Source organism: Halodurantibacterium flavum, from assembly GCF_042681825.1.
Taxonomy (GTDB): domain Bacteria; phylum Pseudomonadota; class Alphaproteobacteria; order Rhodobacterales; family Rhodobacteraceae; genus Halodurantibacterium; species Halodurantibacterium flavum.
In genome coordinates this window covers 1-96265 of sequence record NZ_JBHUGH010000007.1, presented here as the reverse complement: position 1 = coordinate 96265, position 96265 = coordinate 1, and the positions used below count along the sequence as shown (strand labels likewise).

General features: G+C 62.4%; 98 protein-coding genes and 5 pseudogenes. 61 read left to right on the top strand and 42 right to left on the bottom strand.

Annotated features, from left to right (window positions below):
• Positions 1–71: 71 nt before the first annotated feature.
• Entirely contained in the window at positions 72–926 is an 855-nt protein-coding gene (locus tag ACFSGJ_RS10425; RefSeq protein ID WP_390261291.1) for a cytochrome c oxidase assembly protein, read from the top strand.
• A 219-nt stretch (positions 927–1145) separates the two neighbouring features.
• On the opposite strand, the gene ACFSGJ_RS10420 is transcribed toward ACFSGJ_RS10425, so the two are convergent.
• From ACFSGJ_RS10420 to ACFSGJ_RS10410, 3 genes are all read right to left on the bottom strand, one after another.
• Positions 1146–1658, bottom strand: coding sequence for a L,D-transpeptidase family protein (locus ACFSGJ_RS10420; protein ID WP_040618649.1), 513 nt, complete (start codon positions 1656–1658; stop codon positions 1146–1148).
• A gap of 182 nt (positions 1659–1840) precedes the next feature.
• Positions 1841–2122 (bottom strand): TFIIB-type zinc ribbon-containing protein, encoded by a 282-nt coding sequence (locus ACFSGJ_RS10415; RefSeq protein ID WP_390261303.1) that lies wholly within the window; start codon positions 2120–2122, stop codon positions 1841–1843.
• Positions 2123–2156: 34 nt separating this feature from the next.
• Positions 2157–4511 (bottom strand): heavy metal translocating P-type ATPase, encoded by a 2355-nt coding sequence (locus ACFSGJ_RS10410; protein WP_043772560.1) that lies wholly within the window; start codon positions 4509–4511, stop codon positions 2157–2159.
• A gap of 182 nt (positions 4512–4693) precedes the next feature.
• On the opposite strand from ACFSGJ_RS10410, the gene ACFSGJ_RS10405 reads away from it, so the two are divergent.
• Positions 4694–4978, top strand: a complete 285-nt coding sequence (locus tag ACFSGJ_RS10405; RefSeq protein WP_043772563.1) for a hypothetical protein — start codon at positions 4694–4696, stop codon at positions 4976–4978.
• A gap of 47 nt (positions 4979–5025) precedes the next feature.
• Here ACFSGJ_RS10405 and ACFSGJ_RS10400 read toward each other — a convergent pair whose 3' ends face one another.
• The 11 genes and pseudogenes from ACFSGJ_RS10400 to ACFSGJ_RS10350 form a co-directional block, all read right to left on the bottom strand.
• Positions 5026–5688, bottom strand: coding sequence for a L,D-transpeptidase (locus ACFSGJ_RS10400; protein ID WP_009503854.1), 663 nt, complete (start codon positions 5686–5688; stop codon positions 5026–5028).
• A 482-nt stretch (positions 5689–6170) separates the two neighbouring features.
• A protein-coding gene (locus ACFSGJ_RS10395) for an IS5 family transposase (RefSeq protein WP_240504185.1) occupies positions 6171–6940 on the bottom strand; the annotation gives its coding sequence in 2 pieces (ribosomal slippage) (positions 6171–6604 and positions 6604–6940; 771 coding nt in all).
• Positions 6941–7000: 60 nt separating this feature from the next.
• A pseudogene (locus tag ACFSGJ_RS20640) lies at positions 7001–7354 on the bottom strand (c-type cytochrome); the annotation flags it as partial.
• Positions 7347–7841 carry a DUF411 domain-containing protein gene (locus tag ACFSGJ_RS10385; protein ID WP_043772565.1) on the bottom strand — a complete coding sequence of 165 codons (495 nt, stop codon included), beginning with the start codon at positions 7839–7841 and terminating at the stop codon, positions 7347–7349. The gene ACFSGJ_RS10385 and the pseudogene ACFSGJ_RS20640, both read right to left, overlap by 8 nt.
• The gene (locus ACFSGJ_RS10380; protein WP_233128156.1) at positions 7841–8770 is read right to left on the bottom strand and encodes a WD40/YVTN/BNR-like repeat-containing protein; all 930 of its coding nucleotides are present in this window, start codon (positions 8768–8770) and stop codon (positions 7841–7843) included. The genes ACFSGJ_RS10385 and ACFSGJ_RS10380 overlap by 1 nt, the downstream gene beginning before the upstream one ends.
• A gap of 17 nt (positions 8771–8787) precedes the next feature.
• Positions 8788–9453: a multicopper oxidase domain-containing protein gene (locus ACFSGJ_RS10375; RefSeq protein WP_235939874.1), complete on the bottom strand. Its 666-nt coding sequence runs from the start codon at positions 9451–9453 to the stop codon at positions 8788–8790.
• A gap of 528 nt (positions 9454–9981) precedes the next feature.
• Positions 9982–10182: pseudogene (locus tag ACFSGJ_RS10370) on the bottom strand (hypothetical protein); the annotation flags it as partial.
• Positions 10183–10240: 58 nt separating this feature from the next.
• Positions 10241–11665 (bottom strand): mercury(II) reductase, encoded by a 1425-nt coding sequence (merA, locus tag ACFSGJ_RS10365; protein ID WP_043772569.1) that lies wholly within the window; start codon positions 11663–11665, stop codon positions 10241–10243.
• Positions 11666–11669: 4 nt separating this feature from the next.
• Complete coding sequence (gene merF, locus ACFSGJ_RS10360; protein ID WP_082033411.1) at positions 11670–11903, bottom strand: mercury resistance system transport protein MerF; 234 nt, start codon at positions 11901–11903, stop codon at positions 11670–11672.
• A gap of 4 nt (positions 11904–11907) precedes the next feature.
• Complete coding sequence (locus ACFSGJ_RS10355; protein ID WP_038068071.1) at positions 11908–12213, bottom strand: heavy-metal-associated domain-containing protein; 306 nt, start codon at positions 12211–12213, stop codon at positions 11908–11910.
• Positions 12214–12231: 18 nt separating this feature from the next.
• The gene (locus ACFSGJ_RS10350; RefSeq protein WP_043772411.1) at positions 12232–12621 is read right to left on the bottom strand and encodes a mercuric transporter MerT family protein; all 390 of its coding nucleotides are present in this window, start codon (positions 12619–12621) and stop codon (positions 12232–12234) included.
• Between the two features lie 75 nt (positions 12622–12696).
• Between ACFSGJ_RS10350 and ACFSGJ_RS10345 the strand changes: the two genes are divergently transcribed.
• Positions 12697–13113, top strand: coding sequence for a MerR family transcriptional regulator (locus tag ACFSGJ_RS10345; protein WP_043772414.1), 417 nt, complete (start codon positions 12697–12699; stop codon positions 13111–13113).
• A gap of 57 nt (positions 13114–13170) precedes the next feature.
• Here ACFSGJ_RS10345 and ACFSGJ_RS10340 read toward each other — a convergent pair whose 3' ends face one another.
• On the bottom strand, positions 13171–14241 hold the full coding sequence (locus ACFSGJ_RS10340) for a hypothetical protein (protein ID WP_043872360.1): 1071 nt from the start codon (positions 14239–14241) through the stop codon (positions 13171–13173).
• 226 nt (positions 14242–14467) lie between these two features.
• Here ACFSGJ_RS10340 and ACFSGJ_RS10335 point away from each other — a divergent pair, with 226 nt between their 5' ends.
• Complete coding sequence (locus ACFSGJ_RS10335; protein ID WP_390261285.1) at positions 14468–15352, top strand: recombinase family protein; 885 nt, start codon at positions 14468–14470, stop codon at positions 15350–15352.
• A gap of 78 nt (positions 15353–15430) precedes the next feature.
• Here ACFSGJ_RS10335 and ACFSGJ_RS10330 read toward each other — a convergent pair whose 3' ends face one another.
• Positions 15431–15826 (bottom strand): PIN domain-containing protein, encoded by a 396-nt coding sequence (locus tag ACFSGJ_RS10330; RefSeq protein WP_390261301.1) that lies wholly within the window; start codon positions 15824–15826, stop codon positions 15431–15433.
• Complete coding sequence (locus ACFSGJ_RS10325; RefSeq protein ID WP_018065893.1) at positions 15816–16043, bottom strand: AbrB/MazE/SpoVT family DNA-binding domain-containing protein; 228 nt, start codon at positions 16041–16043, stop codon at positions 15816–15818. Before ACFSGJ_RS10325 ends, ACFSGJ_RS10330 begins: the two co-directional genes overlap by 11 nt.
• A gap of 208 nt (positions 16044–16251) precedes the next feature.
• On the opposite strand from ACFSGJ_RS10325, the gene repA reads away from it, so the two are divergent.
• From repA to ACFSGJ_RS10285, 8 genes are all read left to right on the top strand, one after another.
• Positions 16252–17445, top strand: coding sequence for a plasmid partitioning protein RepA (repA, locus tag ACFSGJ_RS10320; RefSeq protein ID WP_010400282.1), 1194 nt, complete (start codon positions 16252–16254; stop codon positions 17443–17445).
• Positions 17429–18361 (top strand): plasmid partitioning protein RepB, encoded by a 933-nt coding sequence (repB, locus tag ACFSGJ_RS10315; RefSeq protein WP_390261282.1) that lies wholly within the window; start codon positions 17429–17431, stop codon positions 18359–18361. The genes repA and repB overlap by 17 nt, the downstream gene beginning before the upstream one ends.
• A gap of 212 nt (positions 18362–18573) precedes the next feature.
• A complete protein-coding gene (gene repC, locus ACFSGJ_RS10310; protein WP_390261300.1) occupies positions 18574–19785 on the top strand; it encodes a plasmid replication protein RepC in 1212 nt (403 codons plus the stop codon).
• Between the two features lie 169 nt (positions 19786–19954).
• Positions 19955–22126 carry a ParB N-terminal domain-containing protein gene (locus ACFSGJ_RS10305; RefSeq protein WP_390261281.1) on the top strand — a complete coding sequence of 724 codons (2172 nt, stop codon included), beginning with the start codon at positions 19955–19957 and terminating at the stop codon, positions 22124–22126.
• Between the two features lie 101 nt (positions 22127–22227).
• Complete coding sequence (locus ACFSGJ_RS10300) at positions 22228–22701, top strand: hypothetical protein (RefSeq protein ID WP_390261279.1); 474 nt, start codon at positions 22228–22230, stop codon at positions 22699–22701.
• A gap of 388 nt (positions 22702–23089) precedes the next feature.
• Complete coding sequence (locus ACFSGJ_RS10295; protein WP_007803240.1) at positions 23090–23254, top strand: hypothetical protein; 165 nt, start codon at positions 23090–23092, stop codon at positions 23252–23254.
• A gap of 163 nt (positions 23255–23417) precedes the next feature.
• Positions 23418–23777, top strand: coding sequence for a hypothetical protein (locus ACFSGJ_RS10290; protein WP_390261276.1), 360 nt, complete (start codon positions 23418–23420; stop codon positions 23775–23777).
• 91 nt (positions 23778–23868) lie between these two features.
• Positions 23869–26598, top strand: coding sequence for an HAD-IC family P-type ATPase (locus ACFSGJ_RS10285; protein ID WP_390261274.1), 2730 nt, complete (start codon positions 23869–23871; stop codon positions 26596–26598).
• Between the two features lie 45 nt (positions 26599–26643).
• Here ACFSGJ_RS10285 and ACFSGJ_RS10280 read toward each other — a convergent pair whose 3' ends face one another.
• Positions 26644–28473, bottom strand: a complete 1830-nt coding sequence (locus tag ACFSGJ_RS10280; protein WP_390261272.1) for an SLC13 family permease — start codon at positions 28471–28473, stop codon at positions 26644–26646.
• Positions 28474–28529: 56 nt separating this feature from the next.
• Positions 28530–29384: a universal stress protein gene (locus ACFSGJ_RS10275; protein ID WP_390261270.1), complete on the bottom strand. Its 855-nt coding sequence runs from the start codon at positions 29382–29384 to the stop codon at positions 28530–28532.
• 397 nt (positions 29385–29781) lie between these two features.
• Here ACFSGJ_RS10275 and ACFSGJ_RS10270 point away from each other — a divergent pair, with 397 nt between their 5' ends.
• Positions 29782–32277 (top strand): cation:proton antiporter, encoded by a 2496-nt coding sequence (locus ACFSGJ_RS10270; protein WP_390261268.1) that lies wholly within the window; start codon positions 29782–29784, stop codon positions 32275–32277.
• 28 nt (positions 32278–32305) lie between these two features.
• Here ACFSGJ_RS10270 and ACFSGJ_RS10265 read toward each other — a convergent pair whose 3' ends face one another.
• On the bottom strand, positions 32306–32626 hold the full coding sequence (locus tag ACFSGJ_RS10265; RefSeq protein ID WP_390261267.1) for an H-NS histone family protein: 321 nt from the start codon (positions 32624–32626) through the stop codon (positions 32306–32308).
• A gap of 424 nt (positions 32627–33050) precedes the next feature.
• Between ACFSGJ_RS10265 and ACFSGJ_RS10260 the strand changes: the two genes are divergently transcribed.
• From ACFSGJ_RS10260 to ACFSGJ_RS10215, 10 genes and pseudogenes are all read left to right on the top strand, one after another.
• Positions 33051–33455: a single-stranded DNA-binding protein gene (locus ACFSGJ_RS10260; RefSeq protein WP_090271194.1), complete on the top strand. Its 405-nt coding sequence runs from the start codon at positions 33051–33053 to the stop codon at positions 33453–33455.
• A gap of 142 nt (positions 33456–33597) precedes the next feature.
• Positions 33598–33852, top strand: a complete 255-nt coding sequence (locus ACFSGJ_RS10255) for a type II toxin-antitoxin system ParD family antitoxin (RefSeq protein WP_390261265.1) — start codon at positions 33598–33600, stop codon at positions 33850–33852.
• Positions 33830–34141: a type II toxin-antitoxin system RelE/ParE family toxin gene (locus tag ACFSGJ_RS10250; RefSeq protein ID WP_390261263.1), complete on the top strand. Its 312-nt coding sequence runs from the start codon at positions 33830–33832 to the stop codon at positions 34139–34141. Before ACFSGJ_RS10255 ends, ACFSGJ_RS10250 begins: the two co-directional genes overlap by 23 nt.
• A 56-nt stretch (positions 34142–34197) precedes the next feature.
• Positions 34198–34584 carry a hypothetical protein gene (locus ACFSGJ_RS10245; protein ID WP_390261261.1) on the top strand — a complete coding sequence of 129 codons (387 nt, stop codon included), beginning with the start codon at positions 34198–34200 and terminating at the stop codon, positions 34582–34584.
• Between the two features lie 161 nt (positions 34585–34745).
• Positions 34746–35342 (top strand): annotated as a pseudogene (locus tag ACFSGJ_RS10240) (DUF932 domain-containing protein); the annotation flags it as partial.
• Positions 35343–35495: 153 nt separating this feature from the next.
• Positions 35496–35876, top strand: coding sequence for a DUF6915 family protein (locus ACFSGJ_RS10235; protein WP_390261298.1), 381 nt, complete (start codon positions 35496–35498; stop codon positions 35874–35876).
• Position 35877: 1 nt separating this feature from the next.
• Positions 35878–36075 carry a hypothetical protein gene (locus tag ACFSGJ_RS10230; protein WP_390261260.1) on the top strand — a complete coding sequence of 66 codons (198 nt, stop codon included), beginning with the start codon at positions 35878–35880 and terminating at the stop codon, positions 36073–36075.
• A gap of 74 nt (positions 36076–36149) precedes the next feature.
• A complete protein-coding gene (locus tag ACFSGJ_RS10225; RefSeq protein ID WP_390261258.1) occupies positions 36150–36569 on the top strand; it encodes a hypothetical protein in 420 nt (139 codons plus the stop codon).
• Positions 36562–37206: an antitoxin of toxin-antitoxin stability system gene (locus ACFSGJ_RS10220; protein WP_390261256.1), complete on the top strand. Its 645-nt coding sequence runs from the start codon at positions 36562–36564 to the stop codon at positions 37204–37206. Before ACFSGJ_RS10225 ends, ACFSGJ_RS10220 begins: the two co-directional genes overlap by 8 nt.
• A gap of 6 nt (positions 37207–37212) precedes the next feature.
• Positions 37213–37857 carry a DUF6088 family protein gene (locus ACFSGJ_RS10215; protein ID WP_465262129.1) on the top strand — a complete coding sequence of 215 codons (645 nt, stop codon included), beginning with the start codon at positions 37213–37215 and terminating at the stop codon, positions 37855–37857.
• A gap of 116 nt (positions 37858–37973) precedes the next feature.
• Here the strand turns inward: ACFSGJ_RS10215 and ACFSGJ_RS10210 are convergent, their stop codons facing one another.
• From ACFSGJ_RS10210 to ACFSGJ_RS10200, 3 genes are all read right to left on the bottom strand, one after another.
• Positions 37974–38891 carry a nucleotidyl transferase AbiEii/AbiGii toxin family protein gene (locus ACFSGJ_RS10210; RefSeq protein ID WP_291093656.1) on the bottom strand — a complete coding sequence of 306 codons (918 nt, stop codon included), beginning with the start codon at positions 38889–38891 and terminating at the stop codon, positions 37974–37976.
• The gene (locus ACFSGJ_RS10205; RefSeq protein WP_390261254.1) at positions 38881–39702 is read right to left on the bottom strand and encodes a type IV toxin-antitoxin system AbiEi family antitoxin domain-containing protein; all 822 of its coding nucleotides are present in this window, start codon (positions 39700–39702) and stop codon (positions 38881–38883) included. Before ACFSGJ_RS10205 ends, ACFSGJ_RS10210 begins: the two co-directional genes overlap by 11 nt.
• Positions 39703–40065: 363 nt before the next feature.
• Positions 40066–40359, bottom strand: coding sequence for a hypothetical protein (locus ACFSGJ_RS10200; protein WP_390261252.1), 294 nt, complete (start codon positions 40357–40359; stop codon positions 40066–40068).
• A 177-nt stretch (positions 40360–40536) separates the two neighbouring features.
• Between ACFSGJ_RS10200 and ACFSGJ_RS10195 the strand changes: the two genes are divergently transcribed.
• The 17 genes and pseudogenes from ACFSGJ_RS10195 to ACFSGJ_RS10115 all read left to right on the top strand — a co-directional run bounded on the left by ACFSGJ_RS10195 (position 40537) and on the right by ACFSGJ_RS10115 (position 60315).
• Positions 40537–44901, top strand: a complete 4365-nt coding sequence (locus ACFSGJ_RS10195; protein WP_390261250.1) for a strawberry notch-like NTP hydrolase domain-containing protein — start codon at positions 40537–40539, stop codon at positions 44899–44901.
• A gap of 3 nt (positions 44902–44904) precedes the next feature.
• A complete protein-coding gene (locus tag ACFSGJ_RS10190) occupies positions 44905–45936 on the top strand; it encodes a DUF7146 domain-containing protein (protein ID WP_390261249.1) in 1032 nt (343 codons plus the stop codon).
• Between the two features lie 371 nt (positions 45937–46307).
• A complete protein-coding gene (locus tag ACFSGJ_RS10185; protein ID WP_390261247.1) occupies positions 46308–47240 on the top strand; it encodes a DUF2493 domain-containing protein in 933 nt (310 codons plus the stop codon).
• An 85-nt stretch (positions 47241–47325) separates the two neighbouring features.
• The gene (locus tag ACFSGJ_RS10180; RefSeq protein WP_390261246.1) at positions 47326–47601 is read left to right on the top strand and encodes a WGR domain-containing protein; all 276 of its coding nucleotides are present in this window, start codon (positions 47326–47328) and stop codon (positions 47599–47601) included.
• A gap of 48 nt (positions 47602–47649) precedes the next feature.
• Positions 47650–47898: a FitA-like ribbon-helix-helix domain-containing protein gene (locus ACFSGJ_RS10175; protein WP_390261245.1), complete on the top strand. Its 249-nt coding sequence runs from the start codon at positions 47650–47652 to the stop codon at positions 47896–47898.
• A gap of 3 nt (positions 47899–47901) precedes the next feature.
• On the top strand, positions 47902–48324 hold the full coding sequence (locus ACFSGJ_RS10170; protein WP_390261243.1) for a type II toxin-antitoxin system VapC family toxin: 423 nt from the start codon (positions 47902–47904) through the stop codon (positions 48322–48324).
• Positions 48321–50727: pseudogene (locus ACFSGJ_RS10165) on the top strand (class I SAM-dependent DNA methyltransferase); the annotation flags it as partial. The gene ACFSGJ_RS10170 and the pseudogene ACFSGJ_RS10165, both read left to right, overlap by 4 nt.
• Before the next feature lie 27 nt (positions 50728–50754).
• Positions 50755–51039 carry a type IIL restriction-modification enzyme MmeI gene (locus tag ACFSGJ_RS10160; RefSeq protein WP_390261295.1) on the top strand — a complete coding sequence of 95 codons (285 nt, stop codon included), beginning with the start codon at positions 50755–50757 and terminating at the stop codon, positions 51037–51039.
• Complete coding sequence (locus tag ACFSGJ_RS10155) at positions 51036–51563, top strand: HEPN domain-containing protein (RefSeq protein ID WP_390261241.1); 528 nt, start codon at positions 51036–51038, stop codon at positions 51561–51563. The genes ACFSGJ_RS10160 and ACFSGJ_RS10155 overlap by 4 nt, the downstream gene beginning before the upstream one ends.
• A gap of 13 nt (positions 51564–51576) precedes the next feature.
• Entirely contained in the window at positions 51577–53625 is a 2049-nt protein-coding gene (locus ACFSGJ_RS10150) for a pseudomurein-binding repeat-containing protein (protein ID WP_390261240.1), read from the top strand.
• Positions 53618–54811 (top strand): GIY-YIG nuclease family protein, encoded by a 1194-nt coding sequence (locus ACFSGJ_RS10145; protein ID WP_390261239.1) that lies wholly within the window; start codon positions 53618–53620, stop codon positions 54809–54811. Before ACFSGJ_RS10150 ends, ACFSGJ_RS10145 begins: the two co-directional genes overlap by 8 nt.
• Positions 54812–55335: 524 nt before the next feature.
• Positions 55336–55719, top strand: a complete 384-nt coding sequence (gene tnpA / locus ACFSGJ_RS10140) for an IS66-like element accessory protein TnpA (protein ID WP_390261237.1) — start codon at positions 55336–55338, stop codon at positions 55717–55719.
• Positions 55716–56063: an IS66 family insertion sequence element accessory protein TnpB gene (tnpB, locus tag ACFSGJ_RS10135; protein ID WP_184584621.1), complete on the top strand. Its 348-nt coding sequence runs from the start codon at positions 55716–55718 to the stop codon at positions 56061–56063. Before tnpA ends, tnpB begins: the two co-directional genes overlap by 4 nt.
• 62 nt (positions 56064–56125) lie before the next feature.
• Positions 56126–57751, top strand: coding sequence for an IS66 family transposase (gene tnpC / locus ACFSGJ_RS10130; protein ID WP_390261294.1), 1626 nt, complete (start codon positions 56126–56128; stop codon positions 57749–57751).
• Positions 57751–58047 carry a hypothetical protein gene (locus ACFSGJ_RS10125; protein ID WP_390261235.1) on the top strand — a complete coding sequence of 99 codons (297 nt, stop codon included), beginning with the start codon at positions 57751–57753 and terminating at the stop codon, positions 58045–58047. The genes tnpC and ACFSGJ_RS10125 overlap by 1 nt, the downstream gene beginning before the upstream one ends.
• A gap of 92 nt (positions 58048–58139) precedes the next feature.
• Positions 58140–59033, top strand: coding sequence for an abortive infection family protein (locus tag ACFSGJ_RS10120; protein ID WP_390261233.1), 894 nt, complete (start codon positions 58140–58142; stop codon positions 59031–59033).
• Positions 59034–59286: 253 nt separating this feature from the next.
• Entirely contained in the window at positions 59287–60315 is a 1029-nt protein-coding gene (locus tag ACFSGJ_RS10115) for a hypothetical protein (RefSeq protein ID WP_390261232.1), read from the top strand.
• Between the two features lie 349 nt (positions 60316–60664).
• On the opposite strand, the gene ACFSGJ_RS10110 is transcribed toward ACFSGJ_RS10115, so the two are convergent.
• The 3 genes from ACFSGJ_RS10110 to ACFSGJ_RS10100 all read right to left on the bottom strand — a co-directional run bounded on the left by ACFSGJ_RS10110 (position 60665) and on the right by ACFSGJ_RS10100 (position 62373).
• Complete coding sequence (locus tag ACFSGJ_RS10110) at positions 60665–60835, bottom strand: hypothetical protein (protein WP_165910185.1); 171 nt, start codon at positions 60833–60835, stop codon at positions 60665–60667.
• 145 nt (positions 60836–60980) lie between these two features.
• Positions 60981–61406 (bottom strand): hypothetical protein, encoded by a 426-nt coding sequence (locus ACFSGJ_RS10105; protein ID WP_390261230.1) that lies wholly within the window; start codon positions 61404–61406, stop codon positions 60981–60983.
• Between the two features lie 247 nt (positions 61407–61653).
• The gene (locus tag ACFSGJ_RS10100) at positions 61654–62373 is read right to left on the bottom strand and encodes a ParA family protein (protein ID WP_390261228.1); all 720 of its coding nucleotides are present in this window, start codon (positions 62371–62373) and stop codon (positions 61654–61656) included.
• A 560-nt stretch (positions 62374–62933) separates the two neighbouring features.
• Between ACFSGJ_RS10100 and ACFSGJ_RS10095 the strand changes: the two genes are divergently transcribed.
• From ACFSGJ_RS10095 to ACFSGJ_RS10085, 3 genes are read left to right on the top strand one after another with little or no spacing between them, the layout of a single operon-like run.
• Positions 62934–63527, top strand: a complete 594-nt coding sequence (locus ACFSGJ_RS10095) for a transposase (protein WP_390261226.1) — start codon at positions 62934–62936, stop codon at positions 63525–63527.
• Entirely contained in the window at positions 63514–65847 is a 2334-nt protein-coding gene (locus tag ACFSGJ_RS10090; RefSeq protein ID WP_390261225.1) for a relaxase/mobilization nuclease domain-containing protein, read from the top strand. The genes ACFSGJ_RS10095 and ACFSGJ_RS10090 overlap by 14 nt, the downstream gene beginning before the upstream one ends.
• A gap of 8 nt (positions 65848–65855) precedes the next feature.
• Positions 65856–67850 carry a type IV secretory system conjugative DNA transfer family protein gene (locus tag ACFSGJ_RS10085; RefSeq protein ID WP_390261223.1) on the top strand — a complete coding sequence of 665 codons (1995 nt, stop codon included), beginning with the start codon at positions 65856–65858 and terminating at the stop codon, positions 67848–67850.
• 534 nt (positions 67851–68384) lie between these two features.
• Here ACFSGJ_RS10085 and ACFSGJ_RS10080 read toward each other — a convergent pair.
• Positions 68385–70748, bottom strand: coding sequence for a heavy metal translocating P-type ATPase (locus tag ACFSGJ_RS10080; RefSeq protein WP_271114198.1), 2364 nt, complete (start codon positions 70746–70748; stop codon positions 68385–68387).
• Between the two features lie 100 nt (positions 70749–70848).
• Here ACFSGJ_RS10080 and ACFSGJ_RS10075 point away from each other — a divergent pair, with 100 nt between their 5' ends.
• The 5 genes from ACFSGJ_RS10075 to ACFSGJ_RS10055 all read left to right on the top strand — a co-directional run bounded on the left by ACFSGJ_RS10075 (position 70849) and on the right by ACFSGJ_RS10055 (position 72796).
• The gene (locus tag ACFSGJ_RS10075; protein WP_010400326.1) at positions 70849–71130 is read left to right on the top strand and encodes a metal-sensitive transcriptional regulator; all 282 of its coding nucleotides are present in this window, start codon (positions 70849–70851) and stop codon (positions 71128–71130) included.
• The gene (locus tag ACFSGJ_RS10070; protein WP_010400327.1) at positions 71130–71453 is read left to right on the top strand and encodes a hypothetical protein; all 324 of its coding nucleotides are present in this window, start codon (positions 71130–71132) and stop codon (positions 71451–71453) included. Before ACFSGJ_RS10075 ends, ACFSGJ_RS10070 begins: the two co-directional genes overlap by 1 nt.
• Positions 71454–71546: 93 nt before the next feature.
• Positions 71547–72026, top strand: coding sequence for a DUF411 domain-containing protein (locus tag ACFSGJ_RS10065; protein ID WP_010400328.1), 480 nt, complete (start codon positions 71547–71549; stop codon positions 72024–72026).
• A 3-nt stretch (positions 72027–72029) separates the two neighbouring features.
• On the top strand, positions 72030–72485 hold the full coding sequence (locus tag ACFSGJ_RS10060; RefSeq protein WP_010400329.1) for a c-type cytochrome: 456 nt from the start codon (positions 72030–72032) through the stop codon (positions 72483–72485).
• Positions 72486–72523: 38 nt separating this feature from the next.
• Entirely contained in the window at positions 72524–72796 is a 273-nt protein-coding gene (locus ACFSGJ_RS10055) for a hypothetical protein (RefSeq protein WP_010400330.1), read from the top strand.
• 27 nt (positions 72797–72823) lie between these two features.
• Here ACFSGJ_RS10055 and ACFSGJ_RS10050 read toward each other — a convergent pair whose 3' ends face one another.
• The 4 genes from ACFSGJ_RS10050 to ACFSGJ_RS10035 all read right to left on the bottom strand — a co-directional run bounded on the left by ACFSGJ_RS10050 (position 72824) and on the right by ACFSGJ_RS10035 (position 76226).
• Entirely contained in the window at positions 72824–73474 is a 651-nt protein-coding gene (locus ACFSGJ_RS10050; RefSeq protein ID WP_010400331.1) for a L,D-transpeptidase, read from the bottom strand.
• 81 nt (positions 73475–73555) lie between these two features.
• Positions 73556–74008: a DUF305 domain-containing protein gene (locus tag ACFSGJ_RS10045; protein ID WP_010400332.1), complete on the bottom strand. Its 453-nt coding sequence runs from the start codon at positions 74006–74008 to the stop codon at positions 73556–73558.
• 93 nt (positions 74009–74101) lie between these two features.
• Positions 74102–74716, bottom strand: coding sequence for a DsbA family protein (locus ACFSGJ_RS10040; RefSeq protein WP_010400333.1), 615 nt, complete (start codon positions 74714–74716; stop codon positions 74102–74104).
• A gap of 13 nt (positions 74717–74729) precedes the next feature.
• Positions 74730–76226, bottom strand: coding sequence for a multicopper oxidase family protein (locus ACFSGJ_RS10035; protein ID WP_271114199.1), 1497 nt, complete (start codon positions 76224–76226; stop codon positions 74730–74732).
• 654 nt (positions 76227–76880) lie between these two features.
• Here ACFSGJ_RS10035 and ACFSGJ_RS10030 point away from each other — a divergent pair.
• Positions 76881–77334: pseudogene (locus ACFSGJ_RS10030) on the top strand (Arm DNA-binding domain-containing protein); the annotation flags it as partial.
• Positions 77335–77486: 152 nt separating this feature from the next.
• On the opposite strand, the gene ACFSGJ_RS10025 reads toward ACFSGJ_RS10030, so the two are convergent.
• The 11 genes from ACFSGJ_RS10025 to ACFSGJ_RS09975 form a co-directional block, all read right to left on the bottom strand.
• A complete protein-coding gene (locus tag ACFSGJ_RS10025; protein ID WP_056037075.1) occupies positions 77487–78563 on the bottom strand; it encodes a TrbL/VirB6 family protein in 1077 nt (358 codons plus the stop codon).
• Positions 78564–78575: 12 nt separating this feature from the next.
• The gene (locus ACFSGJ_RS10020; RefSeq protein WP_133344175.1) at positions 78576–78989 is read right to left on the bottom strand and encodes a hypothetical protein; all 414 of its coding nucleotides are present in this window, start codon (positions 78987–78989) and stop codon (positions 78576–78578) included.
• Positions 78986–79180 carry a DUF4177 domain-containing protein gene (locus ACFSGJ_RS10015; RefSeq protein ID WP_133344176.1) on the bottom strand — a complete coding sequence of 65 codons (195 nt, stop codon included), beginning with the start codon at positions 79178–79180 and terminating at the stop codon, positions 78986–78988. Before ACFSGJ_RS10015 ends, ACFSGJ_RS10020 begins: the two co-directional genes overlap by 4 nt.
• Complete coding sequence (locus ACFSGJ_RS10010; RefSeq protein ID WP_390261220.1) at positions 79177–80163, bottom strand: ATPase, T2SS/T4P/T4SS family; 987 nt, start codon at positions 80161–80163, stop codon at positions 79177–79179. The genes ACFSGJ_RS10015 and ACFSGJ_RS10010 overlap by 4 nt, the downstream gene beginning before the upstream one ends.
• A gap of 4 nt (positions 80164–80167) precedes the next feature.
• Positions 80168–81547, bottom strand: coding sequence for a TraB/TrbI/VirB10 family type IV secretion system protein (locus ACFSGJ_RS10005; protein WP_271118244.1), 1380 nt, complete (start codon positions 81545–81547; stop codon positions 80168–80170).
• Positions 81544–82239 carry a TrbG/VirB9 family P-type conjugative transfer protein gene (locus ACFSGJ_RS10000; protein WP_390261218.1) on the bottom strand — a complete coding sequence of 232 codons (696 nt, stop codon included), beginning with the start codon at positions 82237–82239 and terminating at the stop codon, positions 81544–81546. Before ACFSGJ_RS10000 ends, ACFSGJ_RS10005 begins: the two co-directional genes overlap by 4 nt.
• A gap of 2 nt (positions 82240–82241) precedes the next feature.
• A complete protein-coding gene (locus ACFSGJ_RS09995) occupies positions 82242–83039 on the bottom strand; it encodes a VirB8 family type IV secretion system protein (protein WP_390261216.1) in 798 nt (265 codons plus the stop codon).
• A 203-nt stretch (positions 83040–83242) separates the two neighbouring features.
• Entirely contained in the window at positions 83243–84199 is a 957-nt protein-coding gene (locus tag ACFSGJ_RS09990; RefSeq protein ID WP_043772516.1) for a cation diffusion facilitator family transporter, read from the bottom strand.
• Positions 84189–84944 carry a transglutaminase-like domain-containing protein gene (locus ACFSGJ_RS09985; RefSeq protein ID WP_084615419.1) on the bottom strand — a complete coding sequence of 252 codons (756 nt, stop codon included), beginning with the start codon at positions 84942–84944 and terminating at the stop codon, positions 84189–84191. Before ACFSGJ_RS09985 ends, ACFSGJ_RS09990 begins: the two co-directional genes overlap by 11 nt.
• A 95-nt stretch (positions 84945–85039) precedes the next feature.
• Positions 85040–85618: a cation efflux transmembrane domain-containing protein gene (locus tag ACFSGJ_RS09980; protein ID WP_043772518.1), complete on the bottom strand. Its 579-nt coding sequence runs from the start codon at positions 85616–85618 to the stop codon at positions 85040–85042.
• A gap of 103 nt (positions 85619–85721) precedes the next feature.
• Positions 85722–86150, bottom strand: coding sequence for a MerR family transcriptional regulator (locus ACFSGJ_RS09975; RefSeq protein ID WP_013959865.1), 429 nt, complete (start codon positions 86148–86150; stop codon positions 85722–85724).
• 207 nt (positions 86151–86357) lie between these two features.
• Between ACFSGJ_RS09975 and ACFSGJ_RS09970 the strand changes: the two genes are divergently transcribed.
• The 12 genes from ACFSGJ_RS09970 to ACFSGJ_RS09915 are packed head-to-tail and all read left to right on the top strand — an operon-like array spanning position 86358 to position 95936.
• Complete coding sequence (locus ACFSGJ_RS09970) at positions 86358–86924, top strand: SCO family protein (protein ID WP_068286472.1); 567 nt, start codon at positions 86358–86360, stop codon at positions 86922–86924.
• A 5-nt stretch (positions 86925–86929) separates the two neighbouring features.
• Entirely contained in the window at positions 86930–87352 is a 423-nt protein-coding gene (locus tag ACFSGJ_RS09965; protein ID WP_043772523.1) for a disulfide bond formation protein B, read from the top strand.
• A complete protein-coding gene (locus ACFSGJ_RS09960; protein ID WP_018001721.1) occupies positions 87349–88008 on the top strand; it encodes a DsbA family protein in 660 nt (219 codons plus the stop codon). The genes ACFSGJ_RS09965 and ACFSGJ_RS09960 overlap by 4 nt, the downstream gene beginning before the upstream one ends.
• A gap of 23 nt (positions 88009–88031) precedes the next feature.
• Positions 88032–88499, top strand: coding sequence for a copper chaperone PCu(A)C (locus tag ACFSGJ_RS09955; RefSeq protein WP_390261215.1), 468 nt, complete (start codon positions 88032–88034; stop codon positions 88497–88499).
• Positions 88499–89125, top strand: a complete 627-nt coding sequence (locus ACFSGJ_RS09950; RefSeq protein WP_390261213.1) for an SCO family protein — start codon at positions 88499–88501, stop codon at positions 89123–89125. The genes ACFSGJ_RS09955 and ACFSGJ_RS09950 overlap by 1 nt, the downstream gene beginning before the upstream one ends.
• Positions 89122–90495 carry a M23 family metallopeptidase gene (locus ACFSGJ_RS09945; protein WP_043772535.1) on the top strand — a complete coding sequence of 458 codons (1374 nt, stop codon included), beginning with the start codon at positions 89122–89124 and terminating at the stop codon, positions 90493–90495. The genes ACFSGJ_RS09950 and ACFSGJ_RS09945 overlap by 4 nt, the downstream gene beginning before the upstream one ends.
• A 3-nt stretch (positions 90496–90498) precedes the next feature.
• Positions 90499–90954 (top strand): DUF411 domain-containing protein, encoded by a 456-nt coding sequence (locus ACFSGJ_RS09940; RefSeq protein ID WP_043772538.1) that lies wholly within the window; start codon positions 90499–90501, stop codon positions 90952–90954.
• 12 nt (positions 90955–90966) lie between these two features.
• Positions 90967–91749, top strand: a complete 783-nt coding sequence (locus ACFSGJ_RS09935) for a ZIP family metal transporter (RefSeq protein ID WP_038008344.1) — start codon at positions 90967–90969, stop codon at positions 91747–91749.
• Between the two features lie 28 nt (positions 91750–91777).
• Positions 91778–92236, top strand: a complete 459-nt coding sequence (gene lspA, locus ACFSGJ_RS09930; protein ID WP_009573591.1) for a signal peptidase II — start codon at positions 91778–91780, stop codon at positions 92234–92236.
• Positions 92203–93816: an apolipoprotein N-acyltransferase gene (gene lnt, locus ACFSGJ_RS09925; RefSeq protein ID WP_043772545.1), complete on the top strand. Its 1614-nt coding sequence runs from the start codon at positions 92203–92205 to the stop codon at positions 93814–93816. The genes lspA and lnt overlap by 34 nt, the downstream gene beginning before the upstream one ends.
• A complete protein-coding gene (locus tag ACFSGJ_RS09920) occupies positions 93807–93974 on the top strand; it encodes a hypothetical protein (protein WP_009815492.1) in 168 nt (55 codons plus the stop codon). Before lnt ends, ACFSGJ_RS09920 begins: the two co-directional genes overlap by 10 nt.
• Before the next feature lie 24 nt (positions 93975–93998).
• Complete coding sequence (locus ACFSGJ_RS09915; RefSeq protein WP_068286412.1) at positions 93999–95936, top strand: penicillin acylase family protein; 1938 nt, start codon at positions 93999–94001, stop codon at positions 95934–95936.
• Positions 95937–96265 lie beyond the last annotated feature (329 nt).

The window sequence follows — 96265 nt, the reverse complement described above, 5'->3', positions numbered from 1 at the left end:
ATGAAACCGCTTGACCCGACGGGTCGAGCCTGACTCCATGCACCAGTCGGCCAGACTGCCCGAGGCGTGGAATGGCTGCCCACGATGCCGTGGAATCGATGCCCATCTTCCGTGGAATACGCACGCTCGCGCCATTGGGGCACAGTCTGTTTTCGGTACATCAGGTCGAGCATCTTCTTCTGCGACTGGTAGGACCGCTTCTTATCGCGGTTTCTCAGCCCTGGCTTGGCCTTCAAGCTGGATTGAAAAGGGAATGGCGCCGACGCCTTGCCGCGATTGGGCGTGCGCGCATCCCGCGATTCTTGGCGCTTCCTGCATCTGCCACCTCCCTGTTGATTGGCGCGCTTTTCGTCTGGCAGATCCCGATGATCTACGCCCTTACACAACGTATTGCGGCGATGGAAGCGCTGGCACATCTGTCTATGGTGCTGGCGGGGCTTTGGTACTTTGCTATGCTGTTCGATCCGCGTGATTCGCCTGAAGGAGCGCGGCGCGGTGCTCGACTGATGTCAGGGTTCGTGGTGATCGTTTCCAACATCTTTCTGGGCTCCCTGACAACGCTCAAGGAGGTGCCCCTCTATGGATCAGAAATCATCGCAGCGAGCGGTGGTCGACTTCGCGCCCTGGCTGACGAGACAATCGGCGGCTACGTAATCTGGGTCCCGTCGTCGATGGTTCTCATCGTGGCAATCATCCTGGTGCTGAACGGCTGGAACGCGGCGGAGGAACGGCGCTGGACGTCCCGCTACGACCTGATGCGCCAATCGAATGCGGCGGCGCTCGAGTTTCCGGAAACCGCGGAGGAACTGCGTCTGAAAGTAGAGAAGCCGAACCGGGACATGGGCCGTACCCTCGCCCTTGGCGCATTCGCCATGTTCATGGTTGTCATGATTACCGTCGTGACCATCGTCTATGCCCTCGGATAGATTGAATTCGACATGATACCAGACGTATTCTTCCCCGCTAGGGCCCGCCTGTTTCGCCACTGCCACGGCTGGACACATATTGTAGTGTCCTTACGCGTACCGGGTGCTTGCGCTGGCCCACGGCGGCGAGCGTCACTTTGGCCGTGATCGCCATCGAAGCGATCAACGTGGCCCTGTGCCGACGATTTGCCTGATCTGACGGAAGATCATCTCCTCCCATCAGGCGTAGATGTCGATCGGTGTTCCGTCTTTCACCATTGCATAGATGTCCTCGATCTGCCGATCTGTGACCGCGATGCAGCCAGCTGTCCAGTCGCGGACGTCCGTTGGGTCGATGCCTGGGCGTGGACCACCATGGATGAAGATGTCGCCGCCGGGGGAAAGGCCCTGCGCTTCAGCAAAGGCGATGTCGGCCTCATTCGGATAGGAGATGCCAACCGAAAGATGATACGTACTTTCGGGGTTGCGCTTATCGACTACGTAAGCGCCCTCAGGGGTCCGGCCGTCTCCCTCGAATTGCTTGTGACCCTCAGGAGCGAAACCCAGCCCGACCGGATAGGTTTGCAATACGCGATCGGCTCCGTCCAGAACAAGCAAACGCTGCCCCTTGTAAAGCCGAACACGGGTCACCTCGGGTCCGCCATAGCTGCGGAACTTGCTGGCACAGCCAGACAAAAACGCTGCCAACCCGCCCAACAGGACGGCGCGGCGGGGAAATCGGATGGTTTTCACTGCTCGATGCCTCTTTCGTGAGGTCTGATATGGACATTACGTTACCTTGCAAATGCTGCGTGATCAATGTCCGTGGGCAAGCGCGGCCTTTGCCATCTCTGGACCAACCTGCTCACCGCTGAATGCCTTGCGGGCCTACCGCAGCGCCTTGAGGGCGACCGGCAGGGAGGCCACGGCAAGCCTTAATCGAACAACTCGTGAAGCCAGGATTTGCGGCGATAGCCGTGCTTGCCGCCGCCGTGCTTTCCGCGCCGGTAGCCGCGATCATCGTCGTAGCCGCGCGGCTCAGGCACCCGCTGAGGCGCCACATCGGGTGCCGAACGCTCGATGATCTTGTCCAGTTCGCCTCGGTCTAGCCAGACACCCCGGCAATCGGGACAGAAGTCGATCTCGATCCCCTGGCGGTCGGTCATGCTCAAGGGCACCTCGCAAACCGGACACATCATCCTGCCCTTCACGCTCATGTCTCGTCTCGGCTCCTTTCCGGGTTCTCCCAGTTCAATGACCATGTGCCAGCGCCCCTTTGGCCAAGCCTTCGCCAACCTGCTCACCGCCGGACGGCGGTGCCTTGGCCTCTTGGCTGTTCAGCAGGCGCAGGGCGTTGGCCACCACCAGCAATGACACTCCTACATCGGCTGCAATAGCGCCCCACATCGATGCCACTCCGAACGCAGTAGCGACGACGAAAACGCCCTTGGTCGCCAAGGAAATACCGATGTTCTGATGGATAATCGACATTGTCCGGCGCGAATGACCGATCAGCCAAGGCACCTTGCCGAGATCGTCGGTCATCAGGGCTATATCCGCCGTCTCGATTGCCGCGTCCGAACCAACGGCACCCATTGCGATGGCGTAATGCGCGCGCGCCATGGCCGGGGCGTCGTTGACCCCGTCGCCGATCATGGCCACCATGTCATGCGTTTCGACCAGTTCTTCGATGGCAGTCACCTTGTCTTCGGGCAGAAGCTCGGCACGGACCTCGTCGATGCCGACCTCGGCTGCAACAGCGCGCGCTGTCCGCTCGTTATCACCGGTCAGCATGACGATGGTCTTCACACCCTCCGCGTGAAGCTGCGCCACGATGCCTTTGGCATCCGGGCGGATACGGTCGCGCAATTCCAAGATGCCGGTGACACCGGTGTCGTCGCCCACGGCAACAAGGGTGCTGCCAGCCCCTTCGATGCGGTCGCGCAAATCCTTCGGAATGGCGTCGCCGAAACCCTTCTCCTCGGCAAACCGGTCCGACCCCAGCCAGATCGACCGGCCGTCTGTGCGTCCTTCAAGTCCCCTGCCGGGAACGGTTCGGGTATCTTCCGCGGCGGACACCTTGATGCCGTCGGCTTCTGCCCGCGCGAGAATGGCGCGCGCCAAGGGATGCGAGGAACGTGCCTCCAGCCCAGCGGCGAGGGTCATCAGATCTCGCGCCGATGCTTTGCCCAGCGGATGCACCGCCGCCACCTCGGGCTCGCCCATGGTGATCGTGCCGGTCTTGTCCATGGCCAGTGCAGTGGTCTTGCCCGGTGCCTCGATATATGCACCGCCCTTGATCAGCACCCCGGCCCGCGCTGAGGCGGTGAGTGCGGCGACGATGGAGACCGGTGTCGAGATGACCAGAGCGCATGGGCAAGCGATCACCAGCAGCACGAGTGCATTGTAGAACCAATAATCCCAAGCCCCCCCGAAAATGAGCGGCGGCAACAGGGCAATTGCAATGGCGAGAGCCATGACGATAGGCGTGTAGATGCGGGCGAACTTCGCCACCCACTGTTCCACCGGCGCGCGGCGGGCATGGGCGTCGCCGACCATGCGGATGATCTTGGCCAACACGGTGTCCGAGGCGGCCTTCGTGGCGCGCACCGTCAGTGTGCCTTCGCCGTTGATCGTACCGGCATAGACTTCGTCGCCCCGTTCCTTTGGGACCAGCGCACTCTCTCCGGTGATTGGCGCCTGATCGACGGCCCCTGCCCCATCGACAACCTCACCATCCAATGGGATGCGGTCTCCGCCGCGCACGATGAAACGTGCGTTGATAGCAACCGCAGAAGCCGGAACGTCCGCTTCCGAGCCGTCATCATGAAGAACTCTTGCCGTCGGCGGCGCCAGGTCGAGCAGAGCTGAAACCGCATTCCTCGCACGCCCGACGCTCCAGCTTTCGAGATAAAGCGAGAGCGAGAAGAAGAACGCGACCGTCGCCGCCTCGAAAAATTCGCCGAGGCCAATTGCACCCGCGACTGCGACGACCATCAGCAGGTTCATGTCGGGCGACAGCCTCCGTGCAGACGACCATGCCTTGGGTGCCACGAGCCAGACACCGAACAGGATCGCAACCGCGAATAGCCCTGCCTCGACCAGTGGCATCGGCGCTTCGCCGTGCCCTGCGAAGAGGCCGAGTGCCCCCCCCATGCCGGTCTCGATGATGTGCCACAGAAATCCCGCGGCCCAGAAGCCGCCACTGAGCGCCGTAAACAGCTGCTGGCGTGCAAGATGGGCCGCCTGGTCGACCGACGCGTTTTCGGCATCCCAGGGCTTGGCGGTCATGCCGGTGCTTGCGACCAGTTCTGCAATTTCGCCGTCCGATACACTCTTGGCGCTGTCGAGAATAGTCATCCGTCCATTGATCACGTCGAACGCGAGATGCTCGGCCCCGCCGATCTTCGGGCCGACCACCTTGTTCAGGATTGCTACCTCCTCGGCGCAATCGAGGCCGGACACCTGAAAACTGCGCCCGCACGCTGGCGCGGGGATCGCCGGAACGATGTCGCCGCACGTTCCGGCGCTCCCGCAGCAGCTGCCGCCGCTTTTCTGGGCATCTTCGGCGTGATCGTGGTCGTGACGATGGGTGTCGGACGGCATGAATGGACCTCTGGATTCGGGTGCTTTTCCATGACATAGCCCCTACAGTAGCTAGAGCTTCAAGAGCAAAATACGGTGGTATTTCAGTTTGTTTTATTGCTAGAGGATGCGGCGACCGGCTCCATCACGCCTTGAGGCATGAAAAGCCGATGCAAAGAAAAACAGACACGAAAGGAAGCTTGATGCGGGTTTTGATGCTGAAGCAAAAAATAATGTTTGCAGTGGCGCTGTCGCTTACGGCCGGGTGCGCAATCCAGCCGACTGGATCGGGCGACTCGGCAGACCAGCCGGGCAACGTTCCCGAAGCTGTGATTGCAATGGCTGCCCCGGATCAGGATGTTGCAACCGCGCGCTTGGTGCCGGAAGACGGGTGCTACTGGTACGAACACAGCGGCCCCGTTGAAACGACCTTGTTGCCGCTGCGCACGGTGAACGGCAATCCGATCTGCGTCGCGCGGGAAGCGTGACGACGACCCGCACGTCACATCATTTCGCTCAAAGCTAATTACCTCATTCAACTTCTCGCGGTAACACTGTCCTCAGCCGAATAAAGATGTGCTGTCGATCCAATCTCGACGTTCGGATAGAGCTCGTTGATGTGTGCCATAACCATCCGCACGCAACCCGAACTCGCGCGACCGCCGATGCTTCTCGGATAGGGTGTGCCGTGTATCCGAAGATAGGTGTCGCGATCTCCGACATAGAGATAGAGCGCCCGCGATCCCAAGGCGTTTTGAGGGCCGGGTTCCATCCCGTCGGCCCATCTTGCGTTTTCAGGATCCCGCTCGATCATGTTCTGTGTCGGCGTCCAGTGCGGCCACCTGACCTTGCGCTTGATGTTATAAACACCTGGCTCGTAGAGGTTGCCCCGCGCGATCGCCACGCCGTAGCGCATCGCGGTTCCACCCTCCTCAATGTGGTAGAGATATCGCGCAACCGCATCGACATGGATGTCTCCTGGCACGAGGCCGTCCTTCGCGTCCACACGCTGAGGCAAGAAACGTGGGTGTAGTCCCCAAGGGTTTGACGTGGCCGGATCGAAGCCGGGCGGGCTGACTTGCGCGTCCCATTCAGCCTTCTGCGCTTCGGTGGGCCAGCTATCGGCAAACACAGGGTTGGCCACAGTCGCCGAAAAGAGCGCTGTTGTCGTTTGAATGAAGTGTCGTCTTGTCAGCATTTCGTACCCTTTCGGTTCCCGCCGACGATTGATGGCAAGAACGGTATATGTTCTCCTTGAATAGATAGGACTTCTAGTGGCTGGAGGTTCAAGGGCAAATTTTCGTGAACGCATGCACGCGACCCTGGTAGCACATGCTTGCCTTGCGGGCGGGTTAACGGCCAACCAGGTCAGGTCCGAATTAGCGTGGTAAAGCGGGAGTCAGGGGGCGGAGTAGGACAGATTTGCCGAATTGGTCCCCCGGTGGATCGGTTTTGGTCGAAAGATACTATCCTGACACCCTGTCGATCTTCACCCGCCCGTGTCATTGGCCGAAACTTCGGCTTGGAACTCACGTTGTCGCTCAGGCCAGGTGCTCTTGATGTAGACGAGGATAGCCGCGATCTCTGCGTCTGTCAGATCCTCTCCGAAGGCCGGCATGTCGCTCTCGTATCCCGGCACGACGGCCCCGACCCCGCCTTTAGTCAGGACTCATTCTCTCGTCATAGCCAGAACATGACGGTTGCGGCGAGGGCGACGGCGGAGAGGAAGACCTTCGGGCACCTGTCGTAGCGCGTGGCAACCCTGCGCCAGTCCTTCAGGCGGCCGAACATGATCTCGATCCTGTTGCGGCGTTTGTAGCGGCGCTTATCGTATTTGACAGGCTTGCCGCGCGACTTCCTGCCCGGGATGCAGGGCTTTATCCCCTTGTCTTTCAACGCATCTCTGAACCAGTCGGCATCATAGCCGCGGTCGGCGAGCAGCCATTCTGCAGATGGCAAGCTATCCAGCAGGGCCGCAGCACCCGTGTAGTCGCTGACCTGGCCTGCGGTCATGAAGAAGCGGATCGGACGTCCATCGGCATCGGTAACGGCGTGCAGTTTGGTGTTCATGCCGCCCTTGGTCCGGCCGATCAAACGACCCCTCTGATCGCTTGGCCCCCCTTTTTCGACCGCAGGCTGGTCGCCGTGCGGTGCGCCTTCAGATAGGTCGCGTCGATCATCACCGTCCTCGGAACGGCCGCCTCGGAGGCCAGCCCCTCCATCATCCGGGCAAAGACACCCTTGTCGCCCCATCGCTTCCAACGGTTGTAGAGGGTCTTGGGTGGACCATACTCCTTCGGTGCATCACACCACCGCAAGCCATTGCGATTGATGAAGATAATGCCGCTCAGCACTCGCCGGTCATCGACACGCGGCTTGCCATGGCTCTTGGGAAAGAATGGTTCCAGACGGGCCATCTGCGCATCCGTCAGCCAGAAAAGGTTGCTCATTGATCGGTCTCCTTGCGGAGGCTGAATCATGCCGAAAAAGGAAGATCAATGGGTCCTGACCCTAGTGATCTGAAAAAGCATGCGGTCTGAATGGTGCCAAGTGTGGCCTGAGTCATCATGCGGCGGGGCCGGCATTCTTCCTGTGTCAAGACGACGACGCCAATCGGGCTGACCCTCGAGGCTGGCACCATGGCAACTGGCGCAGTTGTCCGCATAAAGCTGTTGCCCTGCCATGACCTGGGATGCAAGCACGGGCTCTCCCAAAAACGTCAGTCCCTCGACACGCGGGTCAACCGGTTCCGATTGGGCCAGCACCACAACGCCGGTGGTCGCGAGCGCGGACACTAGGGCAGCGAGGTGCACTGACCGCCTGACCGTACACTTCGCCGATCGATCTTTCGGCCCCTTATTCATCGGCATAGATTGAGATTCCTTCCGGGCCAAAGGCGTAGGTCCTGAGCGTGCCTGACTTGACCGCAGCCATGCCCGGTGCGTTCGCGGGCATTCCCGGCAAGGTGATACCCGTTATCGCCGGACGGGTTTCCAGCAGCCGCTCGATGATGTCGACGGGGACGAGACCGCTGACATAGTAGCCGTCGATCTCGGCCAAGTGGCAGCCGATGCCCTGGGCGGGCACACCGACTTCGACCGAGCGTTTGTCGAAGTCGCGGTCATCCACACGCGTTACGGTAAAGCCGTGTTCTTCGAGATAATCCCCATAGGCATCACAGCAGCCGCAGCCCGGATCGCGCCAGATGGTGATCTGCCTTTCGCTGCCCGCCAGACCGGGCGCCACATCGCCTGTCGCTTGCGCCCAGGCCGATGTGGTCAGGCCCACCATTCCGACAATGCCGCTGCCAATCAGACCAAGCGCGTTTCTTCTCTGCATCATTTTCTCCATCATCGTTCTCCTGTTTCGATCCAGGTTGCGCCGCCGTCACGGCTGATTTTCAAGATGCCGCCCAACAGGGCAGCGATGTAGGTCTCGTCTCTTGGATGAACCGCAACAGCGGTCGCAGCTTTGCTCGCCCGCTTTTGCCAGATGACTCCGCCGTCCTGCGATGCCCAGAGGCCCGAACGCAGCGCGGCATACATCACTTCCGGCGCCGAGGGGGCACTGGCCAGCGACAGGATCGGTTCACCTCCTGGCAATGGCGCTTCGGACGGTGGGGCTTCACCCGCAACCAATGCGTCCATCGCATTGCCTGGCTGCACGTCCTGCCAGCGACAAAAGCAATCGGGCACCCGCGTTAGGCCAACCTCGGTGCCCGCATAGATCCAGATCCCGCCCATGCCGGTCTCAAGCTCGACCGAAGCCAGAGAAAGAAGTTCCCGCTCTGCGTCGTCGAGCCAGGGGCGGTCCATGGCGAGCGACCAGGTTGCACCGGCGTCTTCGCTCTTCCACAACCCGTCGCCGCGAAGCGAGGCATAGATCATGTCCGGGTTCCGCGAGGCGATAGCAACGGCAGTGATTTCTCCGTCAGGCAGCCTAGCTTCAAAGATACGCCACGAAGCGCCCCCGTCTTCGGAAATGCTGACACCGCCCTCGGCCAACCCCGCAACCACACGGCCGGGCCGGTCGCGATGGGTCGCCAGCGACAGCACGTTCCCCAGTGTCTCTGCCGCGGTCCAAGTCTGGCCGGCATCGTCACTGACGAACAACCCTCGATCTGCCAGCAGGATGGTATCACCATCAAAGGCCAGAGCCGCTGGATCACCATCGACTGCAGCCTGCACAAGCCTTGGCAACACCGTGGCTAAGCCGCTACCGAGGACGGCAGCAAGAACCTTGCGCCGGTTTGGCCGACATCCAATCTCAATCGATTTCAATCTGCTTGCTCCTCTGCTCATGCGACGCGGATCACGCCCATCATCCCGGCCGCCTGGTGCTCGAGGATGTGGCAATGGAACATCCAGTCTCCGGGATTGTCGGCGACCAGGGCGATTTCCACTTGCTCGCGTGGCGCGATCAGCACGGTATCTTGCCATTCGCGGAAATCGGTCGGCACCCCATCGCGGCTGATGACGCGGAAGGAGTGGCCGTGCAGATGGATCGGATGGTCGAAGGCCGTGGCGTTCGTCATCTGGAGGACATGACTCGCGTCGCGCTCCAATGTCAGGAAAGGATCGAGCATGTGCCCTTCGGCCGCAACGCCATTGACGAACCACATGCCGCCGCCCACGACGCCACCCATCATTCCGCCCATCATACTGCCGGACTGGCTTAGGCCCATCTGGCGCTCGACCATTGCTCCCATCATACCCCCGGTGAACAAGATTTCGTGACGACGGGCCGCGTTCAGATCAGGTTCGGCAAGCGGATTGGCTGGAAGGGCAATTTCCCATTCCGGCGGCGCGGCACGCAAGGGCGTGTCGTCAAAGACGACATCCAGCAGGTTGAATTCATTATCGCGATAGGCGCGGTCGACGATTGGAAGCGTGGTTCCCGGGTCGGCAGGGCAATCGAGCATTATGTCGGCACGCATCGCCGGGCCCAGCTGTTTCGGCTTCATGGGGCGGTCGCCCAACTCTATAAACTGACCCCGTCTGTCCACGGGGTGTCACGTAGCCCTTAATTGAGCAATCATGTCAAGGAAGGATAGCCTTTCAGGTGGGTCTATTACACCAATGTCATAGCAAAAATCGACGCTGTTATTTCTCAACCGATCGATCGATGCCACCGGAAAACCCATTCGGGTAGCCGATCCCGTTCACGGTCCTCATGATTTTGACATGCGCACCGGTTATTCGTTGGAATACTGGCCCTTGTTGTATTGTGCGGTCAGATGACTGGCGAAGATCTTGTCAATATTCCTGCAGCTGGGGATCTAGTCCGTGATCAGCATCAGGCCCAGATCCATCGAGTTTTGCACAATAAGCTTAATTGTCACCCCTTCGCATCCGGTATCAGGACGCCCCTGACCTACCCCAAGCACCGCTTTTTAACTTTGCCGCAACCCGTGCAATAGTGCTCAGCGAACCTTTACTGCCATTTGTCTCTACTTGTGCAAAAACGCTCCTGGTGGTGCCCATTTGGTTGCTCACATGCGCCACAATCGATACCGCCCCTGCCCCGTCACCTCCCGGATCAGGCCTCGCGCTTGCGTCCAGGCGAGATTGCGTTGCACGGCGGCACGGCTAGCGTTGGTCAGGGCCTCGCCCATCGGGGCAGAGACAAGGGGCCATTCGGTAAGCACGGCGCGCAAGGCGCGCGTGGTCTTGCCCGAAAGTGGGGTCATTTCGCCTGCCTTGCTCGTCTTAGACACGCTTGAGGGTCCAAGCTGGATAAATCTGCTCGTTTCATCCAGCGCAGCACGACAGCTTCGCGACATCCTTGTCGAAAGTCTGCGCGGCGAGTTTCAGCCCCTCGACCGTTGTCAGATAGGGGAAGATCGTCTCGCCGAGTGCCTTCGTCGTCATACCGATCTTAAGCGCCATGACCAGCGTCTGCACGCTGTCTGCCCCCTCCGGCGCCATGATCACGCCGCCAAGCAGACGGTCTGTCGCCCGGTCCGCGACCAGCTTGATCAGCCCGCGCGTATCGCGCGCGGCAAGCGCGCGAGGCACGTTGTCGAGGGTCAGCACGCTGGTCTTGACGTCATGACCCGCCGCGCGCGCCTGCGCCTCAGTCAGCCCGACCCCGGCGACCTGCGGATCAGTGAACACCACCCAGGGCATCGCCGCATTGTCGTATTGTTCGGCCCCGCCCATGACGGCGTTGCGGGCGGCCAACTTGGCGCCATAGGCGGCCATATAAACGAATTGATCGCGGTCCGTGACGTCACCCGCGGCAAAGATCCCGGGCTTTGTGGTCTGCATGTCGTCGCCAACCCGGATCGCACCGCGTGCGTCGGTCTCGACGCCCATCTCCGCGAGGCCCAGCCCCTCGGTGTTGGCGGCGCGCCCCGTCGTCAGGACGAGGCGGTCGGCCGTCAGTTCGCGCTCCGCGCCATTCACCGTCACGGTCAGCACCGCACGGTCTCCGTCGCGCCGCGCGGCGTGATAGGTTGCGCCGTCAAGAACCGTGACACTCCCGGCGCGCAAGACCTCGGTGAGCGCTTGCGCCACCTCCGGCTCGGTGCGCGGCAACAGGCGCGAACGGCAGACGATGGTAACCCGCGTGCCCATCCGCGCCATCATCTGCGCCAGCTCCACGCCGATATAGCCGCCGCCGAGGAAGATCAGGCTTTCGGGCAACTGGTCCAGATCCAGCAGCGACGTGCTGTCGAGCGTTGGTACGTCCCGGACCCCAGGGATGTCGGGCCTGGCCGGTCGACCGCCGGTGGCGACGATCACCTTGGGAGCCGTGATCCTGCGCCCGCCGACCTCGACCCCGCCGGGGACGAGACGGCCTGGACCCTCGTCGAGATAGGTCACACCCTCGTAGCCCGGCAGCAGATCGGCGTACTTCTTCTGGCGCAGTGTAGCGACAAGATCGTCCTTGGCCGCAACCAGCGCCGACCAGTCGGCGACCTGCGCCTCTCCGCTGAGGCCCGGGAAACGATGCGCCGACTGCGCACTGTGCAGGGCTTCCGCAGCGCGGATCATCGTCTTGGAGGGCACGCAGCCCACGTTCACGCAGGTGCCGCCGATGGTCCCATGCCCGATCAGCGCGACGCGCTTGCCGCCCTCGGCGGCGGTGATCGCGGCGGAGAAGCCAGCCGATCCGGCGCCGATCACGGCGAGGTCGAAATCGCCCGTGGGCGCCTTGGTTTCGAATTTCATGAACTCATCCATTTTCTTGAGATGCCCTGCGCCGCTGCCGCCGCCAGACGGCATAGATGGTTAGGCCGATTAAAAACGCCAGCGCGGGCAGCAGCACATAGTCGAGCCAACCCAGCCAGGCCGACAGGCCCACGGCGCCGAGAAGAACGACCAGGATCGGCGTGAAGCAGCAGAGCGCTGCGATGACGGTGCCGACGACACCTGTTGCAATCAGCTTGCGGTCTGTCCGCTCGGTCATCCCGTCAACCCGAGACGCGCGCCGGGTAGCCTGCATTGGCCGACGCGGTGGCGATCGCCTCTGCGCTGGTCGCGGCGGTGTCGAAGACGACAGTAGCGGTGCGCGCCTCGAAGTCGATCTCGACCGCGTGCACGCCTTCGACGCCCTCCATCGCGCGCTTCACGGTGACCGGACACAGCGCACAGGTCATATTGTCCACCGCGAAGGTGAGGGTCTGCTCGGCGGCGACGGTTTGCGCGACGGCAGGGATGGCCGTGATGGGTGCTGTGGCGGTCAGGCCGAACAGAACAAGGGCAAGGATCGTCTTCATGAGGGTGTCCTTTCGAGATCAGTAGAGAAGCGGAGCCCACCAGTCGATGGTGAGTGCAGCGAGGACGAGGATCAGGGAGGTCCAGAGAGCGGACTTGGTGATGCGCGCCGAGGATGGGCGCGCGCAGTAGGAACCGGGCTCGCAGACGGTCGGTTTGCGGAAATAGACCTGCCGGAATCCCGCCCCGATGAAGCCGAGCGAAATCACGGCGAAGATCGGCTTGAAGGGCTCCAGCGCCGTCAGGTTGCTGATCCAGGCCCCCGAGATACCGAGGGTCAGCAGCACCAATGGTCCGACACAGCAGGCCGAGGCGAGAAAGGCGCCCATCACCCCGCCCGCCGCAAGCCAGCCCTTTCGGGCGGGGCGATCCGCTGCTGAGGTGTCAGTTCTGTCGTCTGTCAGCGCCATGTCGCGCACCTTTCGTCTGTGGTTGACGATGGGTGTAGGGTCTGTAGTAGCTACAGGCTCAAGAGGAAAACCCCCATGATCGATCACGAAAGCGAGAGCAGCTTAACACGCGGCGACCTGGCCCGGGCGACCGGATGCAACATCGAGACGATCCGCTATTACGAGAAAACCGGCCTGCTGCCCGACCCGCCGCGCAGCGCCGCAGGCTACCGGATATATTCCGCCGCACACGCCACGCGCCTTCGCTTCATCCTGCGCGCCCGCGAGCTCGGGTTCTCGATGGAGGACATTCGCGGGCTGATGGGGCTCGACGATGGTGCCGCGCCGACCTGCGCCGAGGTCAAGGAGCGGACAAAACGTCACCTTGCGGACGTGCGGGCGAAGATCGCGGATCTCCGGCGGATCGAATCCGTCCTCGCTGCAACGGCATCCAGGTGTTCTGGCGCCGAAGTCCCCAACTGTCCGGTGCTCGACGCGATTTCTGGAAACTGAAAACTATGACACGAACTTCCCGAACTCTTGAAGCTCCCATGCATCGAACTGGAAGATTCAAGATCGTGCCGCTACCCATATCTTGAATCGCCCCTGGCCGGTCACCTCGCGGATCAGGCCTCGCGCTTCCATCCAGGCAATATTGCGTTGAACGGCGGCACGGCTAGCGTTGGTCAGGACCTCGCCCATCGGGGTAGAGACAAGGGGCCATTCGGTAAGCACAGCGCGCAAGGCGCGCGGGGTCTTGCCCGAAAGCGGTGTCATTTCGGCTTCCGCCCGCGCTGACCATGCTTCGACATCGTCTAGGTGCCGCATTGCTGTCAGACATGCCGTCTCCATCCCCTCAAGCCAACGCGCCAAACGATCAGCGGGTGGGCCGCCAGCGCGCAGCCCCCCTGCCCCACCCATGGCCAGAGGTGCAAAGACTGCTCCCTTGCCCTCGCTGGCCGCGATCCGCGCGGCCGTGACTGCCGCTTCCATTCGATCGCCCTGCTGCCCAAGGCCCGCAAGGCTCCAGAGGTGATAACCCGCGCAGGCACGGGTTATCGGGTGCAGCTCGGCGGCTTGCGCCATCAGGTTCAGCCAACCGCCCGCGCGATCCGCGAAAGGCTCGGCGTCATCGACCATGTTCTCGGGATCGCGACGATCGAGGAAGGCAGAAAGGTCCACCTCTGGGCCTGGTCCCCCTGTCAGACGACGTACCGCCCAACCGACACGCGCCAGTGCTGCGGGGTCCTCTTGAACGCCTGACAGGCGCATGGATATCCAAATAGCAATGCGATCCGGGCCAATGCGGTCACCCGCGAACCAGCTGAGGTCGGCAGCCTCGATCAGGGCAAGCCTGTGCCGCCATCCTTCCGGGCTGCGCTTCAGGCGGTCGTCCAGCGCGCCGACGCGACCGGCCACACGGGCAAGACGCGCGGCATGACCTGCCTCTGCTTTCCGCCAATCGTCGAGGACCTCGCCTTCACGCAGTTCGGCCCGTGGTCCTGGTGGCAAGTAATCCGGCTCCTCTTCCATCGGACCGGGCAGGAACCAAAGATCGTCTTCGGACGACTGTTCCACCTCCTCAGCGTCGAGGAAGAGAGCGTCCGATTCATCATGAAAGGCAGGCACTTGAGGCTTCATATGTGCAAAATACTGGAATTTTGCTTTTTACCCAAGGGTTTTGTCGGAATGCGCCCGCGCTCCTTATATTGCATGCGCGCGGCACGGTCTGCCAGAACTCTCTGATCGCGCTCAGCCTATGCAAACTAAGGGGTTTCTGATGAGCAGTGCCACAGAGCACGCTCTTGCATTCGTTTACAAACGGTCGTTTAGTGGCAGCATATGAAACTGCAAACGGCCTGTTTTGATGCCCCTGATCGGCTATGCGCGCGTCTCGACCGAGGATCAGACCCCCCTGCCCCAGTCGCAGGCCCTGAAATCCGCGGGCTGCGCGGAGATCCATGAAGAACAAGCCTCGGGCGGGAACCGCGCGCGGCCAGTGCTGGCCCGCGTGCTCGAGCGGATTAGCAAGGGCGACACGCTGGTTGTCGTGCGCATCGACCGTCTGGCGCGGTCGCTGTCGCACCTCCTCGAGGTGATTGAACGGCTGGAAGCCAGGGGCACCTTTTTCCGCTCGCTTATGGACCCGATCGACACGTCCTCGCCGCAGGGCAAGTTCACACTCCAGGTCCTGGGCGCCGCGGCCGAGTTCGAGCGCGCCCTGATCCGCGAACGCACCAAGGCCGGTCTGGCCAGCGCGCGAACCAAGGGCCGGGTCGGCGGCAATCCGGGCCTGCGCGCCCGCGATCCGGCGGCGTTGCGCAAGGTACGGTTGGCGCGACAGGACGGCTATATGGAGCGGCTGAACGAGACGGCTCAGGACTGGGTGCCCCATGTCCGCCGCCTCCGGCCCGACTTGGCTTGGGAAGATGTGGTGCGGATCGTCAACGGCCCCCTGCCCCACGAGCGTCAATGGACGCAAAGCCGGCTTTTGCGCGCGGTTAACGCCTATGTCCGGGACGGCTTCCTGCCGCCCACGGTACTGGCCCGCGCCGGCCGCCGCGAAACCGACGACCGCCTGCCCGCCATTGTCGCTGCCATCAAGGGCGCGGACCCCGAGATCACGCTTCAGGCGATCTGCACCAGACTGGAAGCGATGCGGGAGCGCACGCCCCGCGGGCGGACAAGCTGGCAGCCCTCCTCGGTGAAGATGCTGCTGGAGCGGGCTGAGAGACTGGGGCTGCTTGAGTAGTCGCGCTACCTTGCAAATCCTCCACGACATGGAAGGATTACAAGGTTGTGGTCGGGACCACGCTCAGTAGCTGTCCGGTCATGTAAAGGGGTTGACGATGCGAAGCTGGCCTTCGACCAGCAGGCCATCTTGCATGTCCTCGCTCCACAGCGTGGTGCAGCCCGCAACCAAAGCGCTGGCTACGATCATGGCGTCGTAGATCGAGAAGCCGTAGCGTTCCGCCAAGGCGCGGCCGACGTCGTGGGTCTGAAGGGTCAGGTCTTCGACGGGGCACAAGGCGCGAATGCCCTCAAGAAACGTCCCTGTTTCCTCCCAGCTCAGGCCAGCCTTGCGGCGACAGTTCACCAGCGTCTCGTTCAGGACCTGAACGCTGATCCGGGGCCCCTGCCCCAGAGTAACCTCGGCGCGATCGGCCTTCGGGCCATCGTCGAGCAGGTAAAGAACGACATTCGTGTCCGCGAACTCAGCGCTCATGCGCGTCATCGCGGCTCAGGCGTTCCGCAGCGGGCAGCTTGCCCCGGAAGCGGCGCAGACCCGTCAGCACCTCATCCGCGCGCGCCAGACGACGGACTCTGACTTGGCCGTCGTCCTTGACCAGATCGATCTGATCGCCTTCTTTGAGGCCAAGTTCCCGAACAAGCTCGGCGGGCAGGCGGACGGCAAGCGAGTTGCCCCATTTCGCGACCTGCATCGTAGCCTCCTGAGTTGATACACGGACAGGAATGTATATCATGTTGGTTGCATGGGCAAGCCTGTCCGCTGCTTGGGCTACTCTTGTGCGTCACGCAGTGGCTGACACCAGATTTAGAAAGTGCTTGCACGAATCTGATCGGTCAGGCAATAGTCTCGAAAAATAACGCGCGGTCACATAAAAATCGCGCCCACGGATCGAGCGGGGCATGACCGAGATAGACAAAGACCTGGACGTCGCCATTGGCCACTACGCCGAACTCCTGGCTTCGAACCTGCATGCACAACGTGCAGCGCACTTCCCACCCGATGCGAAGAAGGTGATGCGCAGCTTGACGAGCGGTGAGGCGGCCGAGTTGCTCGGTGTCGATCATACCTACCTTCGCAAACTTCATCGGGAAGGCAAGATCACTGACGTTGAGACGACGGCCGGTAGCCATCGCCGCTACACCCTCGACGATGTCTGGGAGATCAGACAAAGCCTTGAGGCCAACGCCAAGAAGCCGGGAACGTACGTGCCGGGCCGTCGTAAGGGCGACGAGCTGCAAGTCATTTCCGTTGTGAATTTCAAGGGTGGAAGCGGCAAGACCACCACATCAGCGCACCTTGCGCAGAGACTCGCGTTCAAGGGTTATCGTGTGCTGGCCATTGATCTGGATCCGCAGGCGTCGTTGTCCGCCTTGCACGGGATCCAGCCTGAACTGGACCTCATGGAGGGCGGGACGCTGTACGACGCAGTCCGGTATGACGACCCTGTTCCGGTTTCCGAGGTCATCAGGAAGACCTACATCCGTGGCCTGGATCTCATTCCGGGCAATCTCGAGCTCATGGAGTTCGAGCACGAGACCCCGGCCGCGATCCAGCGCGGCGGCGCCCGCGCTTTCTTCGCGAGAGTCCGAGACGCCCTCGACAGCGTCGAAAGTGACTACGATGTCGTCGTGATCGACTGCCCTCCGCAACTGGGCTTCCTGACCATGTCTGCCCTTTCCGCGTCCTCGGGCGTCCTGGTGACGGTCCACCCGCAGATGCTTGACCTCATGTCCATGTCGCAGTTCCTGCGGATGACGGCCGACCTGCTGGGCGTGATCCGCGATGCAGGCGCCAACCTGCGGTTCGATTGGCTCCGGTTCCTGCCGACCCGCTACAAGGTGGGCGACGCCCCGCAAACCGAGGTGATCGCCTTCATCCGCGGGCTCTTCGGGCGTTCGGTGCTGACCAACCACATGGTCGAGTCGACGGCGATATCGGATGCCGGGCTGACCAAGCAGACCTTGTATGAGGCGGACAAGAAGGACTTCACGCGCCAGACCTTCGACCGCGCCATCGAGTCCATGAATGCCGTCAACGACGAGATCGCTGCGATCATCCAAAGCACGTGGGGACGCAATGGCAAGAAAGCCTAAACTGGGACTGCCCTTGCAGACCTTGCGCAATGCCCCCGACGCTCTTGAGGGGCGCAGGCTGCGGGGCGGCGTGTTCGAGATCGAGCCTGACCATGTCGAGACCGTGGGCAGGCTGGATGACCGTCTTCAAATCGAGATTGCGGGGCTGAAGGCATCGATCTCCAGAAGTGGCCAACGGGTGCCGATCCTCGTGCGACCTCTCGAAGGGGATCGCTACAGCCTGATCTACGGGCGGCGTCGGCTTGAAGCCTGCCGGGATCTCGGGATCAAGGTCCGTGCGATCGTCACCGAAATGGACGGGGATCAGGCGCTTCGGGATCAGCTGCTCGAGAACCAAGAACGCCGCGACCTGAGCTTCATCGAACGTGCCTTGGTGGCGGCAGCCTTGCTCAATGGCGATCACCTGGGAGAGGCGGAACGCACCAACAAGGGCGTGGCAGAGGTTCTAGGTCTTACCGAAGCTGGTGTGTCGCAGCTGTTAAGCGTCGTCCGCGCGGTTGGCGAGAGCCTCGTCCTAGCGATAGGTGCTGCGCCAGGTATCGGCCGGCCTCGTTGGGAGGAACTCAAGAAGTCACTGGGCGATGCATCTGTGGACCGCGAGAACCTCGCTGCAGTAGCGGCAGAGACCAGGTCCTCTCACTCCGGTGGACCTGACGAAAAGTCGGACGCCGCGTTCCTGGCCGTCCTCGCCGCAGTGGTGCAGGCAGAGCGGCCGACCTGCCCATCAAGCCCCCGAGGGGCACCTAGTGTGGCCATTCCGGGTGTCGGGGCTGCAACCATCGCGACAGGGCGCCGCGGCCGACAGTTCAAGCTCGAGCTGAAGGCCGAGGACAGAGATTTTGTCAGCTGGCTTGAGGGCAAGGCCCCGCAGCTGATCGCCGAGCTTCACGAGCGCTGGAAGCGCAAGGAAGACTGAGGAAGAGCAACAACCAAAAAGGAGGCACGAGACAGGCAGAAAAGAAAAAGGCCCCGAGAAGCAAGCTTCACGAGACCTTTCTTAGGTTTCGCACGGGACCAGCCCGCTACAAAACTCAGTTTTCGCACCTCTGAATGTAGCGATCTGGCCCCTTTCCCGCAAGCGCAAAGCGATTCGCGGGCCAGGGAAATTTTGCCTTCGTGAATGACATCATGGAGTACACACCGATTTCGCCGTTTATGCGGCCGATCTCGCACGCCCATCTGCGCGTGGTCGAGCGGCCTGAGGTATCTGTTCCGGGTAAGCCCATCAACAAGTGGGAACTCCTGCGCGAACTGTCCAAGGCGCAAGCGGCCTTTGGGGTCACAGAACGTGATTTGACGGTCATGCAGGGTCTTCTCAGCTTCTTCCCGGACGATGCGCTTGGCGGGAATGCCGAGATGGTCGTCTTCCCGTCCAACAAGGCGATCTGCGAGCGGCTGAACGGCATGCCCTGCTCTACTATGCGCAGGCACATTGCCCGCCTGGTGGACGCTGGCTTGCTCATGCGCCGCGATAGCCCCAACGGGAAGAGGTATGTCCGCAAGCATGGCGAAGAGCGCGTGGCTTTCGGCTTCGATCTCTCGCCACTCTATTGCCGGTCCGAAGAGGTGGCACGGGCCGCAGAGGCCGTGCGTGAGGCCGAGGACCGTGTGCGGCGACTGCGGGAGGTCGTGAGCCTGATGCGGCGCGATCTCGCTGCCCTCGCGGAGTTTGGAGAGGAGATCCAGCCCGGCCTTGGCCTGTGGGATCAGTTTCGCGACAAGGCTGTCTTCACAGCGCGCGCCCTGCGCCGCAAGCTCACGCTTGAGGAGCTCTCCGCATATCGGACCGACCTTGAAGCCCTTCTCGATCGCGCACGCAACGTCATTGATGGCCCTGAAACAGAAGAAATGAACACCAATGATGCCAGTTTTGAGCGCCACCATCATAATTCAAATGAAGAATCTATAGATCTTGAACCTGCCTTAGAAAAAGGCGGGGCGGCGGCCGACGCGCCAGATGTTGAAACGGATGCACCTGATGCTGACGTGGAAGAAGCCGACACAAGACGCGTGCCAAAGATCCCGCTCCATCTGGTGATCGCTGGCTGCCCGTCGCTCAAGACCTTTTACCAGGGCGACATCCGCCATTGGCATCAGCTTTTCGACGCGGCTTGCCAAGTACGGCCTGCCATGGGGATCAGCGCGTCCGCTTGGGAAGAAGCGCAACGGTTCATGGGCCCCGAGCAGGCATCGATCGTTGTCGTCGCTATGCTGGAACGCTTTGCGGACATCCGGTCGCCCGGTGGCTACCTCCGTGCGCTGACATCCAAGGCAGCGGCGGGCGAGTTCTCCTGTGGGCCGATGGTCATGGCGCTGATGTCCCGGCGAAATGCTGCATAACAGCTGTTAAGTCTCTTGGAGCGATCATCAAGTTCGGCGCGACTTTACAGCTGTTAAGTCACGCGGCGATGCGTCGGTAGCAGAAGAGAGGAAAAGGTTGGTGGGTTGAGGGGTGACGGGAAGTGAGATCGGGAGAGTGGCTTCCGGCGCCCGTAGTGGAGAAGATCTGATGGCGAAAGCAGCCCAGAAAATCACCCTGTCCCCCTCACGGGACATCCCCTTCGACAAGCTCGTGCTGAGCCAGTCCAACGTGCGGCGCATCAAGGCCGGCGTCTCGGTCGAGGAGCTGGCCGAGGACATCGCCCGGCGCGGGCTTTTGCAGAGCCTGAATGTTCGGCCCGTCCTTGATGCCGATGGTGTCGAGACCGGCACGTTCGAGATCCCGGCCGGTGGTCGGCGCTTTCAGGCGCTGTCGCTCTTGGTGAAGCAGAAGCGGCTGGCCAAGACCGCGCCGATCCCCTGCATCGTGCGGGATGCGGCGTCGGAGATCCTCGCCGAGGACGACTCGCTCGCAGAGAACATGCAGCGCGTGGCTCTGCACCCGCTGGACCAGTTCCGAGCCTTTCAGGCCCTGCGCGAGAAGGGTCAGGGCGAGGAAGCGATCGCGGCAGCCTTCTTCGTCACGCCGCAGATCGTCAAGCAGCGCCTGAAACTCGCCTCCGTGGCCCCTGCCCTCCTCGATGTCTATGCCGAGGATGGCATGACGCTCGAGCAGCTGATGGCCTTCACGGTGAACCCCGACCACGGGCGTCAGGTGCAGGTCTGGAATGCAGTGAAGAATTCCTGGAACAAGGAGCCCTATGCCATCCGGCGCATGCTCACTGAGACCTCGGTCCGAGCCTCAGATCGTCGCGCGGTCTTCGTCGGTGTCGATGCCTATGAGGCGGCGGGCGGTGTCGTCCTGCGTGATCTGTTCCAGGGCGATGACGGTGGCTGGCTCGAGGACCCTGCCCTGCTCGATCGTCTGGTTACTGAGAAGCTTCGGGCAGAAGCCGAGGCGCTGACTGCAGAGGGCTGGAAGTGGATTGAGGTCGCGACCGATCTGCCGTATGGCTACAGCCACGGCCTGCGGCGTCTGGCCAGTGATCCCGCCCCGATGACCGACGAGGAAAGCGCGTCCCATGCGGCGCTCCTCGCCGAGTATCGTGCGCTGGAGGAGGAGTATTCCGGCCAGGACGAATACCCCGAGGAGATCGATGCCCGGCTCGGTCAGCTCGAGATGGCGATGGAAGCTGTCGAGCAGCGGCCGCTGATCTACGACCCGGCCGAGGTTGCACGCGCGGGCGTCTTCGTGACGCTGGATCGGGACGGCAGCCTTGCGATCTATCCCGGCTATGTCCGGCCCGAGGACGAGCCGCGCGAGGAGACCGCGGTCCAGGATGGTGATGGCGCGGATGACATGGGGCAGGGGGGTGATGTCGGTGTTTCCAGCCAGAAACACTCGGGGACCTCTGTCGGCGGCACTGTCATAACTTCGGGTGGTCAGCCGATCGGCGTGGATGCGTCCGATGAGGAAGATGACGGTGCGCTGAAGCCGTTGCCCGAGCGACTGGTCATGGAACTGACGGCCCACCGGACCCTCGCACTGCGTGAGGCCATCGGGCGGTCGCCCGACGTTGCGCTGACGCTCCTGCTCCTGAAGCTGGTGACAGATACCTTCCGCATCTCCTCTGCCTCGGGCAGCTGCCTCGAAGCCTCGGTGCGCCAAGTCTATATGTCGGCGCAGGCGCCCGATCTGAAGGACAGCGTCGTCGCCAAGCTGGTCGACGAACGTCATGCCGCCTGGGAGGCCGATCTGCCTCTCGGCGATGATGCCGCCCTCTGGGACTATCTGTCCGTTCTCGACCAAGGCAGCCGTCTGGCGCTGCTGGCACATTGCCTCAGCTTCGGGATCAACGCGCTCCATGAGAAGGTGAACCCCTATGGGGGTGGCATCTCCGCCAGCAGTCTGACTCGTCGCATGGCGCATGCCGACCTCGTGGCCCGCGCGGTCGATCTCGACATGGTCGAGGCAGGCTGGGAGCCGACGGTAGACGGCTATCTCAACCGCGTGCCCAAGGCCCGGATCCTCGAGGCCGTGCGCGAGGCGAAGGAGGAAGGGACCGCGCAGCTTCTCGACCACCTGAAGAAGGGTGAGATGGCGACGGAAGCCGAGCGGCTTCTCAAGGGCAGCGGTTGGTTGCCCGAGGTCCTGCGCCGGGCCGATCTGGTGACGTTCGACGGAGAGGCGGTCGGAGAACGGCAGGGGGAAGATGCGGGCGATCCCGAAGACATCGCTCTCCCGGCCTTTCTGACGGCCGATTTGCCGGACAGCGATGCGTCGATGATGGCGGCAGAGTGATCTGAGCCATCCGGGGGGCGGGGAAACCCGCCCCTCTATCTCACAAAACACAGCAATATCAATATGATGAATGCGGATACTCGCATTCGGGATGAGGAATCATGTCTGCAACAAACATCATCGACATAGCCCCTTTGGGGGCGCTCATTCGCTACACCGACGGCAGTCCCAAGCCGCCGGCACGCTTCACCAAGAAGCTTGCCGCCTGGGAGCGTTCGAACGGCGTCGGTCGTCTCGTGAAGAAGGAGCCGCCCCGGGTCTATCCGACCTGGACCGCTCCGGCCTCCTTCACGCTGCATGAAGGGAACTTCTCCTCGGACGGGGTCATCCTGGTCACCATCATGCGCAGCCATTCGGCGGATAGCCGTCTGATCTTCGAGGTGGCCGAGGAACCGAAGCCCGGGCAGGTGCGCGTGCTTCTGGACTTCGGCGGCAACATCGAACTCTTGCATCTGGCGGAATCGATCACCGCGGCCGAGCTCTGGATCGCACGGGAGGGCTACCGAAACGCGCGGCTCGAGATCGTCGGTGCCGAGGACGGCGATAGGGCAGGGGACGCAGACCTGGCCGCCTGAGCCCTGACAATGCGTGAGGGGCCTTCCGAAAGGCGGGCCTCTCACCGACCAGACCCTCGTCCCGCGAAATCGCGGGGCGCCAAAGGATCCATCCCCCAATACGGAGGTCTTCAACCGAGAGCTTGCCCGGGAGGCTGGCGGCGTTAGAAGCATCAGCGGGACAATTGGCTCCTGACGTTGGGGCACCAGCCCCCGCTCGCCATTCCCTTCCTTGCCCCGAATCCTGTCTTCGAGATCAACCCGCGAGGGGTCGGACTACGGGCGAGCCCGTGCCGCCGGGTGGATTCGGGCAAGCCGAACGCACCCGGTGATGTCAGCCAGTCTTCGGGCCTGCGGGGTCCTGTCGCGCGGAGGATGGTCCCCCGCCTCCCAGACAGGAGCCAAACAGATGTCCCGCAAAGATGCACACGCCTTCGCCGCCTCCCTCGCCGCTACGCTCATGGTCTCGATCGTCGTCTTCCAGGCAGGGGATGGAACCTTCGGCGCCGTCCCCGCCGACGAAATCGACGGAGACGAGGTCGTGATCGTCTCGGAATACGATCCCTTCGGGTGAGGCTTCGGCCTCACTTCCCGAGGGCCTGGGCACGGCGCAGGCCCGGCTCCGGGCGTTTCACCGTCCAACTGGCGTGACAAGCGGCTTCGTATCGTCGCCTTCTCATCATAAGGTCACCCGTTGGTGGCTCACATGTGGCCAAAGCAGTGTGCAGTGGCACAGTGTGACGATTGATGGTAAAAAATCTGGGATGAGAGAAATGCGCCCTTCTGACAACATTCTGAGAAGACTGGCAGAGACTGGTCTGCACCAAGGGGGGTTGGCGGCCGCCGGGAAACTGATGTGGCGCGCCGTTCTATTGGGTACTGCCCTTTACTTGATCCTCGGTAATGACCCCGATGCCAACCTCAAACTGAATGGCGTGTCCTATATCGCGGCCGTCGTCTGGTCATACTACGATGGAGTCTTTGCAAAGCGGATATGGTCAATCGCCTTCCTTGAGGCGATCTTTCTGCATCTCGCCGGCATACAGGTCGGCAATCTGCTTGCCACAATTTTCGGCAACCCCCTGTTCGGGTCTTAATCGGCCCAACCCAATCAATTTGCTCGCAAAAATGTGACGGGTGTCTATGATAGGATGACCCGTCTTTTCTCGCCCGTCGTTGGAGCTTTGGATGCTCGATCTTGCTGATTGCGCCGCTAAAGAAGGCTATCGGACGTTTCGCACCGCGCACGACCGGGATGCGACGCATGTCGTCGAAGACCTTGCTTCGACCGCGCATGGGCTGAGCGCTGATGAAGCCGAGCGGCGCCTGCGACAGCATGGTCCCAATTCGATCCCAACCGGCACGCGGCGCCACCCGGTCCTTCGCTTCCTTGCCCATTTCAACAACGCGCTGATCTATTTCCTGCTGGCCGGGGCGGCGGCGGCGGCGGCGCTGGGGCATCTCGTTGATACGGGCGTGATCCTTGCGGTCGTCCTGGTCAACGCGGTCGTGGGCTTCTTGCAGGAGGGCAAGGCCGAGGATGCGCTGGCGGCGATCCGCAACATGATCGCGCCACGCGCCAGTGTGCTGCGCGACGGCCAGCGCGTCAGCGTTCCCCAGGCCGACCTTGTCCCCGGCGACGTCGTCCTGATCGAGGCGGGCGATCGGGTCCCGGCGGACTTGCGCCTGCTACGTGCGCGCAGCCTGCGGATCGATGAGGCCATCCTGACCGGCGAGTCCGTGGCGGCGACGAAACATACCGATCCGGTAGACGCAAACGCGGCCCTCGGTGACAGGCGGTCGCTGGCGTTTTCCGGCACATTGGTTGCCACAGGGCAAGGAACCGGCATCGTCTTCGCGACTGGCCTGCAGACCGAGATCGGGCGCATCAGCGAGCTGCTGGGCGGCGTCGAGGAACTGACCACGCCGCTTTTGCGGCAAATCAACCGCTTCGGCCAGCGATTTACCCGGTTCGCCTTTGTCGGTGCGGCGGTCCTCTTCTTATTTGCGATCACCCTGCGCGGCTACCAATGGGACGAGGCGCTGATGGCGGTCGTCGCATTGGCGGTCAGCCTGGTGCCAGAGGGATTGCCCGCCGTCATCACCATCACACTGGCCATCGGAGTGCAGCGGATGGCGGCGCGAAACGCCGTGATCCGCCGCCTTCCGGCGGTCGAGACGCTCGGGGCCACCTCTGTCATCTGTTCGGACAAGACCGGGACGCTGACCCGCAACGAAATGACCGTCCGCCGGGTCGTCACACCGGGGCAGGCGATTTTCGTGGATGGCTCCGGCTACAATCCCGGTGCGCATCGGCTGTTTGAAGACACAGGCCCCCGCAGTCCTGCGGGCCACGCCACGTCCCTGTCGCTGATCCGCGCCGGTCTGCTGTGCAACGACGCCCGGCTGCGCGCCAACGGGGCGGAATGGCATGTGGAGGGCGACCCTATGGAAGGGGCGCTTGTCACCTTGGCGATGAAGGCCGCTTTCGATCCCGAGAACGAGCGTGCGGAATGGCCGCGTCTGGACGAGATCCCCTTCGATGCCGCGCATCGCTTCATGGCGACCTTGCACAAGATGTCGCTTGCCGAGCCTGTGGTCCTGGTCAAGGGCGCGCCCGAGGCCGTTCTGGCCATGTGCACGAGACAGGAGGCCCCGGACGGGCCGACCGTGCTGGATGCGGGGTACTGGTCGGACCGGATCGCGGAAGCCGCGGCGCAGGGTGAGCGGGTTCTTGGCTTTGCCATGCGGCATCTACCAGAAGGAACGGAGCGCATCGATTTTCCCGATGTCGAAACCGGGCTGACGTTCCTTGGCATCGTCGGTTTCATCGACCCGCCGCGGGACGAGGCGATCCGCGCGATTGCCGAATGCGCCTCGGCCGGGATCGCGGTGCGCATGATCACCGGCGACCACGCCGCCACCGCCAAGGCCATCGCGCGTCAGCTTGGGCTGGGTGAGGATCCGGTCGTGCTGACAGGACATGACCTTGACCAGGTGTCGGGGGAGGACTTCGCCCGGGCCGTCCGTGAAACGGTCGTGTTTGCCCGTACCAGCCCCGAGCACAAGCTGCGCATCGTGCAGGCACTTCAGGCCGAGGGCCGGGTCGTCGCCATGACGGGGGATGGCGTCAACGACGCGCCCTCGCTGAAGCAGGCGGATGTCGGCATCGCGATGGGCGTCAAGGGCACCGAGGCCGCCAAGGAGGCCTCGGAAATGGTGCTGATGGACGACAACTTCGCCTCGATCGTCGCGGCCGTCCATGAAGGCCGCACCGTTCATGACAACATCCGCAAGGTCGTGGGCTGGACGCTGCCAACCAACGGTGGCGAGGCGCTGACCGTGGTCATCGCGATCCTGTTCAACTTCGCCATGCCGATGACGCCGGTCCAGATCCTCTGGGTCAACCTGATCCTTGCCGCGACGCTTGGCCTTGCGCTTGCTTTCGAACCTTCCGAACCCGGGGTCATGCGCCGCCTGCCGCGCCGGCCGAACGCGGGGCTGCTCACGCCCTTCATCCTGTGGCGGGTGATCGTGGTCTCGCTCCTCTTCGCGGCGATCTCTCTTGGGGTGTTCTTCTGGGCGCTGAACCAGGGTCGCGATCTCGAGACCGCCCGGACCATGGTGGTGAACACGCTGGTGGTGCTGGAGATCTTCTATCTCTTCAGCGTGCGGTTCCTGCACATGACGTCCTTCACCTATACCGGGGTGAAGGGCACGACGCCGGTGTGGATTGCGCTGGCGGTCGTTGTGGCCGGGCAGCTTGCCTTTACCTATCTGCCGATCATGAACACGATCTTCGGATCGCGCCCACTCACGCTCGGGGAGGGAGCACTGATCATCGCGCTTGGGGCGGCGAGCTTCGTGCTTCTCGAGTTCGAGAAGCACTTCATCCGCCACCGCTTTCGGGATGACTAGCCACCCTGAAAGCCTCGACAGGCTGCGCCCAGAGCGCCGCCGCTGTCAGAACGGCAAGATCATGGGCACCAGCAAGACACTGGTGAGCAGGCAAATGCCCGCGAATGGTACGCCGATCCGAAGGAAATCGGTGAAGCGGTAGTTGCCCGGCCCGACGACCAGCGTGTTCACGGGTGACGAGACGGGAGTCATGAAGGCTGCCGAGGCAGCGAGCGCCACGGTCATGGCAAAGGGATAGGGAGATGCGTCGAGGGCGCTGGCGACAGCCAGCGCCACCGGGGCCATCAGGACAGCCGTTGCGGTGTTCGAAATGAACAAGCTGAGCGCTGCAGTCGCCGCGAAGATCGCCGCCAGCACCAGCCGGGGTGAGGCACCGTCGAGCACACCGAGCAGAGCCTGTGCCGCGATCTCGACCCCGCCGGTGCGCTGCAGCGCCAGAGAGAAGGGCAGCATGCCGACGATCAGGATCAGGCTCTGCCAGTGGATTGACCGATAGGCGCCAGCCATGTCGATACAGCGAAACAGGCCCAGCAGCAGGCAGCCGAAGAGTGCCGCCTGCACATTCGGCACGATCCCCCAGACCATCAGCACCACCACCAGCACCAGCACGGCTATTGCCAGCGGCCCGAGATGGCGCGCGGGCACGGCCTCGTCGGCCTCTGATGGCAGGTCCAGCAGAATCAGGTCGCGCCGTTCGTCAGCCAGCTTTCGGATCGCGCGCCAGGGGCCGACGGTCAGCAGCGTATCGCCGGGGCGCAGCGGCTCGTCGATCACGCTCTCGGGCACGGGTTTCGTGCCGTGCTTCATGCCGATCACCGAGAGGTCATAGGTGCTGCGGAACCGGGCCTGCGTGACCGTCTTGCCGATCAGGCGCGACGTCGGCGGCACGATGATCTGCGCCATTCCGATTTCCTGCGCCGTGTCTGTGAACCACCGCCCCGAGACCGGCAGCGCGATCAGATCATGCGCCTGCGCGAAGGCGTCCAGATCGAAGCCCGATGCACCGTTCGCGCGCCGGTCGATCAGCAGGATGTCGCCAGCTTCCAGCGCCGTCTCGGCGCGGGGATGGATCAGCTTGCGGCGGAACCGGCTGTCGCGCTCGATGGCGACGATGTTGATGCCCGCGCTGGCGCGCAGGTCCAGCGCGTCCAGCCGTTGGCCCACGAGGCCGGACCCCGCGCGCAGCTGCAGCCGGTGCTCGCGGCCTGCAAGGCCGTAGTCCGCGACCCAGCCGGTCAGGGCTGCGCGTTCGGGCAGTTCGGGCGCGGGGCCCGGCGCCAGAAACCGACGCGCGACCAGCATGTAGAGGATCGCCAGCACCAGGATCGGGACACCGAAAGGGGTGAAGGCGAAGAAGCCGAAGCCCTCGTGCCCCTGCCGCATCAGTTCGGAGTGGACGACCAGGTTGGGCGCGGTGGCGACCAGCGTCATCATCCCGCTGATCAGCGCGGCCATAGAAAGCGGCATCATCAAACGACCTGCCGGAATGCGGGCGTTGCGGGCGATGCGCAGCACGATGGGGATGAAGATCGCCACCACCCCGGTCGAAGACATGAACGAGCCCACACCCGCCACGATCACCATCAGGAGGACGATCAGCTTCGCCTCGCTGGCACCGGCACGCGCCGTCAGCCAGTCGCCAAGGCGCTGTGCAACGCCGGTGCGCACAAGCGCCTCCCCGATCACGAACAGGGCCGCGATCAGCACGATGTTGGGGTCCGACAGGCCCACCAGTGCCTCGGACATGCTGATGACGCCTGTCATTGGCAGCGCGACCATCATGATCACAGCCACGACATCCATGCGCGGGCGGTTGAGCGCGAACATGACCACCGCCGCGCCCAGCAGGGCCAGCACCATCGCAAGGGGGGACATCGGCTACACCCCGCGCAGTGGCGCGGTGCGGTTCGGGATATGTGTGATGACGCAGATCATGCCTGAGGTGGCACGGCCAGAACGTCAACGTCGACACTGCCCATAAGTTCCTGCGCCACGCTGCCCAGAAACAGCCGTTTGACGCCTGACAGCCCGCGCGTGCCGATGACAAGAAGGTCGGGCTTCGTCTGTTCCACAAGTCCGGCGATGGCGTCCGCGCCGACGCCCTCGATGATCCGGGCATTGTAGCTCAGATCTCCAAGATCGAGGCTCTGAACGAACCGGCCAAGCTCGCGACGTGTCGACTGGAATTCTTTCTCGGCTTCCGCATGGATCCGCTCGGTCGGGATGCCGGCATGGGTCATCATCTGGCGCGTGATCGGCGCGTAGCCATGAACGAAGGTGACATCGGCACCGTCCAGCAGGCCCAGCTCATGTGCCTTGCGGGCGGCATGGCCCGATGCGTCCGACATGTCGGTGGCGATCAACACCTTCCGCCAGCGCTCGCCGGTCTTAGAGTTGGCCATCAGGACCGGGCGGCCTGCGGTGCGGGTCACGCGCTCGATCGTCGTGCCCACGAAGACATCGCGCAGGAATTGGCGCCTGTGTGCACCCATCACGATCAGATCTGCTTCGCGGACCCGGGCTTCCTCCCCTATGGCGTGAAAGGCATGGCCCGAAACAACTGCGACCTCTGCGTGCGATGGCGCGCCAAGCCCTGCGATCTGGTCCAACAGAAAGGTCTCGGCGTTGGAGATTTCCTCGCGCACTCGGCTCTCGACAAGATCATCCTCGACGACATGCAACACGGCAAGTTTCGCGCCAGTCGCATCTGCTAGTTGAACGGCCCGCTGTACTGCGGGTTTCGCGCGGGAGGACAGATCAGAGGCGACGAGGATGGATTTGAGCATGGCTCCGGCGGATTCTGGTTAATTTCTCGGCATTCCCTTAGTATGACATTGAAATTCCGTCATGAAAACCCGGAAACCCTGACCAGCCAGAGGTGTCAGCGGGCACCTTTGTCAAAGCCATGATGGCAATGACCCGGGCCGGGCTGGCGGGGGTGCTTTGTATGACCGGAAGCTGCGTCGCGCCGCGGAACCTGGTGGGGCCCGTATCGTCCGGTCAGAGGACGCGCACGTCGGCTGGGATGCCGCGGACGCCACCGGATTGATGCGTGAAATCAAGCATCTGGTGTCAAACCCTGACGGGCGCGGGGATTGACGATAACCCGAAAAAGCCGCATTCAGGAAAGGGCTTCCCAACCATCTATCCACCAAAGCCGCGCCTGCGGTCATCGGCCATGTCATGGATGTCATCTCGCTCGTCGGCATCGTTGCCGCGCTCTTTGTTGTTATCTCCCTGAGCGAGCCTTTGGCCGACCGCGCCCGGCTGCCCTACACGGTGGTGCTGGCACTTATCGGAACCCTGATCGGCCTTGCAGCCGTTCTCCTGGTCGATCACGGCCGCGAACTTCTGGGCTTGCCTCTGGCTGTCGAACTGTTCGAGTTCAACATCCGCGCCAGCGTCTTCCTTTACGTCCTTCTGCCAACCTTGTTGTTTCAGGTCTCGTTGGGGCTGAACCTGCGCCGGATGGCCGATGACTGGGTGCCGATCCTTGTCATGGCAGTGCTCGCAGTGGTGGTTGCGACCTTCGCCATCGGCTTCGCGCTGACCCCCTTCACCACACTGCCGCTGATGGCCTGCCTGATGCTGGGTGCGATCGTCGCGACGACCGATCCTTCGGCGGTGGTCAGTATCTTCCGCAACATCGCCGCTCCCCAACGCCTCACCCGGATCGTCGAGGGCGAGAGCCTGCTGAATGACGCCGCTGCCATCGCGCTGTTCGGCTTCTTCCTGACCTTCGTCATGCTGGGCGTGCCCAACCCCACGCTGCGCGACGCGCTGGTGGGCTTTCCGACGCTAGTCTTCGGCGGGATCGGCATCGGATGGGTCTTCGCGCGGGTTTGCATCGCGCTCTTCGGGCTGATGAGCCGTTATCCCCTGGCGCAGGTCTCGCTCAGCGTGGCGCTGCCGTACATCACCTATCTGGTGGCCGATCGAGTTCTGGGCGTCTCGGGCGTCATCGCCGTTGTCATGGCAGGGATGACGCTCAACTATCTCGGCCCCGGGCGTCTTTCGCCGGGCAACTGGTCCAACCTGCGCGAGGTCTGGGATGTTCTGGCGCATTGGGCCGGTGCGCTCATCTTCCTTCTGGCCGCGTTCCTTGTGCCGCGTCTTCTGGGGGACGTGCAGCTTCGTGACGTCGCACTGATCGGGGTGGTGATCCTGGCGGCCACGGCGGCCCGGCTTTTCATGCTGTATCTTGTTCTTCCGCTGCTGACCGCAATGAAGCTCTCGCCACGGGTGGACCGACCTTACCGGGTCGCCATCCTCTGGGGTGGCCTGCGCGGCGCCGTTACTCTGGCTCTTGCGCTGGCCGTGACCGAGAACCTGCGCGTGCCAATCGAGATCAAGCGCGAGGTCGGCATTCTGGCAACCGGATTCACGCTCTACACACTTCTCTTTCAGGGAACGACCCTGCGCTGGATCATCTCGCTTCTCGGTCTCGACAAGCTGTCGCGGCTGGATCGCGCTCTGTCGAACCAGGTGATCGCCGTCGCCCTCGAGAACGTGCGCGAGGAAGTCGCGAATACCGCGCAGCGCCATGAACTAACGCGAGAGATCGTACGATCCGAGGCCAAGCGCTTTGCCGAACGCCTGGACAGCGCGATGTCGAAGGCGGAGGGGGTCGACGAGATCCCGGATCGCGACAGGATCACCCTTGGCCTTGTCGCGCTCGCCGGGCGCGAGCGGGACATGATCCTCGAGGCATTTCGGGAACAGCAGATATCGGCACGACTGGCCGAACAGATGCTGTCAGACGCTGACCGCTTGATCGAACGCACGCGGGCTGGCGGGCGCGATGAATACAGAACGACAGGGCGCCTGAGTCTTGCGCAGGGCCGCTGGTATCGATTGGCGATTTTCCTTCACAACCGGCTGCGGCTTTCGGGCTCGTTGGGCCGGATGACAGCTGACCGCTTCGAGATTCTGCTCAATCAACGCCTCACCTTGCGGGATCTGCACGGGTATATCGATGGCAAGATCCGGCGCATCCATGGCCGCCGCGTGGCCGATCTCCTGCATGAGCTGCTGAAGCGTCGCGAGGAGGAAACCCAATCAGCGCTGGACGGGCTTCGTTTGCAATATCCCGGTTATGCCGAAGAGATCGAACGCCGCTTTATCCGCCGTACATCGCTCCGGCTGGAAGAGCGCGAATACGACATTCTCTATCAGGATGGCCTTATTGGCCGCGAACTGTACACCACGCTCAAGCAGGAGCTGGGCGAGAAGCGGAAACGCGCGGAAACCCGCCCCGCGCTCGACCTTGCAGTGCAGAAGACCGAACTGGTGCGCCAGTTTCCGCTTTTTGCCAATATGGAGGAAGAAAGCCGCGCCCGACTCGCCCGCACGCTCAGGGCACGTTACGTTCAGCCCGGCGAGGTGCTCATGCGCAAGGGTGACGTTCCGCGCGAAGTCTGCTTCATCGCGTCAGGGGCCGTGGAGGTCGAGACAGCAGGTCAGAAGAGCAAGCTCGGTCGCGGCGAGATGTTCGGGCAGTTGTCGCTTCTCAGTCGACAGGTTCGAAGGACCCAGATCACCGCGATCACCCATTCGACCCTGCTTGTGTTGGACGAGGCACGGTTTCGCCGCTTGCTGGAGAAGAGCGACGCACTGCGCGCTGCCGTCAGGGAAAGCGCCGAAAAACGGGGGCTTTCCACGGAAGCGTTGGGGCTGTAGGCACATGGAGATCGCGTGCCCATTACGTTCATCCGACGGACAGGCTCTCAGCCGTCTGTCCTACCGCTAGAGCTTCCACGAACCACTGCGGTTTCCGCCCTCGGCCAGACCAGGTGAGTGCCGGGTTCTCAGGGTGCCGGTATTTCGGCGGGGCAGGCGCACGGGAGGTTTTCGTCTCGGTACCGACGAGTTCGGCCAGGGAGTAGCCCAGGTCCCGGGCGAGAGCTTCCACCTTGGCGCTGGCTTCCGCCTTCTGCCTATCCTCGAATGTGGCAATCGCCTTGGCGACGTCCTTCTGCATTTTCTTCAGCTCGTTGAGCGACAGTGCCTCGAGAGCGTAATCAGCCATTGATGCGGTCCGTGTCCTGAATGTCCCGGTATCGATAGCCCGTCGCGGCAGGGCGCCGCAACTCCCGGAAGGCTGGGGCAGGGGTGGCAGAGGCTGTTGATCGCCATTTCGTCGCCAGGGAGGTGCTGAACTGGGGGTCTGGCTGTCTCGATGCGCAAGGTGACAGGGTCTGGCATGGGCTCCCCGCGCATCTCTGTCTCCTGGGCCATCCCTTCGACTGACAATCCCCTAATCCCGTTCGGGCTCTCGCGCGCAACCCCGCGTCAGTCCGGGCCGTGTTGCCCCTTTGGGGCTGCCCGCTCCACCCCGGTCCTCTGGGGGTTTCCGGCGTCCGTTCCGTCCACCGTGCACGCGTCACCCGACGGGCTTCTTCCGGGTCTTGTCGAAGGGACGGTCCCGAAGACAGGACACACAGGAGCTTATCATGCAGAACATCGTCATCCTCGCCGGCAACATCGGTCAGACCCCCGAAGTCCGCACCACCCAGGGCGGCACCAAGATCACCAACTTCAGCCTCGCCACCTCCCGCCCCCGCCTCTCGGAAGGTCGCGTCCTGCGCGACGAGAACGGCTACCGGGTCATGGACACGGAATGGCACCGCATCACCTGCTTCAACGGTCTCGGCAAGACGGTCGCGGAGCATTGCGAAAAGGGCATGAAGGTCCTCGTCCATGGCCGCATCCACTATACCAAGTGGATCGACAGCATGGGGAACGACCGCTACGGCTGCGAGATCATCGCCGAGAAGGTCGACTTCCTGAGCCGGCCGAAGTCGGCCGAGAACGAAAACCCCGAGTTGGTCGACCGCGACGACGAGATCCCGTTCTGAGGAACGGGGTCTCCCCTCGGGCCCGGCGGGGTAACCCGCCGGGTTCGGGGCATGCGCACGGCAAGCCGTGTAGCAGGACATCGGCACAGTTTGACAAGCTTTGCCAATTTATGTCATCGTCCTTGCAAAGGAGATCGCGACCATGGCCACGATGAATGTTTCTTTGCCGGACCCGATGAAGGCCTGGGTCGAGGCCCAGACACAAGATGGGCGCTACAGCAACGCCAGCGATTATGTGCGCGATCTGATCCGCCGGGACCAGGATCGCCAGCAGGCCATCGTCGAGTTGCAGCAGCTTGTCGATGAGGGTCTCGCAAGCGGTCCGGCAGGACGTCTGGATGTTGAGGCATTTCTTGCCCGCAAGCGGGATCAGAATGCCGGAACCGACGGTCGTTGAATATCGCCTATCACCTGCTGCGCTGAATGATCTGGACGCAATCTGGGTTTATACCGCGCGTACCTGGTCTGTTGGTCAGGCAGAAACCTATATCCGCGGGCTCGCCGTGGACATGGACCTGCTGGTCCAGCACCCGGGGATCGCGCGCGAACGCACTGAAATCCGCCCGCCCGTGCGCCTTTACCGCTCGGGATCGCATCTGATCATCTACCGCATCGAGGAGGAGTGGCTACAGGTGTTGCGCATTGTGCATGTGCGACAGAATTGGGTCGCCTATCTGAACGAGTGATCTGATGCTCTCGCAGCCCTTCGCGGCGAAGCGAGGGGCTGCGAGAGGATTTGAGCATGAAGGTCGAAGACGAAGAACGCATTGCCGCCGATCTCGCGAAGATCATGGCCATGATCTGCATCCGCAACACGCGGCTGGAGGATTTGCACGCCGGGGAGCAGCCGGTGACGCTGACCGGCGATTATTCGGACGTGAACGTGATCGACGCCACAGGTCAGACCATCCCGTGGAGCACGGTGTCGCATATCGATGATGCGCAGATGGCGGACTTGATGCGGGACATCGTCAATCGCCTGTTCACGTTTCACATGAGGCGGGATGATCTGAGATTCAGGGATCATCTCGACCGCTGGATGACTGCATCGAACAAATGGGACAACCCGGTTCTCGACACGGCTTTTCTCGAAGCAGTTGCTGAACTGGGGGTACCCCGGAAAGGGTGAGACGTTTGACTGTTTGGGTGGGCCCAAGCTCAGCCGAAACGCCCGGTCTGCAACGATGTTCTGTGCATCAGCGATCTGAGAGTCAGAGATGGGTTGGTTGCTTTCGTGACAGGTTGAGGGCTGGGAGAGTGGCTCCCGGCACCTGTCATGGGAGATAGCCGATGGGCGTTGTGGAAGTTCTGGATCCGGTCGCACCTGCGCGGGCGGGGGGCTGGAAGGTGGATGTGAGCCGGGGTGAGCGGAACGGGCGGGTGTCGTCCGAATGGTTCAACCGGCCCGATGACGAGCGGTATCTGTCGCTCGATGATCTCTGGACCAATGTGAAGGGTCGGTCCGAGCGCAGCCGCAGCCGGGTGGTGCAGACGGCGGACATCCGGGTCGAGGCCGCGCGCGACAACCCTGAACGGTTGCACCTGATGCTGCCGAAAGCGCAGGAACCGGTCGCGCCCACGCACTGGGCATTCGGCCAGCTTGCCAGCATCGTCGGCGCGCCGGCGTCCTACCTGCGGCAGTTGCCGGCGCCGCTGGCGGGCATAAACCTGCAATATGGTCTGACCAACCACCGCGCCGAGCAGGTGAAGACCTTCGAGACCGAAGATGGCCGCACGGAGTTGCGCGCCGTGACCGGCCCCGATTACGGCCGCATCCACGATTTCGAACTGGTCGAGGCGGTGCAGCGCATCGCGGGCAACGGCACGGGCGACACGCGCTGGAAGGTGCCGGGCGTGCTCGACTGGTCGACCGGGGTCTACAACCCCCAGCCGGTTCGACCCGACGTTGGCGGCGTTTCGAGCCAGACTTCAGGATTCTGGAAAGCCTCCGAAACTTGCGATTACAGCATGCGCCCGCAAGCTGCTCACGATCATCAACGCGATGGCGCGAGACGCCACGGACTACGCTTCTGCAGTCTCCTGAAAGACAGTTGCTATCACCACGCCCTCTCCTCGGTGAAGAAATGGGGCGGCACGGTCGACGATTTCATGGCCGTGCATGCCTGGTTCGACCAGAGCAAGGAGATCACGGCGGACTTCCGGCACCGGGCGCTGCGTCACCATGCCGAGGGCATATTCATGGCCGAGACCATCTTCGGTCAGACCCTCACACTCTCGACCGGGCGCATCATCCCGACCCGTTGGGTCGGCGAGCAGCATGTGAAGGAAGACCTCGGCTTCATCCCGAGCTTTGCCGACTGGGTGAAGGCCATCCGGCCCGAGCCCTGGATGGGTCGGGCCGAGCGGATCGAGGCGCTTGTCGATCCGCATCTCGCTTCACCCGTGGTCGAGGTGAGCTGAGATGACCGACTCCACCTATGTGCGCCTCGGCCTGCCCTTGACGGCCTCGCCCTACGCGGTCCTGCGTGCTGCGGTCCGGGTGCTCCACCCCGACACGCGCGCCGTGCGCGGCTTCCGGGCAGCTCGCAAGCGCTTCTACCGGCAGATGCTCTGCGCGCATGCCGCGCGACATGCGGCGGGCGAAAGTCCCACCGGCTGATCGCCCCAACCACCTCTTCATTCCAACACAACGCCCGGCCTCTTGGCCGGGTCTTCCCCATTCAGGAGGTTCCCATGGCGGATTACTTCACCCACTTCTCATGCCTGCTCGACGTCGGCACCCCCGACAACGCCGCCCGCGCACTCGCCCTGTTTCAGGAACTCCGCGCTGCGGATCAGGACGCCGACGACCCGGAGGTCGCGGGCTTCGACCTCGTGCGCCAGGACGCGCCCGAGGGCAGCACCCTCTGGATCCATGACGACGAGCACGGCGATGTCGAGGGGGTCATCCGCTTCGTGCTGCGCCTTGCGGACGATCTCGACCTCACCGGTCTCTGGGGGTTTCAGTATTCTCTGACCTGCTCCCGGCCTCGCCTCGACGCCTTCGGCGGCGGCGCGCATGTCATCGATCTCGGTGCGCGCAAATCCGTCGGCTGGACCAGCAGCCAGGAATGGCTTGCCGCCGCGCTGAACGGGGAGGACGTCGATGCCTGAGCTCATCTGCACCACGGTCTACCAGTTCCCAGAACTTTCAGATGCCGCCAAGGAAAAGGCGCGCAGCTGGTATCGCGAACGCGGCCCACACGACGACTGGTGGGACGCGGTCTATGAGGATTTTGAGAGGGTCTGCGAGATCCTCGGTATCCGCCTGAAAACCACGCCCGTCCGCCTGATGGGCGGCGGGACGCGGGCCAAGCCGTGCATCTGGTTCTCCGGGTTCTGGAGCCAGGGCGACGGCGCTTGCTTCGAAAGCTACTGGTCCCACGCCAAGGGCGGGGCCACGCGCATCCGGGACTACGCGCCCACGGACGCGACGCTGCACGGCATCGCCGACCGGCTGCAGGCCATCCAGCGGCGGAACTTCTACCAGCTCGCCGCCGAGGTCAGCCATCGCGGGCGCTACTACCACGAATACACGATGTCGGTGGACGTCACGCGGGACAGCCCGACCTGGCAGCCGCCGACCGAAGACGCCGAGGAGATCGTGACCGAGGCGCTGCGTGATCTGGCCCGCTGGCTCTACCGCCAGCTTCAGGCTGAATACGACCACCTGACCTCGGACGAAGCCATCGAAGAGGGGATCATCGTCAACGAGTACACCTTTACCGAAGCCGGGCGGCGGTTCGGGTGAGAGCGCATGGTTGAAAACTGTCAGAAATTTGCGCACATTTCTGACAAAGGAGCGATCATGGAGCGCATGGCCGAGAGCATCATGAATGTCGCGACGACGTTGCCGGAGGGGGTGCCCTTGGCAGCGAAGGGGCTCCTGCACCTAGGCTCGCGCGCGGCGGTCGATCAGACGCTGTCGCGTCTGGCCGCACGTGGGGAGTTGATCCGAGCAGGACGCGGCATCTACATGCGCCCCGTCCAGACACGCTTTGGTCCGCGCAGTCCGTCGGCTGAACAGGCGATTGAAGCGCTCGCAGTGCAGCGGGGCGAGACGATTGTGCCGAGCGGTGCTGCTGCGGCAAACGCTCTGGGCCTCACGACACAGGTGCCGGTCAAGTCGGTTTACCTCACTTCCGGTCGAAGCCGCGTGCTGAACCTTGGCCGGCAAGCGGTCGAGCTGCGTCATGCGCCGCGCTGGCAGTTGGCCCTTGGGAGCAAGACCTCGGGCCAGGCCGTCCGTGCGCTGGCATGGCTTGGACCGGATGAGGCTCCCAAAGCTCTTCAAATCCTGCGATCCAAGCTCACGGAGACGGCAAAGACAGAACTGGTGTCTGCTGCGCCGCAGTTCCCGACTTGGCTGGCACGATTGGTTGGAGAGATAGTCCATGGCTGAGGCGTCAGTGCGCTTCAGCGCTTTGCCTGGTGCCCATTCCGAGGCGGGGGGCAAATTCAAGACAGTCGACGCAGGGGGCCAGTGCTCACCCGCCTCGCGACGGTGCGGTGCATGGCTCAGCCCAGAAGCATCAGCAGGGCGTCGCGCTGCGCGGCGTGCTTTGCAGGGTTGTCGCGCTTCAGCTTGTTCAAGTTGAGGAGTTTCCACTGCACGGCTGGCAGGTGAGCGGCCCGCGACCGGTCTATCGCCGCAAAGTCAGGCTCCCCGTCTTGAAGTGTCAGCAGGAACTGCCTCGCCTTGTCATCGAGCCGCGATTGCACATCGGCGATCAATCTCAGCCGCGTCGCCAGAAGCGTGTCGAGAGGGACGGGTGATCTGGTCATGCCCTCGAATTCCCGCGCGTAGGGTTGCTCGAGATCGATCAGGTTCGGATCGAGCAACTCGTGCGCCGGACGGGGCGAACTGGCGACGTAGATCAGGAAGGTCTGGAAGAGGTCCTGCGTCAGGCCCTCGTTTTCGTAAAGGAGCGTGACGTCGTAGAGATCCCGGGGATGCTGCCGGTCCAGGGCGGCGTGCAGCTTGCCTGCGAACAGATCCTCGAACGAGACGATCTGCATTTCAGCATAGCCATAGGCATCCTCGACAGCGGCCGAGACGGTCCGGATTTCCGGGTCGTGGACGACGCCACGGGTGACGGGCGAGGTTTCAATCTTGATCTCGGCATTGCCGAGGCGCGCCAGCAGCCGTGTGGCTCCGCCGCCGCCGCCTTGGATGCGCTGAGATTTTGCGCCGCGGATACCGGTTTCGATGGCAGCCGCGATGCGATCCATCGCGGCATTGATCTCGTCCAGGCTCTCGGCGCGTTCCTTGATCGGAAGGTAAGTCAGGTCGATATCTACCGATAACCGCGGCAGGTCGCGGTAAAAGAGGTTGATCGCCGTCCCACCCTTGAGCGCGAATACGTTTTCGCCCGCGACATGGGGCAGGACGCGCACCAGGAGCGCGACTTGGGCTTCATAGGTCTCACGCGCCACTGTCAGCCTCCGGTTTCACGAAATCTTCCGGCACCATGATCCGATAGCGCGGGTGGATCTTCCCGCCTCGGACCAGGGCTCGGTCACCGTTGCCGAGGTCGAATGCCTGCGGGTCGATCCTTTTGCGCCAGGGATGGTCGTGGCGGTCGGCAAAGACGAAGAACAGGCGCTTGACCTTGATCTTGCGGCACGCCTGGAGGAGGTCGGCAAGCAGTTTCGGGCGAAGGGTCGTCAGGCTCTCGAAGACCATATCGAGCGTGTGGAAACTTTCATGGTCGGGCAACTCGTCCATGGCCTCAAGGATCGCGCGCTCCGGCGTCGACATCGTCAGACCCCAGTCCCATGGCTGGCCGGTCGTTTTGCCATCAATCAAGCCCAGTTTCGGATCGGTAAACAAGGATCGGGGGCGGGTTCTGATCGTGGCATCCATCGGCAGTTTCGCCAGCCAGTTGGGGATACTTTCCCCATAGACCCAGACCTGACCGCTTTCGCCGAGGCGCAGATAGTGGGCATGCCCCTGTTCGCCGAGCGCCGTGGTGCCGCCCACATGCAGGTCGTGGCCCATAATATGCTGCGTGGAGAGGATGCAGGTCTTCCAGTCGATGCTGTTCGATGTCGGGGTGGCTGCGGTGCTGGGGAGTGGGCGGCGGAATACGCCTCGGGTGATGCGGTCGAGCCAGCCGCGCTTCACATAGTCACGGAAGCTCTCATAGGCGATGCCTTGGGAGACCAGCCACGCGGCATCGACCAGATACCCGGCGGGCACTGCATCGAGCAGTTTCTTCAGATTCTGTGACCTTGCGGCGTCCATGATACCCAAATTGACATATTTTCAAAGAGACATCTACAGATTTCTTTGATGAGGATGCTTTTCCAGCGCTATGGACACTCCAATATCACCATTTCCAAAGAATTGAGGGACTAGCCCCAAGTGGAGGGAGATCTGAAGACTCTGGGTCGAGAGAAGGCAACGACTTGCGGTGGTTGCCGAAGGTCGCAGCGGTGTACCTCCCGGCGTGCCGCCGCGACCAGACCTTGGTCCTTCGGACAGGAGCTTGACCGAGGCTGATCTCCCAAAGTGCCCCTGCCAACCTGTAGGTTGGCAACTACGCTCGGTTTGCCAAGCCGCGGTATGGCAGAAGCTCCGGAAGGCCGGAGCCAGCCGGTGCCGTCCTCACCTATTCCCGTCGATCCACTTCGACATCAGCCCCTTGTCGCGGAAACACTCATCCGGCACGGCGCGGCGTTTGATCCGGGCGAGACGCTCGGCGAAGGCGACCTGCTTTGATGTCGGGCGGCTGTCCTGCGTGCCCGGCTTCAGCTTGGCCTGCGCGTCGATCCAGGCGCTCAAGGAGCGCCGATCTTGCTGAACCTCCCATGGCAGGAGGGTCTTGTTGCGGAGGGCGAGCGACCGCGCATAGGCGATCTGCTTGGGCGTCGCGGGCAAGGCGTATGTGGTGCTGTCCATCGGGAAACTCCCTTTCTGGCTTGGCTTCCAATATAGAACATATCAGGAACAAAATCAACCCGAGCGAACTGAACGCATCGGTTCGAGAGGGAGAGATGGGCGGGGGAAGATCAGGCCTGAGGGTGCCCGAGAGAGGGCGTCCGAGCCTGATCCTGTCCCTCATTCCGGAGTTTCCCGATGACCTATCTCGCGCCTGTTGCGCCTTCCGTTCCTGTTCTCTCTCGCGATCCCGCGCCTGCGATCCTCGCCGTTGCCGAGGCGCTGCAGCCCGATCTCGCCCAAGGCTTCCAGATCGACGCGCTGCGTTTGCGCCTCGAGATGGAGCGCGCCTTTGGCGGCTCTGATGCCGATGGCGCATGGGACTGGAAGCTTGCCTATGAGGCGGGCGAGGTGGCGCTGGTCCTCTTCCTGCGGAAATTCGGCCGTGCGTTGCTCGCCCGGGCGGGCTCGCCTGCCGCGCTGCTGCCGATCCTCGCCAAGGTGGCCGGCCTCTTGCCGACGCACACCCGGCGCTCGGAGGAGATGGAGCGGTTCCAGCAATTCTCGACGCCTCTACCAATGGGGATCGCCGCTCTTTCCGCGGCGCAGATCACGCAGCGTGACCTCGTCCTCGAGCCATCGGCCGGGACCGGGCTTCTTGCGATCCTCGTCGAAATCGCAGGCGGCAGCCTGATGCTAAACGAGCTTGCCGACACCCGCGCCGATCTTCTGCGCCGCCTGTTTCCGGGCCGACCCGTCACGGGCTTTGACGCGGCGCAAATCGACGATCATCTCGACGAGGATCTGCGCCCGAGCGTGATCCTGATGAACCCGCCGTTCTCGGCGGTGGCCAATGTCGACGCCCGCACCACCGAGGCGACGGCCCGGCATCTGCGCTCTGCGCTCGCGCGCCTGGTCCCCGGCGGACGGTTGGTCGCCATCACCGGTGCGGGCTTCGCGCCCGACGCCCCTGCCTGGGCGGAAACCTTTGCCCGCCTGACCGAGACCGCGCATCTGGTCTTTACGGGTGCGGTTTCCGGTGCCGCCTTCGCCAAGCACGGCACCAGCTTCGAGACACGGATCTCGGTCTTCGACAAGTGCCGGGGCGGTGAGCGGGGTGGCATAACCGCTGATCTGGCGCGCCCGATTTCGCCTGATGTCGCCAGCCTGCTGTCGCTGATCACCGCCCATGTCCCCCCGCGCCTTGTGCTGGCGCAGGTCGCACCAGCAGGGCAGGGCCCCTCTTCCCCCTGCCCGGGAAATCCTGCCCGCACCACGCGCGCAGCCATCAGCACATCGCGCGCCACGCCAGCAACACCCGCCACCAACACCGCTCCGCAGATCGAGGCCGCAGACCTCGCCTATACCCTGCGCGATGCAACCGAGGACGGGGCCAGCGCGCGCCTGTCAGATGCCATTTATGAGACCTTCCGCCTGCAGGCGATCGACATCCCCGGCGCAGCTCCGCATCCGACGAAGCTGGTGCAATCCGCTGCCATGGCCTCGGTTGCCCCCCCGAAACCCAGCTATCGCCCCAAGCTGCCAACGGCCGTCCTGCGCGATGGTTTGCTCTCCGAGGCGCAACTCGAGACCGTGATCTACGCGGGCGAGGCGCATGGCGCGTATCTCGCGGGGTCTTGGACTGTCGATGAAACCGGCGATATGGTCTCGGCCGCGCCGGACGATGCCGCTGACGCCATCCGTTTCCGCCGCGGGTTCTTCCTCGGCGATGGCACGGGCGCGGGCAAGGGCCGCCAGTCCGCCGGCATCCTGCTCGACAACTGGGCGCAGGGTCGGCGCAAAGCGCTCTGGATCTCCAAAAGCGACAAGCTGCTGGAGGATGCGCAGCGCGACTGGTCCGCACTCGGACAGGAACGCTTGCTGGTGACGCCGCTGTCGCGCTTCGCGCAAGGCAAAGACATCCCGCTGACCGAAGGCATCCTCTTCACCACCTATGCCACGCTGCGCTCGGAAGAACGCGGCGCCAGGAAATCCCGCGTCGATCAGATCGTCGACTGGCTTGGGGCGGATTTTGACGGGGTGATCCTGTTTGACGAAAGCCATGCCATGGCCAACGCCGCTGGATCGAAAGGCGAGCGCGGCGATATCACGGCCTCGCAACAGGGCAGGGCGGGTCTGCGCTTGCAGCACAGGTTGCCCAATGCCCGCGTGGTCTATGTTTCGGCCACGGGGGCGACCTCAGTCCATAACCTCGCCTATGCGCAGCGCCTCGGTCTTTGGGGCGGCGAGGACTTTCCGTTTTCGACGCGGGCCGAATTTGTGCAAGCTATTGAAGCTGGCGGCGTTGCCGCGATGGAGGTCCTGGCCCGCGATCTGCGGTCGCTTGGCCTCTACACGGCGCGCTCGCTGTCCTATGACGGCGTCGAATACGAGATGCTGGAACATGCGCTGACGCCGGAGCAGCGCGGGACCTATGATGCATATGCGCTCGCCTTCGGAGTCATACATCGGAACCTGTCCGCGGCGCTGGAAGCGGCCAACATTACTGGCGAATCCGGCGGTACGCTGAACCGCCAAGCCAAGTCCGCCGCCCGCTCGGCTTTCGAGTCCGCCAAGCAGCGCTTCTTCGGCCATCTGCTGACCTCGATGAAAACCCCCACCCTGATCGCCGCCATCGCCGCTGATCTCACCGCAGGCCATGCGGCTGTCATCCAGATCGTCTCGACAGGTGAGGCGCTGATGGAGCGCCGCCTGTCGGAGATCCCCACGGATGAGTGGAACGATGTGCGGGTGGATATCACGCCAAGAGAGGCTTGCCTGGACTACCTCGCCCATTCCTTCCCGGTGCAGCTCTATGAGCCCTTCACTGACAGCGAAGGCAACCTCTCCTCGCGCCCGGTCACGCGCGATGGCCAGCCGGTCGAATGCCGCGAGGCGGTGCGCCGCCGCGATGCGCTGATCGAAAAGCTGGCCTCGCTGCCGCCTGTGCCTGGGGCGCTCGACCAGATCGTCCAGCGCTTCGGCACGGATCTGGTGGCGGAAGTGACGGGCCGGTCGCGCCGCATCGTGCGCAAAGGCGAGGGCTCTGCCGCCCGCTTGGTCGTGGAAAGCCGGGCGGGCTCTGCCAACCTCGCGGAAACCGCCGCCTTTATGGATGACCAGAAGCGCATCCTGATCTTCTCGGATGCCGGCGGCACGGGGCGCAGCTATCACGCCGATCTTGGCGCCAAGAACCAGCGCCTGCGGGTCCACTATCTGCTGGAACCGGGCTGGAAGGCCGATGCGGCCATTCAGGGACTGGGCCGCACCAACCGCACCAACCAGGCGCAACCACCGCTGTTCCGGCCCGTTGCTACCGATGTGAAAGCGGAGAAGCGGTTCCTGTCGACCATCGCCCGCCGTCTCGACACGCTGGGTGCCATCACGCGCGGCCAGCGTCAAACCGGCGGGCAGGGGCTGTTCCGGCCCGAGGACAACCTGGAGTCTCCCTATGCCCGCGACGCTCTGCGCCAGCTTTACCGCCGCCTCTATCGCGGTGATGTTGCGGGCTGCTCGCTCGGGGCGTTTGAGGATGCGACCGGCCTCAGCCTGACCGATGACAACGGTCTGAAGGATGACCTGCCGCCGATCACGACCTTCCTCAATCGCCTGCTGGCGCTCACAATCGACATGCAGGCTGTGCTCTTCGCGGCCTTCGAGGAGTTGCTCGATCAGCGGATCGAGGGGGCCATCGCGGCCGGGGTCTACGACCTCGGGCTCGAGACGCTGCGCGCCGAAAGCTTTCGCGTCACGGATGCCCGGGTGATCTACACCCATCCCGGCTCCGGCGCGGAAACCCAGCTTCTCACCATCGCGGAGAAGCGGCGCAATACACCGCTGTCACTGGCGGATGCGCTCGACTGGCTCGACGATCCAAAGGCACGCCTGCTGGTCAACAGCCGCTCGGGCCGGTCTGCCGTGCAGGCGCCCGCCACCAGCCTAATGATGGACGACGGCACCATCGAGCCCCGCCTGCGGCTGATCCGCCCGACTGACGCCAGCACCGTGCCTATGAAGATCATGGAAGAAACCCACTGGCTTGAGGCAGATCGGGCGGCCTTCACTGCAGCCTGGACCGCGGAACTGGCCGAGGTGCCGGAATTCACGGAAACCACGCTGCATATCGTGGCGGGGCTGCTGCTGCCGATCTGGAAGCAGCTTCCCCAGGACGAAACCCGAGTCTACCGGCTGCAGACCGACGATGGCCAGCGCATCATCGGTCGCCGCGTCTCGCCGTCTTGGGTCGCGACGACGCTGGCCGCTGATGCGCCGCAGCTGACAGCCGCGCAGGTTCTTGCCCTCGTTCTGGAGGGCAAGACCGTCGTGCGCCTGGCCGAGGGGATGGAGTTGCACCGGTCCCGCGTCATGGGTGTGAACCGGGTAGAACTGTCGGGCTTCTCCGAGGCCGCCAAAGACCGGCTCAAGGCCGATGGCTTCTTCTCGGAGATCATCAGCTGGAAGCTGCGCCTCTTCTGCCCCACCGACGCCAGCGGCATCGCCGTTCTCGAGCGGCTTCTTGCACGTTGTCCTGTGACGGGACTACATGCACGTGGAGGGTCCTGAGCCATGTATTCCGAGACCGAAGATCTGATCCGCGCTTTGGCGGAAAACGCCGAAGGCGTCTGTCGCGCTTACCTTCCCGCCGGACGGCGGGAAGGGTCCTACTGGATCGTGGGCGATCTGCAGAACAACCCTGGCCGCTCGCTCTTTGTGCGGCTGACTGGACCCACATCAGGACCGGGAGCCCGTGGCAAATGGCAGGACGCGGCTGTCGGACTGCATGGCGATCTTCTGGACATCATCCGCGAGCGAACCGGGATCTCGCGCTTTCCCGATCTTCTGGCCGAGGCCCGAGCGCATTTGGGCCGTCCCCAGCCGGTCCTCCCGGATGCGCCAGTGCCGAAGAAGGCCAAAGCCCCCGGTGGCACGCCAGCGGCGGCGGCGCGATTGTTTGCAGCCTCGGTGCCGGTCGCAGGCACGCTTGCCGACACCTACCTCCGCTCCCGAGGCATCACCCAAGGCGGCACGATGAGCGCGCTGCGCTTCCACCCGAAGTGCTGGCATCGAGATGATGGCCAGACCCGGAGCATCCCCAGACCGGCGCTGATAGCGGCGGTCACCGATGGGGCAGGGGCCTTGCAGGGTGTGCATCGCACCTGGCTTGCGCACGACGGCAAGGGCAAGGCGGCTGTCGAGACGCAGCGGCGTGCCATGGGTCACCTCCTCGGCAATGCCGTCAGGCTGACCCCGCATGATGACATCCTCGTGATCGGCGAGGGCATCGAGACCATGCTGTCCCTGTCCGAGGCGGCCTCCGGCCTTCCCCTCTGGGCGGCGCTCTCGTCGGGTCACCTCGGGGCCGTCCTGCTGCCAGAGGGATTGCAGCGACTCTACATCGCGATCGACCGCGATCCGGCCGGGCAACGCGCGGCAGAGAGGTTGAGCGTCAGAGCCACAGAGGTCGGGATTGCCGTACGGGTGCTGGAACCACGGCTCGGGGATTTCAACGATGATCTCCGGGCGAACGGCAAAAAGGCGCTGCGCCAGCATCTGGCAGGGCAGATCGGGCTTGAGGATCGGCATCGCCTGTCAGGCTGAGCAGCATCGCGCAAGAGGCTGTCTGGGAGTGCGCGGCAGGGGTTACGGATTCTTGTCGTGGGTGTGGATCATCACCTTTGCCTTTTTCCGGGTGAATCTCATCCACCCGACACCCGCGCGGCCTTCAAGAGATGGGCAGGCGGCCGTCAAAGGTGCCGCCCCTTCAAGGACGGGGGGCGACTGATTTCCACCGGCGGGGACAAGCCCCGCCTTTGCATCGCGAAAGACAAATCAGCCGCCCCCCGTCCTCCTCCACATGCGTTCCGGCCCCGAAGGCGGGGTGAAGGGGCGTCCCCCGTGACGGCTTTCGCAGCCCATGAAGGCCGCGCGGGTTGTCGCGCGGACGAGACAGGCCCGGAGGCAAGAAACCGATGACGATCCACACCCACGACGACGCGTATGAACCCGCCCACACCGCATCCCAGACCGCCCATGCGCTCGACGAGCTGCAGCTCTACGGCTACCGCCCCTTTGACGAGCCCGATCCGCGCCCGATGCCCGATGGGCAGCGCCTTGCGGTCGCCGTCGCCGACATCTTCGACGCCCTCGTTGCGACCCTGGAAGACACCCGCATGGAACCCGACCTCGAAGAGGTGCTCTGGGGCCAGGTCAACCTCTTCCACCGCGCCACGGCCCGGATCGAGCGGTCGCTCGATGAGAACGAGCAGGCGCAGCGCCGCCTCCAGCGCGAGCAGGACGGCTCCGAGGTGGAATCCACCGAACTCGAGCGCCTGACGGCCGAAGGCCTGACGCTGATCGAACGGCGCAACTGCATGGACATGATGCGCGATCACGCCGCCACCGAGTTCGTCCATCACACGGGATCGACCTGGCGGCCCCGCACTGGCTCGATGGTGAACCGCCAACACATGACCGCAGCGCTGATCGACAGCCGCGACTTCCTGGCCGCCAAGCGCCGCGCGGAAACCGAGGTGATGCTCCCCGCAGGCCCCAAAGTCGCCCTCACCGGCGGGACCGACTTCAACGATCACCGCCTGATCTGGGGCAAGCTCGACCAGGTCCGGACCAAGTATCCCGACATGGTCCTTCTCCATGGTGGCAGCCCGAAGGGCGCAGAGCTCATCGCCGCCAAATGGGCCGAGGCCCGGGGCGTGACGCAGGTGGCCTTCAAGCCGGACTGGGCCAAGCATGCAAAAGCCGCCCCCTTCAAGCGCAACGACGCCATGCTGGACGTGCTGCCGGTGGGTGTTTTCGTCTTCCCGGGCACCGGCATCCAGGAGAACCTCGCCGACAAGGCCAAAAAGCTCGGCATCCCGGTCATGAAGTTCGAGAAGGGGGCATGAGCCCCCTTTTTCCTTGGCGGGCAAATCGAGGTGGAAGCGCACACTTCCACCTGATATTGTGTAGGAAACCTCAATTGATCACTACATGTACCATAGCCCGATCCAGCTCGATGTCTTCCCGACCGACGTGCAGATGCGCCGGATCGATCCGGCGCGGAACATGCGTCGCTTCTATCGGCTGAGCGTTCAGCGCGATCTGTTCGGTCGAGCCAGCCTTGTGCGTGAATGGGGCCGGATCGGCTTCCGGGGCCAGATGATGGTCGAGACCCACCCGGATGAAGGCAAGGCCATCACCGCGTTGATGAAGCTGGCAGCGGTGAAGAAGCGGCGGGGCTATGAGGCTCTGCACTCAGGCGATTAGTCTTGATCGCATTGATTGCGATGATTACACTTCTCTCAGGAGGATATCATGGCAAGCATTACCATCCGGAACCTTGACGATGACGTGAAGCGCCGCCTTCGCATACGCGCAGCCGAGCATGGCCGCTCGATGGAAGAGGAGGCGCGCGAGATCCTGCGCCATGTTGTCGGCGAAGCGAAGCCATCCCACGATCTTGCCGCGGCCATCCGTGCACGGGTCACGCCTCTGGGCGGTGTTGATCTCGACCTTCCGCAGCGTGAAGCCATGCGTGAACCGCCCGCGTTCGACCAGGCCTGACGCATGATCATCCTCGATACGAATGTCATCTCGGAGCTGTTGCGCTCGGCCCCGGAGCCCAAGGTCGAACACTGGCTGTCGGCACAGGACGGGCTCAACGTCTATCTGACCTCGATATCGGAGGCAGAGCTGCGCTACGGCCTCGCGATCATGGGGAACGGCAAGCGCCGCGCCGCGCTGGTTGACGCGGTGGACCGTATCCTGCGCGAAGACCTCGCCGGTCGTATCCTGCCCTTCGACAGCGACGCCGCGCAGTCCTATGCCACCATCGCTGCCGCACGACGGTCCGCCGGGCGGCCGATCGCCCAGGCCGATTGCCAGATCGCATCCATTGCCCACGCCTGCGGCGCCACGGTCGCAACGCGCAATACGCCTGACTTCGAGGGTTGCGAGATCGACCTGATCAACCCCTGGACAGCCCCATGAACGCCGTTGAGATTGAACAAGCCGTTTCCGAACTTGCCGAGCAGCCTTTTGACGCGGCCGAGTTCCCCTATGCTTTCCTCATGGCTTTCGGCAACAAGGACACGACCATCAAGCGGCTGCGCACCGGCGCGTCGAACAAGTCCGACCTCGGCGGCGTCCTGCAGACCAACAACATCCACCTTGCGACCTGCGCGCCGGGCGACATCGCGGCGACCCTGACCGCCCTTCGCAACAGCCCCGCCACGACCCGCGCCAAGGCGAAGTTCATTCTCGCCACCGATGGCGTCGACCTCGAGGCTGAGGATATCACCACCGGCGAAACCATCGCCTGCCGCTACACCGATTTCCCCGACCATTTCGGCTTCTTCCTGCCGCTCGCCGGCATCTCCACCGTCAAGCAGATCCGCGAAAGCGCCTTTGACATCCGCGCGACCAGCCGCCTCAACCGGCTTTATGTCGAGCTGATCAAGGACAACCCCGACTGGGGCAGCGCGGAAAAACGCCACGACATGAACCACTTCATGGCGCGGCTGATCTTCTGCTTTTTCGCCGAAGACACAGACATCTTCGTCAGTAACAGCCTGTTCACCGCCACCATCGACCAGATGGCGAACCGCGATGGGTCGAACACGCACGAAGTGATCGGCGAAATCTTCCGCGCGATGAACACGCCCATCGACAAGCGTGCCAATGCCAAGCTGCCCCGTTGGGCCGATGCCTTTCCCTATGTGAACGGCGGGCTCTTCTCGGGGTCCACCGAAGCGCCGCGCTTTTCCAAGATCGCGCAGCGCTACCTGTCGCATATCGGCAGCCTCGACTGGACGCAGATCAACCCCGACATCTTCGGGTCCATGATTCAGGCCGTCGCGGATGAGGAGGAACGCTCGGTCCTCGGTATGCACTACACCTCCGTGCCGAACATCCTGAAGGTGTTGAACCCGCTCTTCCTCGATGATCTCCGGGCGGAGCTGGAAGCTGCGGGCGACAACGCGCGCAAGCTGGCCAATCTGCGCGCGCGCATGGCCAAGATCCGTGTTTTCGATCCCGCCTGCGGGTCGGGCAACTTTCTTGTTATCGCCTACAAGGAAATGCGCGCCATCGAGTACGAGATCAACAAGCGACGGGGCGAGCCGCAGCGGCGCACCGACATTCCCCTGACCAACTATCGCGGGATCGAGCTGCGGGATTTCTCGGCCGAGATCGCGCGGCTGGCGCTGATCATCGCGGAATACCAATGCGACGTCACCTATCGCGGCCAGAAAGAGGCGCTGGCGGAATTCCTGCCGCTGGACGCGCAGAACTGGATCACCTGCGGCAACGCCCTGCGGCTGGACTGGCTGTCGGTCTGCCCGCCCACGGGGACGGGGGTGAAGTTTCAGGCCGATGACCTGTTCATGTCGCCGCTGGATCAGGCGCAGATCGACTTCGCGAACGAAGGGGGCGAGACGTATGTTTGCGGAAACCCCCCTTATGTCGGTGACAAATATCAGACCAAGGAACAAAAGGACGATCTGAACGCGCTGCTACCAGGAAACAAGAAAGTTCGCGCAATTGACTACATTGCGGGTTGGTTTTGGAAGGCATCGGACTTCATCAAGTATGGCGGATGTTTTGCGTTTGTCTCCACAAACTCGATTTGCCAAGGAGTCCAAGTTCCGTTGATCTGGCCAAGGATTTTTCAGAACGGACAAGAAATCTTCTTCGGACATCAGAACTTTCTGTGGGGCAATAATGCGAGCAAGAACGCTCAGGTCACCTGTGTGATCGTCGGGATCGCCGCTGTTGGTGAACGGTCCAAAGCTATTTATGGAGCCGACTTTATGAAGTCGGTTGAATCTATAAACGCCTACCTCACCGAAGGGGCCAATATTATTGTTGAACGTGCCTCGGAACCAATTGCAGAGATAGCGACAATGTTCGGCGGCAACATACCGCGGGATCAGGGAAACCTGTTGCTGTCGCCTGACGAGGCGAACGATCTCTTGGAAGCTTTCCCTCAGGCATCTCCTCTCGTGAGGCCAATTGTCGGGTCGAGCGAATTCATCAATGGGCAGCAAAGATATTGTCTTTGGATTGAAGATCACCAAGCAGAACTCGCATTCTCCTCCGATTGCGGAGCGTTTGGAGCGCATTCGAATCTACCGACAGGGTGGGAGTGAGCGCGGTAAAGCGGGCTTGCTGACGCCGTACAAGTTCGAGCGAACAATCATCGGAGAAGTAAATTCAATTGTCGTTCCAAGCGTCTCCTCTGAACGTCGAGAATACCTGCCGTGTGGCTTGATGCCCAGTGACGTGCGCGTATCCAATCTCGCTCTCGCATTATACGATGCCCCGCTCTGGAACATGGCGCTAATCGCCTCGCGCCTGCATCTGGTCTGGATCGCCACGGTGTGCGGGAAGCTTGAAACTCGATATCGCTATTCCAACACCATGGGATGGAACACCTTCCCCGTCCCCAAACTGACCGAAAAGAACCGTGCCGACCTGACAGCGGCGGCCGAAGGCATCCTTCTGGCCCGCGAGGCGCATTTCCCCGCCACAATCGCCGACCTCTACGACCCCGAAAAAATGCCCGCCAACCTCCGCGGCGCCCATGACCACAACGACGAGGTTCTGGAACGCATCTACATCGGCCGCCGCTTTCGCAACGACACCGAACGGCTGGAAAAACTGTTCGATATGTACACGAAGATGACCACGAAGGTGCCCGCATGAGCGTTCATCCGGCGGATCAGAAGCTGTTCGAGGACATTGACGAGCGGTGGCAGCGCGCCGACCAATGGTCTTTCCCGAAATCCATTTCGATAGGCTGGCCCATAGATGGAACACCCAAGGCCGAGGATTTCCGGCGTTTCAGTATTCAGTATTATCAGGCCTCGCGATCCATCTGCGAAATAGTGTCTGGCAACAAGATCGAGGATTACGTTGCCAGTTATCCGGTAATCTACTTGTTTCGACACTCAGTAGAATTGGCGTTGAAAGCGGTTGTTGTTCATCAGACTGGATCAAGAAAAGCTGGACATGACCTCGCGACGCTTGCGGGTATGGTCAAAGGGCTGCCAGAATGGGCGGAAAGCTGGATTGCCGAACTGCACCGATTGGACGAGAGGTCGACCGGGTTGCGTTACCCGGACACGGACGTCGCATTTTTTGAGGCAGGCTCACTGCTTCCTGACTGGCTGGAGAAGACGGAGAGGCTTCATTCGGCTTTGCTCGCGCTGAGTCAGACCCGAATTTGATGGGAGTTATTGTATGACCAAAGGTGTTCCCTCCGTCTCCGTCAAATACGCCGCCAATGGCAGCTCGACCAAGTCGAACGAACTGGGCATGCGCGCGATGCAGGAACGCGCCTACGAAAAGCGCGGCGAGCAATACCTGCTGATCAAGTCGCCCCCCGCCTCGGGCAAGAGCCGCGCGCTGATGTTCATCGCGCTCGACAAGCTGCACAATCAGGGCCTGAGTCAGGCCATCGTGGTGGTGCCGGAAAAATCCATCGGGTCCAGCTTCAATGACGAACCGCTCAGCAAGTATGGCTTCTGGGCCGACTGGACGGTTCAGCCGCAATGGAACCTCTGCAATGCGCCCGGTGGCGATGACGGCAAGGTCGGCGCCGTGGGCAAGTTCCTGGAGAGCGACGACAAGGTGTTGGTCTGCACCCATGCGACCTTCCGCTTCGCCGTCGACAAGTTCGGGATCGAGGCCTTCGACGATCGCCTGATCGCGGTGGACGAGTTCCACCACGTCTCGGCCAACCCCGACAACAAGCTAGGCACGCATCTGGGCGCGCTGGTCGCCCGCGACAAGGTGCATCTGGTGGCGATGACCGGATCGTACTTCCGCGGCGATGCCGAGGCTGTTCTGTCGCCCGAGGACGAGGCGCGGTTCGACACGGTCACCTATACCTATTACGAGCAGCTGAACGGCTACAAATACCTCAAGTCGCTCGACATCGGGTATTTCTTCTATTCCGGGTCCTATGCGAATGACATCCTCAAGGTGCTGGACCCGACCGAGAAGACGATCCTGCACATCCCGAACGTGAATTCACGCGAGAGCACGAAGGACAAGCACCGCGAGGTCGAGCACATCATCGACGCCTTGGGCGACTGGCAGGGCACCGACCCCGCCACCGGGTTTCAGCTGGTCAAGACGCCCGAGGGGGGTGTGCTGCGCATCGCCGATCTGGTGGATGATGAACCCGCCAAGCGCGACAAGGTTTCAGCCGCGCTGAAGGACCCGGCGCAAAAGAACAACCGCGACCATGTCGACATCATCATCGCCCTGGGGATGGCAAAGGAAGGGTTCGACTGGATCTGGTGCGAACACGCCCTGACGGTCGGCTATCGCGCCAGCCTGACGGAAATCGTGCAGATCATCGGCCGCGCCACCCGCGATGCCGAGGGCAAGACGCGCGCGCGTTTCACCAACCTGATCGCTGAACCGGACGCCGCAGCCGAGGCCGTGACCGAGGCGGTCAACGATACACTGAAAGCGATCGCCGCGAGCCTGCTGATGGAGCAGGTGTTGGCACCGCGTTTCAACTTCACGCCCAAGACCGCGAAAAGTGGCCCTGTCGAAAGGTTCGATTACGGGGACGGCGGCTATGATCCCAGCAAGGCGAACGTCGGCTTCAACGAGGCTAGCGGGCAGTTCCAGATCGAGATCAAGGGCCTGGTCGAACCCAAGAGCAAGGAAGCCAAGCGCATCTGCCAGGAAGACCTCAACGAGGTGATCACCGCTTTCGTTCAAGACAAGACCACGATCGAACGCGGGCTCTTCGATGAGGAGTTGGTGCCTGAGGAACTCACGCAGGTTCGCATGGGCAAGATCGTGGGAGCAAGGTTCCCGGAGTTGGACGCCGAGGATCAGGAAGCCGTGCGCCAGCATGCAGTGGCCGCGCTGAACCTGACCCAGAAGGCAAAGGAGATCGCTCTTTCGAGCGGCGATGACACGCAGACTACGGGAAACACCGCGCTGATCGACGGGGTGCGCAAATTCGCCATGGATGTGCGTGAGCTCGACATCGACTTGATCGACCGGATCAACCCCTTCGGCGAAGCCTATTCGATCTTGGCAAAGACGATGAGCGAGGAAAGCCTTCGGCAGGTTCAGGCCGTGATCTCGGCGAAGAAGGTGCAACTGTCACCGGACGAGGCGCGCGATCTGGCGAAGCGCGCCGTCAAATTCAAGCAGGAACGGGGCCGTCTGCCTTCCATCACATCGCCTGATCCGTGGGAGAAGAAAATGGCCGAAGGCGTGGCTTACCTCGCGCGCATGAAGCAGGAGGCTGCCAATGGCTAAGGGGTTCACCGACGAAGATGATGCCCTTCTTGCTGAGCTTGGCGTCGAGGTCGAGGTCAAGAAGCAGCTCAGCCGCACACCACGCGAAGAACGCATCATCGCAGGCTTTGAAGAGATCCTTCGGTTCGCCGATGAATTTGGTCGCCCGCCACAGCACGGTGAGGACCGAGATATCTTCGAACGTCTCTATGCAGTGCGTCTCGATCGAATCCGCGACTTACAGGAATGCCGCGATCTCGTCGCGCCCTTTGACAAACACGAACTTCTGTCAGAGGGCCCGGTGCTCGTAGCGACAGACACGGATGAGCTCGATGATGACGCGCTTCTGGCGGAACTGGGTGTGGCGGTTGATGCATCCCCACTTACCGACTTGAAGCATGTCCGCTCTACCGCTGAGAAAAAGGCTGCTGACGACGTCGCCAATCGTGAAAAATGCGAAGATTTCTCAACGTTCAAGCCATTGTTCGAGATGGTCCAAAAGGAACTGGACACCGGTTTGCGCGAAACGCGCCCTTTCGAGATGAAAGCGGAGATCGAGAAGGGCCGCTTTTTCATCGTCGGTGGTCAGAAAGCCTATGTTGCTGAAAAGGGTGAGACCATCACGAATGAACAAGGTCGTACGGATGCACGGCTGCGGGTAATCTTTGATAACGGCACCGAGAGCAATATGCTGATGCGCTCGCTCCAGCGTGCGTTGAACAAGGACGACGCCGGACGCCGGATAACTGACCCATCGGCAGGCCCGCTTTTTTCGGACCAGACCATCGATGGGGATGAAGCGAGCGGGATCATCTATGTGCTCCGCAGCAAGTCCGATCATCCACTCGTCACAGAAAACCGGGAACTGGTGCACAAGATCGGCGTCACCAATATGAGCGTCGAAAAGCGGATCGCCGGCGCGCATTTGCAGCCGACGTTCCTGATGGCGAATGTCGAGGTGGTTGCGACATACGAGCTTTACAACATCAATCGGTCCAAGCTGGAGAACCTGATCCACCGCATTTTCGAACCTGCACGGCTCGAAATCGAGATCATGGATCGCTTTGGACGGCCTGTGGTCCCGCGAGAATGGTTCCTCGTACCTCTTTTTGTCATAAACGACGCTGTGGAAAAGATCAGGGACGGCACAATAACCAGCTATCGCTATGATCCCCACGCTGCCCAACTCAAACGGATTTCGGGGTAGGTTGGGCGATGGATCGGGACAGTCACACGCGTCGAGGGAAATGGTCAGAGGCAGGTGTCCCGAAAAAAGGCTGGACCTGTGTCGGGGTCGAAGACTTGGAAGAGCCCAGCCAACTCTGCGAGATGTGTGACAGCGCCGAAATCCGGTATGCTCATATCATGGAGCATCCAGACTATCCCGGTTCGCTTCAGGTAGGCTGTGTTTGTGCTGAGCACATGGAAGAGGACTACAAGCGGCCCCGGGAGCGGGAGAAGCGTCTCAGAAATTCCGCAAGCCGCCGCGCTGCATGGCCTTCTCGAAAGTGGCGCACATCCAGACAAGGCAACCTTTACATCAACACAGACGGGTTCAATCTTACGGTGTATCGGGCAGGCGCCGGATGGTCAGTGCGTGTCCTGAGAAGGGCATCGGGAGCCGCTCAGATTGGTAGGAAGGCATAGTAACGGCCCGATTGTCACCGCCTGCCTTGGGGCGGACTGATGGCCTAAGACACGTGCATAGCGACGTCGCAAACGACGTGTCTTATGCGCGGAGGGATCATGCGGGGCGAAATTCTGGGGGTCGAACGGCGGCGTCGTTGGGATGATGACGAGAAGCTGGCGATTATCAGCGCGGTCGGTGTGGGCGATGTGACGTTGACGCAGGTTGCTCAGCGCCATGAGGTGACCCGTCAGCAGATCTACGCATGGCGCCACGAACTGAAGCGAAAGGGCCTCTGGTCCCCGGATGCAGGGGCATTGTTTTTGCCGGTTGGCATGGCGCCCGTCGCCGAGTTGCCGGTCGCGTCGGCCCCGCCACCGGTTTCCTGGATCGAACTTCGGCTGACCAAGGGGCGCATGCTGCGGTTCGAGAGCAGCATCGACGACAAGGATCTGACACGGCTGATCCGGGCGGTGGATACCGCATGATTGGGCCAGGCACCGGGGTTCGCGTGTATCTGGCCTGTGGCGCTACTGACATGCGCAAGGGGATCGCAGGTCTGGCTGCGCTGGCGCAGGACGTGATGCGCCAGAAGCCGACGGGCGGCGCGGTGTTCGCGTTTCGGGGGCGTAAAGGGGATCGGCTGAAGCTCCTTTATTGGGATGGCCAAGGGTTCTGCCTGTATTACAAGGTGCTCCAGCGTGGGCGCTTTCCCTGGCCGAATACGGCGTCCGGGGCCGCGCGCCTGACCTCCGCGCAATTGGCCATGCTGTGGGAAGGGATTGACTGGCGCCGCCCGGATTGGGGTGCGCCACCGGCGCGGGTCGGGTAGTTTATCCTCCTGAAATCCCTTGTTTATATGGCATATCCTGCTGCTCTATGGTAGTGAGCGGCATGTCGAGCACTGCTGCAACCCTGCCCGAAGACCCCGCGCTTTTGAAAGCGATGATCGCTGCCTTGCAGGCGGAGAACGCGAGGATGTCGGCGACAATCCGTGCCCATGACCAACTGATACAGACCCTGCGGTTGCGCATCGCAAAACTGAAGAAACAGGCTTTCGGCAAGTCCTCGGAGAAGGTCGAGCGTGAGATCGAACAGCTCGAACTGGCGCTGGAAGACCTGCTGATCGCAGCCGCCGAAAGCGTGAGTGCCTCCACGGACGAGGATGCCGGCGATGATGCTCCCGCATCCACCAGTAACGGCACCAATGAGCGCAAGCCCCGTCGTCGTCCTCGCGTGTCGGATGCCACGCCGCGCGAGCGTCGAGAGCTCGACCCTGGGACCTGCTGCCCGGACTGCGGTGGCGACTTACGTCTTGTGGGCGAGGATGTCAGCGACATGCTCGACCTGATCGCCGCGCAGCTCAGGGTCCTGCAGATCGCAAGACTGAAGAAATCCTGCCGCCGCTGCGAGAAGATGGTGCAGGAACCCGCGCCCAGCAGGCCAATCCCCGGCAGCATGGCGAGCGCGGCGCTGCTGGCCTACATTCTGGTCTCGAAATATGATGACCACCTCCCCCTCTATCGCCTGACCGAAATTTTTGCCCGCATGGGGGCCGATATCCCGGACAGCACGCTGGCCGACTGGTGCGGGCGCGCGATGAAGGTATTGCAGCCGCTGATCGAGAAGATCGAGGCGGATGTCATGGCCAGCGATGTGCTTCATGCCGATGATACCCCGATCCGGGTCCTGGACAAATCCTTGCGCGACAAGGGGCTCGGCAAGGGCGTGAAAAAGGGTCGGATCTGGGCCTATGTCCGCGACCATCGGCCTTGGGCAGGCGCATCGCCGCCCGGCGCGGTCTACACCTTCGCGCCGGACTGGAAGGAAGAACACGTCCATCGCCATCTGGCCAATACCCGCGGCATCCTGCAGGCCGACGGCTACAAGGGTTATGCCAAGCTCTATGAACCCGACCCTGACGGGCTGCCCCGCTTGCGTGAAGCGGCATGCTGGGCGCATCTGCGGCGTGACTTCCATGATGAATGGAGCAAGACCAAATCCGAGATCGCCCGCGAGGCGCTGGATCGGATCGGCGCGCTCTACGACATTGAGCGCGAAATCACAGGGCGATCCGCCGATATCCGACTTGCTGCCCGCCAGAAACACAGCGCCCCGAAGGTCGGGGCATTCTTTGCCTGGGCCGAGAGCCAGCTCGCGCTGATCCCCGGAAAGAGCGATCTTGCCAAAGCCTTCCGCTATGGCCTCAGCCGACGTGCCTCATTCAGTCTCTTCCTCGAAGACGGCCGGGTGGCCATCGACAACAATCCGGCCGAACGTGCCCTGCGCCCGATCGGCATCGGCCGGAAAAACTGGCTCTTCGCAGGGGCCGACACTGGCGCTGAAACGCTGGCCCGCGCCATGACCATCATCGAGACCGCCAAGATGAACGGCCTCGATCCGCAGGCCTATCTCGCCGACATCCTGGCCCGCGTCCACGACCACAAGATCAATCGTCTTGATGAACTTTTGCCATGGAACTGGTTGCCAGTGGTCATTCCCGAAGCCGAGGCCGCCTGATGGCAACCGTCACCCACGTCTGCACCCTCGATAATGTCGCCAGAATGCTGGGCGAGGACCCCGAGCTTCTCGAGGCTATCGTCTACAACGACGACAATCTGACCTATGGGGCAATCATCAGCGTCTATACCGGCCCGGACGAGGCTATCACCGCCCTGACTGACGACGGTATCGAAGAACTGCAAGACATGCTCAGGGCCGCTCGCATGACCACAGAAACCTGGCACGAGTTCCTCGACGACTTCGTCCATGACTCAGAACTCGTCGCTCGCATCAAGACTCAGCCACCGCGGTAGCAATCGGCCGGTTACAAGGCATATTCAACTGAAAGCGATGCAAAGCTTGCCGCCTTCAATGCGCTTCTTTGGGCGAGGGATCACCTATAGCCATGCCCTTCCCGCTATCGCCCCAGAGCATTGACGCCATCGCCGACATTATCAGCGGCGGTGGGGGCCATGACACGACGCCTCCCATCGGGATCTATCGCAGCGGGCCGAAGATCGAGAAATTCATGCGCGCCTGCAATGTGGCCTTCACGGTGAATGGCTCCCGCGTGCCGTCATTGGTGCAGTGCCTTATCAATCTCAACAATGGCTTCGAAGTCGATCAAGCGCTCCCGAGGATCATCGAGGCTGCCGCTGACCCCCGCGACTTTATCCATGAGCCCGAGCGCCATATCGCCGTGCTCGATCATCTTAACCGCGCGCTGCGCTTCGACGGCTTTGAGGTTCAGCAGCAGGGCGGGCGGATGCGGCTTGTCGAGGCGGGCAAGAATGTCCCTGTCCTGGCGGAGCTTGCCGGGCTGTCCGAGGTGATCGACTTCGACACGGTGAGCCGCGATCTGGACCGCGCCCTCGCCAGTAGCCAGACCGACCCCGAGGATGCCGTCACCGCCGCGTGCAGCACGGTCGAGAGCGTGTGCCGGTCGATCCTCATCGAGCTGGGGTTACCGCTCCCTGCCAAGAAGGACGTACAGGGGCTCTACAATGCCGTGAAGCAGCCGCTTGGTCTGTCCCCTGACCGCTCCGACATCGACCCCTTGATCGCGAATGATGTGCGACAAATCCTTTCCGGTCTAGCCACGGTCATCGGTGGGGTAGGGGCTCTTCGCACCCATGGCGGGGACGCCCACGGCCGCGAGAAGGGCTATGCCCGTATTGACGCGCGGATTGCCCGTTTGTCGATCCATGCCGCGAGTACGGCCGCTCTCTTCCTCATCGAAACCTGGCAACGGAAATTTCCTGCCCGCCCGCTTCCAAAAGTCGACGATCCAGCAGGGTAACGGCCAGTTTCATCCTGTCAGTAGCACCGGTTTTGGCCGGTCTTTTCTTCCTCGTTTTTGAAGGCGGCTGAATGTCCCCGCGCTTGTGTCCCAACTGAGCCCCAAGTGATGGCGACCGAATAGGCCGCCTCTTTACGCCCTTCCCGGCACGGAGGAGAGCGCCGTGCCAATGGAAGACTCCAAGTTGCCCTGCCAACATGCTATATTTAGGTTGGAGCGAACGGTACGCTACAAGATGTTCTGAGGTTGCGAGATGTTTGAAGAGACACAACGATTTTTGCGGAGCCTCGATGGCGGCGGCCAAGTCCCGGTCCTCATTGAGGACGACGAGGAAGGCTACTTTGACCGTGAATGCCCATCGGATGAATGCCTTTTCCAGTTCAAGATGCTCAGCGAAGATTGGCATAAGGCCAAGGAAGCAGAGCGGCTTCACTGTCCCGCCTGCGGCCATACCGATCACAGCGACCGTTGGTGGACACAGCAACAGGTCGAGCACATGCACGCGGCTGCCGTGGCGCAGATTCAAGGCGGCCTCAATCGAGCACTGAAAACCGATGCTGCCCGGTTCAACCGGAGCAGGCCGCGCGGCGGCTTCATTTCGATGACGATGAAAGTGGATTCCCGGCCGCAGCATGTCATGCTGCCCCCGGCCGCCACCGACCCAATGGCGCTGAAGATCACCTGCCCGTCCTGCGCCTGCCGCTATGCCGTGATCGGGGCTGCCTATTTCTGTCCCGCTTGCGGCCACAGCGCCGCCGAACAGGTCTTTGAGCAGACCATCGCTGGGATCAAGGCCACCCTGAAGGCGCTCGACCAGGTGCGCGCCGCCATGCCGGATCGCGACACCGCCGAAACCACCGTGCGCGTCGTGATCGAGAACGGCTTGCAGAACGCCGTCACCGCCTTTCAGCGTGTGGTCGAAGCACTGTTTGTGGAGCTTCCCGCGCCTCCTAAGACAAGGCGGAACGCTTTCCAGAACCTTGCCGAGGGCAGCACCCTTTGGCAGCAGACAACGGGGAAGGGCTATGACGCCCATCTCGACGCCCCCTCCCTCGACCAACTCGCGCGGGCGTTCCAGCAGCGCCATCTGCTTGCCCACCGGCAGGGACTTGTCGATGAGGAGTATATCGCCAAGAGCGGTGACACCCGCTACCGGCCCGGCCAGCGGCTTGTACTTCGCGCCGAAGGCGTCACCGAGGCCGTCGAGCTTGTCGAAAGGCTCGTTGCGGGGCTTCGGGATGATGCAAGCATTGCCCGTTCAAGGCAGGGGCCTTCACCATAAATACTGGCAGGGGCGCGGCGCCACGATATTTGAAGGCCACCGGCTTCCAGTCTGCCCTTGCCGCTCCGAGAACCGTGCGCGTGCGCTCGTGGATGATCGATCCGTTGCCTCTGTGATCCCTCGCCGCAAAAGCTACGCCTTCAAAGGAGCCGCATTAGCGTGGCGCGGTAGGTTGGACAGGGAGGCTGAAAGAAAAGAAATTGGGCCTGTCGGAACGGGTTCGGTTCCAACGCATGAGTTATAGAATTCTATTCTATAACTCATGATGCGCTGAATTTGGCATGGCCTGCTGTGCGACTGGCACTCTGCACCGCCCTTGATCGCCTGGCCCGCAGTTAGATCACGCCTGTCAGGCGGCCTCGACCATCGGCTCGTAGCGCACATCGGGCATGGCATCATTGAGCCAAGCAGGCTGCAGGTCTCCATTGTTCCATTGGTACAGGTAGCCCACCAGCGTGTCGGTTTTCTTGCAGAGGATGCGCATGATCGGTTCGGCCGTAAGCCGCGGTAAAATGGTCACGATGTGCTCCTCTCAAACTGACCTCAGGACTTGTTAACAACGAGGCCGCAATATCGTTTTGAACGTCTTAGGGTTGGGTTTCTGCAACTGCAAGATGAAGTCGGCGGCCTCGGCAAGAACCCACCGACAAAAGGACAAGTTGTCTTTATAGACAGGTTTCTGGCGTATCCTTTTCTGCATTCTGCGCTGCAGCGCGAACGGCGATCTCGTGCAGAAGTATGTCGATCTCTGCCCAGACGCGCGGCTCGATCTGGCCGCGGACCAAGGCCCACTTGCTCAGCACATCGAGGGGGTCATGCTCGTGCAAGAGGGCAGTCAGCGCAGAGGCATCGACCGCCAGCGAGGTGCGTGCGCGCCATTCGGTAATCCGCGTCCGCTGCTCTTCCGAAGGCGGGAAGAAGTCAGGCCCGAGCTCCCAGTTCTTTACCGCGCGGCGCAGGGCGGCGCGGATGACGTGGGCAGGATCGACGCCGCAGTCGATCAGGGCTTCCTCCTGCCGTTCCAGCGCGTTCACCCGGATGTCGATCTTGCGCGTCGTCGGACTGCGGCGCGGGCGGGTGGGAGATACCATGGCCGCGGATGCTGCACGCCCGGCTGTCTCCTGTTTGGGTTGAGGCGCGGGCGCAGGCTGCGTACTTGGCGGCGAAACAGCGTGACTGTCCAAGACCACAGGGTCGACGTTTGCAGCTTCTGGCATCGTCTCAGCTCGCAGAACCTCTTCCCCGTCCGGGTCTCCTTCCACCTCTGCGCGCAGGGATGCGGCATATGCCGGGTCGGGCCGCGTGATGGTCGGGATTTTCTTCCTCATCGCCCCGTCCTCACGTGGCCAGGATGTTGTTGAGGATGTCTGTGGCCTCTTCGAGGGCTTCGACGACGTGGCGCACATGTGGGCGCATGAGCGGGTTCGGATCGGTCTGCTTTTGCAGCGCCACGGCGTGCAGGAGGCCCTTTTCGTCCATCTCCTTGTAGACGTTCCGCCGCATCATCACGGTCTCGACCACCGGAAACCGCGCGATCGCCGCTTCGATGAGGGCAGCATCGGCACGGGTGGTCTTGGGATCCACCATGTTCAGGACCACGTGGTGGCGGGGCAGGCTGTCGGGGTCATCGACGCGAGCGCGGAGCTTTTCGAACCAGTCAGCCGTCTGCGCGCCGACATCGAGATCCGAGGTCGAGAGCATGACAGGCGTCACGATGTGATCGGCCAGAACGGCGATCCCGTCCGACCACTCGGCCCCGACGCCTGCTGTATCGATGAAGATGAAATCAGCCGAGTCCGCCGCATAGACCTGCTCGATCCGGCGATCCACGGCGCCTACGCTTTCGACGGTCGCGGAGCGCAGGAGTGGCGATCCCAGCCCCGCGGCTTCAGCCCGCTTGTGCCAGGTACCGAGCACGCCGGTGCTGTCGGTATCGATCAAAAGGACGCGACGGCCAGCGGCAACGGCAGCGCTGATCAAGGCGCGCGAGAGCGTGGTTTTGCCACTCCCCCCTTTCCGGGCCATCGCAGCGATCACCACGAGATTGTCGTTCGGCATGGGGCAGACCTCTGGCAAGAATGGTGAAACGCAACAAAGATGTTTTTACGTAGCTAACCTCCGTGTGCGACGGCGTCAAGCAGAAGACGGGATGCGGACTCCCGCAGGCGAAATGCGGGGCGCATAATGCATCGTGCAGGGGACGTGAGGCATGCTGCACGCGTCACCCGACGTCATCCCCCTGCGCGATGCAGTGCCCAGATGACGCGCTACATGCGACGGGCGCCATTTTCCGCGTCGCAGGAAACGCGACGCATTCTGCATTGGACGTGGATCATCCGGCACCACGCGCGATGCGGGCGGCACACGCCATCGGGCACACGCCAGAAGCCGTACTGCAGGGCGCGCAAAACGCAGTCCAAAGGACGCGATGCGGGGTGCAGGCAACGCGGGACGCGCTGCGTTGAGCGCCTTGCGCGCTGCATTTACCAAAGGACGTCAAATCGGCCCGCGAGGCCGATTTTCTACATTGAGTACAAGCCCTTGGTGCCTTCTCCGCTTGTGCTGGGAGAAGGCGGGCTTGTACGAAGTTGGCAGGAAATAGGGGGTCTTTCTTCCGCATGTCCCGAACAAAACGCCTGACAGAGATCGAGAAGATGCAGATCGTCCGCGAAGCCGCGGAGGGTGTGTCGACGTCTGAGCTGGCTGAGCGTTTCGAGGTCACATCGCGGGCCGTGCGCTACGTCCTGAAAGCCGATGCAGAGCGCCAGACGGATGCCGCAATTCCGGTCTCAGCGGTCAGTGTAAAGGTCACGGCTGCGGAGCTCGCGGCGCTCGACGAGGTGCTGGCCGAGGCCGGGATCGAGAGCCGTGCCGAGGGGCTGCGGCGACTCATTCAGGCGGCAGGCGGGGTGTTCGTTCCGGACGCGCAGATGGCAGCAGAGATGGCTCGCTACCGCGCCTCTCTGCACGAGGTCGGTAATGGGGTCGCGCAGATCGCCAAACAGATGACCCGGGCCAACCGGCGGGGGCAGGCGGCCGTGGGGGGCACGAGTGCCAAGTTCACCGAATTGCGCCTCGCACAGATGCGCGGGCTGGCGCGGTTCATTCTGGATTCCGCTGACGAGATCGATCTGCTCCTGCGCCGCCGTCGCAACGCGATGCAGCTGCAGGCCACGGCCGCGCTGAGGGAGTTTGCCCATGCGGCTGAATGATGCTGTCCATGCCGTCACGGGCGAGGTCTTCCGGGATGGCTGGAGCCGGATCCGGGGCTCGATGCAAGGGCTGCACGTGGCCAAGCAGAGCCAGCTTGCGCGCGCGGCTGCGGGGCATCGGCCAGCGGTCTTCAAGGCGATCCGGGGCGGGGGTACGCATACCAAATCACAGCTCGCAAACCAGCTCGATTACCTCACCACCAAGTCCACCCATATCGTGGACAGTAGCGGGTTCCTGGATGGCAAGACGAAGCTCGAGGCGGGTGACATCAAGGATCTGACCGAGCGCTTTGCCAAACGGTGGGATGCGGGCTTCAAACCCAAGCTTGGGCAGACCACCCACATGCTCATGTCCTTCCCCATCGGCACGCGGGGCGAGGATGTGCGCGACATCGCAACGGATGTGGCCGAGCGGTTCTTCCAGACCGATGAGGGGCATTTCGACTACATCATCGCGGTGCATGAGGACCGCGATCACCCGCATGCGCATCTGGTGCTGAACCGCCGCTCACAAGAAGGCGAGTTCTTCTTTCTGGGGCGCAACCACCGCTTCAACTATGACGACTTCCGCCTCGCCATGGTCGAGGAGGCGGAAAAGTATGGCGTGCGGCTGGAAGCCACGCGCCGGGTGGATCGCGGGGTTGTGCATTACCCCGCCCGGACCCGCGAGGTCTATGCGGCGAAAGAAGAGGGGCGCGCACCCCGCGAGCGCGAACGCGTGGGGCAGGACCTGACCCGGACGCTGGCGGAGATCGCCAACACCAGGACCGTCTACCATTCGCTTGCCGCAGAGGCCTCCCGGGAGGCCCGGGAAGACATCGCCGCGGCACTCTTCCGCGCGGGCGAGGTGCTGGCGCATGGCGGGCAGCTGGACCGAACAGGAGATGTTTATATGGCCGAGGATCAAAGCTTCGAGGACCTGAGAAGCCTCTATGCGGAAAAGCTCGCGCGGGTGCAGGGCATGATCGCCGAGAAGTCTGACGCCGAACGTCCCGCGCTGGAAAAACGCCTCATCGAGATCCAGACGCAGGTCCAGCACATGCAGCCTCTCGGTTTGCGATCATCCACGCTGTCAGAGACCCCCTCGGAGGGCGGGATCTATTCCGAGGCCAATATCGACGCCAGCCAGCTTGAGCGTTTGGCCGAGCCGGACCTGAGATCGCGCATTGACGTAGCACTGCGGGGTACGGGGATCAGCACATCGGAAGTGGTGGCACGGATCGAGACGGGCGCCTCAAATGCGGCGCTCGAGCGTCAATGGATCGCCGACGATCTTGCCAAGGTGGCCGAGGCGCGCGATCTGAACCTCGAACGCCGTGCCGATCTGGAACAGGCGCGTGACATCCTGAATGACGTGCATGTCGCGCTTGGCACGCTGTTGGAGCGCGAGAACGTGCTGCGCCGGGATGGCGTCGTGGAAGCGGAACCGGTCAGCGAGCGGTACCACTATCACGAGGGCGCGGTGCAGGCGATGGAAGGGACAATCCGTCAGGAGATGCGCGCAGACGGCCTGACAGCGCAGCAGATCGAGGACCGTGACTGGGAAGTTGTCTCGCGGGCAGAGCGACGGATCGAGACGGAGCAGCGCGCGTATCTCGAGGCACACCCGGAGCTGCTCGCACGCCCAGGCGATGTGATCGACCGGTCTGAGCCTTACAGGGAGACCATCACCGATGCGGCCCGCGCCAGCGAGATCACCCGCGAGGTCGACCGGATCATGGAGGGTCGCGATGTCCGCACCCCAGTTGCGGATGCTGTTACCAAGGACTTAAGGGAGCGCTATCCGGACATGCCGTCCCACCTCGCCCGTGGGCTCGGTGCGACCTATGCCGCCGTCATCGAGATACGGGACACGGAGGCCATCAATCAGGTCCGCCGCGACAACGAGTTGCGCGAGGGGCTCGGGGTTGGCACGCGCGACGACCTCCTCGCAGCCCGCGGTGAAACTGCGCCGCAGTCTGACCGTGCCGACCGCCTTGCAGACGAGATTGCGCGTGTTCTGGACCATGAGCGGGCGGGGGAATTGTCCGCGCCCTTCGAGACCGAGGCGGAGCGGGACGCCTTCCGCGACGAGATCGCGCGGGTGCTGGATGACCGTCAACTCGAGCGGCTCACATCCGGCGATGCCGATGCGCTGGACAAGGTTCTCGAGGACCGCCTCGACCGGCTTTATGTCGCCAAGGTCTATCTGCAATCCGATGCCGCGACGGCCAACACGGAGGCCTTGCGCCAGGTGGTCGATGATCTTGCCGACACCGAATACGAAAAACACCGCACTGGCGATGTGGATGGCGAGACTGAGCGGGGACAGGTCCATTGAGCGCCTCCATGGGAAAAGCGCGGATCGCAACAGGGGTCTTGCTGGTAACGCTGGTGACTGGGGCCATGGGCTATACGATCGCCTCGGCGGTGCTGACCTACCAGGATCTCGGGTTTGGGGCCGAGATCGACTTTGCCTATATCGCGCAGAACTATCTGGCGATCCTGGACCGCCGCCCGGAGGACGCGCAACTTATTCACCTGATCATCGGCAGCTTTGCCGCCGCCGGCATGATGCTGAGCCTCGCCCTCTCGGGATCGGCGCTCACACGCTTTGGCCAGACGCATTGGCAGAGTGCGCGCGAGATGAAGGCCAATGGGTTTTTCGGGGCGCCAGGGACCGGGTTCATCCTCGGCAAGCTGGGGACGCCGAGCTCCCGCGCCAACTACATTTGTTCGAAGGTTTTCCCGCATGCGCTGATCGTGGCGCCCACAGGCCGCGGCAAGACCACGGGCTTCGTCATTCCGAACCTGCTGACCTGGCAAGGCTCTGCCGTGACGCTCGATGTGAAGGGCGAGTGCTTTGAGGCCACGGCCCGGCATCGCGCAGCCCAAGGCGACAAGGTCTATCGCTTTTCCCCCACCGATTGGGAGGGCAAGCGCACGCACCGCTACAACCCGCTCCTGCGAATCTTCGAGTTGAAGGACCCTGCGCGGCAGCAGATGGAATTGCAGCTCTTGGCGACGCTCTTTCTGCAGAGCGATAACGACAGGGTGCAGGGACTTCTGAAAGGTGGGATCGATCTCTTCGTGGCGGCAGGCCTGCTGGCCTTCCAGCGCAAGCGCCCGACTCTCGGCGAAATCTACCGCATCGCCGCCTCGGGAGGGAACAAGCAGAAGGAGTATTTCGCGCGGGGTCACGAGGTCGACAACAGGGCGGCCAAACTGATCTTCACGCGGCTCGCTTCGACCAATAACGACACGCTGACCTCCTATGTCTCGCTCCTGATGACATCGGGGCTCGACCAATGGCAGAACCCTGCCATCGACGAGGCGACGGCGGTGTCGGATTTTGATTTCCGGACCATCCGCAAGAAGCCCTTTTCGGTCTATCTCGTGGTCCAGCCGCTGATGGTGAAGCCGCTTGCGCCGCTGATCCGGCTCTTCTTTTCCGATCTTCTCTCGGCCATGCAGGAAAAGGACCCAGGGCCCGATGAGCCCTGGCCGGTGATGATCATGCTCGACGAGTTCAATCGTCTCGGCAAGATGCCCATCGTGGTCGAGAGCATCGAGACCCTGCGCACCTATCGCGGGCATCTGGCCGTGGTCACCCAAACCATCCCCGCCCTCGATGAAATCTATGGCGAGAACACCCGCCGCGCGCTTCAGGGCAATGCGGGGGTGAAGCTCTACCTCACGCCCTCCGATGAAAAGACCGTCGAGGAGCTGAGCAAGGCTGTCGGCAAGACCACGAAGACCGTGGTCACGCGATCTCAATCCATCGGCAAGAACCCCTTCGAAGGCCGCAGCCAATCGACACGGACTGAAGAAAGCTCCCTCCTGCCCGAGGATGAGGCGCGCCGCCTGCCGCTTGACGAGATCGTCATGGTCATCGACGCGCAAATGCCTGTCCGCGCGAAGCGGATCCAATATTTTGACGATCGGCTGTTCAAGGCGATCCATGCGGCGCAGACGGGCGAGTTGCCGTTTCCGGAGCCGGGGGGAGGGGGGCCGCAGGGCACTCTGCCGCTAAGTGTGCGCGCCATGCCGATGAGGCCGCCACCGGACGGGTCAGGCGGATCTGAGGCCGACGTTGAGGCCGCACGCCAGGCTGCTGATGGCCAATCTTCAGTGCAAACCGATGTCGCCACAAAGAAGACAGCACCCGTCGTTCAAGCTGTCGTCGCAGAGGAACAGCGGCAGATGGAGATGGATTTTGAGGGCCAGGTTGCGGATTCCGACACAGTGGATGATGAGGCGCAGATGCGCTCTGCAGTCGATGGCTTGAACGACATGGAAGCGATGCTGCAGGAGGAGGGTGGCAAAAAGCCAATTCACCGGTAGGGCGGTGGGCATGGTCTGACGGTCATAGAGGGCGGAGAGCCGACTTGCGGCAGTGCGGCGCAGCATTGGCAACAATCTGTAATAAGCCGACATTCAGGGGCAAGATCACGAGAGACCGGCACGAGCTACTGGTCGGGCGGGATTTGCACCTACGACCTTCAGGTTATGAGCAGATCAGAGGCGAAATTCGGGCACCCCGTAATTTCAGTATGTTACGGGACAATCGATTGATTTATTGCGATTTCCATGCCGACGCTCAACTGCATTGAGCGACATCTGACGGAACAACCTGCACGAGAACTGCAGCCAAGGGTTGAGGTGGCGTTGAGGTAGATGATTTTTCCAGCATCGTAAGTCTGACAACAAAAGTGCGGCCCATGCGTTGCCAGCAAGAGAGGGCCCGCTGAGAAGAAAACTCACATCTCCAACGGTTGTCGTTTATGTAGTCGCCCTGATGGAAAGCCGCGTCCCGTTTTGGAGTACCCTGATCGGGCTGAAACCGAAATTTCAAACCCACACGCCACCTCCTCAACCTTATAGCTTCACCCGTTTCAGCCTCAGCGCATTGGCGATGACCGAGACCGAGGACAGCGACATGGCGGCGGCGGCAATCATCGGTGACAGCAATATTCCGAAGAACGGATACAGCAGACCGGCGGCAACCGGGATGCCAGCCGTGTTATAGGCGAAGGCGAAGAACAGGTTCTGGCGGATATTGCGCATGGTGGCCACGGCCAGCTTGCGGGCGCGGACGATGCCGGTCAGGTCGCCGCCCAGCAGGGTCAGCCCGGCGCTTTCGACCGCCACATCGGCGCCAGTGCCCATGGCGATGCCCACATCCGCCGCAGCCAGCGCGGGCGCGTCGTTTACCCCGTCGCCCGCCATGGCGACCTTGTTCCCCTTGCCGCGCAGCCCGTCGATCAGATCCTTCTTGCCCTCAGGCAGCATCCCGGCGCGGACCTCGTCGATGCCCAGCTTGCTCGCCACCGCCTGCGCCGTGCGTTCGTTGTCGCCGGTTGCCATGATCACCTTGATGCCCAGATCGTGCAACTCGCGGATCGCCGCCTCGGCAGTTGGCTTGATCGGGTCGGCCACGGCGACCAGACCGGCCAGCCTGCCATCCAGCGACACGAACATGGCGGTCTTGCCCTCGCCGCGCAGGCGGTCGGCAGTGTCCTCGCCGGTGTCGCAGTCGATCCCAAGCGAGGTCATCAGCGCGTTATTGCCAAGCGCCACGTCGCGGCCATCGACCTTGCCGATCACCCCCTTGCCGGTGATAGCTTCGAACTCCTCGCCATTACCAAGGCTCAACCCGCGCGTTTTTGCGCCTTCGACAATGGCTTCGGCCAGCGGGTGTTCCGAGGCCCGTTCCAGCGCCGCCGCAGCACCGAGCAACTCGCCCTCGGGCACGTCACCGAAGCTGGTCACATCGGTCAGTGCAGGCTTGCCTTCGGTCAGCGTGCCGGTCTTGTCAACGATCAGCGTATCGACCTCGGCCATCAGCTCCAGCGCCTCGGCATTCTTCACCAGCACGCCCGCCTGCGCGCCGCGCCCCGCCGCCGTGGTGATGGAAATCGGCGTCGCCAGCCCAAGCGCACAGGGACAGGCGATGATCAGCACCGAGACCGCCGAGGCGATGGCGAAGACATATGAGGGGCTGGGGCCGAAGATCAGCCAGACGATGAAGGCCAGCACCGCGATCACCACCACCGTCGGCACGAAGATCGCTGACACCCGGTCGGCCAGCCCTTGAATCGGCGCCTTGGACCGCCGCGCCCCGGCCACCATCTGCACGATCTGCGACAGCACCGTATCGGCGCCGACATCGGTGGCGCGGATCGCCAGCGTGCCGTTCTTGTTGATCGTGCCGCCGGTCACGCGGTCGCCCTGCACCTTCTCGACCGGCACCGGCTCGCCGGTGATCATGCTTTCGTCGACGGAGGACCGCCCCTCGACCACCTCGCCATCGACCGGCACGCTATCGCCGGGCCGCACGCGCAAGAGGTCCCCGGCCGCGATGTTTTCCAGCGGCGCGTCATATTCCGTGCCATCGGGCAGGATGCGCCGCGCCGTCTTGGGCGCCAGATCCATCAGTGCCCGGATCGCATCACCGGTGCGTTCCCGCGCCCTGAGTTCCAGTACCTGCCCGACAAAGACCAGGGCAACGATGACCACCGCAGCCTCGTAATAGGTGTCGACCATGCCGCCCATTCGGTATTCCTCGGGAAAGATGCCCGGCAGGAAGGTGGCGAAGAGCGAATAGAGATAGGCCGCGCCGACACCCAGCGAGATCAGCGTCCACATGTTCGGTGAGCGGTTTTTGAAGGAATCCAACCCGCGCTGAAAGAAGGGCCGCGCCGCCCAGAGCACGATGGGCGTGGCTAACAGGAATTCCAGCCAGACGGCGGTGCGGTGCCCGATCCAGTCACGGACCGGGATGCCCACCATCTCGCCCATGGTCAGGATCAACAACGGCACCGCAGCGGCCACGCTGACCCATAGCCGCCGGGTGAAATCGGTCAGTTCATGGCTGGGTTCATCCGAGGGAATCATCTGCTCCAAGGCCATGCCGCAGATTGGGCAGGCGCCGGGTTCGTCGCGGACGATCTCGGGATGCATCGGGCAGGTCCATTGCGTGCCCGCCGGGGCGGATTTTTCGACCTTGGCCGCCGCGCCCGAGGCGTAGAACCACGGGTCGCCGTCGAACTTCGACTGGCAACCGTCCGAGCAGAAATAGAACGTCTGTCCCTCATAGTCGCGGTGCCGGGCCTCGGGCTTGATCGTCACCTGCATCCCGCAAACCGGGTCGATGGCCTTACCGGGATCAGCCTGTGCCGGTGCGCCACCGTGTGTCCCGTGATCGTGATGCCCATGCGAATGATCGTGCTTGTGGTCCATGACTCTCTCCCGGCAGATACCTATAGGGGGTATATCAGACTTGCTCTATACCCCTTGAGGGTATAGTACAAGCCTCAGATGTTGAAGTTCGGAGCCCTCCTTGGCGCATGACAAGCAGAACCGAGACGCGATCCTGAAGCGGCTTTCCCGCCTGAACGGTCAGGTGCAGGGCGTCTCGCGCATGGTCCAGGATGGGCGCTATTGCGTCGACATCCTGAACCAGACCGCCGCCATCCGGTCTGCCCTGCGCGGCGTCGAACGCTTGCTGATCGAGGATCACGCGCGAAGCTGCATGGAAGACGCGATCCAATCCGGCGATCAGGACCGTCAGCGGGTGATGTTCCGCGAGGTCGTCGAACTGATGGAAAAGGTACGCGACTGATGCGGTTCCTGCTATCGGCACTGCTTGCCGTCATGCTGGCGGTGACGATGCCACTGGCCCTGACCGGCGCCGCCTCGGCGGAAGCATCGTCGATGGCCTCGATGGCCGAAACATCCGCGTCGCCAGTCGCGCATGAATGCTGCACCACGCAGCCGGATTCTCCACATGGCGACTGTGCGGCCTGTGCCGCCATCGGCAATGCCGAAATCACGCCCAACGCGGCCCGCTTGCCACGCCGAATCCGACACTTTCCCCCGCTGCAAGATATGAAATCGGCCAGGCCGCGCTTGCCGCTGCCCCCTCCGCGATCCGCTGCTCTCTGACGCCACATGGCCCGAGGGGCCACAAGCCGATCAACTGCGCCATGACAGGGATGAATGACCCTACGGCGCGCAATATCCTGAAAGACATCAGATATGAGCAATCATCACTTCTCGCGTCGCGGGGCGATCCTTGCGGTCGCGGCGATACTGTCGACAGCCTCTACCCTTGCCTTTGCCGCCATCGGTTCGGACGAAAAGCCGAACCTGCTGAGTGTCACCAAGGACCCCGGCTGCGGCTGCTGCGGCGCCTGGGCCGATCTGGCCATCGAGGCGGGGTTCGAGGTCGAGATCACTGAGGCCAGCGACTATGTCGGTATGAAGCGCGACGCCGCTGTGCCCGAAAACCTGTGGTCCTGCCACACGACCCGGATCAGCGGCTATATCGTCGAGGGCCATGTGCCCTTCGCGGCCATAAGGCAGCTTCTGGAACAGCGCCCCGACATTACCGGGATCGCCGTGCCGGGGATGCCCGCCGACTCGCCGGGCATGGGTGGCGGGGTCGAGGCCACCGCCGAGGTCATCGCCTGGGGCGGCATTGCCGGTGACGGTCGCGCCTTTCCGCTGGACGGGTAGCAGATGACGCGCAACGCACTCATCCTCATCGCAGCGGTCGGTCTGGCCGCTGCGATCCTGATCCTCTGGCGCGGCAGCGGGGCCACCGGAACAGCCGCGCAGGATCAGGCCGTGATCGCGCTTGGCCAGCGGCTCTACGTCGATAACTGCGCCAGTTGCCACGGCGCCGATCTGGAAGGCCAGCCGGACTGGCAGACCCCGCTCGCAAGTGGCCGCTATCCGGCGCCCCCGCATGACGAGACCGGTCACACATGGCATCACGCCGACGCGCTTCTGGTACAGATCATTCGCGACGGCACGGCCGCCGTGGTCGGCGATGGGTATAAAAGTGACATGCCCGGCTTCGGCGATGTCATGAGTGACGACCAAATCGCCGCCGTTCTGGCCTATATCAAATCTACCTGGCCTGAACGGGAACGGGCAATCCAGAGCCGCATCACCAAGGACAGCGCGCCGTAACACCCCGGCGCGACACCACCATAGCCAAGGAGTTTCCCATGAAGAAAAGAACCGCCGCCATCGCCCTGACGCTGCTCGTCCTTGCCGGATGCGCGGCCCAGGCGCCCGATATCGCTGCCGAAGCGGCCTCGCCGTATCCCATTCCGAACGAGGTCGTCGCCATCGCCGGCCCCAACCAGGACCTGACAACGGCGCGGCTGGACCCGGCGGATGATTGCTATTGGTATTATCATGTCGGGCCGGTCGAAACGACGCTGGTGCCGCTGCGGGCGGCCAACGGCAACCATATCTGCAACGCGCGTACGTCCTGACGCCCGGCCTCGCCAGAGGGCGACCGTTCAGCTGATGGCCGTCACGCTGCCCTCCGGCGAATAGAGATAGGCGGTCGCGCCGATCTGGACGCGTGGATAGAGTCCGTTGATATGGGCCATGACCATGCGGACGCAGCCGGAACTGGCGCGGCTGCCGATCGAGGTCGGAAACGGCGTGCCGTGAATGCGCAGATAGGTGTCGCGCTCGCCGAGATAGAGATAAAGCGCCCGTGACCCGAGCGCATTCCGGGGACCGGGCTCCATGCCGTTTTCATACTGCGCATAGACCTCGGGTTCGCGCTCGATCATGTTCCTTGTCGGGGTCCAGTGCGGCCATTCGGCCTTGCGCTTTATTGTATAGGTCCCCGGCTCGTAAAGATCGCCCCGGCCGATGGCCACGCCGTAACGCATCGCCGTGCCGCCCTCTTCGATGTGGTAGAGGTATCGGGCCACGGCATCGACATGGATATCGCCCGGCACCAGACCGTCATTCGCGACAATCCGCTGCGGCAGGAAACGCTGGTGCAGGCCCCAAGGATTGGGGCCGCCGGCTTCCACCTCGGCATCCCAGGCGGCCTTCTGCGCCGCGTCGGGCCAGGTCGAGGCCATAAGCGGGCTGGCGGCGGAGGCCGCGAACAGCGCCGTCGTCGTTCGGATGAAATGTCTGCGTGTCAGCATGTGATTGCTCCTCGTAATGGTTGTACCTTCAGATGAATGCGGCAAGCGCAGCGGGATCCGCGATTGCCGAACCGTATCGCATCAGCGCCCATCGACCTCGGGCGTCGCCGCTGGCCCGCCTTCCAGATCGGCGATCAGCGCCTTCATCTCCGCGATTTCCAGCGTCTGGGCCTCGATGATGCTGTCCGCCAGCGCCCGCACGCGAGGATCCGAGATATCCGCGCGGGTGGATGTCAGGATCGCAATCGAGTGATGCGGAATCATCGCCTTCATCCAGGCGGTATCATCGACCGTTGCCTGACTGCGAACCAGAAACAGGCCGAGGGCAAAGGCCAGAATTGAAAGGCCTGCGACGGTCATATTGGCGCGCTGGTTGCGATACATCCCAAGCATGAAGGCCAGCATGATCAGCGCCATGGCGCCGCCCATGTAAAGCGCCATCCACATCCGGGTCTGGCTGAAAAAGACATGATCCATCGCCCAGGTGTTCAGATACATCAGCCCGAACATGATCACCGTCGAGGTAGCGATCATCGCCGCAAAACGGCCATAGCTTCCGCCGCTCTGGCTTCCGTGGCTATTGTGTCGATCAGAATTATCCATAGCGTTGTCCTTTCGTGAAATGCTTCAATTGCCACGCGAGGCCGCAACCAGTTCGGCCAGTTCCGTTGATGAAATGGCGCCAAAGCGCGAATCCGATCCGGCGATGAAGGTGGGTGTGCCGACAAGCCCCATCGCCTCGGCCAGCGCATTGGACTGCTGGATATGTTGGGCAATCTCCGGGCCGCCCATATCGCGCTGCAACTGCTGAGTGTCTAAACCCATGGATCGCGCAACACGCAGGACGCTGGCCCTTTCGGCCCGGGGTTTCTGACTCATCAAGGCGCGATGAAAGTCGGCGTAGCGGCCCTGCTTGCGCGACGCCAGCGCCGCGCGGGCCGCGAAAACCGAACCCTCGCCAAAGACCGGCCATTCCCGCATCACCATCCGCAAGCCGGGATCGGCTCCTAACACGGCATCCACCACTGGCATCATCGCACGGCAGAACTGGCAGTTATAGTCGAAGAACTCGATCAGAGTCGCATCGCCGTCAGGATTGCCGAAGATCGGCGCATTCGCGTCATGTTCAAGCTGCCTGCGGAATTCGGGTGGAAGCGAATGACCAGCCCAAGATAGGCGCGGTGCGATGGCCATCGCCGGGGCGGTAAGGGCCAGGGTCAGGATCATGCGTCGCTGAAACATCATGTCACTCCCGTCACGCCGAGACCGCGAACGTCGTCATCATGCCGCTGGCAAGATGCGGCATGTGGTGACAATGCAGCATCCATTCCGCCGCCTCGCCCGCATCCAGCGCCACCGTGACCATCGACATGGGCGGCACATAGACCGTGTCGCGCAATGCACCGGAAAACCGTCTGCCATTGATCGCGACAACTTGGAAATGATGGCCATGCAGATGCATGGGATGGCCCATCATCGACATGTTGTGGCACATGATCTCGACCCGCTGGCCTGTTTTGGCCGTAACCGGAATCCGATCCTCGAACACGCGGTCGTTGATGGTCCAGCGATAGGGCTGCATCTGCCCGCCCAGCATCACCATGGGTGATGCATCGGCAACTCGTTCCGTCAGCGGAGCAACGGCCCGCAAGGCGGCTTCCTGTGCAAGGTCGATATCGAATGCAGGTGCGGCCTCGTCTGCCATTCCAAGCATGACCGGCACCTTGGCGCCAGCGGTCGCAAGGATAAGGCCGGTGCGCTCCTGCGCGCCTTCGCGCAGAGCAAGGATCGGCCATGCGCCGCCTCCGGTGGGCAGGTCAAGCTCGATATCCAGGCGCTGCCCCATGGCCAGACCAAAGCGCGTTCCTGGCAAGGGCTGCACCGGCTGGCCATCCACCGCAACAAGCCGACCCGGAACCTCGCCGCTGTCGAGCCAGAATACCGTGGCCGCAGCCCCGTTGATGACCCGCAGCAGGATACGGCCGCCCTTCTCGACCTGCACGACCTCTGGGTCGCTCAGGGTGCGGTCATTCGCCAGATAGGCATCGAAATCGAAGTCGTTCAGGTCCATCTGCATCCCGCTCATACCGGCCATGGTCATGCCACCCATTTCCGACATCCCGTTCATGGGCATGCCGCCACCCATGTCGTGACCGGCATGGGGATCGGCTGGTTGCGACATTTCGGCTTCGGCGGCCTCGTCATGCCCCTTTCCCGAGCGGATTTCTTCCAGCACCTCTTCCGGCGAGCGGAACGAAAAGTCGTGAAGGAACATGGTGACCTCTTGCCGATCAGCTCGCAGATCCTCGGGGCGGCGGACGATCAGGGGTGCGGCCAGCAACTGCATCTCCTGAATGGGCACATGGCTGTGCATCCAGTGCGTGCCTGCTGCGGCCTCAAAATCATAGGCACGCGTCTCTCCTGGCTGCAGCAGCGGCATCGGCATATCGGGAACGCCGTCTTGCGCGTTCGGCGGGATCTGTCCATGCCAATGAATGATCGTCGGCTCGGTCAGATCATTGGTCAGGTCGAGCAGGAAACGCTGGCCCGGATCCAGTATCAACCCGGGCGTTCCGTTGCCGTTGATCAGCCCGAAAACCGCGGCGGCGCGGCCATCAATGTCAAGCGTGCGCGTCGTTGCCTGCAATGCCAGCGCGGCTGGCTGCGCAAAGCCCGCGCGCGGGATGGCAAAAGCTGTGGCCATGGCAGCGGATGCGGTCAGAAAGCCGCGGCGATTCAGTGTGCAAGTCATATGAATAATCCATCAGACCCCGTAGGGCGAACCATGTTCGGCACCTTGAAAGGTGCGGCAAGCAAGTGTTCAGATGGATTTCGGAGGGCGGTATCCGGGGCCGACCAGACGGCCCTCACGTGTCACCGCTATAGAGTGCCATTTCAGCGAATGCTCAGTCTCAACAGGCGCAAGTTGTGCGGCAGCAAGCCAGGGCGTAGGTGTGCCGACACATACAATCGCACAGGCATCGGTCATATCGTGCCGAGAAGGCTCTCCCGAATAACCGTGCTCATGCCCGCCTGTGTCGCCGGGATGGCTGATCGAAGCGACAACGTGATCGGCCGACAGTCCGGCTGTACCAGCACTTTGCCCATGCTGCGTCACGCCCGCGAACACGAGCAGGACAACAAGCAAAGAACATATCGCGCCGCGCATCATGTGGTTGAGTTGGAACCTATGCAACTAGCTTGACAATAAGCAGGACAGGCTCTCGTTGCAATTCACGGAGTAATCAACAGAGGGTGTAGTTTTTTCCCTTCTGAGCCATTGACCGGCAGCCCTCCCCCGGGGTTCTGCCACCTTCCGCCTCCCCGCCGGGCTGACCGGCGATGTATGACTCGCGATGCGCGCGAGGCTGAGCCTCATGTGAGATGCAAGAAGGAGGCGCTGGGCATGGTGAAGCGATTGAGGCTGAACGAGAAATCGGTGCGGGAGGCCGCGCCGGAACCGGGCCGGGACTATCAGATCTTCGACAGCGAGGTGCGGGGCTTTGCCATCTGCATCTACCGCTCGGGCAATCGGGCCTTCACGCTGGATTACCGCCATGCCGGGCGGCAACGGCGGATGACGCTGGGGCGCTGGCCGGAATGGTCGACGGCGGCGACGCGGGAACGGGCAAAGGAGCTGCGCCGCAACATCGATGCCGGTGGCGACCCGCTGGGCGTGAAGGAAGACGGGAGGGACGCGCCCGCAAGCTCAAGGGATCGAAATCAACGCCGGTGTGCGCCAACCGGGTCGGCGAGGTGCTCCGAAAGATGTTCACCTATGCGCAAAGCTGGGCTGGCGTGAGGACAATTCGGCATCGGGATTACGCCGCCGGATCGAGAACCAGCGTAAGCGGTTCCTGCCACTGGGGGATCAACAATCGTGGTCGGAAGTAAGTGGTTGCCGCTTGCCGTCAACGGGCCAACGTAAAATGCCGCGCCAAGCATGCAATGGCAGGTCTGGTGATTGCTGCAATGTAGCGCCGAACCGAGCGCAGAAGGCCGCTCTGGGCCGTCACCGTCGCCCAAGCCGTCCCAGTCTCGCCAGCTGCGCCAGCATTTTTGATCCCGAGTCTGCGGATCCTGTGCCGCCTCCGGAACCCGTCTGTCCCATGCCTTGCCGCACTGGCATTTGCTGCACGCCAAAGAACTGCCGCGCCCTGAGGGCTGCGTATTCTGCGCCACTGGCCCCGCCGATGAGGTAGCGATTGTAGGCCTGCTGGCTTCCCATGGCGGCGCGGGCAAAGCTGTAGCCGCCGCCGAGGCCACCGGAGAGGGCGGGCATCATGATGTTGCCGGAGATCGCGCGGACGATGAAGGGCGTGGCGATAATGAAGCCCTTGGCCATGAGCACCATCATGAAGAAGGGGATGAGCGCGCCGATGTTTGAGGCCCCTTCGGGATCGCCTAGTTCACCGATGAGCGCGGAGGAAACGCCTGTGATCGTTGCGAACACGCCTGCGACGACGATGGGGTATAGCGCAAAGGAGATCAGCGCGGACAGCCAGCGCGCGAAATAATCCTTGGTCACCTCGAAGAGGGTCAGGAATATCATCACCGGGGCGATCCCGATCAGAAGCGCGATCATCAGTCGGGAGGCCACGAGGATGAAGGCGGCCAGTCCGCCGAGGATTGAAAGCAGGAGGACGCCGACGATGTCGAGCATGGCGCCAGCCATCCAGTTCAGCTCGGACCCGGCAGCGTTCAGATAGTCGCCCAGCTCCGCGATCAGCCGGTCGAATTCCTCCGCGAAGGTGCCTGAAGGGCCCGGGCTGCCGCCGCCGACGGAAGCTACAAGCGCGCCCGCGATACTGTCGATCCCATAGAGAATGGCAGACGAGAAGGCGTTGAACTGCATCCAATTGGTCGCGAAAATCCCGATGAGCCCGATCTTGACCGCGAGCCAGAAGGCTGTGTGCCCATCCATGGCCCGATATTGATAGATCATGTTGATGCCGACGAGGATCACCACCAGCGTTGTCCCCAAAACCAGGAGCGTGCCGACCGTTGCCGCAACCGCACCAAACTGGGTCTCAGCGGCGGTGTCGAGATAGGCTTGGGAGGTTTCAACGAAGTAGGTGACGACACTCATCGCGGGGCTGCCTTACCAATTACCTGCGGCGTCGCAGATGGCCTTGGCGGCAGTTCGGGCGGCGTTGGCGCGGCGGTTGTAGGCGTCCGAGGCCTGCAACATTTCCCAGCGTTCGTCACTGGCGTGGCGCTCACGAAACGCCCCCTCGGCATCATCCCAGGACGGGAACCGGATCTCGCAAGCGCAGCTGCCAGTCTCCACGATGCGTTCAAGATTTTGGGCTCGGTAGATGTCTTGAACCAGCACGCGCTGATAGGCTTGGCGTAGGGGGATCTCCTGCATCCACACGGGTTCAGCGGGCCGTTCTGGACAGACGTCGAAACTGCGCTCGAGGGTCGGCACGAGATTGCGCTCAGCGAAGCCGGGTGCCGACGTCAGGCCCAGGACCAGCGCAATCAGTGCGAGGGTACAGCCCGCCTGCCTCATGCCGTAGCTCCGGCGAGTGTGGTCTCACGCTTTAGGAAGACCGTGTGTCCCACATTGGCGAATTCCGAGGAGCTGATCGACACCACCTCCCAGCCTTTCGCACCTTTGGCATTCAGGCTGGCCTGCATGTCGGCAAGGCTGGTCTTACGAGTCATGGGAAAGGACAGGATATCGTATTCAAATGTCTTCATGGAGAAGTTCCAATCTCGGTTGCGCCGGGTAGGTAGAATTCGGTGATGCCGCGCCTGCCGTCGTGGCGACCGGCCTGGATGATCACATCGATGGAGTTCTCGATGTACTGGATCATGTCGGCATAGGTCATCGGGATCTCGGTCTTAAGTGCCGCGATCGCGAGGCGCTGCACGGCAAGCTGTGGGGTTTCGGCATGTAGGGTGGTCATGGACCCGCCGTGCCCTGTATTTATGGCTTCGAGGAAGGTCATTGCCTCCTTGCCGCGCACCTCGCCCAGGATGATCCTGTCGGGGCGCATGCGCAGCGTGGCGGTGAGCAGCACATCGGCGGTCTGGAACTCTGCATCGCGATTGGCGATGAGGGTCACGGCATTTGGCTGGGTCGGCAGAAGCTCGGCGGCTTCCTCGATGGTGACAATGCGTTCCGCTGGTGGCACATGAGTGAGGATCTTCCGCGCGGCGACGGTCTTGCCGGTGGAGGTGCCGCCTGAGACAATCATGTTGAGTTTGTTCTCGACGCAAAAAGCAAGTGCATCATCGATGACGCCAGACGTAACAACCTCGCGCAGTTCCCGGGTTTTCTCGAGACGGAGTTCTTCAAGCTTGCGTTCCTTGCCATAGAGGAAATCGAGCGCGATTCCATCGAGCGGCAAGCTTGAGAAAAACCGCAGGCTGATCGACATGGCCGAGAGCACGGCGGGTGGTGTGATGACCTGTGCCCGGATCGGCCGCCCCTTGTAGGTGATTGAGACCGAGACGATGGGGCGGTCCTTGCTCATCGTGGTATTGGCAGAAGAGGCGATCTGGTTGCCGAGGTCTTTCACTTCGGTTGCGGTCAACGCTTGATCCAGCTTTCTCATGAAGTGATCGCCCTGAAATTCTCCCCAGCAGGTGCCGTCAGGATTGATGCAGATCTCGATGACATCGTCGCGTGCTGCGGCGTCGATCCGATCAAGCGAGGTCTGGAGATAGCTCAGCGACATGGGATCAGAAGATCTCCAGATCGCGGTCGACCATGACGGTGACGCGCGCGCCCTGGTCGATATAGATGACCGGACCGATCGAAAGGTAATCGCCAATCACGCTGTCCGTGGCATCGGCAAGATCATCGCCCACGTCTTCGAGCACATCCGCGGCGGTCTCATCCTGCACATTTGCTGCAGCGGCGCTTGGGGCCGCTGAGATCAGCGAAATCAACGCCGCCGAGCCAAAGCGTTCATCAAAGCGCGTGTCGACAAAGCCGGTCACGCCGGAGCGGCCCAACTCGTCACCCCCGAAAGAGCTGATCTGGATGGTTTGATTGTCAGGCAGGATGATCCGGTCCCAGGCGATGGTGACCCGGCGCTGCGCGATATCGACGCCGGAACGATACCGCCCGATCAGGCGTGACCCGCGCGGGATCAGAAGGCGCGAGCCATCGAAACTGAACACATCTTCGGACACGACGGCACGGGTCTGGCCGGGCAGGGAGCTGTCGAGGGCGGTTTCCATGACGGCCTGGATCATCGTGCCCTGTATGATGGTATTGGACGGGTTGGCGATGACCTCGGCTTGCGTCACAGAAGTGGGCAGCGCGCCGTTCAGCACGAAATCCGTCACTTCCCCAAAGGTCCGTTCGGTCAAGGCCGTCTCATTTGCACCGGAGGTGCCGCCAAAGGCAATGGTGGGTGAGGTGATGCGCCGATCCTGAAATGCGCGTTCCTCAGCCGCGCGGCGTTCAAGTTCCGCAAGCCGTCTTGCTTCCTCCTCGCGGCGCAGTCGCTCTTGCTCGCGTGCGCGCAGCTCATCCTGCGTGGGGCCCGTTGGCGCGGGTTGCGGTCGGCTGGCCTCGAGTTGGGCCAGTTCCAGATCCATGCGGAGTTGCTCAAGGCTGCGATCCCGCGCCGTCAGTTCGTCCTGAAATCGTTGCTGTGCGGCTTCCGAGGCGGCTTGTAGCGCCGCGATCTGAGCAGTCAGCGCGTCAATTGCCTCTGCGGCGGCGGTGTCTTCCTCGACAACTGGTTCAGGGGCGTTGCGCAACTCCTCGATCTGGGCCTGCAGGGCGGTGATCTGCGCCAGAAGCTCCGCGTTGGGCTCGACGGGGTCTGGTCCGACGAACACAACCTCGGGCTCGGGCGGGGGCAAGGTCTCGATGGCGCCAAAGCCATCCCCTTCGTTTTGGAAGACGTCCGGAGTGGCCGTCGGCAAGGCTTCCTCTCCTTCGGGCTGTGAGAGGAGATAAAGCATGGCACCACCCGCGCCGATGACGAGGACCACGACCAGCGCGAGAAGGGGCGACCGGCGCTGCGCCGCTATGGGCGCGCGGGCACTGCCTTTCTCAAGGGCGGCGAGGCGCCTTTCCAGCTCGGTGTTCTCGGTATCGCTCATGAGGTGGCCTCCGCGGGCGGGATCGCCTCAATGCAGACCACTTCTTCGCCAAGTCGCAGGACCCATTGGCGGTTCACGCCGCTGACGCGGATCACGCCGTTTTCAGGAATTTGCGTGTTGACCGTGCGCTCGCGGCCGCCCGCGTAGCGGAAGATCGCGGGCACAGGCGCGTTTCTTGGAAACGCGAAATACGTAAACGTCCCGTCATCCCAGATACGCGTTGGCGTGAACTCGGTCCGCGCGCTGGCGCCGTAGTTGTAGTTCGGCGCTTGGGCGGCGATGGCCCGGGTCGGGCGCGCAGCGTCGTCAGGGTAGCGGAACTGCACCACGTAGAAGGTCGGGCTGCGGACCTCCTGGACGTTGAAGTAGTAGCTCCGGCGGTTCGTATAGACTGTCACATTGGTATGCACCACGCGCGCCACAGGCTTGATTGCGAAGGCCTGACCGCCCGGGACGCCGTCGATCTCGAAGCCCTCGGTGTCGCCCGCGATGATCGAGCGGATGCTTTCGCCCTCGCCGAACTCGATGGTGGTCACATGGGTGAGCGACACGCTGAGGCGGTAGACCTGACCCTCCTGGTAGGTGGCCAAGCGCACTCGGCTGTCGTTGGGACCACCACGCGGGATGGCTTCGGCAGAGGCGAAGCCGGGCAACAGGGCAATGACAAAAATAAGCGATCTTATAAACAACAACGTCAGTTCTCCAATCTGTCGGAGCGGATGGAATATTCGAGGACGGTGAAGCCGAATGGATTGGTCCAGACCTCATCGATGGAGCGGCGGGTCTCCGGGCGGAACTCGAAGAGAAGCGTCGCAGTGAAGAGGCCGGTCTGGGTGCCGTTAATGGACGTCAGGCGCTTGCGCAGGCGGACCGTCGCGCGGTTGGTTCCGATCCGGTTGATGCTGAGGATCTCCACGTCGAGCCGCGCCTTGGGGCCATAGACCGTCGGCGGGTAGTTCTCATTGGCGCTGTTCCAGATCTGGCGCAGCCCACTCTCGGCAGCTCCGTCCGAGCGGCGCAGGACGTTGCGGATGCGCAGATCGTTGTCGAGCTGGTTATAGACCTCCCGGTCGGTCACATAGCGGAACACCTCCGCCTCGATGATCGCCTGGTTGGCGGTCACCGAGGAGGCGCCGACCGAGGCTTCGGGGAGTGCAAAGCCGGTGGCGGGGTCATAGGGAACAACGACGGGGGGCGGGTCGACATCGAGGATCGAGACCGCCGCGGCGCTCAGACAGCCGATGACACCGAAGACACTCTCAAGGAGGCCAGCCGTACCGCTGGAGCCGCAAGGAACAGGACACCCACCTTCACAGGCAGTACCGTCAGCAAATCCAGCGGGATCGCAACCATTGCAGAGGCCATCGGCGCTTTCGGTGGGTTCCATCTGCGCCATAGCCGTGATTGACATACTGGCCGACGACATATCCGGCGCAGTCACTGCACCGAAGGTCAGCATGAGAATCAAAACAAGGCGAAAAACGCAGGTCATACAGTTGCTGCTACAACCTTCCAGCAAGGGGAGGTCAAGTGACATTCTGTAACTTGGACGTGATACCCCTGTAGTGTATCCGCCTCAGACCTTCGTTACTGCCCTTCGCAGCCAGTTGCTCATGCAAAGGTTCATCAGTCCACTTGACGTTGGTCGACGTCAACTTGCCGTCGCAAATGAGGAAATGATATCCTCATGCTCGGTTATCTTTTCTCGTGAGTATGAGTTTCCTCCCCATCTCTCGAATTACCGTGACCATAGAGATCGGCGTTCTGATGAGCGCGATCCTCGTGCTCGAATTCGAGGCTGGAATGGCTGATGCCGAATTCTCCCTTCAGCCGCTTCTTGATCGCGCTCTTGATCTCTTCAATCTTCGACCACCCCTCGGCTGCCACGACGACATGGCAGTCGAGCGCAGCCTCGTGCTCTTGCATTTGCCAGAGATGGACGTGGTGGACGTCGGCGACGCCTTCGACTTTCCGCATCGCTTCGACGACGGCCTCGTTGTCGATGTCCGGCGGGCTCCCGAGCATCAGGGTTCGGATTGGGCCGCCTATTTCAGTGAAAGACAGATACAGGATGTAGATGGCGATGCCGATGGTGATGGCAGGATCGACCCAACGCATGTCGTAAAGGATGATCAGCGACCCAGCGACGATAACCGCGACCGAAGCAAGCGCGTCCGACAGGTTATGCAGGAAAAGCGCGCGGATGTTCACGCTGCCCTTCTGCATCGAATAGGTCAGCATTGCGGTCAGCGTGTCGACCACAAGCGCAATTCCACCGAGAATGACGACGGTCCAACCCATGACTTCGGGTGGATCAATCATGCGCATGCCACCTTCGTAGATCAGGTAGAAGCCGATCAAAATCAGGGTGGTGTAGTTAACCAGGGCTGCGACGATTTCGACCCGACCATAGCCGAAGGTCATGCGCTCATCGGCTGGGCGGCGCGCGATCTTGCGTGCGGCGAAGGCAATGACAAGCGAGGCCATATCGGAAAAGTTGTGCAGCGCATCGGCGATCAGTGCCAGACTGCCCGAGAATATGCCCCCGACGACTTGCGCAACGGTAAGTAGCCCGTTTGCCCAGATGGCGATGGCAACCCGCCGATCGCCGGAATCCGGATCGAAATGCGCGTGCCCGTGGTCATGTGGCATTGGCAGGCTCCGCGTGCGCGTGTGTCGCGCGTCGGTCAGTCTTCAGGCGGCCGCTGCGGAAACCACGTACGCGCGCATTCATCCAGTGGCGAATTATATGACGGTAAAGGGCGCCACGCAGCCATCCAAAGGATTGCTCATGGGACAAATAGAAGGCGTCCGGCGTATCAAACACGCCGAAATCCTGCACGATGCCGGTTTTCTGAATGTAGGTATCTTCTCCGTTCCAGGCGACGGGAGGCGCGCCAAGGCAATCCGTGCCCGCGCCATAACCGCAGAGACTGTCCGTGTCCGAGAAAGACGTTTGCAGGACTTTGAGGAAAGCGTCATCCAGGATGAAGCCTTCAAGGTTGATCCAGGCACCTTGAAATTCGATCTCGACCCATGAGTGGAGAATTTCCTGCGGAGCAAGCGGATACACCAGCTCAGGGACAACACCGCGCTGCAAGCCTTTATGGATAGTAAACCCATGCAACCGGCAACGAATGCCGACACCACGCAGCAGCGCCATCAAGAGCGTGCCTTTGGTATTGCACTGCCCGTAGCCGTCGGAAAGCACTTCGGATGCGGGGATGTCGTCGGCTCGATTGTATCCGAACGCGATTTCATTCCGAACGAAATCATAGGCAGCTCCGATCCGATCGTATTCGGATAAGCCGCGCCAGCCGCGGGTCTCAATTAGATGCGCAAGAGGCGCGGCGTCAAAATCCAGTAGTTTGGTGGGTGCAAGTAGGGGGTCGGTCATCTGCAACGGAGTCGCTCCTCGAATCGTCTTGGAACAAACCTAATTGCTATAGTCACTATAGCTTCAACCCTTTCTTCAGAAAGAATCTCCCGCAACTATTTGCCCGTGTGAACCGCTTTGTGGTGTTCGCCATGTGCGTCGCGTAGAATATCGATACCGCCCCAGGCCGCGATCCCGGCGACAATCACGCCGACGACGAGGTCCGGCCAGTTGGTTCCTAGCCAGGCGACGAGGCCACCGGCCACGACGATACCGAGGTTCGCGGCGAAATCGTTGTAACTGAAGGTGTTGGCCGCGCGGATGTTGACGTCCGGATTTTTGAGCTTAGCGAGCAGCCAAACGCAGACTGCGTTGATAGCCGCCGCGATCAGGGCCATTGCAATCATGATCGTCCCGAGCGGATCTGACCCACCGATGTAGCGGCGCCACGCATCGTAGAGGATGCCTGCAGCGAACAGGATCAGCAGCCCGCCGGAAACGTTCGCCGCCCCGCGTTTCCATTTGGCGGATCGGGACAAAGCGAAAAGGCTGATCGCGTAGACGAAGCTGTCGGAGAGGTTATCGAGCCCGTTGGCGATCAGGGCACTTGAGTCGCCGAAGGCGCCTGTTGCGAAAAAGGCCACGGCCAAACCGATATTGAGCGCCAGAACGATCCAAAGCGTCCGTCTCTCCATTGAATCTTGTCTAGCGGCCATTTTGTGGTTCCAGCTTGTGTTGTACGACACATTAACTTCTGCGGCTGATCTGCGTTCCAGCCGGAATGTTGGCTGAATTCCTTCAGGCCCCGATTTCCTCGTGCTCGGTCAGGCATTCCGAATGGTCCCGCAACACCTCAAGCACCTTGCAATCTCCCGTCCGCCCGCCGCTGCATTCGTGAACCATGCGTTTCAGTTCCGTGCGCAGCGCCTTCAGGCGGGCCATGCGCTGCTCCACCTGTTTGAGCTGGCGACGCGCGATGGCATCAGCTTCATCACAGGGCCGATTGGGATGGTCGCTGAGGTCGAGCAGCTCGCGGATCGCATCGAGCGAGAAGCCGAGTTGCCGCGAGTGGCGGATGAAGGACAGTCGATCAAGCTGTGCATTGTCGTAGCGCCTCTGTCCGCCTTCGGTCCTGCCAGGTTCGGGCATGAGTCCGATCTGTTCGTAGTACCGGATGGTCTGCACTTTTGTGCCAGTCTTCTTTGACAGAGTACCGATCGTGAGCATTTTCGCCTCCATGAAAAAGATACAGTTTGTGTAGGTTTTGCCGTCGGAATAAACAAGTGTCGGATTCACAGACGCGTGAGTTCAAGCTATACCATGATTTCGTGCTTGAACCTCTAGCAGCTAGAGGATGTATCCGCACAGGCAATAAGAATCAAAATCAGGCGAACAGGATTGTCCCTTACATCGGCACAGAAGTTTCTTTGGGTTTTGGCAGGCGTGGCAGCGCTTGCCTTCATATGGCTTTTGCTATGGTCCGATTATCGTGCCGATAGCGCCCGAACCGACGCCGAACCGCCTTTTTTCGCTGAGTTCGAACTGACGGACCACCAGGGTATGGTTCGAACCGAGGAGGACTTTGCGGGGCGCTGGATGCTGGTTTTTTTCGGCTTTACCAACTGCCCCGACGTCTGCCCGACGACCCTATCCGAGGTCGCGGCGGTGATGGACGGTCTGGGCGACGATGCCGCCAAGGTCCAGCCGATTTTCATAACAATCGACCCTGAACGAGACACGCCCGCAGCACTCGCCGAATACGTCCCGCTGTTCGATGCGGGCATCATCGGGCTGACCGGCACGCCGGAACAGATCGCCGCCACATCCGAGACCTTTCCGATCTTCTTCGAACGCGTCGAAGAGGCTGCGGCGCCGGATGGTTACACGATGGGCCACACGTCGCATCTGTTCCTCTTCGATCCCGACGCGGGCTTCGCCGACTCGTGGCCCTACGGCACCTCCGCCGAAGAGATCCTCGCCGATCTGGAAGAGAGGATCTGACCGACATGAACCGTATGTCCGGAGAAACAGCCCTCGGGCTGGCGTGGATCATCGCGCTCGTCGCCTCGCTTGCCGTGCTTTTCATCGGCGAGGTGCTGGGGCAGACGCCCTGTGTGCTGTGCTGGTTCCAGCGCGCCTTCATGTTCCCCTTGGCCATTGTCCTCGGGCTCGGCCTTTGGTGGCGGGACGGCCGCGTGGGGCGCTACGGCATCGCATTGGCGCTTGGCGGCGGCGCAATCGCCCTCTGGCACATGGGGCTGTACGTCGGTCTTGTTCCCGAACGCGTCCAGCCCTGCACGGCCACCGGCCCCTCTTGCACCGATGACAACCAACTGGTCGTCGGCATCCCTATCCCGCTGATGGCGCTCGCCGCCTTCGCGCTGATCGGGGCGCTGTCGGCCCTTTCATTGAAGGACACACGAACATGAATCGACGCGGCCTGATCCTGTCCGTTCTTGCCCTCGGCGCCGCCGGTTTCGGCGGAGCCACCTGGTTTGCAATCCGCCCCGGCCCAGTGGCCGAAGCGGAGCCCGTTGCTCCGGAACTTGCGGAGGCGATGATCCGCCCCTACTCGCCCATCCTCGGGCCTGCGGATGCGCCCGTCACGATCGTCGAATTCTTCGATCCGGCCTGCGAGGCCTGTCGCGCCTTTCATCCCATCGTGAAGGACATCATGGCCGAGCATGGGGAAGCTGTCCGCGTCGTGATCCGCTACACGCCCTTCCACGGCGCGGCATCCGAGGAAGCCATCCGCGTGCTCGAGGCGGCGCGCATGCAGGACGTTTACGTGCCGGTGCTCGAGGCCGTTCTGCGGGAACAGCCGAGATGGGCGTCGCACGGTGCCCCGGCGCCTGGCCTGATCCTTCAGATCGCCGCCACGGCCGGACTCGATGCCGAAGCCGCGCGCACGCAAATGCTGGCACCCGGTGTCGTGGCGATCCTTAACCAGGATCGTGCTGACGTCGAGGCCGTGGGAATTCGCCAGACGCCCACATTCTTTGTGAACGGCAAGCCGCTCGATCCATTCGGGGAGGCAGAGTTGCGTCGTCTGGTGGCCGCCGAAGTCGCTGCCGCGCAAAGCTGAATGGAAAGGGCAGGATCAGAACGATGAAAAAGTATATTTTGACTGGCACACTGGCCGCGGTTTTGACCCTTGGAGGGCTCTCGGTGCCCGCGCTGGCCGGACCCGAGGATGTTGTCGTCGAGAACGCGTGGTCCCGCGCCTCCATCGGGATGAACCGTCCCGGGGCCGCTTACATGACGATCCGCAACACTGGCGACGAGCCGGTGACGCTGATCGGCCTTACAACACCGCTCGCGATGATGCCCGAAATCCACGAGACGAAGACCAATGCCGAAGGTGTGAGCTCCATGAGCCCGGCGGGGGAGATCGTGATCGCCCCGGGCGAGAGCATCGCGCTCGAACCGGGGGGCCTGCACGCAATGCTGATGCGGCTGCAAGAACCAATGACGGAAGGGGACACTTTTCCGCTGACCCTGCTTTTCGACGACGGAGGCGAAGTGACGGTCGAGGTGCCGATCCTCGGCATCGCCGCGCGGGGGCCGGAGGACTGATGCGGCGACGGGCGATCCTGGGGTACGGCGCGGCCGTTGTTGGGGCGGTCGCCCTGATGCTCTTCGTCGGTTGGTGGCGGGTCGACGGACCCGGTGCACCCGCACCTGTCGGGCAGCTGACTGTGGCCCTGACCGAGATGGACTTCCGTCTGACGGATCATGAGGGCAACGTGGTCGGGCCGGAAACCCTCATCGGGCGACCGACGATGGCGTTCTTTGGCTTCACCTACTGTCCCGATGTCTGCCCGACCACGCTATCGGACATTTCGGGATGGCTCGACGATCTGGGAGACGAGGCCGACGAGATGAACGTGGTTTTCATCACGGTCGATCCCGAGCGCGACACTGTCGAAACGATGGCCGAATATGTCGGCTACTTCCATCCGGCGATCCGCGGCTGGACGGGACCGGAAGAGCAGATCGCGCGCGTCGCGGACGGCTTCCGCGCCACCTACGTGCGGGTGCCGACGGAAAGCGGCGATTACACGATGAACCACACCGCGAGCGTCTTCCTGTTCGCAGCCTCTGGGCGGTTCGTCACCATGATCGACTATCACGAACCCAGAGAATTCGCGGTGCCGAAAATTCGCCGCGCGCTGGAAGAAGAAACGGAGGGGGCGACATGAGGCTCAGAACTTTGGCGGCTTGTGTTGCAATTGCGGGGACGGTTTCGGGTGCGGCTATCGCCATCTTCGATCTTTTGTCGAAAGAACCCGTGCCGCCGGAACTTGTCCAGGCAGGTAGCTGGATGCCCCAACGTCCTGAAGTCCCCCAGAACGTTGACATTCCCGTGACGCTGCCCGTGACGGCATGGGCAGACGATGCACACAATCTCAGCCCGCTGCCCCTTCTGCAGGTCGCTGTTGCCGACAGGCCGGTACGGGCGATCGAGCCACCGCTGTCGACATGGTCGCGCGACGTTGCAGCTGGCGAGACGCTCGATTTCTTGCTGTCCGAAGCTGGACTTGCGGCACCTGACAGAGCCGAAGTTGCCCTCGCGCTTGGCGCGGAATACGATCTGCGACGGCTGCGGCCGGGGCACTCGGTCACTGTTGCTTCGACCATGGACGGCAGCCCCCGCACCGTCTCACTCGCCGTCGAGGACGGGGTTCGGATCGAGGTGGTTTTCGGCGAGCAGTTGTCCACACAGGTCGTGGCTCCGGATCCGGAGATCGTAACCCTTGCCGGCGAAGCCGTAATCGACAGCTCGATCTTCGCGGCACTCGACGAAGCCGGCATACCCGCCCGTTTTTCCGTGGACCTTGCGCAGATGCTGGGTGGGACCGTGGATTTCCGCCGCGAGATGTCCGGCGGCGAAACACTAAGGCTTCTCTGGCGTGAGGCGCGGGTCGGCGAGGACAGGATCGGACAGCCCGAACTCGCCTTCGCCGCACTGGAGATCGGCGGTTCGCTTTACGAGATCGTATGGCCGGACGACGGCAGCGGTCAGGCGACGATCTACGTCGATGGCGAGGTGCTGCGCGTCTTTGCACAGCCGGTCGAGGGCGCGCGCCTCAGCTCGGTGTTCGGACGCCGCACGCATCCGGTCTTTGGCAACGTCCGGATGCACACCGGCGTCGATTTTGCAGCGGCACGTGGGACACCGGTTCAAGCGACGGCACCGGGGCGGGTCAATTTCATCGGCTGGCGCGGCGGATATGGTCGCGTGGTCGAAATCTTGCACGGCTCCGACACCATGACGCGCTACGCGCATCTGAGCGCCGTGCCGGAAGACTTGGCACAAGGCCAACGCGTTGCGGCGGGAGACGTGATCGGCCGCGTCGGCGCGACTGGCACGGCGACAGGTCCGAACCTGCACTATGAGGTGCTCGTGGATGGGCGCCCGACTGACCCCCTCTCTGACGACCGGCTCGCCGAAGCGGCCGAGAGCGATGCGGATGATACCGCCGCGCTCTCGCGTCTGGCCGAGGCGCGGGCGCTTCTGAATGAAAACCTCGGCAGCGAGATTGCCAAAACGACAACCGAAAGGCTCTGACCCATGAAACGCATGACCCAAGCTCTTGCCATCACGCTCGCCCTGTTCCCAGCGGCCCAGGCCCTCGCAGAGGCAACGGCGATCGACGTCCGCAAGACCAACGGATGCGGCTGCTGCCTCTCGTGGATGAAACATCTCGAAGAGAACGGGTTTGTGCCGACCGGCCAGGACATGTTCGGCGGGCTTCTCGTGCGCTTCAAGCTAGACAACGGCGTGCCGCAGCGCATGGTCTCCTGCCACACCGCGCTCATTGACGGCTACGTGATCGAGGGCCATGTACCGGCCGCTGACATCCGCCGCCTTCTCGAGGAGCGCCCGGACGCCGTCGGCCTCGCTGTTCCGGGGATGCCCTATGGCTCGCCCGGCATGGGGCCAGAAGACGACCGCGAGGCCTATGATGTCTTCCTCATCCGCAAGGACGGGTCGACGGAAGTCTTTTCGAGCTACGCCGAAGGATAATCTGGCCCGCCCATGGAAAATTTGTCTCCGATAATGCTCGGCTTTCTCGGAAGTCTTGCCGCCGGATCGCTCACAGCAGTCGGAGCAGTTCCCGTGCTGTTCGGGCGCATCCCGTCTCGGGCCACACGCGATCTGTCGCTCGGCTTCGCTGCCGGTGTGATGCTCGCCGCTTCTTTCTTTTCGCTGATCATCCCGGCATTGGATGCGGCGGAGCCGATGTTCGAAAACGGCGCGATGCCTGCGGCCATCGTATGCGTTTCGATTCTTCTGGGCATGGGGGCTGTCGCCCTGATGAACGAAAAGCTGCCGCACGAGCACTTCAAGACGGGACGCGAAGGGCCCGAAGCGGCGTCTTTGCGGCGGGTCTGGTTGTTCATCATTGCGATCACGATCCACAACTTCCCTGAAGGCCTTGCCGTGGGGGTCGGCTTCGGATCCGGAGGTATGGAGGGCGGTCTGCCGCTCGCCATCGGCATCGGGCTTCAGAATGCGCCCGAAGGATTGGCCGTCGCTGTATCTCTGCTGGGCGAGGGATATCCGAAGCTGCGCGCCTGGGGCATCGCGGCGCTGACGGGCATGGTCGAGCCGATTGGCGGTTTGCTCGGGGCCGGCATCATCACACTGTCGGAACCGCTGCTTCCATGGGGTCTGGCCTTTGCCGCGGGCGCAATGCTCTACGTCATTAGCCACGAAATCATCCCCGAAACCCATCGCAGCGGCCATCAGAACAGGGCGACGCTCGGTCTCGCAGTCGGGCTCGTTCTGATGCTGTTCCTTGATGTCTGGTTGGGATGAGGCAATGTCACTAAACAAGGTATCTCCGATGATCGGCGTCTTCGCAGCACTTGCTGCGTTCGCGATCGATCAGATCACCAAAGCCATTGTCGTTGCGAATGCCGTCACTTTAAGCGCCGGGATTCCCGTGTTTCCGGGATTCAACCTCGTCTTTTATCGTAATGACGGCGTGACTTTCGGGATGTTGGGCGGCGCGCCGTGGTGGAGCCTCATCGCTCTCGCTCTTGCCATCTGTGTTTGGCTGGGGGTTATGCTGTTTCGCGCCGAAAATGCGGTCGAAACACTTGCCTATGGCGCGATCATTGGCGGAGCCCTGGGCAATGTCATCGATCGTGTGCGGTATCGGGCTGTAACAGACTTTCTCGATTTCTACATTGGCACAACACATTGGCCTGCCTTCAACTTGGCCGATGTATTTGTAGTCAGTGGCGTGGGGCTCTTGCTCGCCGCGCCATGGATCAGCGCGCGGCGTTCGATCAAGTCGTGAAGCCGGAAATTCTGAACCGCATCGCTCTGCGCCACCGTTTTCTTTCGCGGATGACGCTTGGTTTCGTCGCCGGGGCGCTGACCGTTCTGACTTTCCCGCCTTTCTCGCTTCTCTTGCTTGTTCCCGTTGCCTATTCCGCGTTGTTTGTCGGTCTTCGCGATCTCTCCTTCGGGCGCGCTTTCCTCGTCGGCTGGGCGTTTGGTCTTGGCCAGTTCGGTTTCGGGATTTCGTGGATCGCGGAAAGTTTCTACGTCGAGGCCGAGCGGTTTGGGACGATGGCGATCCCGGCGGTCGCGGGATTGTCCGCAGGTCTCGCGATTTTCCCAGCCATTGCCGCCGCGCTTTTTGCCGAAATCGCGCGGCGCGGAGTCATGGGCAGTCTCTTGACCTGCCTCCTGTTCGCGACCTCCTGGACCGTGGCCGAGTGGTTGCGTGGTCACGTTCTGACAGGGTTTCCGTGGAACCTCGCCAGCTACGCTCTGGTCGATTACGCCGCTTTTCGCCAGCCCGCCGCCTGGGTCGGAAGCTATGGGTTAAGCTTTCTCACCGTGTTCGTTGCGGTACTCCCCGGCGCGGCTGCCATGGCGTCCGGGCGGCAACGATTGACCATCTCGCTCATGGCGCTGGCCGGCATAGCGACGATGTGGGCTGTCGGCACGCTTCGCCTCCAGTCGGATGCACAACAGCCACCCACTGTCGACCTGCGCATTGTTCAAGGCAACATTCCACAAGAGGAGAAATGGGCTCCCGAGAACCGCGAGGCGACCTTCGCGCGCTATCTTGAGCTTTCAACCCGGCCCGGCGATTTCGACGTGCTTCTCTGGCCGGAAACCGCCTTTCCGGGTTTCCTCGATGAGGATACGGAGGCGCGGGCCCGCATTGCCGCTGCGTTACCGGACGGCAGCGTGCTGCTCACCGGAGTGCCGGACCGTGTACCGAGCGATGATGGCATGCGATATTTCAACACGGTCCAGGCTTTTGGCGAGACCGGCGAGATCCTGACCGGATACGCGAAACACCATCTCGTACCCTTCGGCGAATATGTGCCATTCCGCGGCTGGTTGCCCATCGAGCGGCTCACGGCGGGTCTGGGCGATTTTACGCCCGGACCGGGCCCGCGAACGCTTGCGCTTCCGGGTGTGCCGCTGGTCGCCGTGGCGATCTGCTATGAGATCATCTTCCCAGGGCATGTGGTCGACGACCTGTTCCGGCCGGACTGGATTTTCAATGCGACCAACGATGCTTGGTTCGGAACCAGCATTGGACCGGAGCAGCACCTCGCCTCCGCACGCATGCGCGCTGTCGAGGAAGGGCTTCCCATCGTCCGGGCCGCAAACACAGGGATCTCCGCGATCATCGACGCAAACGGTGACCTCGTCGCGCGGCTCGGCAACGGAGAAACCGGTGTCATAGATGCGGCTCTGCCCTCTGCTCATCCGTCAACCCTCTATGCGCGCTTCGGCGACTGGGCGCTGCTGGCTCTCATCTTCACTACTTGGGCCGTGGGACTGGCTGCAGATCTGGTCGGCACACACCGGTGCAACAAGAGAACAAGAACGGAGAAAAAGTCATGCTGGTAATCGCGGGCATTGTCGCGGGTGCGATCTGGGGTGGATATCTGGCGCGACGCCGAAAAGGAAACCGGCTGGATATCCTCCAGTATGCGGCGAGTTCGGCGATCGCCTTCGGTCTTCTCACCTATTTCATATCGGTGGTCCTCTTGCGCATCTTTTTTTAAGAAGGGTTTCGAAACAGCACCGACATGAGACGGCTTTTCAACATATTGCTGTACGGGTTTCTGGCAATCTGCATCACGGTATCGGTTGGTTCCGGGTTGGTCTATTTTCTGCTGAGCGCATCCGTTCCCGACTACGACGAGGACTTCACGGTCGCAGGCTTAGGCGGACCGGTCGACATTCTGCGAGATTCTTCGGCAGTCCCGCACATCTCCGCAACTTCCGCTGCAGATGTCTACTTCGCGATCGGCTTCGTTCACGCCCAAGACAGGCTCGGTCAACTGTTAAGGGCAAGGCGAAAAGCGGAAGCATCGTGGCCATCCGATGAGACATTGTCCGTTGCGCCAGCGGTCTCAGACGCGCTCGCGTCCTATGCCGCGGGCGTCAATGCGTGGCTCGAGCTTGTGTCAGAAGGCGGGCGTGGCAGAGGCTCTCCGGAGCTGCTGATCGCAGACGAACGGTCGATCGCGGCCTGGACACCCGGCGATAGCCTGAGGATTGCCCGGTCTTTCCTGAATGGCCTGCGACCGGGAAGCGCACGGGAAGGAATGCCGAGTATATCAGGTGCCATTATACCGGCGGATCGCCTGAGAGTGCCCGAACTGTTTGCGACTGATCCGGAGCAGCGCCTTGATGCATGGGCGATGGACGGCGACCGAACAGCGACCGGAACGCCAATTCTAGCCGCCGATACCAGCGGTTCCCTGTCGCTTCCCTCGGAATGGTATCTCGCAGATCTTCAATTTTCGACAGGGCCGGCCATAGGGGCCACAATGCCGGGCGTACCTTTCGTTATTGTCGGTCGCAATACGCGCGTCGCCTGGGCCTTCCGGTCATTTCCCGTGCCAGACGAGGAGGCACCAAGGGGGCCGTCACCCGTGCAGGCGGCAGGTTTCCTGACGATGCTGGAGCTGTTCGCGCGTTCGGCCGACGCGACCGATGCCATCGGAGTTGCCGCAGACATGTTGCCGAAGGGCATGGAGGCATTGGCCATTGACCGAGAGACCGTTGCCCGATGGCCAAGAGCGGAGGCCGTTCGGGCGTCGTCTTTTCGCGACATTCGACTGGCGGAGCTTGAAGCGCGGCAATCGATCTTCTCGACGGAAGGCGCCATCGGTGTTCAAAGGGACACCGTAAGTTCCGTGGCGCGAACCCTCCTGCCCCTGATGGCGAAAGAGCTTTGGTTCGTGCAGTCCAGAGACAGCACCGAAGGCACCGATGCGGACAACCTTCGTCGTGAGCTACTGGACAGGCTTGCGTCGTGGAATGGCGAAATGGATCGCTATTCACCGGAACCTCTGCTGTTCTGGACCTGGGTCCGGGCTTTGCAGCAGCGCATTTTGAAGGACGAGTTTCCGACAGCGGAGCAACTCTGGACCCGTCCGAACTCGAACTTTCTTTTTGCGGTACTCAGCGATCGTCGCGGTAGCGCGATCTGGTGTGACATCCGCCTATCCTCACCTCGCGAGACATGCGAGGAGCAGGTTCGCGTGGCCCTGGATGATGCCCTTGGCTGGCTGTTCGATCGATATGGGCGCGATCCCTCGACGTGGACCTGGGGGGAAGAGCATAGATTGGACATGCAGTGGTCGCCGATCAGTTCACGTCGGTTGCTGACCAACCTGCTGTCCCTTCAAGCGCCGATTTCCGGCGATCCGTTTACGCAATTCTTAACATCATTTGGTGTCGTAGAAGACCGTCCATTCCTTGTGAGTGCCGGAAGCAATTTTCAGGCGGTCATGTCGATATCGGAAGCAGCGGGATCATACTACATCTCGCCCGCCGGACAGTCGGGACATCCGCTATCTCGATTCTACGACAATCTCTTTCCCTCGTGGATACAAGGCGAATACCTCGCCATGTCGACCGATCTGTCACTGGCCCGTGGCGGCGCTTCCGGGATCTCGCGGCTCACACCAGCTACCTCCGACAACCCTCGGATGAGCGAGGGCCAGAGCGAATGATCACGAACTTCTTATTCCTATACGACCCTTTCGGCTATGTGCTGTCACCGGTGTCGCTCATTGTTGTCGGTCTTACAGCATGGCTGTTTTTGCGTGGGCTCAAAATACACGCTCGCTGTCTCGGAAGGGTTTCTGGTTGGCGTCGAACCGCCTTCTTTGCCGGCCTCGCGGCCGTCCTCGTCGCGACGAATGGGCCGCTCGCTGCGTGTTCCACGGGATGATGGGCGCCCATTCCAGCTGATCATGGGCAGCGATTCCACGCGATGATGGGCAGCCGTTCCACGCGATCGTGGGCGGATTGGGCGACAGTCTGAAGCTACGGTGAGCCT

Bases quoted from the DNA above. Each gene is read 5' to 3' on its own strand.
- ACFSGJ_RS10425 (WP_390261291.1), top strand. From the start codon at position 72: ATGGCTGCCCACGATGCCGTGGAATCGATGCCCATCTTCCGTGGAATA.
- ACFSGJ_RS10415 (WP_390261303.1), bottom strand. From the start codon at position 2,122: ATGAGCGTGAAGGGCAGGATGATGTGTCCGGTTTGCGAGGTGCCCTTG.
- ACFSGJ_RS10410 (WP_043772560.1), bottom strand. From the start codon at position 4,511: ATGCCGTCCGACACCCATCGTCACGACCACGATCACGCCGAAGATGCC.
- ACFSGJ_RS10405 (WP_043772563.1), top strand. From the start codon at position 4,694: ATGCGGGTTTTGATGCTGAAGCAAAAAATAATGTTTGCAGTGGCGCTG.
- ACFSGJ_RS10400 (WP_009503854.1), bottom strand. From the start codon at position 5,688: ATGCTGACAAGACGACACTTCATTCAAACGACAACAGCGCTCTTTTCG.
- ACFSGJ_RS10385 (WP_043772565.1), bottom strand. From the start codon at position 7,841: ATGGAGAAAATGATGCAGAGAAGAAACGCGCTTGGTCTGATTGGCAGC.
- ACFSGJ_RS10375 (WP_235939874.1), bottom strand. From the start codon at position 9,453: ATGAAGCCGAAACAGCTGGGCCCGGCGATGCGTGCCGACATAATGCTC.
- merA (WP_043772569.1), bottom strand. From the start codon at position 11,665: ATGAAATTCGAAACCAAGGCGCCCACGGGCGATTTCGACCTCGCCGTG.
- merF (WP_082033411.1), bottom strand. From the start codon at position 11,903: ATGACCGAGCGGACAGACCGCAAGCTGATTGCAACAGGTGTCGTCGGC.
- ACFSGJ_RS10355 (WP_038068071.1), bottom strand. From the start codon at position 12,213: ATGAAGACGATCCTTGCCCTTGTTCTGTTCGGCCTGACCGCCACAGCA.
- ACFSGJ_RS10350 (WP_043772411.1), bottom strand. From the start codon at position 12,621: ATGGCGCTGACAGACGACAGAACTGACACCTCAGCAGCGGATCGCCCC.
- ACFSGJ_RS10345 (WP_043772414.1), top strand. From the start codon at position 12,697: ATGATCGATCACGAAAGCGAGAGCAGCTTAACACGCGGCGACCTGGCC.
- ACFSGJ_RS10340 (WP_043872360.1), bottom strand. From the start codon at position 14,241: ATGAAGCCTCAAGTGCCTGCCTTTCATGATGAATCGGACGCTCTCTTC.
- ACFSGJ_RS10335 (WP_390261285.1), top strand. From the start codon at position 14,468: ATGCCCCTGATCGGCTATGCGCGCGTCTCGACCGAGGATCAGACCCCC.
- ACFSGJ_RS10330 (WP_390261301.1), bottom strand. From the start codon at position 15,826: ATGAGCGCTGAGTTCGCGGACACGAATGTCGTTCTTTACCTGCTCGAC.
- ACFSGJ_RS10325 (WP_018065893.1), bottom strand. From the start codon at position 16,043: ATGCAGGTCGCGAAATGGGGCAACTCGCTTGCCGTCCGCCTGCCCGCC.
- repA (WP_010400282.1), top strand. From the start codon at position 16,252: ATGACCGAGATAGACAAAGACCTGGACGTCGCCATTGGCCACTACGCC.
- repB (WP_390261282.1), top strand. From the start codon at position 17,429: ATGGCAAGAAAGCCTAAACTGGGACTGCCCTTGCAGACCTTGCGCAAT.
- repC (WP_390261300.1), top strand. From the start codon at position 18,574: ATGGAGTACACACCGATTTCGCCGTTTATGCGGCCGATCTCGCACGCC.
- ACFSGJ_RS10305 (WP_390261281.1), top strand. From the start codon at position 19,955: ATGGCGAAAGCAGCCCAGAAAATCACCCTGTCCCCCTCACGGGACATC.
- ACFSGJ_RS10300 (WP_390261279.1), top strand. From the start codon at position 22,228: ATGTCTGCAACAAACATCATCGACATAGCCCCTTTGGGGGCGCTCATT.
- ACFSGJ_RS10295 (WP_007803240.1), top strand. From the start codon at position 23,090: ATGTCCCGCAAAGATGCACACGCCTTCGCCGCCTCCCTCGCCGCTACG.
- ACFSGJ_RS10285 (WP_390261274.1), top strand. From the start codon at position 23,869: ATGCTCGATCTTGCTGATTGCGCCGCTAAAGAAGGCTATCGGACGTTT.
- ACFSGJ_RS10280 (WP_390261272.1), bottom strand. From the start codon at position 28,473: ATGTCCCCCCTTGCGATGGTGCTGGCCCTGCTGGGCGCGGCGGTGGTC.
- ACFSGJ_RS10275 (WP_390261270.1), bottom strand. From the start codon at position 29,384: ATGCTCAAATCCATCCTCGTCGCCTCTGATCTGTCCTCCCGCGCGAAA.
- ACFSGJ_RS10270 (WP_390261268.1), top strand. From the start codon at position 29,782: ATGGATGTCATCTCGCTCGTCGGCATCGTTGCCGCGCTCTTTGTTGTT.
- ACFSGJ_RS10265 (WP_390261267.1), bottom strand. From the start codon at position 32,626: ATGGCTGATTACGCTCTCGAGGCACTGTCGCTCAACGAGCTGAAGAAA.
- ACFSGJ_RS10260 (WP_090271194.1), top strand. From the start codon at position 33,051: ATGCAGAACATCGTCATCCTCGCCGGCAACATCGGTCAGACCCCCGAA.
- ACFSGJ_RS10255 (WP_390261265.1), top strand. From the start codon at position 33,598: ATGGCCACGATGAATGTTTCTTTGCCGGACCCGATGAAGGCCTGGGTC.
- ACFSGJ_RS10250 (WP_390261263.1), top strand. From the start codon at position 33,830: ATGCCGGAACCGACGGTCGTTGAATATCGCCTATCACCTGCTGCGCTG.
- ACFSGJ_RS10245 (WP_390261261.1), top strand. From the start codon at position 34,198: ATGAAGGTCGAAGACGAAGAACGCATTGCCGCCGATCTCGCGAAGATC.
- ACFSGJ_RS10230 (WP_390261260.1), top strand. From the start codon at position 35,878: ATGACCGACTCCACCTATGTGCGCCTCGGCCTGCCCTTGACGGCCTCG.
- ACFSGJ_RS10225 (WP_390261258.1), top strand. From the start codon at position 36,150: ATGGCGGATTACTTCACCCACTTCTCATGCCTGCTCGACGTCGGCACC.
- ACFSGJ_RS10220 (WP_390261256.1), top strand. From the start codon at position 36,562: ATGCCTGAGCTCATCTGCACCACGGTCTACCAGTTCCCAGAACTTTCA.
- ACFSGJ_RS10215 (WP_465262129.1), top strand. From the start codon at position 37,213: ATGGTTGAAAACTGTCAGAAATTTGCGCACATTTCTGACAAAGGAGCG.
- ACFSGJ_RS10205 (WP_390261254.1), bottom strand. From the start codon at position 39,702: ATGGACGCCGCAAGGTCACAGAATCTGAAGAAACTGCTCGATGCAGTG.
- ACFSGJ_RS10200 (WP_390261252.1), bottom strand. From the start codon at position 40,359: ATGGACAGCACCACATACGCCTTGCCCGCGACGCCCAAGCAGATCGCC.
- ACFSGJ_RS10195 (WP_390261250.1), top strand. From the start codon at position 40,537: ATGACCTATCTCGCGCCTGTTGCGCCTTCCGTTCCTGTTCTCTCTCGC.
- ACFSGJ_RS10190 (WP_390261249.1), top strand. From the start codon at position 44,905: ATGTATTCCGAGACCGAAGATCTGATCCGCGCTTTGGCGGAAAACGCC.
- ACFSGJ_RS10185 (WP_390261247.1), top strand. From the start codon at position 46,308: ATGACGATCCACACCCACGACGACGCGTATGAACCCGCCCACACCGCA.
- ACFSGJ_RS10180 (WP_390261246.1), top strand. From the start codon at position 47,326: ATGTACCATAGCCCGATCCAGCTCGATGTCTTCCCGACCGACGTGCAG.
- ACFSGJ_RS10175 (WP_390261245.1), top strand. From the start codon at position 47,650: ATGGCAAGCATTACCATCCGGAACCTTGACGATGACGTGAAGCGCCGC.
- ACFSGJ_RS10170 (WP_390261243.1), top strand. From the start codon at position 47,902: ATGATCATCCTCGATACGAATGTCATCTCGGAGCTGTTGCGCTCGGCC.
- ACFSGJ_RS10160 (WP_390261295.1), top strand. From the start codon at position 50,755: ATGGGATGGAACACCTTCCCCGTCCCCAAACTGACCGAAAAGAACCGT.
- ACFSGJ_RS10155 (WP_390261241.1), top strand. From the start codon at position 51,036: ATGAGCGTTCATCCGGCGGATCAGAAGCTGTTCGAGGACATTGACGAG.
- ACFSGJ_RS10150 (WP_390261240.1), top strand. From the start codon at position 51,577: ATGACCAAAGGTGTTCCCTCCGTCTCCGTCAAATACGCCGCCAATGGC.
- ACFSGJ_RS10145 (WP_390261239.1), top strand. From the start codon at position 53,618: ATGGCTAAGGGGTTCACCGACGAAGATGATGCCCTTCTTGCTGAGCTT.
- tnpA (WP_390261237.1), top strand. From the start codon at position 55,336: ATGCGCGGAGGGATCATGCGGGGCGAAATTCTGGGGGTCGAACGGCGG.
- tnpB (WP_184584621.1), top strand. From the start codon at position 55,716: ATGATTGGGCCAGGCACCGGGGTTCGCGTGTATCTGGCCTGTGGCGCT.
- tnpC (WP_390261294.1), top strand. From the start codon at position 56,126: ATGTCGAGCACTGCTGCAACCCTGCCCGAAGACCCCGCGCTTTTGAAA.
- ACFSGJ_RS10125 (WP_390261235.1), top strand. From the start codon at position 57,751: ATGGCAACCGTCACCCACGTCTGCACCCTCGATAATGTCGCCAGAATG.
- ACFSGJ_RS10120 (WP_390261233.1), top strand. From the start codon at position 58,140: ATGCCCTTCCCGCTATCGCCCCAGAGCATTGACGCCATCGCCGACATT.
- ACFSGJ_RS10115 (WP_390261232.1), top strand. From the start codon at position 59,287: ATGTTTGAAGAGACACAACGATTTTTGCGGAGCCTCGATGGCGGCGGC.
- ACFSGJ_RS10105 (WP_390261230.1), bottom strand. From the start codon at position 61,406: ATGGTATCTCCCACCCGCCCGCGCCGCAGTCCGACGACGCGCAAGATC.
- ACFSGJ_RS10100 (WP_390261228.1), bottom strand. From the start codon at position 62,373: ATGCCGAACGACAATCTCGTGGTGATCGCTGCGATGGCCCGGAAAGGG.
- ACFSGJ_RS10095 (WP_390261226.1), top strand. From the start codon at position 62,934: ATGTCCCGAACAAAACGCCTGACAGAGATCGAGAAGATGCAGATCGTC.
- ACFSGJ_RS10090 (WP_390261225.1), top strand. From the start codon at position 63,514: ATGCGGCTGAATGATGCTGTCCATGCCGTCACGGGCGAGGTCTTCCGG.
- ACFSGJ_RS10085 (WP_390261223.1), top strand. From the start codon at position 65,856: ATGGGAAAAGCGCGGATCGCAACAGGGGTCTTGCTGGTAACGCTGGTG.
- ACFSGJ_RS10080 (WP_271114198.1), bottom strand. From the start codon at position 70,748: ATGGACCACAAGCACGATCATTCGCATGGGCATCACGATCACGGGACA.
- ACFSGJ_RS10070 (WP_010400327.1), top strand. From the start codon at position 71,130: ATGCGGTTCCTGCTATCGGCACTGCTTGCCGTCATGCTGGCGGTGACG.
- ACFSGJ_RS10065 (WP_010400328.1), top strand. From the start codon at position 71,547: ATGAGCAATCATCACTTCTCGCGTCGCGGGGCGATCCTTGCGGTCGCG.
- ACFSGJ_RS10060 (WP_010400329.1), top strand. From the start codon at position 72,030: ATGACGCGCAACGCACTCATCCTCATCGCAGCGGTCGGTCTGGCCGCT.
- ACFSGJ_RS10055 (WP_010400330.1), top strand. From the start codon at position 72,524: ATGAAGAAAAGAACCGCCGCCATCGCCCTGACGCTGCTCGTCCTTGCC.
- ACFSGJ_RS10050 (WP_010400331.1), bottom strand. From the start codon at position 73,474: ATGCTGACACGCAGACATTTCATCCGAACGACGACGGCGCTGTTCGCG.
- ACFSGJ_RS10045 (WP_010400332.1), bottom strand. From the start codon at position 74,008: ATGATCGCTACCTCGACGGTGATCATGTTCGGGCTGATGTATCTGAAC.
- ACFSGJ_RS10040 (WP_010400333.1), bottom strand. From the start codon at position 74,716: ATGTTTCAGCGACGCATGATCCTGACCCTGGCCCTTACCGCCCCGGCG.
- ACFSGJ_RS10035 (WP_271114199.1), bottom strand. From the start codon at position 76,226: ATGACTTGCACACTGAATCGCCGCGGCTTTCTGACCGCATCCGCTGCC.
- ACFSGJ_RS10025 (WP_056037075.1), bottom strand. From the start codon at position 78,563: ATGAGTGTCGTCACCTACTTCGTTGAAACCTCCCAAGCCTATCTCGAC.
- ACFSGJ_RS10020 (WP_133344175.1), bottom strand. From the start codon at position 78,989: ATGAGGCAGGCGGGCTGTACCCTCGCACTGATTGCGCTGGTCCTGGGC.
- ACFSGJ_RS10015 (WP_133344176.1), bottom strand. From the start codon at position 79,180: ATGAAGACATTTGAATACGATATCCTGTCCTTTCCCATGACTCGTAAG.
- ACFSGJ_RS10010 (WP_390261220.1), bottom strand. From the start codon at position 80,163: ATGTCGCTGAGCTATCTCCAGACCTCGCTTGATCGGATCGACGCCGCA.
- ACFSGJ_RS10005 (WP_271118244.1), bottom strand. From the start codon at position 81,547: ATGAGCGATACCGAGAACACCGAGCTGGAAAGGCGCCTCGCCGCCCTT.
- ACFSGJ_RS09995 (WP_390261216.1), bottom strand. From the start codon at position 83,039: ATGACCTGCGTTTTTCGCCTTGTTTTGATTCTCATGCTGACCTTCGGT.
- ACFSGJ_RS09990 (WP_043772516.1), bottom strand. From the start codon at position 84,199: ATGCCACATGACCACGGGCACGCGCATTTCGATCCGGATTCCGGCGAT.
- ACFSGJ_RS09985 (WP_084615419.1), bottom strand. From the start codon at position 84,944: ATGACCGACCCCCTACTTGCACCCACCAAACTACTGGATTTTGACGCC.
- ACFSGJ_RS09980 (WP_043772518.1), bottom strand. From the start codon at position 85,618: ATGGAGAGACGGACGCTTTGGATCGTTCTGGCGCTCAATATCGGTTTG.
- ACFSGJ_RS09975 (WP_013959865.1), bottom strand. From the start codon at position 86,150: ATGCTCACGATCGGTACTCTGTCAAAGAAGACTGGCACAAAAGTGCAG.
- ACFSGJ_RS09965 (WP_043772523.1), top strand. From the start codon at position 86,930: ATGAACCGTATGTCCGGAGAAACAGCCCTCGGGCTGGCGTGGATCATC.
- ACFSGJ_RS09960 (WP_018001721.1), top strand. From the start codon at position 87,349: ATGAATCGACGCGGCCTGATCCTGTCCGTTCTTGCCCTCGGCGCCGCC.
- ACFSGJ_RS09955 (WP_390261215.1), top strand. From the start codon at position 88,032: ATGAAAAAGTATATTTTGACTGGCACACTGGCCGCGGTTTTGACCCTT.
- ACFSGJ_RS09950 (WP_390261213.1), top strand. From the start codon at position 88,499: ATGCGGCGACGGGCGATCCTGGGGTACGGCGCGGCCGTTGTTGGGGCG.
- ACFSGJ_RS09945 (WP_043772535.1), top strand. From the start codon at position 89,122: ATGAGGCTCAGAACTTTGGCGGCTTGTGTTGCAATTGCGGGGACGGTT.
- ACFSGJ_RS09940 (WP_043772538.1), top strand. From the start codon at position 90,499: ATGAAACGCATGACCCAAGCTCTTGCCATCACGCTCGCCCTGTTCCCA.
- ACFSGJ_RS09935 (WP_038008344.1), top strand. From the start codon at position 90,967: ATGGAAAATTTGTCTCCGATAATGCTCGGCTTTCTCGGAAGTCTTGCC.
- lspA (WP_009573591.1), top strand. From the start codon at position 91,778: ATGATCGGCGTCTTCGCAGCACTTGCTGCGTTCGCGATCGATCAGATC.
- lnt (WP_043772545.1), top strand. From the start codon at position 92,203: ATGGATCAGCGCGCGGCGTTCGATCAAGTCGTGAAGCCGGAAATTCTG.
- ACFSGJ_RS09920 (WP_009815492.1), top strand. From the start codon at position 93,807: ATGCTGGTAATCGCGGGCATTGTCGCGGGTGCGATCTGGGGTGGATAT.
- ACFSGJ_RS09915 (WP_068286412.1), top strand. From the start codon at position 93,999: ATGAGACGGCTTTTCAACATATTGCTGTACGGGTTTCTGGCAATCTGC.